Raw genomic sequence first — 87,885 nt, forward strand, 5'->3', positions numbered from 1 at the left:
GAACCTGTGACCCCTACCATGTCAAGGTAGTGCTCTACCGCTGAGCTAACCGCCCAATGAACCTGCCTGTCTGGACTGAAAAACCCGGCTTGCTGGCCGGGTTTGTCTTCCTCACGACAGCCCCTTGCCAGGGACTTCGTGGTGGGCGGTACAGGGTTCGAACCTGTGACCCCTACCATGTCAAGGTAGTGCTCTACCGCTGAGCTAACCGCCCGTTTTTCCTGCATTTCCGCGATTGCGTCGGTGCAGGCCGCGTATATTACGGATGCAGGCGCGCCAGCGCAATACTTTTGTGAAGGCAACCGACATCGGCCTGTTCAGCCAAGGCTGGCCTCCTTCAGCTGGCGGATCTGGTCACGCACGCGCGCAGCGTCCTCGAACTCCAGGTCCTTGGCGTGCTGGTACATCTGCTGTTCCAGCGCCTTCAGGCGCGAAGCGAGCTGCGCCGGGCTGAGCGAGCGGTAGTCGGTTGCCGTCTCGGCCACACCGCCGCGGGCCTTGCCCTTGCCCTTGCGCGCCTCCTTCTCCGCCGCGTCCGAGCGCGCGCCTTCCAGTACATCCACGATCGGCCGTGCCACCGAGCGCGGCACGATGCCGTGCGCTTCGTTGTACTCGACCTGCTTGGCGCGGCGGCGGTCGGTCTCGTCGATCGCCGCCTGCATGGAGCGGGTGATCTTGTCGGCGTACAGGATCGCCTTGCCGCGCACGTTGCGCGCGGCGCGGCCAATGGTCTGGATCAGCGAACCGGTGGATCGCAGGAAGCCTTCCTTGTCCGCGTCCAGGATCGCCACCAGCGACACCTCGGGCATATCCAGGCCTTCGCGCAGCAGATTGATGCCGACCAGAACATCGAACTTGCCCAGCCGCAGGTCACGGATGATTTCCACGCGCTCGACCGTGTCCACGTCCGAATGCAGGTAGCGCACGCGGATGCCATGTTCGGTCAGGTACTCGGTCAGGTTTTCGGCCATGCGCTTGGTCAGCGTGGTGACCAGCACCCGATCGCCGGCCTTGATGCGCTCGTTGGCCTCGCTCATCAGGTCGTCAACCTGGGTACCGACTGGGCGGATCTCCACCACCGGATCGATCAGGCCGGTCGGACGCACCACCAGTTCGGTGATCTCGTCACCGGCCTCGCGGTACTCGTAGGGACCAGGGGTGGCCGAGACATAGATCGCCCGCGGGCAGCGCGCCTCCCATTCCTCGAAGCGCAGCGGCCGATTGTCCAGCGCCGACGGCAGGCGGAAGCCGAACTCGACCAGGGTCTCCTTGCGCGAACGGTCGCCCTTGAACATCGCCCCGATCTGCGGAATGGTCACGTGCGATTCGTCGATGACCAGCAGCGCATCGGGCGGCAGATAGTCGAACAGGGTCGGCGGCGGCTCGCCGGCGTTCTTGCCAGTCAAGTGCCGCGAGTAGTTCTCGATGCCATTGCAGAAGCCCACCTCGGCCATCATCTCGATGTCGAACTGGGTGCGCTGCGCCAGGCGCTGCGCCTCGACCAGCTTGTTCTGGGCGTACAGCTGCTCCAGCCGCTCCTTCAGCTCGACCTTGATGGTTTCCACCGCCGCCAGCACGCGCTCGCGGGTGGTCGCGTAGTGGGTCTTGGGGTAGACGGTGAAGCGCTGCAGGTTGCGCATCGTCTCGCCGGTCAACGGGTCGAACATCGTGATCTTCTCGACCTCGCCATCGAACAGCTCGATGCGCAGGGCTTCGCTGTCCGACTCGGCCGGGAACACGTCGATCACTTCACCGCGCACGCGGAACGTACCGCGCTGCAGTTCGTACTCGTTGCGGGTGTACTGCAGCTGGGTCAGGTGATTGATCAGATCACGCTGGTCGATGCGCTCGCCCCTGGACAGGATCAGGCGCAGCGACAGGTAGTCTTCCGGCGCGCCCAGGCCGTAGATGGCCGACACCGTGGCGACCACGATCGCGTCGGGGCGCGACAGCAGGGTCTTGGTCGCGGCCAGGCGCATCTGCTCGATGTGCTCGTTGATCGAACTGTCCTTCTCGATGAAGGTGTCCGATGACGGCACGTAGGCCTCAGGCTGGTAGTAATCGTAATAGCTGACGAAGTACTCCACCGCGTTGTGCGGGAAGAACGCCTTGAACTCACCGTACAGCTGCGCCGCCAGCGTCTTGTTCGGCGCCATGATCAGCGTCGGCTTCTGCACGTTCTGGATGACGTTGGCGATGGTGTAGGTCTTGCCCGAACCGGTGACGCCCAGCAGGGTCTGCTTGGCGATGCCGGCCTGGAAATTGTCGGTCAGCTTCGCAATGGCGTTGGGCTGGTCGCCGGCCGGCGAATAAGGCGAAACGAGTTGAAAGCTGTCGCTCATGGTGCTGCCAGATCCCGGGAATGCGCAGTATACCGGGCACTCCGGTGACGACCGGTTGAACCCTAACCCGATTCAGGCAGCGGCAAAGCCCGATGGTGCGGCAACAGTGGCAGGCGGAGGCTGGTGGCCCATCCTGCTGCTGGAGCCCGCGATATGCACTCCCCTGCCCCCGGCCACACCCTGGCCGAACTGCTGCTGGCCGTTGCGGTGCTGGCGATCCTGGCCTGCCTGGCGACCCTGCCGCTGGGCGGGCTGCTGGATCAGCTGCGTGCCGATCAGCTGCGCCTGCAGCTGCATGCGGCGCTGAACCAGGCCCGCAGCACGGCGCTGTCACAGCGCCGCCCGGTGGTGGTCTGTCCCAGTAACGACGGTCTTCAATGCGGGCAGGACTGGAGCCGCGGCTGGCTCCTGCGCCCCGAACACCCGCGACCGGGCGAGGACCCTACCGCCCCCCTGGCATCGCGCCAGCTGGAAAGCCATGCCTCGCTGCAGGCCATCAGCACACAGGGGCGTCCGCGCATTGTGTTCCGCGCCAGCGGACGCAGTGCCGGCAGCAATGCGCGGATACGGGTCTGTCTGAGAGGGCAAGCGCAGGCCGAGGTCGTGGTCAGCAACACCGGACGCGTGCGCTCATTGCGAAGTCCGTTGCAGGCCCCGTGCTGAGCCACGGCGATGGCAGACGCAGAAAAGCAGAAGCCGCGATTTCTCGCGGCTTCTGCAGGATCTGGCGCCCGAAGTTGGACTCGAACCAACGACCCCCTGATTAACAGTCAAGTGCTCTAACCGGCTGAGCTATTCGGGCGGGGAGGCGCATTCTAGTAGCTGCTGCACGATGATGCAACACCCTTGCGCGAATTCACCAGCAACCGGCCACCGCACTGGCACTGGGGGTCTTCACATTGGCCTGGTTGACCGTCATCGTGCCGCACTTGTCCTTGGCCTGCGTACCCTGCGGTGCCGCGGTCAGGGTGAACGTGCCCTGCGCCGCCTGGATGCTGATGGTGTAGCGCGCAGTGCCACCCTCGCGCGGCGACTGGATGCTGGTGGTGCCATTGCTGAAACGGAAATTGGCGTAGGTGTTGTTGGTGGTGTGGGAACGCTCGGCCATCTGCGCGTACTCCACCATATCCGCCTTGGCCTGCGCACGCCGCGACTTGCGGACCTGGTCGGTATACGAGGGATAGGCCACCGCCGCCAGGATCGCCACCACGGCCACCGTGACCATCAGTTCGATAAGGGTGAAGCCACGGACCTGGCCGATGGCGCGGATCGCTTTGAGTGACATCGCAGGAATCTCCGTTACTGGATCTGGCGCCAGGACTGGCGGCCACAGGGATACGGCACGTACAGCGGCTGCGCGCCGGATACATTGACCACCATCCAGCAGCCCGCACCGGGCGGCACCGTCGGCACACCCGTGCCGTCGTTGGGATTGGTGGGCGGCTGCAGGCGCGGCACCACCGATACGCCCACATCCTTGATCGGCGCGGTGCCCGGCGAGTTCAGTGCCATCGCCGCGGTACCCGCGGCGGCTGACGTACCGGTGGTCGACCCCACCCGCACGCCGGACAGGGCGCCGGCACCACTGCGCGGGCTCAGGCCGAACAGCCAGTTGGCGCCGGACGTGCTGCAGCCACTGGTCACTTCCACCGGTGCATAGGTGGGAATGAACAGGATGCCCGAGGCCAGCTCCGGATAACCCACCGCACGTTCGCCGGCAGGCAGATCCACATACCAGCCCAGCGACGAGGTGGGCGCCGTGCCCGCCTGCAGGGTACGCGAACCACTGGTGGTGACCACCGCGTTCGGGGTCAGGTTGGCACGCGTGAGCGTCGTGGTCACTGCACCGTTCACCACATCGTTGAAGCCATACAGGCTCTGGATCTGGGTGGAGGAAATCGGCAGCGTGTCATCGTTGAACGAGAAGCTGCCGGTACCGAACATCACCAGCACGCCACCGCGCTCGCCCGAGGCCACCTGCAGGCCACCGGTGATCGGCTGCCGGTACGTCTGGCCGTTCTGCACGAAGGTGCCGGTGGTGAACACGGGCACCGTCACCGAGGTGTCGGTAGAGGTCAGGTCGAATTTCCACACCGCGCCCTTCAGATCCGCGGCGTAGACGGTGTCGGCGTAGCCGTCGCGTACGCGGCTCGGCTTGTTGGTGACCGGATCGATGGTCAGGTTGTTGACCCGGTCCAGCACCACGATGTTGCCCAGGCCATTGCGGCCGGCAATGGTGGAACCGGGCTCGCCCGCTTCGATCATGCGGATGGTCGGGGTGGCGGTACCGATATCGACCACGAACAGCACGGCCTTGCCACTGGCACTGGAATAACCGTTGCCGAAAATCGCCTTCCAGCTGACGCTGCCGTCGGCCGCACGCACCGGAACGATGACCGGCTTGCCCAGCACGTGGCCAATGTTGGCCCGCACCGTGGCGTCACCGGCCAGGTCGTTGATTTCCCACAGGCGGTTGCCTGCCGCGAAGCTGCCGGGCGTGGTCACGTCCAGCGCGAACACACCGCGCCCGCCCGCGCCGGTGGTACCGACCAGGGTGGTGTGCCAGGCTGCACCGTAGTAGGTATCGCCCACGGTCAGCGGCCCATCGACGAAGTACTTGTGCACGAACGGCTGGGCGTTCTTCTTGGTCGGGTCGTAGGGCAGCAGCAGGTTGCCCATGTGCCCGTACGAGGTGGCCGGAATGTAGCCGAACAGCTCACGGCCGCCATTGCCGCCGATCGTGCCGGCCGCATCCATGCCACCGTCGAAGGCATGCAGCATGCCGTCGTTGGCTCCGGCATAGACCACGTAGCGGTTGTTGTTGCGCTTGCTGGCCAGATAGTTGGTGTAGCTGGTGCCCAGCGTGCTGCCCAGTGCACGGTAGCCGTAATCATCCCCAGGCGCGCTGATCACCGGCGTGGAGTTGACGATGTCACCCAACACCGTGGTGCGGTCACGCAGCTTGCCGCCATTGCGAACTTCGCCGGTGGTTTCGCCCAGCAGGTAGTTGGCCGCGCTGTTGGCATCGGCGCCCAGTGCGGTCAGGTTGGCGGCGGTGCAGATCGACTGCGACGGATACAGCGTGCCGGACAGATTGCAGAGCCCGGCCAGGGTGATCGTGGTGCCGCTGAACTTGCGCACGCTGCTGCCATCGTTGAAGAACACATTGCGGGCGGCGGCCGCCGGCATCTGCGCGCTGGCTTCCCAGCGGGTGGTGTAGACCGCTTCGCGGCTGGTCGCATTCACCGACACGCTGCTGGCAGTCAGCTTGCTGTACCAGTCGGTGCCGTTGTTCTGCACGTCGTACATGGGGGTCACGGCAAGCGAGCCGGTGCCGATGCGCGCACCACTGAGTGCGAAGGTGCCGGACGGCGACTGGCCCGAGCCCACGGCCGAAAGCACCCGGCGCATGGCTTCGGTCACGTCCGACGGCGTCTTGGCGTTGATGAACTCGCCACGGCTGTTGATGGCCGCATGCCACAGCTCATCGATCACGCGGCCGTCGTCGTCGGTGAGCGGGTCGCCGTTGGCATTCCAGTTCGGCGGGTTGGCATACGGATCGTTGGTGGCCGCCTGGTTCACCTCGTAGATCAGGCCCTGCGCGCCCAGGGTGACGCCATAGAAGTTCATGTGCAGGTTGGTCTGGCAGTCCAGCCGCTTCCAGTCCGGCGACGACTGGCTGAGCGTGCTGCACTGTTCCGGCACCGGCACCAGGCCGGCGGGGAAGCTGGCACCGCTGCGCAGCGGCGTGGAGCCACCTGCGTAGTACGACGCGGCGATGTCGGCAATGGTGTTCGCATAGCCATCGGCGAATGGCTGGGCCGGGAAGTGGATGCCACCGGCCGCATCGGCGTTGGCGTAACCACTGGCCGAGTTACCCACATTGGTGTAGCCATCGGTGAACAGCATGCCGCCGTTCTTCTGGCAGGCGCGGATGACCGGCGCACCCGCGTCGGTGCGGCGGAACTGCTCGCCCAGGTAGGCCACCGCCTGCCGGTTCGGCGTGCCGCCATTGGGCTTGAGCCGGTAGATCTGCCCGAACAGGTCCGGCCGCTGGGTGGCCACGTCGTACATGGTGACGTTGTTGCGGGCATTGATGGTGAAATAGCCCACGCGCATGTTCTCCACGCCCACCATGGCGTGCGAGGACGAACCGACCATCGACAGGATGCGGTTGCGATGGTACTGGAACCAGTTGGCGAAATTGCGCTGCGCATTGGCCAGATCGGCCGTATTGGCGCCGTAGTTCTCCGGCAGGATCTGGTAGCGGCGCATGTTGCAGCCGGTGCCGCAGGCATTGTTGATCAGCGGACGGTGGGTCTCGCCGGTGAGGTAGCCGGCCGGCGCCGCCTGGTCAGCCGGCAGATAGAAAGTAGCCGGCACGTAGGCAATCTGCACAGTGCAGTCCGCGCGCACCTGCACATCGCCACTCAGGTTGGTCCAGTTGTTGCCCGAACTGGGCAGGCCATTGCTGTTGTTGCTGTTGCAGGTGCGGCCATTGGAACGGTAGCGGGTACCGGACGGGATGGTCATGCCGTTGACGAACTGGAACGCCTCGCCGTTGACCTGGCGCGAGGACAGGTCGTACACGGTGTTGTAACCGGTATTGAAATCGGTGCCGTAGATGGTCGGGTCACGCGGATCCACCCGTGCCGCACTGAACGAGGCGTTCGGCCACAGGATGTTCTGCGCGCTGTCGCGCGCCGGCAGGCTCCACGGCTCGTAGGTCACGGCCGGATTGTAGTAACTGGCGTTGTAGGTGGGCGAACGGGCGAAGCCGAACGCATCGATCGGCGGAATCGCCCGCCCCGGTGAATACGAGGTATTGAAGTTCGCGTGCGGGAACAGGTACAGGTAGCAGTCGGTGGAATTGTTGCCGCACGCTTCGCCCACGTTGTAGAACACACCCGCAGAGCTGAAGAAGCTGCTGCCATTCCACTGCATGCGGCCATCGCCACCGCGGAAGATCCGCTCGAAGGTCATCGAGTTGGAATCGTCCACCGCCATGATGAAGGCCGGCTGGATCGAGGTCGTATTGTTCAGCGGTGCCTGGGCAAGATCGCCCTGCCCCTGCGCAGCGAACAGGCTGTAGGCGAAGTAGCCGCCCACGCCCAGCACGGCGAAGGCAGACGCGGCAATGATCCGGGATTTGCGACGGGACATGCCGGCGGCCTCAGAGCTTGAAGATGGAATCGACCGACGCCGTAGACGAGGAATCCGTCGCGGTGTCGGTGGCAAAAGTGGTGATCTGATAGATCGGCGTGACCGGATCCAGCGGTTTGCCCATCGACAGCGAGCCGCCACCGATCACGCAGGTGTCGATGCGGCGCACGTTCACCGCCTGCACCGTGGTCAGCGCACGCTCACGCCCCCAGGCCACCGGATCGAAGGCGATATCGCAGTTGTCCTGGATATCGCTGGCCACCAGCGGCGCATCGGCAGCGGCGGCGGTACGGTTGGCAATGGCTTCGACCGCGCGCTCGCTGCGGCGGGTCACACCTTCGGCATTCTGGAAGGCCACATTGGTGGCCAGATAGTTGGACGCCATCTTTTCCTGCATGCCCGCCACCTGCATGCCGGCGATGCCGATCAGTGCCAGCAGGATCAGCATGACCAGGGCAACGTACAGCACGGCCCCGCGCTGCTGGCGGGGCATCGGACGGATGCGGGCTCGAGCATTCATGGCATCAGTTCCCGAAGAGGCGGTTACGCAGGGCGATGGTGGATTCGTAGGCGGCGCGGTAGCGCGTGTCCCGGGTCGTGGACGGTGCAAAACCGACGCCGAGCATGCGTGGGTAGCGCAGCGCATCGGTAGCCGCCTCGGCCTGTGCAGGCTGCGGGCTGCGGGCCAGGATGCCGACCTGCACCTGCCCGACCCGCCGCCACTGCGCCGCTGCCGCTGCGTTCGTACCCGTGGACACGCCACTGGCAATGGCCACGGTGGTGATGTTGCCGGTGGGCGGGGTGGTGCTGGTGATGGCCGCGGTGCTGTCCAGGCCGAACAGCAACTGCAGGTTCTCGATGCCTTCCACCAGCTCTTCGGCGGCGGCATAGCCATCGGCGCCATCGGACCGCGCGCGCATCAGTGCGGGCTCGCCGGTGGTGGCCGACGTACCCACGAAATACACGACCGACTCGGCACGGTAGATCATGGTCTGGCCGGTGGGCTGCACGGTGTAGCGATCCAGGTTGGCGCCGCTGGCGGTGACCTGGCCTTCAACGTAAGCCCCCTTGAACACGTTCACATGGCTGCAGTCGGCCACACCGAACAGCTTGGGGGCGGTCACGCCACCTTCCAGCAGGCGCCTGCCAACGGTGCCGTTGAAGCCGACCACGCTGTTGCCGCCGGGCGCCAGCGACGTGACCGGAACGCCTTCGGCGGCCAGGTAGCGAAGCACCAGGATGTCGCTGCCATCGCGCGGCTTGAGCGCACTGATGGACGCCGGCAGGCCCGTCGGCGCCGGCCAGCTGCCACCGAGGGTCAGGCTGGTGCCCGGCCCGGTGCCGGGGGCTTCATAGCCCTGGATACTGACGCTGAAATCCAGCGGATGTCCCGAGCCCGTTGCGGCCCCGGTGTTGATGGTCGGGTCGCCCTCGCCCTTGACGAAATGCGCCTGGTCGTTCACGCAGCCGAAGTGGCCGGCCATGCGGATGTCGCGCTGCAGGAACTCCAGCGCAAAGCGGCCGTTTTCCTGCGCGCGCGCATTGCCTTCGGCCAGCCGCGAGGCGGTACGCGAGGCGATGAACACCTGCACCACGCCCAGCATGAGCACCACACCGATGACCATGGCCACCATCATTTCGATCAGCGACACACCGGCAGCGTGGCGACGGGGGGACAGGTGCGCGCTCACAGCTGCGATACCAGGGTGAACGTGGTGCGGGCGTCGGGATTCTGCGGATCCCAGCGCTGGTCGCCCCAGGCGATGCCCACGGTCACCCGGCCGTTGGCGTTGAGCACCGTGGCGCTGGCGCCTTCGCCCAGCGACTGCACCACCTGGCACTGCCAGCGGGTGATGTTGCTGGCCACGCCCTGATCGGCACCCAGCACGCGGGTACAGCTGCTTGCGCTGACCGAGTTGGCCGCGAAGCTTGCGCCGGTATACCAGCCCGCCTGGTAGCGGTTGCTGCGCATCTGGTCCAGCAGGTCGTAAGCCAGGTTGGTGGCCTGGGTGCGGTAGTTGGCGCTCTGCACGAAGCGCACGTTCATGGTCTGCAGCAGGGCGAAGCCGAGCAGGCCGAAGCCAAGGATCAGGATGGCGATCAGCACTTCCAGCAGGCTGAAGCCGGCCTGGCGCCGCGAGAACGAGGGAAGACGACGGCTCATTGGCAGGCGGCCTTGGTGGAGGTGATCTGGCCTGCCGCGTTGACGGACAGGGTACGGCGCTGGGGATCGCTGCCGCATTTCACCGGCTGCAGGGTGATCTGCTGGTTGGCAGCCGCTCGGCGACGACCGCGGGCATCGAAGGTCACTTCGGCGGCCGGGCCGGTCACGGTGACCGAATCGGCGCTGACCGCGACAAAACGCAGCACGGCTTCGCCGGCGCCCTTGGCGCCATCGCCGTCGACATCGGCCCAGGCCAGCATGCCCGAGCGCCAGGCGCCGTCGCAGCTGCTGCCAGTGGAGCTGCCGCAGACACCGCCGCCGCGCTTGTTGCGCACCGCTTCGCTGCGGGCCAGCGACAACAGGCCGGTCATTTCATTGCCCGCCGCAGCAATGCGGTTGGCACGGATGGTGCTCTGGAAATTCGGAAACGCCATGGCGGCGAGAAGCGCCACCACCGCAATGGTGACCATCAACTCGACCAGCGTGAAGCCGTTGGACCGGCGCAGTTTCATTGGACGCTCCCCAGCGTGTTGGCGACCACGATGGCGCAGCCGCCGGCCGCCGGCAAGCGGCGACAGGACGAACGGTCAGTTCCGGGCGATGGGCGTCAAAGCGTTGACACGCCTGCGCGGCGGACGGGGGTCAGAGCCCCTTCGGGGATCCGCCCCCGGATCGGTGCAGTGGGGTCGGATCCCCGCAGGGGCTCCGACCCCCTGCCCGTCAGGCCAGCACCTGGTAGCAGGGCTGGTACTCGCCGGAAATCTTCATCCGGCGCTGTTCGACGAAGGCGCGCAGCAGCGCATCCAGTGCCTGCATCATGTCCGCGTCGCCATGGATCTGGAACGGCCCGAACTGCTCGATGCGGCGCATGCCGTCTTCCTTCACATTGCCGGCAACGATGCCCGAGAAGGCCCGGCGCAGGTCCGCCGCCAGCGCATGCGGGGCACGCCCGTGGTGCAGGTCCAGCGCAGCCATCGCTTCGTGGGTCGGCACGAACGGCTGCTGGTACTCCCACGGAATCTCGATGGACCAGTTGAAGAAGAACGAATCCTTCTGTGCCAGACGGTACTCGCGCACCTGCTTGATGCCGCCGGCCATCTTCCTGGCCACCGCCACCGGGTCACCGATGATGATTTCATAACGCTCGGCCGCGGCGTCGCCCAGGGTCAGGCGGATGAAGCGGTCGATCTGCTCGAAGTACGGCGCGGCCACGGTCGGCCCGGTCAGGATCAGCGGGAACGGCAGGTCCTTGTTTTCCTCGCGCAGCAGGATGCCGAGCAGGTACAGGATTTCTTCGGCCGTGCCGACGCCACCGGCGAAGACGATGATGCCGTGACCGATGCGGACGAAGGCCTCCAGGCGCTTCTCGATGTCCGGCATGATGACCAGGTGGTTGACGATCGGGTTCGGCGACTCGGCCGCGATGATGCCCGGCTCGGTCAGGCCGATGTAGCGGGTGACGGTCTTGCGCTGCTTGGCATGGGCGATGGTGGCGCCCTTCATCGGCCCCTTCATGGCGCCCGGGCCGCAGCCGGTGCAGATGTCCAGGCCGCGCAGGCCCAGCTCGTAGCCCACCTGCTTGGTATACAGGTACTCGTCGCGGCCGATCGAATGGCCGCCCCAGCACACCACCAGGTTCGGATCACCCGGGTTGAGGATGCGCGCATTGCGCAGCAGGCCGAACACCGCGTTGGTGATGCCTTCGGACGATTCCAGCTCGGCCGCGTAGGCCGGGCCCATCTCGATGGCCATGTAGGCCAGGTCACGCACCACTGCAAACAGCAGTTCGGCCACGCCGCGGATGATCTCGCCATCGACGAAGGCCATCGCCGGGGCGTTCACCAGGTCGATGCGTACGCCGCGGTCCTGCTGCGCCACCTGGATGTCGAAATCGGGATAGAGATCACGCGCCGCGCGCGGATCGTCCGAGGCACTGCCACTGGTCAGCACGGCCAGTGCGCAGCGGCGCAACAGCTCGTGCATGCCGCCACCGGAGGCATCGCGCAGGCGCGCCACTTCAGCGCGCGACAACACATCCAGCCCACCACGCGGGTAGATCCGCGCATCCTGCACCGGCAGCGCACGGGCTGCTTTTTCGTTCGTGGTCATATCCAACTTTTCGCTTCCTTCAAGGTTTCCGACTGTACTGCCGCCCCCTTAAAAAGCAAAACGGCCGGGAAACCCGACCGTTGGATGCGTGCTGACCGCGTTCGCCGTTGCTGGGACCGCCGTAGCGGCGAAGGCGCCGCGCACGTGTCCGGATGCTACGCCGAAGCGTATCGCCCCGCAAGGCTTTTCGCCTGAACAGAAAACGGCCGGGTTTCCCCGGCCGTTTCTGCATGCAGCAACTACGTCAGTTCATCAGAACTTGTAGCGGAAGCCCAGCTGCAGCGACCACTGCGACACGCCGGTGTTGAAGCCGTCGGCATCAGCATTGGCGAACGCCGGATCGGTCACCGTCGGGTTCAGGGTGCCGACGCGCTGGTCGCGGAACTCGTAGATGTACTTGCCGGTGCTGGGATCGATGCCACGGAAGTTGGCAACACCCTGGTCAGCATAGAAGCCGAAGTCGTTGATCCGGCCCCACTTCTTGTTCAGCAGGTTGCCGATGTTCTGGATATCCAGCCAGATTTCCGACTTGTGGCCCTTCATGAAGCCCGGCAGCTGCTGGGTGATGCGCACGTCGAAGGTATTGACCCAACCTGCGCGGCCAGCATTCTGCGGGGTGACACCGCCGGCGTAGCGCTCCAGCTGACCATTCTTGGACAGCCAGTTGAAGAAGGCTTCTTCCATCGCGGCACCGCCGGTGAACAGCACGTCGCCACGACCCTTCGGCACATAGAACAGGTCGTTGTAGGTGCGGCCGTCGCCGTTCATGTCGTTGGAGTACACCCAGCTGTACGGACGGCCGGTGCGACCTTCGTAGAACATGCCGACCTGGGTCTCGTAATCACCGAAGAAGGCGTGCTTCCAGTTCAGCTGAGCGGATACGCGATCGCGGATCTCGTAGCGCGAACGCGCCAGCTCGTTCTCGTTGGCCTGGAAGATGTAGTTGTTGTTCCAGTTCGAGGTTGCGACCGACGAGGTGTTGCTGGCCACTTCCTTGGCATCGGTGTAGGTGTAGCCCAGGCTCCAGGACCAGTCGCTCTCAGGCGAGAACGGCTTGGACAGCGACACGGTCAGCTGCGCGGTGCGGCCCTTGTCGGTGTTGTCCAGCAGCACGGCATCGCTGACCCAGCTGGGGGTGGTCGCCTTGGAGGTAGAGGCGTTTGCCACATTGCCCCAGTAGAAGTTGCGGCCGTCCGGACCACCGGTGTAGGTCGGCTGCACAAGCTCCAGACGCTTGAAGTACAGGCCATCCTTGACCTTGGTGTACAGGAACTCGGCCGATGCGACCAGACCATTCCACGGCAGCTCATGGTCGAAGGCCAGGTTGGCCTTGTAGACCGACGGGGTACGGAAATCGTCGGAGACGAAATTCACGACCTGCTGCGCCGGACGGTTACGACCTGCGAACGGCAGGTCGGTGCCCTGGATGAAGTTCACGCCGTTGTTGGCATAGATGTTGCCCAGCCACACCTGCGGAGCCTCACCACGGAACAGGCCCACGCCGCCGCGCAGCTGCGTCGGACGCTCGCTGTCGAAGGTGTAGTTGAAGCCGAAGCGCGGCTGGATCAGGAAGCCGTTGTCACCAATGGAACGGTTGTCGTAACCAAAGAACTCGCTGGCACGCTGGTTGTAGGCCGTGTCCTTGTTGGTGTCGTACTTGTCAGCGCGCACACCCATGGTCAGGGTCAGGTTGCTGTTGACGTACCAGGTGTCCTGCACGAACAGGCCGAGGGTGCTGTAATCGTAATCGGCTGCCAGGCTCTCAACGCCACCGCTGACCGGATTACGATCGGTGATGACCACCGGGGTGTTGTTGCGGAAGCCATCGATGCCGTTGTAGACCAGGTAGCCATCCACGTTCGGCGCGTACAGGTTGTAGATTTCGTTCTTGCTGTAATCCGCACCGAACTTGACGTCGTGGTCACCCAGGGTCAGGGTGCCGGCGGCGAAGTAGTTCCAAGTCTTGGTGTAGAGCTCGTTGTACTGGGTGTTGGCTTCGGTACCCAGGTACAGGGTCGGGTTGGCGACCGACTCACGGTTGGAATTCAGGCCACCGAAACCGATCAGGATGGCCGGGGTGCCCGGCGCCGACGGGGTACGGATCGCGGAGTAGTCGCGGTAGCTGGCCTTCACTTCGGTGGAGAAGTTGTCGGTCCAGTCACTGAACAGCTGACCGACGTACGATTCGATCTTCTTTTCGTGCTGGTACCAGTACGAGCTGAGCGAGGCACCGGTGGTCGAACCGTAACCGTTGATGCGCAGCTTGTCCTGCTCCAGCTTGCTGTAGCGGAAGCTGGCGCGGTGGTTGTCGCTGATGTTCCAGTCCAGCTTCAGCGCGTACTCTTCCAGATTGGTGTCCGAAGCCGCGTCGTAGGTGCCGGCAGAGACGCCGTAGCGATCCTGGAAGATCTGCTGCGCCTGGGCGATCTGGGCATCGGTGATGGTGCCTCGACCGATGGCGCTGCCTTCGATATCCGCACCCGGAGCCGACTGCTCGAACTTTTCGTAGTTGGCGAAGAAGAACAGCTTGTCCTTGACGAGCGGGCCGCCCAGGGTGAAACCGTAGGTCTTTTCGTCGTCGAAGCCGTTGAACTTGCCGCCGCCCGGGTTGTCACCGAACCAGCTGCCGTCGCGCATGTAGCCGTAGACCGAGCCGTGGAACTCGTTGGTGCCCGACTTGGTGACCGCGTCCACCACCGCACCGGTAGCGCCGGTGATGGTGATGTCGTAGCTGGACAGGTCGACGTTGATGGCTTCGATGGCTTCCATCGACACCGGCTGGCGACGGGTCGGGAAGCTGTTGCCTTCCAGGCCGAAGGTATCGCTGGCGTTGACACCGTCGATGCGCACGGCGTTGTAGCGCGGGTTCTGGCCACCGGCGGAGATCGAACCGGAGGCGCGATCAACGAAGGCGATGCGCGGATCCAGACGCATCATGTCCTGGATGTTGCCACCCACCGACGGCATGGCCTCGATGGTTTCCTGGCTGATGCTGGTGCCCGAGCCCATCTTGGTGGCGCTGAACACTTCCGAGCCACCGCCGACGGCGGTGACCTGCACGGTGTCCAGGTTGGTCGCGCCCGACAGGTCGCCGGCCAGGGTGGCGTTGACGGTGCCGGTCTGGTTCACGCCCAGGTAGACACCCTCTTCCGTCTTGGTGCCTTCACCCGGCTTGGTGATGGTGATGGTGTACGGACCACCCACGCGCAGGCCGCGGGCGTTGTAACGACCGGCGGCATCGGTGGTGGCACGCGAAATGGTGCCCGACTCGGTGTGGGTGATGGTGACTTCAGCACCAGCGACGGGCTGGCCCGCGCGGGAAACGACCTGACCGCCGACACCCGAAGAGGTGCTCTGGGCGAAGGCGGGGGCGGCGGCGAGTGCAGCCACGAGACCAAGGGTAAGCTTGGACATCCGGAGTGGGTGGGTCATTTTTCGGTAGCCTCGATGCGAGTTGGCGATGGCGGAAAAAAAGCGCATCCAAACAGCCTTGCGGGCGGCTGCTCGGAGATTTATCTGGGTTCCCTACCGTGAACGGCAGCTGCCGCAACGGTTAACACTAGATTAACACGCTATCCCATCAATGTGACGGTTGTGCGACAAACGGCACCGGATCGCAACGCTATCGTGACGGAATCTTCATTCCGGACTATCAAGCAATTAACGGGCGTCACTCGCCCGACGGGCGTCAAGCACCTGCCCACGCCACGCCTGGCCTGCGGCGGACAGCAGCGCGACGGCGGCCTCCGCTGCCCCGTCCGGCCCCGTGGCCGTCGCGTCCTCGTCAATCGAATAGGCGCGTGCACGCAGGGCAGTGCGCAGCGGGCCGGGGTACAGCCCTGCCACCCGCACCGGGCCGTTGGCCAGTTCATCGTGCAGGCTGGCGATCAGCCCGCGCAGCCCATGCTGGGCCACGCCATAACCGCCCCAATAGGCCTGCCCCACCCGTTCGGGCGCGTCCACGGCAAATATCAGGGCGGCATCCTCGCGCTGGCGCAGCAGGGGCAGGCAGGCCTGGGCCAACCACGCCGGCGCGGTCAGGGTGACATGCACGGCGCGGGCGAAGCTGGCCGGATCGGCCAGTTCAAACGGGGTCAGGCCCGGGAAATGTGCGGCGCAGACCAGCACGCCATCCAGGCGGCCCAGCTCGCGGCCGATGGCCTGGGCCAGATCGGCGTAGTCGTCGGGACTGGCCCCTTCCAGATCCAGCGGATACAGCAGCGGCTCGGGGCCGACGGCCTGCACCTGGGCGTAGACGCGATCCAGGCGGCGCGGTTTGCGCCCCAGCAGGACGACCGTTGCGCCGGCCCGCGCGGCAGCAACCGCAGCAGCACTGCCCAGCCCCCCGCCGGCGCCGGCCACCAGCACCACGCGGTCCCGCAGGGGACGGCCATCGAGCGCCGTATCGGTCGACGTCGACGGCCAGGCACTCATCCCTGGGTGGCCTCTTCGACGATGCGCTTGAGCTCGCCGGCTTCGAACAGTTCCATGATGATGTCGCAGCCCCCGATCAGCTCGCCGTTGATGAACAACTGCGGGAAGGTGGGCAGGTTGGAGAAGCGCGGCAGGTTGGCGCGGATCTCCGGCTCTTCCAGCACGTTGACGGTGCGCAGGGACACTGCGCCCGCGGCCATCAGGGCCTGCACGGCGCGGCTGGAGAAGCCGCACATCGGATATTGCGGGGTGCCTTTCATGAACAGCACGAGCGGGTAACGATCCACCTCGGCCTGGATTTGCTGCATTACCGCCACACCTCACTCCTTGCTTCGCCGGACAAACCGACCGCGGTGGTCGGCTAGACTGCCCACGGTAGCCGCCATTGTAAGCCGATGGTACCGGCTGCCGCCGCCCCCTGGCCAAGAACCTGTCCATGTCTGTCGAACTGCCTGCCCTGCCCTACCTTCCCGGCTCCCTGCAGCCGCACCTGTCGGCCGCCACCGTGGAGCTGCACCACGGCCGCCATCACCGCGCCTACGTGGACGCCGTCAATGCGGCCATTGCCGACACCGAATGGGAAGAAGCCACGCTGGACGACATCGTGCGCCAGACCCAGGGTGCGTTGTTCGACGCCGCCGCCCAGGCATGGAACCACGGCTTCTACTGGCAGTGCCTGCGCCCGCGCGGCGGCGGCGAACCGCAGGGTCGCCTGGGCGAACTGGTGAAGCGCCAGTTCGGTGATGCACAGCGCCTGCGCGAGGAGTTCAACCGCGCCGCGCTGGGCCTGTTCGGTTCGGGCTGGGCCTGGCTGGTACAGCATCCCGGCGGGCAACTGGGCATCCAGGTGACCCGCAATGCCGGCACGCCACTGACGGGCGACAGTACCCCGCTGCTGTGCTGCGACCTGTGGGAACACGCCTACTACACCGATTACCAGAACGAGCGCGCGCGCTATCTGGACGGGTTCTGGCAGCTGGTGAACTGGGAATTCGCCGAAAGCCAGCTGCGCTGAGGCGATCGGCCGGGCCTGGCCCGGCGCTACCCCGCCCTGGCGCTGCTGCGCCTCACGCGTTCTCGTGCGCAGCCACCGCATCCATCACCCGTGCCGAGTACACCAGCGCCGCGCCGGCATTGAGCGACACCGCCACACCCAGCGCCTCGGCAATCTCTTCGCGGCTGGCGCCCTGCTTCAGCGCCGCATCCACGTGCACGGTGATGCAGCCATCGCAGCGGGTGGTGACCGCCACGGCCAGCGCGATCAGTTCGCGGGTTTTGGCATCCAGGTGATTGGTCTGCGCGCCGGCATTGGCCAGCGTCGCATAGCCTTTCAGGGTATCGGGCGAGAGCTTGCCGATCTCGCCGATGCGGCCCTTCAGTTCCTTGCGGTAAGCGTTCCAGTCGAGCATGGCGGTGACTCCGGGGAAAGGAGCCCCACGCTACCACCGCAGGGGACGCGCCGATGCGTGCACCGGCGCGCCACAATGTTGCAGCGCTGCGCCTGCCTCAGCGGTTGCGCAGCGCGTGTACCGCCGGGGCGACCTGCGCCTGGCGGTCCAGTTCCAGCCCGACCTGCTCCAGCGCATCGGCCAGGGCATCGGCCTGGTCGTCTCGCAGCGTGGCATGGCCCACCTTGCGGCCCTCGCGCGGCTGCTTGCCGTAGTCGTGCCAATGGCCGCCGGCCTGGCCCAGCACCGGCGCCGGATCGGGCATCGCGCCCAGCCAGTTCAGCATGCAGGCATGACCGAGCATGCGGGTGCTGCCCAGCGGCAGGCCCAGCACGGCACGCAGATGGTTCTCGAACTGTGAGGTCTCGCTGCCTTCGATGGTCCAGTGGCCGGAGTTGTGCACGCGCGGCGCCATCTCATTGGCCAGCAGTTCGCCATCGCGGCAGAACAGCTCCAGCGCGAACACGCCCACGTACTGCAGGTGGTCGGCCACGCGGCGCGCGTAACCAATGGCAGCCTCGCGCTCGGCCGCCGACAGCACGGCCGGGGCCACGCTGGCCGACAGCACGCCATCGACATGCCAGTTGCCAGTGACCGGCCAGGCCTGGAAGCTGCCATCGCGGCCACGCACGGCCACCACGCTGACCTCGCGCTGGAACGCCACGAACCCTTCCAGGATCAGCCCGGTGCGCTCGACCTGGGCGCCCAGTGCATCCCATGCGGCGTCGATGTCGGCCGCGCTTCGCAGGCGGAACTGGCCCTTGCCGTCGTAGCCCAGGCGGCGGGTCTTGAGGATGCACGGCAGGCCGAACTCGGCGGCTTTCGCGGCCAGTTCGTCACGGCTGCGGATATCGGCAAAGGCCGGCAGCGGAATGCCCAACTGCTGGAACAGGGTCTTTTCGCTCAACCGGTCCTGGGCCACGGCCAGCGCGGCCGGCGGCGGGTAGACCGGCACGCGGTCGGACAGGAACTGCGCGCTGTCAGCCGGCACGTTCTCGAAGTCGAACGTGACCACGTCCACCTTGGCGGCGAAATCCGCCAGCGCCTGGCGGTCGTCGAAGGCGGCGACGGTGAGCGGCGCCAGCGGCCCGCTGCAGGCATCGGCAGCCGGGTCGAACAGTTCAAAGCGCAGGCCCAGCGGCGCGCCGGCCAGGACCATCATGCGGGCGAGCTGACCGCCGCCGAGGATGCCGACAGTCAGGTTCATTGGCGCGGATCGTCGTGGGCCATCACGTCTTCGGTCTGGCGCGTGCGGAAGGCGTCCAGCGCCTGGCCGATGGCCGGCTGGTCGCTGGCCAGCATGGCTGCGGCAAACAGCGCGGCATTGGAGGCGCCCGCATTGCCGATAGCGAAGGTGGCCACCGGAATGCCGGCCGGCATCTGCACGATCGACAGCAGCGAATCCATGCCGTTCAAGGCTTTGGACTGCACCGGCACGCCCAGCACCGGCACCGCGGTCTTGGCCGCGATCATGCCCGGCAGGTGGGCGGCACCGCCGGCACCGGCGATGATCGCGCGCAGGCCGCGCGGGCCGGCTTCTTCGGCATAGCTGAACAACACGTCCGGCGTCCGGTGGGCCGAGACCACCTTCACTTCGAACGGAACACCCAGGGCTTCAAGCTTCTGGGCCGCGTGCTGCATGGTTTCCCAGTCGGAGCGGGAACCCATGACGATGCCGACGAGCGGCGCGATCGGGTTGGGGGTCATTGGCCGTCACCTACCTTAAAGACGTATTCTAGCCGTCTTCCACGCAAGACGAAGAACCATGGATCGCAAGCTGCTTGACCTGCTGGTGTCGCCCGATACCCGCCAGCCCCTGTCCCTGCTGGATGGCAAGGGCCTGGAAGCCCTCAACAAGGCCATTTCCGCCGGCGCAGTGAACAAGGCCGATGGCAACCCGCTGGCCCAGCCGCTGCGCGAGGCCCTGGTGACCCGTGACCGCAAGCAGGTGTTCCGGGTGGACGACGGCATTCCGGTGCTGCTGGCCGAGGAGGCCATCCCGACCGCACAGATCGCCGATTTCCCGGCCGCATGAGTGCCCTGCCGACGCCGGATGCGGCCCAGGTTGCGGCCGATGTCGCCCGCGCGTTGGCCGAGGACCTGGGCAGCGGTGATGTCACCGCCGCCCTGCTGCCGGACCAGCCGGACAGCGCCTACCTGCTGTGCAAGCAGGATGCGGTGATCTGCGGCCGCCCCTGGTTCGACGCGACCCATCGCGCGCTCGACCCGCAGGTGCGGATCGACTGGCAGGTGGACGAAGGCGCGGCGGTCAAGGCCGGCACGGTGCTGGCCCTGCTGCAGGGCCGCAGCCGCAGCCTGGTCAGTGCCGAGCGCACCTCGCTGAACTTCCTGCAGACCCTGTCCGGCACCGCCACCACCACGGCGCGCTACGTGGCGGCGGTGGCCGGCACCGGCACACGCATCCTGGACACCCGCAAGACCCTGCCCGGCCTGCGCCTGGCGCAGAAGTACGCGGTGCGCTGCGGTGGCGGTGACAACCATCGCTTCGGCCTGTACGACACGGTGATGCTGAAGGAAAACCACATCCGCGCTGCCGGCTCGCTGCCGGCCGCGGTGGCCGCCGCACGCCAGCACTGGCCGCAGTTGCCGCTGGTGGTGGAAGTGGAGGACCTGGAGCAGCTGCAGCAGGCACTGCTGGTGGGCTGCGAGCGCATCCTGCTGGATGATTTCAGTGCTGAACTGCGGCGCGAAGCGGTGCGCATCACCGCCGGCCGCATTCCGCTGGAAGTGTCCGGCAGTGTCGGCCTGGATGGGTTGCGCGCGATTGCCGAGGACGGCGTGGACTGCATTTCCATTGGCGGCCTGACCAAGCATGTGCAGGCCATCGATCTGTCGCTGAAGCTGGGGCCGCCGCCGGGCTGAGACCTTGCATGGGGTCAGATCCCTTTCCACGGGAAAGGGATCTGACCCCGTTCTCACACCCTGCGTTCACGACGGCACTGCGACGCTGCGGCCATCCCCCACAGGAGCCGCGCATGCGCCGGATGCTGTTGCCTGCCTGCCTGCTGTTGGCCGCTGCCCCGCTGTCGGCCGCTGCCGCCGAAGCCTGCGACGTACCCCCCCGCTACGGCCTGAGCCCGCTGGCGATCTCCATCCGCAATGCGGCCTGCAACGAACACCGGCTCTGGTACCGCGCTTTCATCGACCGCGAAGGCCGGGCCGCCAGCCTCACCATTACCGAGGCCGAAAGCGGCTACCTGGCCGACAACGGCCTGGTGGCCTGGCGGCGAGTGGCCGCCTACTGGCGCGACAGTGGTACGTTGAATGCGATGGGCAGCATCGACGGCGCCACCAGCTGCCTGGCGCCCTTGGGGGTGCGCTACACCGACAGCGACTGCCGCGCCTTCCTGGTCGACAACCCGTGGTCGGCCGCCTTCATTTCCTGGGTGATGGTGCGTGCGGGCGTACCCGGATTCACCACCTCGCCGCGCCACATCGACTACATCCGTGCCGCCTACCAGGCCGGACCGGCCGGCAGCCCGTACCGGCTGCTGGACCCGGCCACGGGCAAGCCCGCACCCGGCGACATGCTGTGCTTCCTGCGCGACCGCAGCAGCACGCTCAGTTACAGCGGGCTGGTGCAGGCACTGGGAAACGGCTCGGTGGGTCACTGGAAATCGCATTGCGAAGTCGTGGTGGCTGCCAACCTGGGCGGCGACCAGACCCTGTACCTGGTGGGCGGCAACGTGATGAACACCGTGGCCATGCGCCTGCTGCAGCTGGACCGCAGCGGGCGCATCCAGCTGCCGCCGGCACGTTCGCGCGACAGCACGGGCATCGATGCCAGCTGTACGCCGGGGCGCGAAGACGAGTGCAGCTTCAATCGACAGGACTGGGCCGCGCTGCTGCAGTTGAATGTTGCGGCGCCGAGCGCGCCGGCTTCCCCCACCGGCCCCGCCCCGGCGCCTGACAGTCGCTGACGATCACGCTTGATCCGGGGCCGCTTCGCCGCCATCTTGGCTGCATCGACTCCAGACACTCCACGCCATGCCCACCCTGCTGTTGTTGCTGATCGTTGGCGGTATCGTCTATTTCTTCTGGAACGCGGCGCGTTCGGCCGCCGAGCGCGCGGTAGAGCTGGGCCGCAATGCCTGCCGTGCTGCCGATGTGCAGTGGCTGGACCAGGCCGTGCATGCGACGGGCCTGCGCCTGTCGCGCGGCGAAGATGGCCGGCTCGGTTTCGAGCGCACCTTCAAGTTCGAGTATTCCTACGACGGCATCGATCGCCACGTCGGGCGCATGGTGCTGCGCGGTGACCAGCTCGTTTCGTTCACGGGGCCGGGCGCGGCGCGGATCAGCAGGATCCGCGCGGATGTGGACGAGGCCGAAGATGTGTAGGCGGTAGCGCCGGGCCATGCCCGGCGAGTGCAGCGGCAGCAGCGTGCCGACCACCGGTCGGCACCCTCACTATTTGACCACGCGCAGGGTCGGCCGGCCCTTCGGCGGCGGGCTGGACGGCGGCGTGTCGTCCGGTGGGGTGTCACCCTCGTGCATCGGCTCATCACTGGCCGTGGTCGTTTCGGCACCGGGAATATCATCCGGCAGTGCCATGCCCTGCCCGGTTTCGCGCGCGTACACGGCCAGCACCGCACTGATCGGCACCTGCACCGGGTAGCTGGTGCCGGAGAAGCGCGCCGAGAAGCTCACCATCTCGTTGTCGATCATCAGCCGCACCACCGCACGCTCGGCGATGTTGAGTACCACGCGCCCATCCTTCACGGCCGAAGGCGGCACCTGCACGCCAGGCACGCCGGCGTCGACCAGGATATGCGGGGTCAGCTGGTTGTCGTTGATCCATTCCACCAGAGCCCGCAGCAGGTACGGGCGGTGGCTGGTCATGTGGAAGAAGTCGTCGGTCATGCGTGAAGTGTACGCGCACGACGCCCCTGTCGGGGCGCATCGCGGCACGCCGGTAGGCGTGCAGTCGGAAAGTACCGGTGGTCTAGACCGGCAGGTCGCGCAGCTTCTTTTCCTGATCGGTCAGGCTGCGCACGAACCCCGGGTGGCGGAAGATGCGGTTGCCGTAGTCTTCGATGGCCTTGCCATCCTTGGGCAGCGGCACATCCAGCGACTGCAGGCGCCAGATGATCGGTGCCATCGCACAGTCGGCCAGGCTCATTTCCGGGTTCAGGAAGAACTTGCTGGCCTTGAACAGCGGCAGCGACGCGGTGAGCAGTTCCTTCAGCCGCTTGCGGCCGGCTTCGGCCTGGGTCTTGTTCCCCAGCTGGATGGCCTGCACCTGCGGCACCCAGTCGTGTTCAATGCGCAGCATGGCCAGGCGGATGCGCGCACGCGACAGCGGATCGACCGGCATCAGCGGCGGGTGCGGGTAGCGCTCATCCAGGTATTCGCTGACCACCGAGGCGGCGTACAGCACCAGCTCGCGCTCCACCAGGGTGGGTACTGAATGGTAGGGATTGAGATCGATCAGGTCTTCCGGCGGGTTCTGCGGATCGACCGGCACGAAATCATAGGTCACGCCCTTGGCCGCAAGAACCAGGCGCACCCGGTGGCACAGGACATCGTCGTTCGAGGAAAACAGCGTCAATGTGTTGCGCATGCGTACGCTCGCCGCCATCAAAGGCTCTCCCACGACAGGAGACCGCCTGCCGTACCGGCGCCACCAGCCCCTTGCCGGTGGTCGACTCCTGCCCGAGTGTGCAACCGGGCATCACAAAAGCCAATAGGCCTGAGGCAATGCCGGGGCCGGCTCAATGCACGTCCTTCCAGTATTCCTTCTTCAGCAGATACAGCAGGAAGGTCAGCAGGGCCAGGAACAGGATGACCCACACACCCAGCTGCTGGCGCTTCAGCGCAGCCGGTTCGCCGGCATATTCCAGGAAGTTGGTGATGTCCCGCACAGCCTGGTCGTACTGCCCGGCATCCACGCTGCCCGGGGTGTCGATGCGCAGGCCGGTGACCGGTGGATCCATGCCCGGCGCTTCGGCCTTGCCATGCACCGCGTGCTGCAGCCCCTGCATTTCCCACAGTGGGTTGGGCATGGAGGCATTGGGGAACACGGTGTTGTTCCACCCCAGCGGGCGGGTGCTGTCCAGGTAGAAGGACTTCAGGTAGGTGTAGATCCAGTCGCTGCCCCGCACGCGGGCGATCAGGCTCAGATCGGGCGGCATCTTGCCGAACCATTTCTCGGCCTGCTCCTTGGGCATCGCCACTGGTACGGGATCGCCGATGGCCGAACCGGTGAAGTTGAGGTTGTTCATCACCTCCTCCTCACTCAGGCCCAGATCCTGGCCCATGCGCGAATAGCGCAGGTACTTCAGCGCATGGCAGCCGGAGCAGTAGTTCATGTACAACTGCGCGCCGCGCTGCAGCGACGCGCGGTCACCCAGATCATTGCCGGCCTGCAGCAGCTTGGCGCCGCCCTCGGCGGCGTGGGCCAGGCCGCTGCCCAGCACCAGGGCGGCCACCAGGGCCAACCGGACCATCCAGCGCTCAGTCATGCGTGGTCACCCTTTCCGGTACCGGCTTGGTCTTGTCCAGTCGTGTCCAAAGCGGCATGGTGATGAAGAACGCGAAATACAGGAAGGTCAGCACGCGGCCAATGTAGGTTTCGTGCACATCGGTGCCCGGGCCGGAGCCGATCACCCCCAGCCACACGAAGCACACGGCAAACACCCCCAGCAGCACCTTCGACAACAGGCCGCGGTAGCGATAGGACTTGACCCGCGCGCGGTCCAGCCACGGCACCAGGAACAGGATCGCGATGGCCGAGAACATCACCAGCACGCCGCCCAGCTTGTTGGGCACTACGCGCAACATGGCGTAGTACGGCGTGTAGTACCAGACCGGCTTGATGTGTTCCGGCGTGACCAGCCGGTTGGCCTCGGTGAAGTTGTCGTGTTCCAGGAACAGTCCCCCGAAGGCCGGGGCGAAGAAGATGATGAAGGCGGCGATGACCAGCAGGAACCCGACGCCGACGCCGTCTTTCAGCGTGTAGTACGGGTGGAACGGAATGCCATCGGCCGGCGCGTTCGGCGACCAGCGGTTGCCCTTGGGCCCCTTCTTGATCTCCACGCCGTCAGGATTGTTCGAGCCCACTTCGTGCAGCGCGCCCAGGTGCAGCACCACCAGCAGCAGCAGCACCAGCGGCAGGGCGATCACGTGCAGGGCGAAGAAGCGGTTCAGCGTGGCATCGCTGGGCAGGTAATCGCCCATGATCCATTCGGTCAGGCCGTTACCGATGACCGGGATGGCGCCGAACAGCGAGATGATGACCTTGGCACCCCAGAACGACATCTGGCCCCAGGGCAGCACGTAGCCCATGAAGGCTTCGGCCATCAGCACCAGGTAGATCAGCATGCCCAGGATCCACACCAGCTCGCGCGGCTTCTGGTAACTGCCGTACAGCAGGCCGCGGAACATGTGCAGGTAGACCACGATGAAGAACAGCGAGGCCCCGGTGGAATGCATGTAGCGGATCAGCCAGCCCCATTCCACATCACGCATGATGTATTCGATGGAAGCGAACGCTTCGGCGGCGTTCGTCTTGTAGTGCATGGTCAGGAAGATGCCGGTGACGATCTGGTTGACCAGGATCAGCAGCGCCAGCGAACCGAAGTAGTACCAGAGGTTGAAGTTCTTCGGCGCGTAGTACTCGCTGACATGTTTGCGGTAGACCGGCATCAGGCCGGGCGCGCGCGCATTGACCCAGTCGGCCACGCCGCTGGCGGTACGGCTGAGGATGTTGCTCATCAGGCAGCCCCCTGCGGATCGACACCGATGATGACGGTGTTGTCGTCCTGGTAGTGGTGCGGTGGCACCAGCAGGTTGATCGGTGCCGGCACGTCCTTGAACACGCGGCCGGACATGTCGAAGCGCGACTTGTGGCAGGGGCAGAAGTAGCCGCCCTTCCACTGCGGATCGTAGGGCTCCGGGCGGATTTCGGCGACCATTTCCGGCGAACAGCCCAGATGCGTGCACAGCCCGACCAGCACCGAGATTTCCGGCTTGATCGAGCGCAGCTCGGGGTTCTGCTTCAGCACGTACTCGGGCTGCTGGTCCTTTTCGCCGGATTCGGGATCCTTCAGGCGGCCATCCAGCCCATGCAGTGCCTCCAGGATGGCCTTGGAGCGCTTGACGATCCAGATCGGCTGGCCGCGCCATTCCACGATCAGGCGTTGGCCTTCCTGCAGCGCGCTGATGTCAGCCACTACCGGTGCGCCGGCAAGCTTGGCACGGGCACTGGGGTTCCAGGACTTGATGAAAGGAACAGCGGTGAAGCCGACGCCGACGGCGCCCACCACGGCAGTGGTGGCAGTAAGAAAACGCCGACGTCCGGTGTTGACTGGATCGTATACCCCATCGTTGGCCATCCGGCACTCCGATATTGATTAGGTAGCTTTAAGGCTGCCAGCGGATCCGGTGGGGGCCAGAGCCGCATTGAATCGTGGTCGAGTGTAGCGGAACCGTCGCGCGCCACACAACGCGGTGCAACAAAATTTTGAACGTGTGCCGACGCCTCGCCGCTTCGCTCGCCAGGCATGGCCTGGCGCTACTGGTGGCTTAGTGCGGTGCGGTAGCGATCGGCCAGTTGGCCGACCCGGCGCACGTAGTACTGGGTTTCACTGTACGGGGGCACGCCACCATGGCGGTCGACCGCGCCCTCGCCGGCGTTGTAGCCGGCAGCGGCCAGGGTCAGGTCGCCATTGAAGCGCTTCAGCAGCCACGCCAGATACTGCACGCCGCCGCGGATGTTCTGGCTGGCATCGTAGGAATCGGCGACACCGAAGCGTGCCGCGGTGGGCGGCATCAGCTGCATCAGCCCCTGCGCACCGGCGCGGCTGAGCGCGGTGGGGTTGTAGGCCGATTCGGCATGGATGATCGCGCGCACCACGGCTTCTTCCACGCCGAATTCGCGTGCGGCCGACGCGATCTCAGTCTGGAACGAGGTGGTGTTGAGCCGCACGCTGCCGAAGTCGACGCGCGGATTGACCCCGCAGGCGTAGCAGCGTTCGATGAAACTGTAGCGGATGGTCCGCACCGGCCCAAGATTGGCCACCTGCGCCGGCCGCGCACTGGTGTAGTGGCGAACCCCGTCCTTCATGTACGAATAGACCTGGCCACTGACCGTGCGGCCCGCGCGCGGCGTGGTCGCAGGTGCCGCGGCGGGGGCAACGGCCGGGCTGGCGGCACTGGCGGCCACGGCGACCGGATTGCGCTCTGCGCTGGCCACGGTCACCGGTGCGGCGGCAGCCATGGGTGTGGGCGCTGGCGCGACCGGGCGTGCTGGACGATTGGGCTGGCGGGTATAGCTGATGGTGGTGCAGCGCGCCCCAGCCACGCGCTTGCTGACGTAGCTGGTAACCCCGTCGGCGCCTTCACACTTGTACAGGGTGCCTGCACTGGCCGGCGCAGCGGTCAGCGCAGCGATGATGATCGCCGTTGTCCCCAGTCTCCCCTTCATGGGCGCGAGTGTCCCAGCTTCGACGGGCCTTGCCAAGCGCCGGGCTTCAGTCCGTGACCGGTGGCACAGACAGCACCGCGCTCAACCCGCCGAGCCGCTCTGCCAGCTCCTGCCGCAGGGTCTCGGGCGTGGTCCACAGCGCCAGCGGCAGGCGATCCAGGCTGAGGATCTGCGCCAGCATCATGCCCCGGCTCTCGGCGCCCATGCGCAGCAGGCAGTGCTGCGGCCCGTCGGCCTCCAGTACGCCGCACCAGGGCGGAATGCGACCTTCCAGTTCGGCCTGACTACCGGCCAGGCGCAGGATGGCCTGCAGGGCAAACGGCGCCTGGCTGACCGCCTGGCGCACCATCACGTCCGGCGGGGCCGGGGTGCGCCGATGCAGGCCGGGATCGGCCAGCGCCTGCACCGCCCCCATCCGGTCCACCCGCAGGGTGCGCCAGTCCTGCCGCCCCAGATCCCACGCCAGCAGGTACCAGCGCCGCCCGTAGTTGACCAGATGCTGGGCCTCGACCTGGCGCTGGGTGACCACGTCCTGCCCACTTCGGTATTCAAAGGCCAGTCGCGAGGCCTGCCGGCAGTGCTGGGCCAGCCGGCCAAGCAGACGCGCATCGGTCGCCGGCAGCTCGTTCAGCGTGGCGGTGGCGGCGTGCACTTCCCCAGCCTGCTGGCGCCGCCGGGTGGGGACAAGGGGATCGAGCTTGGACAGCAGGCCACGCGCCGTGTCGTCGATGCCGGACACCGTGGCCGAGGCCGCGCGCAGGGCAATGGCCAGGGTGGTCGCTTCTTCCTCATCCAGCAGCATCGGCAGCACCGGCGCGCCTGACCCCAGGCGGTAGCCGCCGCCGACCCCGGCCGAGGCCTGCACCGGGTAGCCCAGTTCGCGCAGCCGCTCGATGTCGCGGCGGATGCTGCGCCGGTCCACGCCCATGCGCTCGGCCAGCTCGGTGCCCGACCAGTGGCGGCGGGCCTGCAGCAGGGCGATCAGGCGCAGCAGTCGATGGGCGGTATGGCGCATGAAGGATCGAGGACAGAAGTCGTCCGCGATTGTGCCCCAGCATGGCCCCACGGTTCACCCCTCTTACTGCAAGGAGCACCACGATGTCATCGCGCCTGATCACCCTGTACCACGCCGCCCGCTCCCGCTCGAGCGGTGCCGTCGCCCTGCTGGAGGCACTCGGCGCCGATTACCGCCTGCATGTGCTGGACCTGAAGGCCGGCGCCAACCTGGCCCCGGCCTACCTGGCGATCAACCCGATGGGCAAGGTGCCGGCCATCGTCCATGACGGGGCGCTGGTAACCGAGCAGGTGGCGATCTACCTGTATCTGGCCGACCTGTACCCCGAAGCCGGGCTCGCGCCACCCATCGGCGATGCCCTGCGAGGCCCCTACCTGCGCTGGATGGCCTTCTACGGGGCCTGCTTCGAACCAGCGATGATCGACCGGGCAATGCACCGCGACCCGCCGCCGCATGCGTTTTCGCCCTACAACGATGCCGACACCGTGCTGCAGGTGATCGAGGCCCAGTTGGCGCAGGGGCCGTACCTGCTGGGTGACACCATGAGTGCCGCCGACGTGCTGTGGGGCAACGCCCTGCAGTGGACCACCGCGTTCGGCCTGGTGAAGCCGGCACCGGCCACCGCTGCGTTCATCGCCCGGATGGCGGAACTGACCGCGTTCGACCGCTCGCGGCAGATCGACGCGGAGCTGGTGGCGGCCTGACGGGGGGCGGTAGACCCACGCCATGCGTGGATGAATTCCGCCGGGCATGGCCTGGCGCTACCGGCGGGCGGTGCGGGATGCGGGTAGAATTGCCGCCTTTCCCGCCACCCGAATGGATTAAGCGCCATGACCGGGACGCCAGACGTCTTTCCGCCCGCCACGCCGGGCGGTACCCCGCTCGTTGCCCTGCCCACTGGTCCGCGCAAGCCCGACCAGGTGAAAGGCAAGTTGTACATCAAGACCCACGGTTGCCAGATGAACGAGTACGACTCGGCGAAAATGGCCGACGTGCTCGCCGCCAGCGATGGCCTGGAACTGACCGACCGCCCGGAAGACGCCGACGTCATCCTGGTCAACACCTGCTCCATCCGCGAAAAGGCGCAGGAGAAGGTGTTCAGCCAGCTGGGCGTGTGGAAGGGCCTGAAGAACCAGGGCCGCGAGGTCATCATCGGCGTGGGCGGCTGCGTGGCCTCGCAGGAAGGCGAAGCGATCATCAAGCGCGCGCCGTTCGTCGATCTGGTGTTCGGCCCGCAGACCCTGCACCGCCTGCCGGAACTGATCCGCGCCCGCCGCGAACAGAAGCGCCCGCAGGTGGACATCAGCTTCCCGGAAATCGAGAAGTTCGACCGCATGCCGGAGCCGCGCGCCGAGGGTGCCTCGGCCTTCGTGTCGATCATGGAAGGCTGCTCCAAGTACTGCTCGTTCTGCGTGGTGCCCTATACCCGCGGCACCGAGGTCAGCCGCCCGTTCGAGGACGTGGTGGTGGAAGTGGCCCAGCTGGCCGCGCAGGGCGTGCGCGAGATCAACCTGCTCGGCCAGAACGTCAATGCCTACCGTGGCCCCTATGGCGATGGTGAGTTCGCCGACCTCGGCCTGCTGATCCGCACCATTGCCGAGATCGACGGCGTCGGCCGCATCCGCTTCACCACCTCGCACCCGCTGGAGTTCAGCGATTCGCTGGTCGATGCGTTCCGCGACGTACCGCAGCTGGCCAACTTCCTGCACCTGCCGGTGCAGGCCGGCAGCGACCGGGTGCTGTCGGCGATGAAGCGCGGCTACACCGCACTGGAATTCAAGTCGAAGATCCGCAAGCTGCGCGCTGTGCGCCCGGACATCTCGATCAGCTCGGACTTCATCGTCGGCTTCCCCGGCGAAACCGACGCCGATTTCGAGAAGACCATGAAGCTGATCGAGGACATCGGCTTCGATCACAGCTTCTCCTTCATCTATTCGCGTCGCCCGGGCACCCCGGCGGCCGATCTGGAGGACACGATCAGCGATGCCGAAAAGCATGCGCGCCTGTCGCGCCTGCAGGAACGCATCAATGCGCACGCGGCCAGCATTTCCGAAAAGATGGTTGGCACCGTGCAGACCGTGCTGGTGGAAGGCCCGTCGCGCAAGAACCCGAACGAGTTGACCGGCAAGACCGAGAACATGCGGTCGGTGAATTTCCCGGCGCCGGCGCGCCTGATCGGCCAGTTCGTGGATGTGGTGATTACCGAAGCGCTGACCAATTCGCTGCGCGCGCGGGTGGTGGCGGAGTAAGGGAGGTGTGCCGACCAACGGTCGGCACCCACCGGGGCCCCATCGATGGGGTCAGAGCCCCTTCGGGGATCTGACCCCGTTGTTGCCTGGCACATTTTTCACCAGCGCTTCACAAGCGTTGCGGGGTGGGCACCGCACCCACTTGTCCACAGCTTTCTTCGGCGCCGATCCACACCCGGTGTGGAGAACTGTCGCCCCGCCCGTCCGCGCGCTACCCTTGTCTTCCCTGACCCACCGCGGTGGACGGCGAACCCGCCCCACCCTCTGCAATGAAAAGCATCGAGCATCGAGATTTCACCCTGTCGCCGGAAGATACCGAGCGACTGGCCAACCTGTCCGGCCCCTTCGATGGGCACCTGCGCCAGATCGAGCTGAAGCTCGGCGTGGAGATCGCCAACCGTGGCTTCGTGTTCCGCATCAGCGGGCGCGGCGAGGCCACCGCCGAAGCGCAGAAGCTGATTGAGGCGCTGTACGCCGAGACCGCCGAAACCACCTTCGACAACCACGCCATCCATCTGCGCCTGGCCAAGGCCAACCTGGACCAGATCGCCGAGCGCGCGTATGAAGCGCAGGAGGTGGCGATCAAGGTCAAGCGTGGCACCGTGCGCGGCCGCGGCGCCAACCAGGCCCGCTACCTGCACCAGATCACCACCCACGACATCAACTTCGGCATCGGCCCGGCCGGGACCGGCAAGACCTTCCTGGCGGTGGCCAGCGCGGTGGAAGCGCTGAACGAATCGCGCGTGCAGCGCCTGATCCTGGTACGCCCGGCCGTGGAAGCGGGCGAGAAGCTGGGCTTCCTGCCCGGCGACCTGTCACAGAAGGTCGATCCCTACCTGCGCCCGCTGTACGACGCCCTGTATGAAATGCTGGGCGTGGAGAAAGTGGTCAAGCTGCTGGAAAGGAACGTGATCGAGATCGCGCCGCTGGCCTACATGCGCGGGCGCACGCTGAACGATGCGTTCGTGATCCTGGACGAGGCACAGAACACCACCATCGAACAGATGAAGATGTTCCTGACCCGCCTGGGCTTCGGTTCCACCGCGGTGGTGACCGGCGACCTGACCCAGACCGACCTGCCCAAGCACGTGAAATCGGGCCTGCGCGATGCCATCGACGTGCTGCGCGATGTGGACGGGGTCAGCTTCACCTTCTTCGAAGCGCGCGACGTGGTGCGTCACCCGCTGGTGGCCCGCATCGTCAGTGCCTACGACCGCCGCGACCTGCACCAGATCCAACCCGGAGCCACCCCATGACCAAAGGTCCCGTGCGACTGGATGTCGCCATCAGCTATGCGCTGCCCCGCACCGGCCTGCCGGCCGCCGTCAGTTTCCGCAAATGGGTGGCCGCCGCACTGAAAGGCCGCATCCGCGAAGCCGACCTGGCCATCCGCGTGGTCGACGCGAAGGAAGGCCAGTCGCTGAACCGCCATTACCGTGGCAAGGATTACGCCACCAACGTGCTCAGCTTCCCCGCCGAGCTGCCCGAGGGCCTGCCCAAGGGAGTGAAATTCCCGCTGCTGGGTGACCTGGTGATCTGCGCGCCGGTGGTGGCACGCGAAGCCGACGAACAGGGCAAGGCGTTGAACGCACACTACGCGCACCTGACCGTGCACGGCGTGCTGCACCTGCTGGGCTGGGACCACGAGGACGACAAGGAAGCCGAGGCGATGGAGCAGCTGGAGCGCGAAATCCTGGCCGAGCTGGGCATCGACGACCCCTACGCCGGCGAGCGCTGAACGCCCTCCCGTAGCGCCGAGCCCCCTCCTCGGCGGCACTATCCCGCCGAGCATGGGCTCGGCGCTACAACGGAGCCCCCTTCGTGCTGCGTACTTCCCTGCCCCTGCTGCTTGCCTCCCTTGCCGCCACCGCCTCGGCGGCACCGCTGGACCTGCCCGCACTGATCGAATGCCGTCAGGGCGTGGCCGACCATGCCGCACTGGCGCCCCTGCTGGCCGATCCGCTGAAAGCCGTGGCCAACGGCCTGCAGCCGCTGCCGCAGGCCAATCAGTTCATGACCGAGTTCCGCCTGGCCAACCCGATCACCGTGTTCGGCCAACAGACCGACCACATCGCGGTGGCCGGTGCCAGCGTGATGGCCGTGCTGGACCAGGCTGACCCGCACCTGCTGGCCAGCCGCCTGGCGCTGGAAACGGGGTACGACCAGGGCGGCAAATTCATGGCCGGCCGCGAGGTGGTCAGCCGCGATGTGACCGACCCGAAGACCGGCGAGGCGCAGATCGAGTCGGTCATCCTGAGCGTGTCCACGGTGGCCAGCCACCCCGGCCGGACCCTGGCCGGCTGCACCTACAGCTTGGACCTGCCGGCCGAGGACGAGGCCCCGGCCGCGGCCGGCAGCGGTCACTGAAAGGCCCTCACATCCTGCTAGACTGGGGCCAACGCCCGGGTTTCCGGGTGCCCTTTTTCCAGAGATGTCTGAAGACGACAGTAGTAGCTCCCCGCAGGAGCCCAATGAAAAGAAGCGCGGCTGGCTGGAACGCCTGACGGCCGCCTTCTCCGGCGAACCCCATACCCGCGACGAGCTGGTCGCCGTACTGCACACCGCGCAGGACGAAGGGCTGATCGCCGCCGATACCCTGAAAATGATGGAAGGTGCCATTTCGGTGGCCGAGCTGACCGTGGGCGACGTGATGATCTCGCGTTCGCAGATGGTCTCGCTGCCGGTGGAAGCGCCCTTCCTGGAACTGATGAAGCAGGTGGTCGAATCCGGCCATTCGCGCTTCCCGGTGCACGGCGAGAACAAGGACGACATCCTTGGCATCCTGCTGGCCAAGGACCTGCTGCGCGGCGTGGTGGCCGACAACGGCCCGGCCAACGTGCGCGAGCTGCTGCGGCCTGCGGTGCTGATTCCCGAGGCCAAGAAGCTCAACGTGCTGTTGAAGGAATTCCGCCTGTCGCGCAACCACATGGCGATGGTGGTGGACGAATACGGCGGCGTCGCCGGCCTGGTCACCATCGAGGACGTGCTGGAACAGATCGTCGGCGAGATCGACGACGAGCACGACGAGGCCGAAGACCCGTCGGCGCAGATCGCCATCCAGGCCGATGGCCAGTATGTGGTGGACGCACTGACCCCGATCGGCGATTTCAACGAGCGCTTCGGTGCCACCTTCTCCGATGAGGACTACGACACCATCGGCGGCCTGGTGACCGAGGCCGTGGGCCACCTGCCGGAAGTGGGCGACGAGCTGGCGCTGGACCGCTTCATGTTCCGCGTGGCCCGCGCCGACGCGCGCCGGGTGCAGGCCTTCCATGTGACCGTGCTGCCGCCGGACGCGCAGGACGACGCTTGAAGCGCCGCGGCCTGTTGATGCTGGCATGGCTGGCGCTGTGCACGCTGGCCCTGGTCCTGCCGGTGGCAGCGTTCGCGCAGGCCGCAGCGGTTCCCGCAGCGGCTGCCGAGGCAGCGCCACCGCGTATCGGCGTGGTGACCATGCAGCCGGGCACGGTGTTCTTCGAACGCTTCGGCCATGACGCCATCGTGGTGCTGGACCCGGTCAGTGGTGCGGCCACCTCCTACAACTTCGGCTACTTCGATCCGTCGGAACAGGATTTCATCAGCCGCTTCGTGCGCGGCGAGATGATGTACTACCTGGTGGCGCTGCCGCTGCAGCAGGACCTGTCCTACTACGACGAGACCGGACGCGGGGCCAGCGTGCAGTGGCTGGACCTGCGCCCCGACCAGGCGCGGGCATTGGCCGACGGCCTGGCCGAGCGGGCCAAGCCGGAAAACGCGCGTTACCACTACGACTACTACACCGCCAACTGCGCCACCATGGTGCGCGACACCCTGGACAAGGCCCTGGGCGGCGGCCTGCATGCGCAGCTGTCGGGGCGCTCGCGCGGCAATACCTACCGCAGCGAGTCGGTGCGCCTGGCCTCGCCGGCACCGTGGATGTGGCTGGGCTTCGACGTCGGCCTGGGCCCGTTTGCCGACCAGCCGCTGTCGCGCTGGCAGGAAGCGTTCGTGCCCATGCGCCTGGCCGATGCCCTGCGCCAGGTGCGCAACAGCGATGGCCGACCGCTGGTGCAGAGCGAGCAGGAACTGCTGCCGCACCGCATCGCCGCCGAACCGAAGGAGTTCCCGCGACGCTGGTGGCCGTGGCTGCTGTGTGGCCTGCTGGCCGCCGCAGGCATCGTGGCCCTGCGCCAGCGCCCGCGCGTGCTGGCCGGGCTGGCCCTGCCGCTGTGGCTGCTGTGCACGATCGCTGGCGGCCTGCTGGTGTTCCTGTGGGGCTTCAGCATCCACTACGCCGCATGGGCCAACCGCAACCTGCTGCTGCTGTCACCGCTGGCGGTGCTGCTGCTGCCGGGCGCCATCGCGCTGCTGCGCGGGCGCGTGCCGGGTCGCGTGTTCAGCATCGTCCTGTGGCTGCTGGCGTTGCAGTCGGTGGCCGCACTGGTACTGCACTGGCTGAGCCTGCAGGCGCAGTACAACGTGCAGTGGATTGTGCTGCTGCTGCCGGTGCATGTGGCGCTGGCCTGGGTGCTGGCGCGCCGCCCTCACTTGTCCCACACGGCGCAGTGACGCACGATGGCGGGCATGTCATTGCCCGCCCCTGCTTCCACGGCCGCTTCGGCCAATCCCGCCTGTGTCATCAACTGCGTCCACTACGATGACCAGGGCAAACGCCACGACATCAGCCTGGATGCCATCAGCGATGTAATCGCCAGTGGAAACGGCTTTGTCTGGGTCGGCCTGTACGATCCGGCCGACGCCGTACTGCTGAAACTGCAGGAAGAATTCTGCCTGCATGACCTGGCCATCGAGGATGCGCGCAACGCGCACCAGCGGCCCAAGGTCGAGGCCTACGGCAATTCCCTGTTCGTGGTGGTGACCACCGCGCAGATGGTGGACGAGCGCATCCAGTACGGTGAAACCCACGCGTTCCTGGGCCCGCGCTTCCTGGTGACCGTGCGCCACGGCGCTTCGCTGTCCTACGCACCGGTGCGCACCCGCGTGGAACGCGAACCGCAACTGCTGAAGATGGGGCCCTCGTACTGCCTGTACGCGGTGACCGACTTCGTGGTCGACAACTACCTGCCGATCACCAACCGCTTCCGCGACACGCTGGAGCTGCTGGAGAAGGACATCTTCGCCGAGAGCTACAAGCGCAGCACCGTGGTGCGGCTGTATGAGCTGAAGCGCGAACTGAACAAGATGCGCATGGCCGTGGCGCCGCTGCAGGATGTGCTGGCCCAGCTGCGCCGCTACCAGGGCGATCTGATTCCCGACGAAGTGAAGCTGTATGTGCGCGACGTGCATGACCACGCCGTGCGCATCAGCGATGTGATCGACACCCTGCGCGAGATGCTGGGCACCGCGTTGAGCGTGAACCTGTCGCTGGTGACGCTGGCGCAGGGCGAGACCGTGAAGCGGTTGGGTGCGTGGGCGGCGTTGCTGGCCGCGCCGACCTTGATCACCAGCTGGTACGGCATGAACTTCAGTCACATGCCCGAGTTGAACCAGCCGTGGGCGTATCCATTGATGATCGTTGGCGTGGGCGCGGTGTGCGTGGGGTTGTACCGGTTGTTCAAGCGCGCGAAATGGTTGTAAGGCGCATTCTGTAGAGTCGAGCTTGCTCGACTGCTGTTCGCAAAGCAGTCGAGCACGCTCGACTCTACAAGGGCACAACAGCAGTCGAGCATGGCTCGACTCTACAGTGCAGGAGTCAGGCTACGTAGACGGTCTTGATGTTCATGAACTCATGGATGCCGTGGTCGGCCAGTTCGCGGCCGAAGCCGGACTGCTTGCTTCCGCCGAACGGCAGGCGCGCATCGCTCTTGACGATGGCATTGACGAAGGCTGCGCCGCATTCCATGCGCTGGGCGAAGCGCTCGCCGCGCACAACGTCGGCGGTCCACACGCTGCCGCCCAGGCCGAAACGGGTGTCGTTGGCCACGCGCAGGGCCTGCGCCTCGTCGGCCACGCGGATCACCGCGGCCACCGGCCCGAACAGTTCCTCGTCGTAGGCCGGCATGCCCGGGCCCACCTGGTCCAGCACGGTGGCCGGGTAGCCTGCGTGGGTACCGGCAATCGGCTCGCCGCCCAGCAGAACGCGCGCGCCCTTGGCCACGCTGGCCTGCACCTGCGTGTGCAGCTCATCGCGCAGGTCGGCACGCGCCATCGGTGCCAGCGTGGTGCCGCGCGCATCGGGATCGCCGTATTGCCGCTCCCCTGCTGCTTCGACGAAGCGGCGGGTGAATTCGTCGGCCACGGCCTCCACCACGATGAAACGCTTGGCCGCAATGCAGGTCTGGCCACTGTTGTCGAAGCGCGACTTCACTGCCGCCGCCACCGCCTTGTCCAGGTCGGCATCATCGAGCACCACGAACGCATCGCTGCCGCCCAGTTCCATCACCGACTTCTTCAACTGACTGCCGGCGTTGGAAGCGATGGAGCGCCCTGCCCGCTCGCTGCCGGTCAAGGTAACGGCCTTCACCCGCGCATCGCGCAGTACCTCGGCGGCCTGGTCGTTGTCGATGTGCAGCACGTCGAACACACCGTCCGGCAGGCCACCATCGCGGCACACCGCCAGGATCAGGTCGGCGCACTGCGGCACGTTGCTGGCGTGCTTGAGCAGGGCCACGTTGCCGGCCATGAACGCCGGCGCCAGGAAACGGAACACCTGCCAGATCGGGAAATTCCACGGCATGACGGCGAAAACGCAGCCGATCGGCTCGTAACGCACGTAACTGCGCTGGGCCTCGGTGTCGATCAACTGCGGTTTCAGGTAGTCGGCCGCGTGATCGGCGTAGAACTCGCAGGCCGCCGCGCACTTGTCCACTTCGGCCAGCGCCTCGGCCTTGAGCTTGCCCATCTCGTGGGTCATCGCCTGCTGCAGGTCGTCGCGGCGGCTGCGCAGCTGCGCGGCGATCTGGCGCAGGATGGCGCCGCGGTCCTGCAGCGACCGTTCGGCCCAGGCCGGGAAGGCGTCGGCCGCCGCCTGCAGGCGCTGCTCGATGTCGGCAGCGCCGATCAGTTCATGGCGGTAGGTCACCTGGCCGGTGGCCGGATCGATGATCTCGACGGTCATGGGGGGGTCTCCATCAGGGTGACCCCCATTGTGCGCCGCTGGCCGTGAGCCAGGCGTTGCTGCGGCGTCAGCCGTTGTCCTGGCGGGCCAGCTGCAGGTCGCGCTGGCGGCGCTTTTCCGCACGCGCGTTGATGTACCAGCCGATCACCGCAGCAATCGACACCGCCGACACCAGCAGGGTGGCCAGGGCGTTGATCTTCGGGCTGATGCCCATGCGCACCGAGGCAAACACCTTCATCGGCAGCGTGGTTGAACCAGGCGTGGCCACGAAGCTGGCCACCACCACGTCATCCAGCGACAGGGTGAAGGCCAGCAGCCAGCCCGCCACCAATGCCGGGGCGATGATCGGCAGGGTAATGCGGGTGAACACAGTCAGCCGGCTGGCGCCCAGGTCCATCGCCGCTTCTTCCAGCGACAGATCCATTTCCTGCAGGCGCGAGGACACCACCACGGTGACGAAGCACAGGGTGAAGGTGACATGCGCGATCCAGATCGTGGCCAGCCCACGCGCCGGGAAGCCGGGAATGGCGCCCATCGAGGCCAGCAGGGCCATCAGCGAGAAGCCCAGGATGACATCGGGCATGACCAGCGGCGCGGTCACCAGCGCACCGAACACCGGCTTGCCGCGGAAGCGCTTGAAGCGGGTCATCACCATCGCCGCCAGCGTGCCCAGCACCGTGGCGGTACAGGCGGTCCAGAAGGCCACCACCAGGCTGGTCCACATCGCCTCCATCAGCGCGCGGTCGGCGAACAGATCGCCGTAGGCGCGGGTGGAAAACCCGGCCCAGACCATCGCCAGCCGCGAACTGTTGAACGAATAGAACATCAACAGCAGGATGGGCAGGTACAGGAACGCGAAGCCGAGCACCAGCACGCCCAGCCCCAGGCCCTTGGCGGTGCGCGGGCTCATGCCTGCTTCCCTTCCAGCAGGCGCTGCTGGGACCGGTTGAACCACAGGATCGGCACCAGCAGCAGCACGATCATCGCCACCGCCATGGCCGAAGCGCCGGGCCAGTTGCGGTTGTTGAAGAACTCGTTCCACAGCTGGCGGCCCACCATCAGCGTTTCCGAGCCGCCCAGCATTTCCGGAATCACGAATTCACCCACCGCCGGAATCATCACCAGCATGCAGCCGGCGATGATGCCCGCCTTGGACAACGGCAGGGTGATGCGCACGAACGCCTGCCAGGGCTTGGCACCGAGGTCGTAGGCCGCTTCCAGCAGGCGGTGGTCATGCTTGACCAGGTTGGCGTAGAGCGGCAGCACCATGAACGGCAGGTAGCAGTACACGATGCCGATGTAGGCCGCCGTGGGCGTATCGATCAGCTGCAGCTTGGGCAGCCCCAGGCTGGTCATCAGCGACTGCAGGCCGGTGAACTGCAGGAACTGGTCGAGCAGACCGTTGCGGTCCAGGATCGCCTTCCACGCGTACACGCGGATCAGGAACGAGGTCCACGACGGCAGCACCACCAGCATCATCGCCACGTTGCGCGCGGCCGGCGACAGGCGCGCGATGGCATAGGCCATCGGATAACCGATCAGCAGGGTCAGGAAGGTCGAGATCGCCGCGATCTTGATTGAACTGAGGAATGCCTGGGCGTAGATCGAATCGCGGAACAGCGCCAGGTAGTTTTCCAGGTTCAGCTTCAGCGAGAACGCGCCGTCGACGTACTGCAGCAGCCAGGTATACGGCGGCGAGCCGACCCGGCTGTGCGAGAAACTGATCATCAGCACGATCAGGAACGGCACGGCGAAGAACAGCAGCAGCCACAGGTAGGGAATGCCGATGACCGTGGCACGCGTGCCCGGCAGCCAGCGCTTCAGGCCCGCCGCGCTCATGAGGTCAGCACCACGCCGTCGTTGTCGCGCCAGTGCACCCAGACCGGGTCGCCCCAGGTCAGGCCATCGCTGGCCCAGCGCTGCGAGTTGGCGAAGTTGGCCAGCACCTTGGCACCACTGGGCAGACGCACGTGGTAGACCGAGTGACTGCCGAAGTAGGCGATGTCCTCGATCACGCCCTGCGCCTTGTTGGTGTGCCCTTCCGGCTCGTCCTTGCCGATCATCACCTTTTCCGGACGCAGCGCGAACGCCACCGGCTGCCCTTCGTAGCAGGTGATGCCGTGGGCGATGTAGACCGGCGCCGGGAACAGCGGCGAGCGCACGGTCACGTACTCGGGCAGATCTTCGTCGATCACCCCGTCAAACAGGTTGACCGAGCCGATGAAGCCGGCCACGAAGCGGTTGGCCGGCTGTTCGTAGACCTCGTCGGGCTTGCCGACCTGCTGGATCCAGCCGGCATCCATCACCGCGATGCGGGTGGCCATGGTCATGGCCTCTTCCTGGTCGTGGGTGACCATCACGCAGGTCACGCCGGAGGATTCGATGATGCTGACCAGTTCCAGCTGCATCTGCGAGCGCAGCTTCTTGTCCAGCGCGCCCATCGGTTCGTCCAGCAGCAGCAGTTTCGGGCCCTTGGCCAGCGACCGCGCCAGCGCCACGCGCTGCTGCTGGCCACCGGACAGCTGGTGCGGCTTGCGCTTGCCCAGGTGGCCCATCTGCACCAGTTCCAGCATCTCGCCCACGCGCCGGGCGATGGCGGCCTTGTCCAGGCCGTCCTGCTTCAGGCCAAAGGCGATGTTCTGTTCGACCGTCATGTGCGGGAACAGCGCATAGGACTGGAACATCATGTTGACCGGCCGCTGGTACGGCGGCAGCGCGTCCAGGCGCTGGCCATCCAGGGTGATGCTGCCCTTGGTGGGGGTCTCGAAGCCGCCCAGGCAGCGCAGCAGGGTCGATTTGCCACTGCCCGATCCGCCGAGCAGGGCGAAGATCTCGCCCTTGCGCACGTCCAGGTTGACGTCATCGACGGCGACGAAGCCGTCGAATTCCTTGCGCAGATCACGAATGGACAGGTAGCCGGGCGCACCCGCCATATCAACGGCGGCGGCTTCCGGCTGGGCTTCAACGGGCATGGGGGCTCCGGGAGCGGGCGGTGGACAGCGGCGGCCATTCTACCGGCCGGGGGGCGATGGCGGTATGACGGGGTGTGGCGGGCGGCGGGCAGGGTCAACGCGCGGCCACCGGCGGCGCATCCTGCCAGCCCAGCCCCAGGCTCTTCTGCAGCGCGACGTAGCGCACCAGCAGCTGCAGGCGCGCCTGTGCGGCACCGTCCTGGGCCTGCAGGCGTTGGCGCTGCACGTCCAGCAGGTCGATCTGCGAGGTCGCCCCGGCCTGGCGGCGCTGCGTCATCAGCGCCAGCGACCGCTCGGCCGAGGCCTGCGCCCGTTCACTGGCCTGCAGCTGCTCGCGCGCCGCGCCGAAGCGTGCCAAGGCGGTGTTGGCGTCCTGCAGGGCCGCCAGTACGCTGCTTTCGTAGGCCGCCAGGCGCGCCTGGTTGCCAGCCCGGGCCTGCGCCACCCGCGCCTTGTTCACCCCGAAGTCAAACAGCGACCACCGCAGGAACGGGGCCACGATCGTGGCCGCCGAATCCGGGCCGAGGTCGGACGCCGAGGCAGCCCCGGCACCGATAGTTCCCAGCAGGGTGACCTGCGGGAAATAGGCGGACAGGGCCTGGCCGATCTGCGCCGACGAGGCCGCCAGTTCGCGCTCGGCCTTGCGCACGTCGGGCCGGCGCTGGATCAGCGCGCCAGCATCGCCCACCGGCACGCTGGCCGGCAGCTGTGGCAGCGGCTGGTCGACGGCCAGGCGCGCATCCAGCGCGCCGGGCTCGCGGCCGACCATCAGCGCCAGCACATCGCGCGCTTCGTCGGCCTGCGCGCGCAGCGGCGGCAGCGCGGCCTGCTGCTGTTGCAGCTGCGCCTGCGCGCGCTCGACCTGCAGGTCCGAATCGGCGCCGCGCTGGCGACGCTGCCGGGTCAACTGCAGGCTGTCTGCGGCCGCATGCAGGTTGTCTTCGGCCAGGGCGATGCGTTCACGGCTGCTGCGGTAGCCCAGGTAGACTTGGGCCAGCTCGGCGGCCAGCTGCACCTGTGCATCGGCCAGCGCGGCCGCATTGGCCTCGGCCTCGGCAGTGGCCTGCTCGGCTGCACGGCGGCGGCGACCGAACAGGTCCAGTTCCCAGCTGGCATCGAAGCCGGCCACGTACAGCTCGGTGTCCAGATCGAGGTCGGCGAACTGCTGGCGCAGCTGCGCGGCCTCCTGTGGCCGGCCGTTGGCCTCGGCCACGCTGGCGATGTTGTCGCCCAGGCCGCGCACGCTGTTTTCCAGCGAATCAGGCGCCTTGACGTTGGCGTAGCCGGCGGCAGCGCCCACCGATGGCAGCTGCTCGGCACGGCGCTGGCGCTGCAGCGCGCGCGAGGCCAGCAGCTTGGCCTGCGCGGCACGCAGGTCGGGGCTGTTGCGCAGCGCCTCGTCCACCAGCTGGTCCAGCAGCGGATCATTCAGCGCGCGCCACCATTGGCTGGGGGGCGTGGCCGGCTGCACGCCGGCCTGTGCGGCGCGGTGCAGCTGTGCCTGCGCGGTGGCGTTGCCGGCCAGCTCCGGTTTCACGTAATCGGGCCCCAGCATGCAACCGGCCAGCAGCAGCGGCAGCAGGGCCGGGCACAGGCCGCGCAGGCGGAAGGGAACGGGCAAGGAAGTCGAAGTCATCAGTGCATCGCCAGGGGAACGCCCTTGGGCAGGGGCTTGAGCAGGAACACCAGGGGAAAGGTGAGCACCACGATCAGGCCGAAGATCCAGAACAGATCGTTGTAGGCCATCACCATCGCCTGCATCTGTACGGTCTGCGCCAGCACGGCCACGGCCTGGCCGGCATCGCCCAGCTGCTGGCCGTAGGCATGCAGTGCGTCCTGCGCCAGGGTGGAGTTGGCGGTGACGCTGCTGCCGATCGCATCCACATGCAGGGTGGTACGCCGTTCCTGGAACGTGGAAATGATCGCCAGGCCGATCGAGCCGCCCAGGTTGCGCGCGGCGTTGAACAGCCCGGACGCATCGCTGGTGTACTCACGCGGCACCGAAGTGATGGCGGCCTGGTTCAGCGCCATCATTGCCAGCGCCAGCCCGCAGCCCTGCAGCAGCTGGCCGACCACGAAGTGCGGTCCGATGCTGTCCGGGCTCAGGCCCAGGTTGACGAAGCACGCCGCGGCAAAGCACAGCATGCCGCCGAACACCATGATGCGCACGTCCACCGTTTCCAGCATCTTCGGCATCAACGGCATCAGCAGGATGGTTGGCAAGCCCGCCAGCAGCAGCACGTAACCGGCCTGTTCGGTGTTGTAGCCGGCGATGATCGCCAGGAACTGCGGGATCATGTACATCACCCCGAACAGGATCATGCCGACCGCCATCACCATCACGAACACCGCGCCGAAGCTGCGCTGGAACAGGATGTTCAGGCGGATGACCGGTGCCTTGCTGGTGAACTGCGAGACCGCCAGCAGGGCAAAGCCCAGCAGCGAGACGATGCTGAGCACCACGATCATCGTGGATTCGAACCAGCGCTCGCGCTGGCCATCTTCCAGTACCACGGTCAGTGCGGACAGGCCGGCGGTCATGCCGACGATGCCCAGCCAGTCGGCACGCAGCAGCCCGCCCCAGTCCGATTTCTCGTGCGGCAGGCCCAGCAGCAGCAGCGCGACCAGACCGGCGCAGATCGGCACGTTGATGAAGAACGCGTAGTGCCAGCTGACGTTTTCGGTCAGCCAGCCGCCCAGCAGCGGGCCGATCACCGGGCCGAGGATGACGGTCATGCCGAACAACGCGGTGCCCAGCGGCTGCTGTTTCGGCGGCAGGCGCGTGCCGACGATGGTCAGCGCAGTGGGAATCAGTGCGCCGCCGGCAAAGCCCTGCCCTACCCGTCCGGCAATCATCATCGGCAATGAATCGGCCAGCCCGCACATCACCGAAAACGCGGTGAACAGCGTGGCGCAGATCAGCAGGAAGGTGCGCAGCCCCAGTGTGCGCACGAACCAGCCGGTCAGCGGAATCATCACGATTTCCGAGACCAGGAACGCGGTGGAGATCCAGGTGCCTTCAGTACCACTGGCGCCGACCTCGCCCTGGATGGTGGGCAGTGCGGCGTTGACGATGGAAATATCCAGCGTGGCCATGAACGAGCCGATGGTGCCGGCGGCTACCGCCAGCCACGCCGCGGCGTCGGCCTTGCCTTGCGCGGCGGGCGCAGCAGGTGCGGTTGCAGCGTTCATCGTGCGCCGCGGGCCTCGGCTTCGTCGCGGCTGCGCTCGGCGTCGTCCTTCGCGCTGCGGGTGTCCACGGTCACCTCCACCGACATGCCCGGCACCAGCACCTTGCGCGCCTCGGTGCCGGCGTCCACGCGGATGCGCACCGGCACGCGCTGCACGACCTTGGTGAAGTTGCCCGTGGCATTCTGCGGCGGCAGCAGCGCGAACTGCGAACCGGTGCCCGGTGAAATGCTTTCCACCGTGCCCTTCAACGTGGTGCCCGGCAGCGCATCGACCTTGATCTCGGCCGGTTGCCCGGCGCGCATCAGGCCGACCTGGGTTTCCTTGAAGTTGGCGCTGAGATACAGCGCGGCCACCGGCACCACGGTCATGGTGCGGGTACCGGCGGCCACGAACTGGCCCACCTGCACGGTCTTGTTGCCGATGCGGCCGTCGATGCGCGCGCGCAGTTCGGTGTCTTCGAAGGCCACGCGGGCCTGGGCGGCGTCGGCCTGGGCCTGCTTCAGCCCGGCCTCGGCCTGTTCGCGCTGGGCCTGGCTGGCTTCGATCTGGCTCTGTGCGCCGGCAATCTGCGCCTTGGCCGCATCGTGCTGTGCCTGTGCGCGTTCCAGGTCGTGGCGCAGGCTTTCCACGTGTTCATGGGTGTCGGCACCACTGGCGGCCAGTGGGGTGAAGCGGGCCAGTTCGGCGCGGGCGAAGCGCAGCGACGCGCTGGCGGCCACCAGTTGCGTACGCGCCTGCAGCAGGCTGGACTGCTGGCCCTGCACGCCGGCGGTGGCGGCGGCGATATCGGCTTCACGCACGGCGATCACGGCTTCGGCCTGGTCCAGGGTGGCGCGGTAGGTGCGCGGGTCGATGCGCAGCAGCGGTTGCCCGGCCTTTACCCATTGGTTGTCCTGCACCAGGACGTCGGTGACGTAGCCGTTGATGCGCGGGGCGACGGCGACGGCGTCGGCCTGCAGGTAGGCGTTGTTGGTGTCCTGCAGGTAACGGCCGACAAGCAGGTGGTAGACCAGCCAGGCGATCAATGCGATGGCCACGACGATGCCGATGATCGCCAGGGTCCAGCGGACCTTGGGGTTCTTCAGGGGCGAGGGCTTGTCCTCTTTGCTGGAGGCGTCTTCGTCAGTGGGGGCGTCTGTGCGCTGGGGCTGGTCGGTCATCGTCTCGTTGTGGCGGTGGTCAGTGCCATACGGGACGGTAGGGGAAGGAGTGCGGAGGCGAGGTGAAAGCGTTTGTCGCGTGCCGGTGATGAGTTCCCGGTTGGCAGGTTGCAGAGCCGGGGGCTTGGCCAGGACACGCGGTGAACCCATCCATGGGGCTCGTAGGCGCCTTGCTCGCGTGCGCTGTCCTGCGCACGCGGCAAGACCGGGGTTGGGCGTCCTGCCCAACCCGCCGGGCGCATGCGCCCGGCCCATGGCGCCTACGGTCCTGGCCAAGCCCCCGGCTCTGCACCCTGCCCTCACGCATCCCGGCGGCGGACAGGAGGTCAACGGCAGAGCAAAGGCAGAGCAGAAGCAAAAAAAACGGAGGCCGTTGGCCTCCGTTTTCTCTGTACTGCATCAACCGATTTTTACTTGCCGGTCTTCACTTCGGTCCACAGGCGCGTGTAGAGCTTGTCGGTTTCCGGGGTGTTGATCGAGTAGGTGAACATCTTCGCGGCGACGTCGGCTGGCGGGTAGATGGTCGGGTCGGTGCGGATCGCTTCGTCCACCAGCGGGGTGGCGGCGGTCACCGGGTTGGCGTAGTGAATGAAGTTGGTGTTGGCTGCGGCAACCTTCGGTTCCAGCAGGTAGTTGATGAAGGCGTAGGCGGCCTCGGGGTGCTTGGCGTCCTTGGGGATGGCCAGCATGTCGAACCACTGCGGCGCGCCTTCCTTGGGAATCGAATAAGCCACGTGCACGCCGTTGCTGGCTTCTTCGGCGCGGTCGCGGGCCTGGATGATGTCACCCGACCAGCCCACCACCAGGCAGGTGCCGCCGTTGGCCAGCGACCCCACGTACTGCGAGGAATGGAAGTTCTGCACGTACGGGCGGATCGACTTCAGCAGGTCGGCAGCCTTCTGCAGTTCGGCCGGGTCGCCGCTGTGCGGGTCCAGGCCCAGGTAATGCAGGGCGATCGGGATCATGTCGGCCGGCGTGTCCAGGATGGTCACGCCGCAGTCCTTCATCTTGGCGATGTTTTCCGGCTTGAAAATGAGGTCCCAGCTGTTGGCGATGTCGGCGCTGCCGCCGAAGCGCTCCTTCAGCATGTCCACGTTGTAGCCGATGCCGGTGGTGCCGATCATGTACGGCACGCCGTACTTGTTGTCCGGGTCCTGGGTGGCGATGCGCTGCATCACCGACGGGTCCAGGTTGGCCAGGTTCGGGATCTTGCTCTTGTCCAGCGGCAGGAACACGCCGGCCTGGATCTGGCGGCCGAAGAAGTTCAGCGTGGGCACCACCACGTCGTAACCGCTGTTGCCGGCCAGCAGCTTGGTTTCGACCATCTCGTCGCTGTCGAACACATCGTAGGTGACCTTGGTCCCGCTCTGCTTCTCGAAGTTCGGGATGGTGTCTTCGGCGATGTAGTCGCTGTAGTTGTAGACGTTCAGGACCTTGCTGTCCTGCGCGCCACCGTTGCCACCGCCGCCACAGGCGGCGAGCAAGGCGGAGGCCAGGCCGAGCGTGAGGATACGCAGCTTCATCGGGTGCTCCAGAATGCGGGTGGGGGGCCGGCCGGGCCGGCGACGGGTGCCAGCCTACCCCCCGGCGGCTCATTCATCAATTGCGGGTTTTCACACGTTCAACAGCAGGAACTCACGCTCCCAGGAGCTGATCACCCGGAAAAAGGTCTCGTATTCCTTGCGCTTGACCGAGATGTAGGCGCGGCAGAAGCGCTCGCCCAGCAGGGCCTGCAGTTCGGCGCACTGTTCCAGCCCATCCAATGCCTCGCCCAGCGAGCGCGGCAGGTTGTAGCCCAGTTCCTTGGCGCTGCCGGTCACCGGCGCATCCGGGGCCAGCCGCTCGCGGATGCCGAGCAGGCCGCAGGCCAGGGTCGCGGCCATCGCCAGGTAGGGGTTGGCGTCGGACCCGGCGAAGCGGCTTTCCACCCGCATGTTTTCCGGTGTATCCAGCGGCACCCGCAGGCCACAGGTGCGGTTGTCATAGCCCCAGTGCACGTTGCTGGGCGAGACTTCACCGAACACCAGGCGACGGTACGAGTTGACGTTGGGGGCGAAGAAGGCCATCGCCTGCGGCACGTATTTCTGCAGGCCGCCCAGGTAGTGGCCGAACACCGGGCTGAATTCACCTTCGGCATGGGTCTCGCCGGCGAACACGTTGCTGCCGTCGCTCACCCGCACCAGGCTCTGGTGGATGTGCATGGCACTGCCCGGCTCGTTCTCCATCGGCTTGGCCAGGAAGGTGGCGTACACGCCGTGGCGCATCGCCGCCTCGCGCATGGTGCGCTTGAACAGGAATACCTGGTCGGCCAGGTCCATCGCATCGGCATGGGTGAAATTGACTTCCAGCTGCGCCGCACCGGATTCGTGGATCAAGGTGTCCACGTCCAGCTTCATCGCATCGGCGTAGTCGTACATCAGGTCGAGGATGGGATCGAATTCGTTCACTGCATCGATCGAGTACGACTGCCGCGCGGTTTCCGGGCGCCCGGAACGGCCGGCCGGTGGCAGCAGCGGGAAATCCGGGTCGGTGTTCTTCTGCACCAGGAAGAATTCCAGTTCCGGTGCCACCACCGGGCGCAGGCCCAGCTCGGCGTAGGCGGCCAGCACGCGGCGCAGCACGTTGCGCGGGGCCAGCTCGTGTGGCTCGCCGCTCTTGGTGTAGCAGTCATGGATGACCTGCGCGGTGGCATCGGCCGCCCACGGCACCATGCGCACGGTGTCCGGGTCCGGGCGCAGCATCATGTCCGAATCCGAGGGCGAGGTCAGGTCGTAGTAGTCATCGGGAAACTCACCGGTGACCGTGGTGGCGAAGATGCCTTCAGGCAGGCGCGTGCCGTAGTCGTGCGAGAACTTGTCGGCGGGAATGATCTTGCCGCGCGCGTTGCCGGTGATATCCGGCACCAGGCATTCCACTTCGGTGATGCGCCGTTCCTTCAGCCAGCGCAGCAGGCTGCTTTCCTGCGGCTCGGGGGGCGTGGCCGTCTTGCGCGGGCGCGGTCGGGAACTCATCGGGCATCCAGTCGATTCTGTTGGTACTGACGGCAAGCTTGGCCGAAAGCACGGAAAATAGCGTGATAGAACGGCGTCTGCGTGACACGCCACTCCGGGTGCCACTGTACGCCCAGCACGAAGCGGTGGTGGATACTGCGTGCGGCTTCGACCAGGCCGTCGCTGGCGGTGGCCTCGACCTGCAGCGCGGGCGCCAGCCGTGCGATGCCCTGGCCGTGCACGGAATTGACCTGCGCGGTGTCGTCGCCGTGCCACTGCCAGAGCCAGCCGCCGGCGACCAGTTGCACGCTGTGCGCCGGCCCGTACTGCACCTCGACCGCGGCCTGCGGATCTTCGCGATGATCGGCCAGGTTCGGCACGGCATGTACCTGCGGGTGCAGGCTGCCCCCCAGGCTGACATTCAGTTCCTGGAAGCCGCGGCAGATCGCCAGCACCGGCAGGTCCAGCGCCAGGGCGGCCTGCAGCAGCGCGAACGCGTTGGCGTCGCGCGCCGGATCATGCGGATTTCCCGACCAGGTGCGCCCGCCTTCATAGTGCTGCGGCTCGATGTTGCTGACCGCGCCGGTCAGCAGCAGCCCGTCCAGATCCTGCAGCCAGTCTGCGGCAGGCAGTGGCGGTTGCAGGCTGGGCAGCAGCCACGGCGTCACTTCGGCGGCGTCCACCAGCGCGCGGACATATTTCTCGCCGGCCATCGCGAAACGGTGATGGCCCATCACGGTGCTGTCGGTGGGCAGGCCCACCGCGGGCAGGCGGCGCATGCGGGACTCCTTGGCGTGCCTGCACGGTACCTGTGTGCCGGCACGGGCGGCAAGTCGCCACCATCACGCCGCTGGGCGCGCCGCTGGGCGAAACTACCCGCGTGACGACCGCCTGCCCTGCCCCTTCCGAACCGCCGCCACCGCACCTGCGAGGACGCGCGTGAGTGCCGCGTTCCCGCCCAGCTGGTATGCAGCCAGCCTGCCAGAACCGCCGCCGTTGCCGCCCCTGCAGGGCCAGGTACAGGCGGACGTGGCGGTGCTGGGCGCCGGCTACACCGGGCTGACCGCCGCGCTGGAACTGGCCGCGCGCGGCTACCGCGTGGTGGTGCTGGAAGCGCAGCGGATCGGCTGGGGGGCGTCGGGCCGCAACGGCGGCCAGGCCCTGGTGGGCTACGGCTGCGAAGTGGACACGCTGGAGCGCGAGATTGGCCGTGCCGATGCGCGCCTGCTGTTTGACTGGTCACGCGATGCGGTGCAGGCCATGCGCGGGCGCATCGAGCGCCACGCCATCGCGTGCCACTGGGTGGAAGGCCACGCCAGCGTGGCCATCCGCGCGCGCCACGAGCGCGACCTGCAGAGGCACTGCGACCACCTGCAGCGCCACTACGACTACCCCATGCAGTGGTGGGACCGCGCTGCCCTGGCCGCCCAGCTGGACAGCCCGCGCTACCGCGCCGCCATGTTCGACCCGCTCAGCGCACACCTGCACCCGCTGGCCTATGCGCGCGGCCTGGCCGACGCAGCGCGTGCGGCCGGGGCGGTCATCCACGAACAGTCCGCCGTGGTGCGCGTGCAGCGCGGCCAGGCGCCGGCCCTGCATACCGCCGCCGGCAGCGTGCACGCCCGCCATCTGGTGGTGGCCGGCAACGCGTGGCTGCAGCGCCTGCTGCCCGAGCTGGAGCGGCGCATCATGCCGGTCGGCACCTACGTGGGCGCCAGCGCGCCACTGGGCGCCGAGCGCGCGCGGGCGCTGATCGCCAACAACATGGCCGTGGCCGATACCGCCTGGGCGCTGGACTATTTCCGCCTGAGCCATGACCACCGCCTGCTGTTCGGCGGGCGCGCCAGCTATTCGGCGCTACCGCCGCCGGGCCTGCGCGGGGTGATGCAGCGGCGCATGCACCAGGTCTTCCCGCAGTTGGCCGATGTGCCCCTGGAACAGGTCTGGGGCGGCTTCGTCGACATCACCCGCAACCGCGCCCCGCACTGGGGACGGCTGGACCCCAACCTGTACTTCGCGCAGGGCTTTTCCGGCCACGGGGTCGCCGCCGCGGGGCTGGCCGGCGAGGTGATCGCCGCCGCGATCGCCGGCCAGAGCGAGCGCCTGGACGTGTACCAGCGCCTGCACCATGCCCCGTTCCCGGGCGGCCGCCTGCTGCGCACGCCACTGCTGGTGGCGGCCATGTCCTGGTACAAGCTGCGCGACGCGCTGTGGTGACCCCCGGCGTGAAAGTGTGAACCCGGTCGGAGGCTGCACGCGCCGGTTGGCAGGGGCGGCGTGGCATGACGGTTGCAGGCAATTGCAAGCGTCCGCCGCAGCCGATACTGTCGCCGATTGGGGCCAGGCGCGATGCCTGGAGTGCGCTGGCGCGCAGCGGCAAGGGAGACTTGCGATTGAACTGGTGGACGAATGGAATTCGCCTTGATGTACGTATCCGACCGGCTGGGCTGGCTCTGGCGGCGCTGTATGCGCTTGCCTGCTGGGCCACCCGGCAGATTTCGCTGGACCAGTTCTACCTGCCGGCCGGCATCCGTGTGGCCGCGCTGCTGCTGTGCCCGCCGCGGCTGTGGGGCTACCTGATCCTGGGCGAGTACGCCTACTTCGCGCAGATGCGCTACCCGATGATCGACCGCTACGGGCTGCCGTGGGTCGTGTTGGCCTCGGCCTGCCTGATACCGGCCGTGGCCCTGGTGGTGGGTCTGCACCGCCGGCGCCTGGCCACCTCCGGTGAAGCCTGGGTCCTGTCCATTGCCGCGTGGGCGGCGCTGGCCACCGCGGTCCTGAAGCTGGCCCTGGCCCATCTGCTTTGGCCCACCCCGCCTTCCGATCCGGTGCTGGGCAGCGCCATCCGTTACCTGCTGGGCGACTACATCGCCATCATCACGGTGGTCCCGCTGGCCCTGTTGTGGTCGCAGCGCGGCGCCGGCCATGACTGGTCCAGCTGGCGGCAATGGCCGACCGTGGCGTCGCTGGCGGCCCTGCTGCTGCTGGGTGGCGCAGCGATCTGGGCCGGCGCCAGTTCCGATCCGGCCAAGACCAGCCTGCAGCTGCTGATGGCCCTGCCCGCGGTGGCGCTGACCTGCATGCATGGCTGGCGCGGCGCGGCCGTGGCGGTGCCGCTGCTGAACATGCTGATCAGCGTGGGCACGCCCAGCAGCGGCCTGCCCGGCTCGTTCGATGAGCGCACCTTCATGACCCTGCAGATCGTAGCCGTGGCCGGCACCGCCCTGCTGGCACTGGGCTCGCGGATCAGCCAGCACTACCACCAGTACGCGCACCATGACCAGGCGGGTCGACAGGCCGCCGATTTTTCCCGCAATGCGCATATCGCCAATGAAATGGACCTGCGCCAGCGTGCGTTGGCCTTGCGGCGTATTGCCGATGACATCGAAGCCTCGCTGGGCGAGACCGCCGAACTGCTGAAGCTGCATGGCCACCATGAGCCCGCACGGCAGTTGCTGGGCACCGCGGCGAGCCATTCACGCCAGTTCCGCGAGCTGACCAGCATGGTCTACCCGGCCGAGCTGGAACAGCTGGGCCTGTATCTGGCCCTCCAGGCCAGCGGCATCCACCAGGCCTGGGACGCGACAGATCGGCTGGGGCGCCACCAACTGCAGGGCGATCCGTGCCAGTTGAACCTGGGCCTGCAGCTGGCCACCTACCGCACCCTGGCCGAGGCGGTGTCGCTGCTGCTGAATGGCGAACGCGGGCAGATCCAGGTGCGCGCACGCTGCGGCCGCCGCAGACTGCAGCGCGGCATCGTGGTGACGGTGGGCCTGCTGGACCGCCACCGTGTTCTGTCCGAGGAAACCATGGCACTGGCACGACGCCGCCTGAGTGCGCGGGCCATCGCCTATGGGGGTCGCGTGGACTGCCGTGGCAATCGCATCCGCATGCTGCTGCTCGATTCACCGGCGCAGGTCGAACAGGACATCGCACTGCCGGCACGGCTGGCCCCGCACGGCCTGCGCTGAGCACAGCCACGACCGGCCCCGCGCGCAGCAGGGCCGGTCATGCAGCGCTGTTACTGGCCTTCGCCAGGCAGTTCCACCGACCAGATCGCGTCGGCGCCCTTGCCGTACACCACCAGCGAGAACTCGGCGCGGCGATACACCACCTGGCGCGTCGCATTGGCCGGAATCACCAGGCGCTGCGAGGGCAGCGAGGTCCTGGCCGGCGACTTGCCTGCCGGCAGGGTCCAGAACACGTTGTCGAGCGTGCCGACGATCAGCTTCACCTGGCCGGTCAGGTCATTCACCTGGAAATAGGTGATGCCATCGCGCTGGAAGCCATATACCTGCCAGGACGGGTCCTGGCTCAGGTTCAGTGCGGCGGGCAGCGCCTCGCCCAGGCCACTCTTGGCCAGCTGGATGCCGTTGCCGTCGCTGGGGCAGCAAGCGGCGGCGGCGATCATCGGCATGGACAGCAGCGCAGCCGCTGCAATGGCAGTACGCATACGGGAAAAACGCACGGGCAACCCTCTTGTGGAATGAATGTTGATGAGCGGCCAGGCACTGCCGCATTCGCCTGGCGCCGCCACTGTGCTTCGGCGCGGGCACCGGCGGTGCCCGTGAACTCCGAGCGCCCCCGGCCAGCATGGCCGGGTAGCGGCACCGAGCATACCGGTCCCGGGCCACCGCAGCATGTGCCGCCCCCCACGCTGACGGCCACGATGCACTAAAGTTTCGGCTGCAACGGCCGCTACCCCGGCCAAGCCCTCCCACGTGAGCCACCGCACCATGCCCGTCCTGCCGCAGGTCGTTGTCGATGGCGACCTGGCCGACCCCCTGCCGCAGCGGATCCTGCTGGTGGAAAATTCACGCGCGTTCACCGGCATGCTGCGCGAAGCAATCGAACAGCGGCTCGAGCTGCCTGTGGTCGTAGCATCCACGCTGGCCGAAGCGGGCCGGCTGCTGAGTGAAGAACACGGCTGGTTCCTGGTGCTGACCGGACTGGTGCTGGCCGATGGCGATCGCGATGCCGTGGTCGAGTTCTTCCTGAAGCGCGATCTGCCCACCGTGGTGGTCAGTGGCGTGTATGACGAAGACCTGCGCAAGCGCGTGCTGCAGCAGCAGATCATCGATTACGTGCTGAAGAACACCCCGGGCAGCATCGATTACCTGGTCTGGCTGGTACAGCGGCTGGAACGCAACCGGCGCATCGCGGCGCTGGTGGTGGACGATTCACCGTCGGCGCGTGGCTACGCGGCGGCGTTGCTGCGCATGTATGGCCATGAGGTGTACGAAGCGGCCGATGGCAGCGAGGGCCTGGCGGCGATCGAGGCGCACCCCGCCATCCGCCTGGCGGTGGTGGACCAGGAAATGCCGGGCATGCAGGGCGTGGAATTCACCCGTCGCCTGCGCACCCTGCGCTCGCGCGACAAGGTGGCGGTGATCGGCATTTCCGGCAATACCGATGCCTCGCTGATCCCCCGCTTCCTGAAGAACGGTGCCAATGACTTCCTGCGCAAGCCCTTTTCGCGCGAAGAATTCTTCTGTCGCGTCTCGCAGAACGTGGACCAGCTGGAACTGATCGGCACCCTGCAGGATCTGGCCACCCGCGATTTCCTCACCGGCCTGCCCAACCGCCGTTGTTTCCTGGAACAGAGCCAGCGCCAGTTGCCGCAGCTGCACGTGCAGGGCCAGACCGTGGCGGTGGCGATGATCGACATCGACCACTTCAAGCACATCAACGACACCTACGGCCACGAAGCCGGCGACGATGCCCTGCGCGCCGTCGCCCGCGCGGTGGGCGACCACGCACGCAGCCAGGACCTGATCGCGCGCTTTGGCGGCGAGGAGTTCTGTCTGCTGGTGCCGGACATGGGGCAGGACGAGGCGCTGCAGTACTTCGAAGACCTGCGCCAGCGCATCGCCGCGCTGGAGGTGGACATCGGCACGGCTACCCTGCGCATGACGGTCAGCATTGGCCTGTGCTGCCTGCGGCCTCAGCGCGATTCGCTGCACCGGCTGATTTCCGAAGCGGATCGGCAGCTGTACCTGGCCAAGGCCGGCGGCCGCAACCGGGTCAGCAGCACCACCGTGGCCGCGCCGCAGCGCGCGCGTGAGCCTGCTTTATCCTGACAAGCACGCTTTGATCCAGATCAACGCCGCGTGCCGGGCGCGCGCCTACAGTCGCACCCGACATCAGCATGAAGGGGCGCCGGAATGGCACTACTGCTCTGGCAGGACGATCTGAACACGGGCATCGATGTGATCGACCAGCAGCATCGTCGCATCGTGGAAATGCTCAACCACCTGCACGTGGCACAGTCCAGCCTGCAGCGCGTGGCGGTGGCCGAGGTGATCGACGAAGTGGTGGACTACACCATGTCGCACTTCGCGTTCGAAGAGGAGTTGATGGAGGAAGCGGGCTATCCGTTCTGCGCGGCGCACAAGCGCGTGCATGAAATCTTCATCAAGCGCGTGGCCGAGTACCGGCTGCGCTTCCAGGCCGGCGAGGATGTCAGCGACGAGCTGCGCACCATGCTGTCACGCTGGTTGTTCAACCACATCCGTGGCGACGACCAGGCCTATGCCGAGCAGGTGAAGGCGCACTTGAACCAGTTCGCACGCGAGCACCAGAGCGGCGGCTGGCTGGGCCGAACGCTCAAGCGCATCTTCGGCTGACGGCGGTCACCCACCGCGCCGGTGCAGTGCCACCAGCGCGCACAGGGTGGCCACCGCGGTCAGGCACAGGTAGTAGCCGACCGCCACCAGACCGAAGCGTTCGGCCAGCCAGGTGGCCAGGTACGGTGCCGGTGCGGCACCGAGGATGCCGGCCAGGTTGAACGACAGCGAGGCGCCGGTATAGCGCACCTCCACCGGGTAGATTTCGGCCAGGAAGGTGCCACAGGGGCCGTAGGTCAGGCCCATCAGGAACAGGCCCAGGCACAGGAAGACCAGCACCAGCCACGGGCTGTTGGCCTGGAACAGCGGCGCGAAGAGTACGCCGAAGCCGAGGATCAGCACGCTGGCGATGATCATCGTACGCCGCGTGCCCCAACGATCGCCGTAGCGTGCCGACAAGGGAATGCCAACGGCGAAGAACAGCATCGCCACCATCTGCATCAGCAGGAACTGCTCGCGGCTGTAGCCCAGCACCGCGGTGCCATGGCCCAGGCTGAACACCGTCATCAGGTAGAACAGCACGAAGGTGGCGAAGGCGCCCAGCGTGCCCAGCAGCATGGGCAGCGCGTGGTGGCGCAGCACCGTCCACATCGGCAGGCGCACCGGCGCCTTGCGGTCCAGCGCTTTCTGGAAATCCGGTGTTTCGTGGATGTTCAAGCGCACCCACAGGCCGAGGGTGACCAGCAGCGCACTGGCCACGAACGGAATGCGCCAGCCCCACTGCAGGAAATCCTGCTGGCTGAGCCAGCGGCCGAGCAGCAGGAAGATGCCGGCCGACAACAGGAAGCCCAAGGGCGCCCCCAGCTGCGGGAACATGCCATACCAGGCGCGCTTGCCCGGCGGTGCGTTCTCGGTGGCCAGCAGCACCGCCCCGCCCCATTCGCCGCCCAGCCCCAGCCCTTGCCCGAAACGGCACAGGGCCAGCAGCGCCGGCGCCCACAGGCCGATCTGCGCATGGGTCGGCAGCAGGCCGATCGCGACAGTGGACAGACCCATGGTGAGCAGGGCCGCCACCAGCGTGGCCTTGCGACCGATGCGGTCACCGAAGTGGCCGAACACCGCCGAGCCCACCGGGCGCGCGATGAAGGCCACCGCGAAAGTAGCCAGGGATTGCAGCAGGGCCGCCTGGTCGCTGCTTTCCGGGAAGAACAGGTGCGGGAAGACCAGCACCGCTGCGGTGGCGTAGATGTAGAAGTCGAAGAATTCGATGGTGGTGCCGATCAGGCTGGCCAGCAGCACACGACGGGGCGAATTCACGGGGGCAGCGGCAGCGGAGAGCGTGGACATCGGCGAGGCGTGGAAGGTGGATCGACCGATTCTGCCACGCGCGGACGACCTGACGGGACGATGGTTTCAGCCGACACCAAGACAACGGAATTTTTCTGGCCGGGCGTTACGCTGCGCTACCGGTTACTGCATGGATGCGCTGCCGATGGCCCCTGTTGTTTTGTTGCGCTGGTCCGATTCGCCACAGCTGTCGCGCGGCGTGGCCTGCCTGCTGGTGGTGCTGCTGCATGCGCTGCTGGGTGCCTGGCTGTGGCGCAGCGGCCGCATCGACCCGCCACCTGCCGATGAAGCACGCATCAGCCTGCGCTGGCTGCCAGCAGCGCCGGCATTGCCGCCGCCCCTGCCGCTTCGCGCTGAACCTGCTGCGGCATCCATGACGCGGCCAGCCATGCAGCAGCATCCGCCCTCCGCAGCGCCGCGCCCTGTCGACAGGGAGACTGATGGGGCGCCGACAATGGCACCGCTGTCGCTGGGCCTGCCAGCCGGCAGCATCGAGGGAGGTGATGGCATCACCGCGTCAGGTGTAGCCCCCAGGCTGCTGGGTCGCCGCGAAGTGCACGCGGCATTCGCCCCGCGCCGGAACTACTTCCACATGCGCCCGCAGATGTCGCCCGAGCAGATCGTGCAGGGCGTGGCGCAACTGCTGGGGCTGTGGCCGCCGGGCTACATGATCGATCCGTGCGAACTGGGGAGGCAGGACATGGCCTACTTCCAGGGCGCGGTGCAGGACGTGGACCGGCAGGCACTGCGTGACGCCGTGGCCGTGGTCAGCGCACGTTGCCGGTAGCGTCGAGCCTGCTCGACTGCCCTGCCGTCGTAGAGTCGAGCTTGCTCGACTGCCGTTCGCGGAGAGCAGTCGAGCATGGCTCGACTCTACAGAAAGCGAAGAGCAGTCGAGCATGGCTCGACTCTACAACTGGATCCAGGTGGCCTTGATCTCGCTGTACTTGTCGAAGGCATGCAGCGATTTGTCGCGGCCATTGCCCGATTGCTTGTAGCCACCAAACGGGGCGGTCATGTCGCCGCCATCCCAGCCGTTCACCCACACGCTGCCGGCGCGTAGCTGCCGGGCCACGCGATGGGCGCGGCCCAGGTCGCGCGTCCACAGCCCGGCGGCCAATCCGTAACGGCTGTCATTGGCCAGGCGCACGGCCTCGGCTTCGCTGTCGAAACTCAGCACCGCCAGCACCGGACCGAACACCTCCTCCTGGGCCAGCGCCTGTTCCGGGCGCACCTGGTCGAACACGGTGGGCTGCACATAGCACCCGCCCGCCTCGACCTGCGCACGTTGCCCGCCCAGCAGCAGGCGCGCGCCGTCGGCCTCGGCGCGGGCGATGTCGGCCAGCACTCTGTCCACGTGTGCCGCATCCACCAGCGCGCCCATCGGCGCGTCAGATTCGAGCGGGTGCCGCGGTTGCATGTGCCGCGCGTACGCGAGCACCTGGTGCACGAAATCGTCACGGATCGAGCGCTCCACCAACAGGCGCGATCCCGCCGTGCAGACTTCACCCTGATTGAAGAAGATGCCCTGCGCCACACCCTTGGCTGCGGCATCCAGATCCGGTGCATCGGCGAACACCAGGTGCGGGCTCTTGCCCCCGCATTCCAGCCAGACCCGCTTCAGGTTGGAACACCCGGCGTACTGCAGCAGACGGGCGCCGGTCGCGGTGGAACCGGTAAACGCCAGCACGTCCACGTCCATGTGCAGGGCCAGCGGTTCGCCCACGCGTTCGCCATGGCCCGGCAGTACGTTCAGCACACCGTCCGGCAGCCCGGCTTCGGCGGCCAGCGCGGCCAGCCGCAGCGCGCTCAACGGTGAGCGCTCGGACGGCTTCAGCACCACCGAATTGCCCATCGCCAGTGCCGGCGCGATCTTCCAGCAGGCCATCAGCAACGGGAAATTCCACGGCACAATGGCGCCCACAACACCGGCCGGCTCGCGACTGACCAGGCCCAGCTCGTGTGGCCCGGTCGGGGCGATGTCGCCGTACAATTTGTCCACCGCCTCCGCGGTCCAGGCCAGGCAGCGCACCACGCCGGGCAGATCAATGCGCCGCGCATCGCGCACCGGCTTGCCCATGTCCAGGGTTTCCAGCAGGGCCAGCTCGTCGGCATGCTGTTCCAGCAGCGTGGCAAGCGCCTGCAGCACGCGCTTGCGCTGGGAGGGACTGGCCTGCGACCAGTGGCCGGCCTCGAACGCGCGGCGCGCGGACGCCACCGCGCGATCAACATCACGTGCATCGCAGTCGGCCACCTGGCCCAGCACGCGCCCATCGATGGGACTGATGCAGTCGAAGCGGGCACCGCTGGCTGCGTCCACGTAGCGGCCGTCGATGAAGGCCTGCGATGGCAGGGTCAGCTGGCCGGCCAGTGCCTGCCAGTGGCTGCGATCAGGGAAGTCGGCCATGTCGGGTTCCGGGCGAAGATCTGCCCCGGTTATACCGCCACGCCCGCATTGCGGCCGTGAGCGGGCATCACGCCCATCGGCTGCGCTACAGTCTGCGCAACGGACCCGACGGAGGCGGCATGAAGAATCCCGCGATCGACCCGCACGCGCTGGCCACCCAGCGCCCCGAATCGCTCGATGCGTACTGGATGCCGTTCACCGCCAACCGCCAATACAAGGGTGCGCCACGCATGCTGGTGCGCGCGGCCGGCATGCACTACGAAGATGTCGACGGCCGCAGCATCCTCGATGGCACCGCCGGGCTGTGGTGCTGCAATGCCGGCCACGCCCGCCCCGGCATCATCAAGGCCATCGCCGACCAGGCCGCCACGCTGGACTACGCGCCCGGCTTCCAGATGGGGTCACCGCCGGCCTTCGCGCTGGCCCAGCGCCTGGCCGCACTGGCCCCAGCCAGCCTGAACCATGTGTTCCTGACCAGTTCCGGCTCGGAAGCGGTGGATACCGCGATGAAGATCGTGCTGGCCCACCATCGCCTGCGCGGCGATGGCCAGCGCACCCGCTTCATCAGCCGCGAGAAGGGCTACCACGGGGTGGGCTTCGGCGGCATGGCGCTGGGCGGGCTGCCCAACAACCGCAAGCAGTTCGGCCTGCAACTGGGCGGCGTGGACTACCTGCGGCACACCCTGGACCTGGAGCGCAACGCCTTCAGCAAGGGCCTGCCGCGGCAGGGTGCCGAGCTGGCCGATGACCTGGAACGGCTGGTCGCCCTGCACGACCCGTCCACCATTGCCGCGGTGTTCGTCGAACCGGTGGCCGGCTCGGCCGGGGTGATCCTGCCCGCCCCCGGCTACCTGCAGCGGCTGCGCGAGATCTGCGACCAGCACGGCATCCTGCTGGTGTTCGACGAAGTGATCACCGGCTTTGGGCGGGTCGGCATGCCCTTCGCGGCACAGCGCTTCGGGGTCACCCCGGACCTGCTGACCTTCGCCAAGGGTGCCAGCAACGGCGCCGTGCCGCTGGGCGGGGTAATGGTCAGCGACAGCGTGCATGCCAGCTTCATGCAGGGCCCGGCGCAGACCATCGAACTGTTCCATGGCTATACGTATTCGGGCCATCCGCTGGCCTGCGCCGCGGCCCTGGCCACACTGGACATCTACGCCGAAGAACGGCTGTTCGAGCGCGCCATCGAGCTGGGCGAGTACTGGCAGGAGCGCCTGCACGCGCTGCAGGGCCTGCCCAACGTGATCGACATCCGCAACTTCGGGCTGGTGGGAGCGGTGGAACTGGCGCCGCGCCGCGATGCCCCCGGCAGCCGCGGCTACGAGGTGTTCCGGCGCTGCTTCCACGACGGCCGGCTGCTGGTGCGCTGCACCGGCGACATCATCGCGCTGTCGCCGCCGCTGATCGTGGACACGCCGCAGATCGACCAGATCACCACCATCCTGGGCGAGATGATCCGGGCCACCGCCTGAGCCGGGGCCGGACCGGGCGAGCGGGTACAATGGTCGGTTCCGCTCCTGCCTGTTGCCGTGCCCATGGATATCGTCGTCAAAGAAGAATTGAAGGCCTACATCGACCCGCTGACCGCCGACGAGCATGACGCGCTGGAGCGCAGCATCCTGGCCGAAGGCTGTCGCGATGCGCTGGTGCTGTGGGGCGATGTGCTGGTGGACGGCCACAACCGCTTCGGCATCTGCCAGAAGCATGGCCTGCCGTTCAACACCGTGCAGAACACCCGCTTCCAGAGCATGGAAGACGTGCACCTGTGGATGATCGAGCAGCACCTGGGCCGCCGCAGCGTGTCCGACTTCCAGCGCGGCGTGCTGGCCCTGCGCAAGCGCGACATCCTGTCCGCGCGCAAGCAGGTGGAACAGGCGCAGCTGCAGCGCGAAAGCGATGGCACCGCCGAACCGGCCGACGAGGCCGGTGAAGACAGCCCGCCGTGGGAACCGGCACCGAAGGTCAGCCGCGCCGAGCTGGCCCGCGAAGCCAAGCTGAGCACCAGCCAGGTGGGCATGATCGAGCGCATCCACGCCCAGGCTGCGGCCGAAGTAGTGGAAGCGGTGAAGGCCGGGGTGATTTCGATCAGCGCGGCCGCTGCCGTGGCCGACCTGCCGGAAGAGGAGCAGCGCGCCGCTGCCGCCGGTGGCAAGGACGAGCTGAAGCAGGCGGCCAAGCGCGTGCGCGAATCCAAGCGCAAGCCGCGTGCGCCGAAGCCCGAACCGGCCGAGATGGATTTCGACGAGCCGAGCGAGGACGAAGTAGCCAGCCGCGATGCCGAGGTGCTGTCGGCGCTGGAGCAGCTGGGCGAAGACGCGCCAGCCCTGCGCCGCCGCGTGGTCGCCCTGACCCGCGAGAACGACACCCTGCGCGCGCAGCTGGCCGCGCTGCGAAAGCAGCTGGAAGCCCTGTAAGCGTCTGGCGCCGGGCCGTGCCCGGCGCCACCGTTGCGTTGGCGTCATCCGGCGCCGGTTAGACTGCGGCCATGACGTCTGCCCTCGATCCGCGCCGCGCCCAGCTGCGGCGCCTGAAAGCCCTGGCCCTGGGCCTGCTGCTGCTGATGCTGGCCGGTTTCGCGGTCAGCCACTGGCAGGGTGAACGGGGCATCTGGGCCTGGGTATCGGCCTTCTGCGAAGCCGCCGCGGTGGGCGCGCTGGCCGACTGGTTTGCGGTGGTGGCACTGTTCCGGCGGCCGATGGGGCTGCCCATTCCGCATACCGCCATCATCCCGCGCAGCAAGGAGCGCATCGGCGACAGCCTGGCCCTGTTCGTGCGTGACCAGTTCCTGGAACCGGGCGTGCTGCTGGCCCGCCTGCAGGTGTTCGATCCGGCCAGCCGCCTGGGCAGTTGGCTGGCCGAACCCGAACGTGCGCGCATGCTGGCCGACATGGCCCGCGGATGGGCCCTGCAGGCACTGGATTTCTTCGATGAAGGTGCGGTGCGCCGGCAGCTGCATGGCTTCGTGGTGCAGCAGCTGCGGCAGTGGAACGCGGCGGCCACCGCTGGCGAACTGCTGGCCCTGCTGACCGCCGATGGCCGCCACCAGCGCGTGCTGGACGAAGGCCTGCAGCGGTTGGGCCGCTGGCTGGAACAGCCAGAGGTGAAAGAACGCGCCTCGCAGTTGATCGTGCGCTACATCCAGCGCGAATGGCCCACACTGTCCAGCACGGTGAACTGGGTGAAGCCGATCGACGAGATCGGTGACAGCCTGGCCGAGAGGTTGGCGCGGGCGGTGCTGGAGGAACTGCAGCAGGTGCTGGCCGAGCCTGAGCATCCACTGCGCCAGGATTACGAGACCTGGCTGCAGAACTACGTGCAGCGCCTGCGCGATGACCCGGCGCTGGCCGAGCGCATCGAACAGCTGAAGCAGGAAATGATCGACCACCCTGCCCTGCAGGAGTACGTGCAGGGCCTGTGGTCGCGCATCCACGCCACGCTGCGCGCCGATCTGCAGCGCGAGGATTCGGCGCTGGTGGGGCATCTGCAGCGCAGTCTGGCCTCGCTGGGGCAGACCCTGCAGGCCGACCCGGCCCTGCGCGAGGCGTTGAACCAGCATCTGCTGGAAGGCGCGCAGCGCCTGACCGGGCGCCTGCGCGAAGGGGTCACTACCCACATCGCGCAGACGGTGAAGGGGTGGGACGAGCGCCACCTGGTGGAACAGCTGGAACTGAGCGTGGGCCGCGACCTGCAGTTCATCCGTTTCAACGGCACCCTGGTGGGTGGGCTGATCGGGCTGCTGCTGCATGCCGCGACGGTGGTATTCCGGTTCTGAGGGGGGCGACAGGGCGGCGCCCTGTACCCCTGTAGAGTCGAGCCATGCTCGACTGAAGCAACGTCAAAAGCTGGCATTCCGTGGGATGGCGGGGTGGGTCCGGTTGCGGGGGACGCTGCAAGTCCCCCTCCGGGGCCCGGCCCAGCCGCTGGCGGCTGTGCGTTCGGGCGCTTGCGAAGCAGTGCTTCGCAAGCAAAGCGCCCTCACCCATGTAAGCTCGGTCGCCGCATCCATGCGGCTCACGCCCCCGCAACCGGACCCACCCCGCCTTCGACAGTTTCCCGCGATCTGTCGGAACGGCACGGGGTCGGATCCCGTTGCGCAGCAACGGGCTCTGACCCCATTTCTGGCAAAAGGCGCAGGCGTATTGCGCGACGGGGGTCACACTCCGTATGCTCCCGCGCCATGTGGGCCAGGGTGGCCCACGGGGGGATCCATGCAACGGATGTTGGTTCTGCTGCCGCTGCTGCTGGCGGCCGGTGAGGCGTGCGCGCAGCGCGTGTACAAGTGCAACGATGGTGGTCGCACCATCTACCAGAGCACGCCCTGCCCGGCCGGGCAGGATACCGGGGTGACCCGCCCGATCGTGCGTGACCCGAAACTGAGCTGGCAGGAGGCCGAGCGCGTGGACCGCGAGCTACGCGTGGCCCGGCGCGAACTGCAGGCCAATGCCGGCCGTGGTGCCGCACCGGTGACCGGCACGGTAATCGAGGCGGCCAGCAATGCCGAAGCCTGCGACAAGGCCCGCACGCGCCGCGAACTGGCCGAGTGGTTCGGTTCGCGCACGCCCGCACGCCAGCTCAACGACGACGTCACCCGCAGCTGCGCTTCGCGTTGAAGCGGGGTCGCGCTGCTGCGCGGTTGTGCACACTTGATTAACGAAATGCGAATGCCTATCATTTACTGATCGGTTGTACGCTCAGCCACTTGGCGCCCCCACCGCGCTTCCGCCCGTGTACATCCCCGGCTCCTCGTGCGCCGACGGCCCTGGCCGTCAGCGCGTGGCGATGGGAGATGCCTCGGGTCGCGCAATTCCGCGCGGGCGCCCGCACGCATGGATTCCATCGCTGATGTTTTTCTCCTGCATGGAATCGCACTGTATGTCCCGACCCAACATTCCCGTGGTTTCACCGTTGGCGCTGGCGCTGGCCACGCTGTTCTGCGCGCCGCTGGCGCATGCCGAGGTGCCGGCCGATGCCGATGCGCGCACGCTGGACACGGTGAAGGTGACGGCCGATGGCGAAATCCAGAACAGCTACACGGTGAAGAACACGCGCAGTGCGACCAAGCTGAACCTGTCGCTGCGCGAGACGCCGCAGTCGGTCACGGTCATCACCCGCCAGCGCCTGGACGACATGGGCCTGTTCTCGCTGTCCGATGTGATGGGCCAGGTCACCGGGGTCACCGTGTCGGTCACCGACAGTGAGCGCATCAACTACGTCTCGCGCGGTTACACCATCGAGAACTTCCAGATCGATGGCATGCTCAACACCTTCGGTGGCTCGATCAAGACCAACACCGACAACGTGATCTACGAGCGCATCGAAGTGATCCGTGGTGCCACCGGCCTGACCACCGGCGCCGGCGATCCGTCGGGCACCATCAGCATGGTGCGCAAGCGCCCGACCGATACGGTGCAGATGGGCGCCAACCTGATCCTGGGCCGTTGGGGGAACCAGCGCATGGAAGTGGACCTGGGCGGCCCGATCGCCTGGGACGGCCGCATCCGCGCACGCGTGGTCGCCGCCAAGCAGCAGAGCGATTCGTTCCGCGATGTCTACAAGCTCGACAAGGACGTGTTCTACGGCATCGTGCAGGCCGACCTGACCGACAGCACCCTGTTCGAACTGGGCTACGAATACCAGTCGCCGCGCACCACCGGCGTGACCTGGGGCGTGGTGCCGTACTGGGGCGCCGATGGCAATCCGGCCAACCTGCCGCGCTCGACCAACCTGTCGGCGTCGTGGAGCAGCTGGCCGATGGTGGAAAAGACCACCTTCGCCCGCCTGGAACAGCAGCTGGGCAATGGCTGGTCGCTGAAGGGCAACGTGACCCATGCCGTGCGCGATACCGACGGCAGCGTCTGGTACGGCGCGGCCGGCAATCCGCGTCCGGACGGCACCGGCGTGACCGCCTATGTCTCGCACTTCAACGAACACAGCACCATGGACGTGTTCGACGTGAATGTCGGCGGCCCGTTCCAGCTGTTCGGCCGCGAGCATGAGCTGGTGTTCGGCCTGGGCCAGGCGGTGCGCAAGGGTGAATCGGAAGGCATGGACTTCGACTATGACGATGCCTATGCCATGGTGCCGGACTGGCGCCATTGGACCGGCGACGTGCCGGTGCTGCCGGTGACCCGCCTCGGCCGCCTTTCATCGCAGAATGAACTGCGCCAGCGTGCAGCGTATGTCGCCGCGCGCCTGCGCCTGGCCGATCCGCTGCTGGCCGTGGTCGGCGCCCGCTACGGCAGCTGGGAAACGCGCCAGTGGGCCTACGGCTACGATGCCAACGGCAACCGCAACCGCACCACCCGCACCGGCTACAAGCCCGATGACACCCTGACCCCGTACGCCGGTCTGGTCTACGACTTCAACGACATCTTCAGCGGCTATGTCAGCTACACCGACATCTTCAAGCCACAGAATTACCGCGACCGCAATGGCAACTACCTGGAGCCGGTGGTCGGCGACATGTACGAAGCCGGCGTCAAGGCCGAGTTCTTCGGCGGCCTGCTCAATGCTTCGGCCGCGGTGTTTGAAGGCAAGCAGGACAACGTGGCCGAGATCGATGATTCGGTGCCGCTGAACTCGCTGCCCGATGGTGGTCAGGCCTATCGCTCCACCGGCAAGGGCAACAAGGTGAAGGGCTGGGAAATCGAAACCCAGGGCAGCATCGGCGAGCAATGGAACGTATCGGCCGGCTTCGCCCATACCAAGATCCGCAACGCCGCCGGTGTGCTGCAGCGGACCACCACCCCGCAGGACACCTTCCGCCTGAACGCCAGCTGGCGCCCCGGCGGTGCCGACAGCCGCTTCTGGCTGGGCGGTGGTGTGACCTGGCAGAGCAGCATCTGGAACAACAGCGCCCGGCCGGTCGCCACCGGTGGCACGCAGAGCGCACGCATCACCCAGGACGCGTTCTATCTGCTGAACCTGGGCGGTGGCTACCGCTTCAACGAGAACTTCAGCGCGCAGGTGAACATCAACAACCTGCTGGACAAGAAGTATTACAACAACGTCGGTTTCTACAACGGCGTGTACTGGGGCGAACCGCGCAATGTCACCCTGACCCTGCGCTGGAAGCTCTGATGACCTGATGGATGGTGCCGGTTCTGCGACCGGCACCCGGCCAGGGATGGCCCCCCCGGCGCACCTCGGTGCGCCGGCCTTCTTTCAACCAACCTGCAGGATTGCCGTGGATCGCTCGCCCGCTATTGCCAGCTCCCGCCTCAGCACCTTCTTCGCCAGCCCCCGCTGGGGCGTGCTGTCCCGTTCGCTGGCGGCCATCTTCGGTGGCTACGCGCTGGCGTCGGTCACCAGCGTGTTCTGCGTGGTCGCCCTGCCTGGCGCGCGCGGGCAGACCGTGCTGACCGGCATGATGCTGGGCATCCTGATGGCCGCCTGCGCCGCGTTGTGGGCATTTGCCACGCGCAGTGCGCTGCGCGCCTGGGTCGGCATTCTGCTGCCTACCCTGTTGATGGCCGCGATTGCGCGCCTGCTGGGGGCCTGGGCATGAAGAACGGATTCCGCCAATCGATGGCCTGGCTGCACACCTGGACCGGCCTGCTGGTGGGCTGGCTGCTGCTGCTGATCTTCATGGCCGGCACCGCCAGCTACTACCGCGAAGAAATCAGCCGCTGGATGCGCCCGGAACTGCCCAGCGCGCGGGTCAGCACCGACGTGGCCGCGCAGCGCGCCGTCGATTACCTGCAGGCCAACGCCGGCAATGCCGAGATGTGGTACGTGACGCTGCCACAGCCGCGCAACCCGGCCATGAGCACGTTCTGGCGCGTGCCTGCCGACCAGGCCGACCCGGCCAAGGGCCGCCGCGGCGCGTTCGGCGATGCCACCCTGGACCCGAATACCGGCAACGAATTGAAGGCGCGCGAGACGCGCGGCGGTGACTTCTTCTACCGCCTGCATTTCGACCTGCACTACATCCCGGTGTACTGGGCGCGCTACCTGGTGGGGTTCTGCGCCATGTTCATGCTGGTGGCGATCATCACCGGGGTGATCACCCACAAGAAGATCTTCAAGGACTTCTTCACCTTCCGCAAGGACAAGGGCCTGCGCTCGTGGCTGGATTTCCACAACGTGAGCGCGGTGATGGCGCTGCCGTACCACGCCATGATCACCTATACCGGCATCGTCACGCTGATGATCATGTACCTGCCGTGGGGCGTGAAGGTGGCCTACCCGCAGGATGAGAACAAGTTCTTTGCCGAGGCCTTCGGCGGCATGCCCGAGGTGAGCGAGCCGGCCCAGGGCAAAGCGCCCCCGGTCGCCATCGCGCGCCTGCTCGACAGCGCGCGTGCGCAGTGGCACGGCGTGGAAGTGGCCGGATTCACCATCTCCAACCCCGGTGCGGGCAACGCGGTGATCGACATCCGCCAGCGCGATGGCAAGCGCCTGTCGATCGACACCCCGTCGCTGCGCTATGACATGGTCAACGGCACGCTGCTGCAGGAGAGCCCGCCGTCCGGTGGTGCCACCGCCACCCGTGGCGTGTTGTACGGCCTGCACCTGGCACGCTTCGCCGATTGGGGCCTGCGCGCCCTGTTCTTCCTGTCCGGCCTGACCGGCTGCCTGATGCTGGCCAGCGGCGTGGTGCTGTGGGCGGTGAAGGAACGGCCCAAGCATGCCAAGAGTGGCCGCATCGGCTTCGGCCTGCGCCTGGTGGATGCACTGAACATTGGCGCGGTGGCTGGTCTGCCGATCGCCTTTGCAGCGTATTTCTGGGGCAACCGCGTGCTGCCGCTGGGCCTGGCCGAGCGCTCCAGCGCCGAAGCCAACGTGTTCTTCTACGCCTGGGGCGCCGCCCTGCTGGCCGCCTTCATCTGGCCCAAGCGGATGATGTGGGCGTGGCAGCTGTACCTGGGCGCGGCCCTGTTCGCACTGGTGCCGGTGGTCAATGCCCTGACCACCCAGGCGCACCTGGGCGTGACCCTGCTCAATGGCGATTGGGTGCTGGCCGGCTTCGATCTGTCGATGCTTGCCTTCGGCGCGATGCTGGCCCTGTGCGGCTGGCGCATGCAGCGCTGGACGCCGCCGTTGAGCGCGGCCGAGAAAAAGAAGCGCGCGGCTGCGGCTGCGGCGACCAAGGCGCCGGTTGCGCCGGCCGAAGTGGAGGCCGGCGCATGATGCTGCTGGCCCTGACCCTGTCCTTCTCTGCGTTCACCGCGCTGTCGCTGGCGATGGAAAAACACCAGCAGGACCTGCATGGCAAGGCTGCGGCGGCCCCGGCACGGCGCACGCAATGGCGCGTACTGGGCTGGGCGCTGCTGGTGGTGGCGTTCGTGCTGTGCGTGGTCGACCATGGCTGGGCGATGGGTCCGGTGCTGTGGCTGGGTGCGCTCACCCTGGCCGGCGTGCCGTTAGCCTTCGGCCTGTACCCGTACCGCCCGCGGTGGATCGCACCGTTGGCCATCGCCCTGCCGCTGCTGGGCCTGCTGGTCGCGCTGCTGTAGCCGCGCACGGGGTCGGATCCCGTGCGCGCAGCGCAGGGGCTCTGACCCCAGAAACGGCGTCATCCACGCATGGCGTGGATCTACTGGGATCCCGTGCGCGGCACAGTCGAGCAGGGCTCGACTCTACAGAAGCCGGTTCCGATGGGCTTCGCGATCATCCTGGGGTCAGAGCCCCTGCGCTGCGCGCAGGGGATCCGACCCCAGATACCTGGTCAGCCCAGGCGCTTCAGTTCCCACGCACGGTGGATGCGCGCGTTGCGCTCGAAGTCTGGACCGATCGTGCGCGCGGTGATCTCGCGGCACTGGGCGAATTCGGCGATGGCGTTTTCTTCCAGCTTGAAGCGGCGGAAGTTGTTGGAAAAATACAGCACGCCGCCGGGCGCCAGCCGCGCCACGGCCGCGCGCAGCAGCTTCAACTGCTCGCGCTGCACGTCGAAGTCATCGGCACGCGCGGAGTTGGAGAACGTCGGCGGGTCACAGAAGATCACGTCGTACTGGCCGCGATCGCCTTCCAGCCAGGCCATGGCATCGGCCTGCACCAGCAGGTGCTGGTTGCCGCCCTGCCCGTTCAGCGCCAGGTTGTCGTAGCACCACTGCAGGTAGGTAGCCGACAGGTCCACGCTGGTCGTGCTGGCCGCACCGGCCACCGCCGCCTGCACGCTGGCCACGCCGGTGTAGCAGAACAGATTGAGGAAGCGCTTGCCACGCACCTGTTCGGCCATCATGCGGCGCAGCGGGCGGTGGTCCAGGAACAGGCCGGTATCGAGGTAATCGAACAGGTTCACCTGCAGCAGTGCGTTGTTCTCGCGCACCACGATGAACTCATCGCGCTGCTCGAAGCGGCCGTACTTGCTGCCGCCCTTGCCGCGCTCGCGCGACTTCATCGACACCTGCTCCGGCGGCACGCCGAACACTTCGCGCGCAGCGGCCAGCAGTTCGTTGCGGCGACGGCGCACGTCGTTTTCCGGAATCGCCGCCGGTGCCGCGTATTCCTGCACATGCAGGAAGGTGCGGCGCTGGCCACCGTCTTCTTCATACACATCGATGGCCGCTGCATATTCCGGCAGGTCGGCATCATAGGCGCGGAAGCAGGTGATGTCCTCGCGCGCGCGCCAGCTCTTGAACTTCTTCAGGTTCTTGCGCAGGCGGTTGGCCACCATCTGCGCGCCTTCGCTCAGCTCGCGCGGCTGCGCCGGGTCGCGGCCCGGTACGGCAATCGGGTCGCAGACGATCAGCGCGCATTCCAGCGCACCGTTGAACATCTGGTACTTCTTGGACGCACGCAGGCCGGTGGCGAAGGCCAGTTCATCGTTGCCACACAGCAGGCTGGCGCGCCACTGCGGCACCGCCTTCTGCAGGGCGTTGCCCAGCGCGCGGTACAGGGCCGGGTCGGCGGCCAGGCGCTCGTCGTACGGCGGGTTGCAGACCACCGCGCCGATCTCCTGTTCCGGGGCGGCCAGGTCGGCCACGTCGGCACGGGTGAAGCGGATCGCGTGGGCCACGCCGGCCACTTCGGCGTTCTCGCGCGCGGCCTGGATCGCTACCGGGTCGATGTCACTGCCGTGGATGACCGGCTTCAAGGCAGCCAGGCCGGCCGCTTCGCGGTCACGTGCTTCGGCCTGGATCGCCTTCCAGGCGGCCTTGTCGAAGCCCAGCCAACGGCTGGGCGGCAGGCTGCCGTGGCGCATCAGGCCGGGGGCGACGTCGGCGGCCATCAGCGCACCTTCAATCAGCAGCGTGCCGCTGCCGCACATCGGGTCCAGCAGGCCACCACCGGCGGCATGCAGGCGCGGCCACTGCGCGCGCAGCAGCAGCGCGGCGGCCAGGTTCTCCTTCAGCGGCGCCTCGTGGGCGGCACCGCGCCAGCCACGGCGGTGCAGCGGGCCACCGCCCAGATCGATCGACAGCGAGGCCCGGCCCTTGCGCAGCGACAGGTTCACGCGCACGTCGGGCAGATCGGTGTTCACCGAGGGCCGTTCCAGGCCCTCATCGCGCATCCGGTCGACGATGGCGTCCTTGATCCGCTGGGCGGCAAAGCGCGCGTGGGTGATCTTGTCGCCGGACACGTGGGCGTCCACCGCCAGGGTCATCTCCGGCTTGATGTGCTCGTGCCACGGCAGCGCGCGCACGCCGTCATACAGGGCCTGCTCGTCGGGGCAGTCGAACTCGTCGATCGGCCACAGCACGCGGCTGGCCAGGCGCGACCACATCACGATGCGCAGGGCCTGCGCCAGCTCGCCCTCGGCATTGACGCCGGCGATGGTGGCGGTGGCCTTGCCAAGGCCCAGGGCCGACAGTTCGTCGGCAAGCAGGTATTCCAGGCCCTTGGCGCAGGAGACGAAGAATTTCACGGGATCGATTCGCAGGTGACGGGCACGGCGCGAGCGCCAGGCCATTCGGAAGGGAGGGCCGCGGAAACGGCCAGCAGGCCCGCGCCGGGGGCGGCGGGGCTGCCATTGTAGTCAATGCGGGCGGGCGCGCCGTGCGCCCGGGCTTCCCAGCTGCTGCAGCAGCCGCTCGAAGGCCTGCGCGGAGGCCGCCACGTGGTGTTCCAGGCGGTGGCCATCGTCCACCAGCAGCAGCTGCGCCGAGCGCGCCTGCGCCCAGGCGATCACCCCGGCGGCGGGCACCACGTCATCGTGCCAGGCCTGGACCACGCTGATCGGCACGGCGGCGGCGTCCAGTGCCGGCATCGGCCCCATGGTGGTGGGCGGCACCATCAGGAACAGGCCGGCCACCGGCACCTGCAGCGAGGCGATGCCGGAAATGTAGGCCCCCAGGCTGGAGCCGGCCAGTACCACCGGGCCCTGCGCGGCGGCCGCGGCGGCCCGCTCCACCAGCCGCTGCAGGCGGGTGCGCACATCGCCCACGCGGCTGACCTGGCTCATCGCGTCCAGGTCGGTGTAGTCGGGGCGCTCGTGGGTCCAGCCCAGGCGCTGCGCCACTTCGGCCAGCGCGGTGACCTTGGTCGCCTCGGGGCCACTCTCGAAACCATGGGACAGGATGCAGTGGCCGCGGCTCATGCGCGCGCACCTGCACGGGGGTTCGACGACAATCGGGAAGGCAGGTTCATCGCGCAATGCTAGCATCGCCGCATGTCCAACCCGCTCCTGCCCGGCCTGCAGCTGCAGCCGCTGCCCTACCACGACCGCCTGCCCCTGCGTGATGCCGACAGCCTGCGCATGGTGGTCATCCACTGCACCGAACTGCCGGACCTGGCCATGGCCCGCGAGTACGGCGAGCGCGTGCTGTATGACAGCGGCGCAGGCAACAGCGGTCACTTCTACATCGATCGCGACGGCAGCGTGGTGCAGTACGTGGCGCCGGAGCGCATCGCCCACCACGTGCGCGGCATGAACGCTGACACGGTGGGCATTGAACTGGTCAATACCGGGCGTTACCCGGACTGGTTCGACAGCCGCCACCAGGCGATGGACGAGCCGTATACCGAGGCGCAGCTGGACGCGCTGGAGGCTCTGCTGCGGGCGCTGGTGGCACGCTATCCGTCGCTGCGGCAGATTGCCGGGCATGACCAGCTGGACCTGGAACAGGTACCGGCCAGCGATGACCCAACGCTGACGGTGGCGCGCAAGCGCGATCCTGGCCCCTTGTTCCCCTGGGCACGCGTGCTGGCAAAGGTGCCGCTGCAGGGGTTGGGGGAGTAGCTGGCAGGGCTGCGCCCTGCACCTGCCGAGGCAACGGCAACGGCAACGTCAAATGCCTGCTTTCCGTGGGAGGCGAGGTGGGTCCGGTTGCGGGGGACGCTGCAAGTACGTCCATGTAAGCTCGGTCGCCGCATCCATGCGGCTCACGCCCCCGCAATCGGGCCCACCTCGCCTTCGACAGTTTCCCGCGTGCTGTCGGAACGGCACGGGGTCGAATCGATCGGAACGTGCTCTTGTAGCGTCGAGCCATGCTCGACTGCGTTGCTGCGCTGGGGTCAGAGCCGTTTCCCTTCGGGAAACGGATCCAACCCCGTGCCGTTACGCGCCGGTGGCGACCGGGCGGCTGCTGTCGCTCACCCAGCCGCTCCAGGAATCGGCGTAGATGCGGGCGCCGCTCAGGCCGGCGCTTTCCATGGCCAGCAGCAGGTGGCAGGCGGTTATGCCCGAGCCACACATCAGCACGACGCGCTCGGGATCCTGGCTGCCGATCACGCCCTGAAGTTCGGCGCGCAGTTCCTGCGCGTCCCGCAGGTGACCGTCGGCCACGTTCAGGGCGAACGGGCGGTTGACCGCGCCAGGCACGTGGCCGGCCACCGGGTCCAGCGGCTCGACTTCGCCGCGGAAACGCTCGCCGGCGCGCGCGTCTACCAGCCAGCCGGGGGCGTGCTTCAGGCGCGCGGCGATTTCATCGGCGCTGGCCACCTGGGTGGTGTCGAAACGGCCCGGATACGGCGGCTGCGCAGGCACGTCACTGCGGCCGGCGGCCAGCGGCTGGCCGGCGGCCTGCCAGGCGGCCAGTCCGCCGTCGAGCACGGCCACGCGGGTGTGGCCGATCAGGCGCAGCAGCCACCACAGGCGCGCGGCGGCCATGCTGCCGTCGCTGCCGTCGTAGACCACCACCTGGGTAGCGGGGGCGATGCCCCACTGCCCCAGCCTGGCCGCAAACGCATCGCTGTCCGGCAACGGGTGACGACCGTGGCCGCTGCGGCCCAGGTCGGACAGATCCTGATTCAGATCGGCATGCACGGCCCCGGGGATATGCCCGGCGGCGTACTGTGCTGCCCCGGCCTGCGGATCGGCCAGCGATGCACGCGCATCGACCACGCGCACGGCCGTGCTGGCGGTGGCACGGGCATCGACCACCCGGATGGATTCGCCCAGTGCAGCGGCCAGGCGGGGCACATCGACCAGGGTGGTCCACGTCGTGTCGTTCGGCGTCATGTCACTTGCTCCAGGCGGCGGCGCAGGTTGTAGAGAATGGCGGCCGTGGCGCCCCAGATCCGTTGCCCGGGCCAGCCGTATTCCAGCACGTGGCGCACGCGCCCACGATGGTTGATCTCGACCTGGTGCAGGTTGTCCGGCGCCATCAGGTAATCCAGCGGTACTTCGAACACTTCGGCCACTTCGCTGGGCTGTGCCACCGGCACGAAGTCCGGATCGATCACCGCCACCACCGGGGTGACCCGGTAGCCAGTGATGGTGACGAACGGGTCCAGATAGCCCAGCGCCTGCACCTGGCTGGGGGCCAAGGCGATTTCTTCCTGACTTTCGCGCAGCGCCGCCGCCAATGCATCGCGGTCGTCCGGCTCGGTGCGCCCGCCGGGAAAGCCGACCTGGCCACCATGCTGGCGCAGCGTTTCGGTGCGGCGGGTCAGGATGACCTGGGCACCGTTGGCACGCGGCACGATGCCGGCCAGCACGGCCGCCTCCACCGCCGGGCCCGGCGGCAGCAGATCGATCAGTTCGCTGCGGTTCCAGCCATCGCCCTGCGGCGGCTCGGCCAGCGGGTGCAGCGCGCGCAGCAGGCGTTCGTGGTCGGCCAGCGAACCCCGCAATGAGTGCTGCAGCTGTTCGCGCAGCGGCAGCAGCCGATGCAGCACGTGGTCGCGCTCGCTGTCGCTCATCGACGACCACCGCGCGATTTCATCCAGGGTCCGCCCGCAACCGGTACAGCGCCGGGCCAGGTCCAGCTTGCACACGCCGATGCAGGGGCTTGCGACAACACGCGACGTTTCTTCCATAGTTTGCACCCCTGCAACAGTAGCGCGAATGGCCATGTTTGGGGCGGCGTCGGCCACCGTGTGGCGCACAAATAAAAACGCGCCGGTGGAAGCCACCGGCGCGTTCGGTTCACTACTTCGATTTACTTGACGCTGACCAGCTTCACTTCGAACTGCACCGCCACGTTCGGCGGGAAGCCGGTACGCGGGTCGGCGCCGTACGCCTGGTCCGGCGGCAGGGTGATTTCCCACTTCGAGCCTGCCGGCATCTGCAGCAGGGTCTCGCGCATGGCCTTCATTTCGACTTCGCTGACCTTGATCGACGGAATCTGCTGGGCCGGGCGCGCTTCGGTCGGACGCTGGCCGAACGGGTACGGGCCGGCCACTTCCAGCTGCACGGTGCTGGCCTGGGTCGGCTTGGCACCCTTGCCAGCTTCGATCACGCGGTACTGCACACCGCTCGGCAGCGACTGCACGCCCGCCTTGGCCTTGTTGGCCGCAACGAACTGGTCGCTCTTGGTCTTGTTTTCGGCGGCAGCCTTTTCGTACTCGGCCTTGGCGGCCTGGGCACGGCCCTGCTCGCGCTTCTGGAACGCTTCAACGGCCGGCTTGAGCTGCTCGGCGGTGATGGCCGGCTGCTTCTTGGCGTAGGCGTCCTGCAGACCCTTCACCACCGAGTTGATGTCCAGCTGCTCACCGCGACCGGTCAGCTCTGCCAGGTTGTTGCCGTAGTCGTAACCGAAGTAGTAGCTCAGCTTGCCCTTTTCGGACGAGACGTCCTGGGCGAAGGCATTGCCCGTCAGGGCCAGGGCCGCGACGGCGACCGCGATAGAACGCAACTTCATCAAACAGTTCTCCAGGGGTGGTAACTCAGGGACGTTCTGCGCCGCCCTGAGGCGACGGGTTAGGATAGCGGCCATAAGGTAGAACCGCCACTGACCACGCAGGCTATGACCTGTCTGCGTTTCAAGAGTTCAATCTCACTTTTTTTTAACGTTTCAGGAGTTGTCCGTGGTCCCAGCCCCCGCCGATCACCCCGTGACCGTGGCCGATGACGGTGCCATCCGTACGATCACCGTGCACCGCCCGGAAAAGCTGAACGCCCTCAACGCTGCCACGCTGCAGGCGCTGACGCAGGCGTTCAGCGCTGCAGCGGCGGCGCCTGCGGTGCGGGTGGTGGTGCTGACCGGCACTGGCCCCAAGGCCTTCGTGGCCGGGGCTGATATTGCGGAAATGAACACCCTCAGTGCGGTTCAGGGACGTGACTTCTCGCTGTTGGGCCAGCAGCTGATGCGCCAGATCGAGCGCATGCCCAAGCCGGTGATCGCCCGGGTGAACGGATTCGCACTGGGTGGCGGGCTGGAACTGGCCATGGCCTGCCACCTGCGCATCGCCGCCGATACGGCCAAGGTGGGCCAACCGGAGATCAACCTGGGGCTGATTCCCGGTTTCGGTGGCAGCCAGCGCCTGCTGCGCCTGTGCGGCCGCGCGGCCACGCTGGAGCTGTGCCTGCTGGGCGCCCCCGTCGACGCGGCACGGGCGCTGGCGATGGGCATCGTCAACCAGGTCGTACCCGCCGAGGAACTGGACGCGCGCGTGCAGGCCGTGGCGCAGCAGCTTGCGCAATCGGCGCCGCTGGCCCTGCGCGGCCTGCTGGATGCAGTGCACGTGGGCGGCGAATGCAGCCTGGAAGCCGGCCTGGAATACGAGAGCGCGCAGTTCGGCCTGCTGTTCGCCACCGAGGACATGCGCGAAGGCACCAGCGCGTTCCTGCAGCGCCGTCCGCCGGCCTTCCAGAACCGCTGACGCCATGGCATCCCGACCCAACCCCGTGCAGCTGTTTGCCCGGGTCCAGGCAGACGATCTCGATGGCGCGCTGCAGGCAGGCCTGATGGACTACGTGGCCAGCGCAGACGATGCGCGCCTGTTGCCCGACCACCCCGAACTTGCGCAGCGTCTGCTGCACGCCCAGCAGCAGCTTCAGCGCGCTTGGGCCGCACGCGAACGCTATCGCGACCGTGCCGTGCGCCTGGCCCGCCGCGAAGCCGAGCGCGATGCACGGCGCATGCCGGCCCCGGCGCCGGACGTGAAACCCGCCCTGCCCTCCGCCGCGGCCGCGATCCTGGCCCGGGCCAAGGCACGCGCGGCAGGCAAGGAACAGTAATGGCCACTGCGAAGAAGACCCCGCGCGCACCGGCGCGCCGCGGCAGCGTGATGCCGCGCGCCGACGTGGTGGAAATGTTCACCCGTCTGCGCGAACTCAATCCGCACCCGAAGACCGAACTGGAATACAGCACGCCCTTCGAGCTGCTGGTGGCAGTGGCGCTGTCCGCGCAGGCCACCGACGTGGGCGTGAACAAAGCGACCCGCCGCCTGTTTCCGGTGGCCAATACGCCGGCGGCGATCCTGGCGCTGGGCGAGGAAGGCCTGAAGAAGTACATCGCCACGATTGGTCTGTTCAACGCCAAGGCGAAGAACGTGATCGCCACCTGCGCGATCCTGCTGGAGAAGCATGGCGGCGAAGTGCCGCGCGACCGCGACGCGCTGGAAGCACTGCCCGGCGTGGGCCGCAAGACCGCCAACGTAGTGCTGAACACTGCCTTTGGCGAACCGGTGATGGCGGTGGACACGCACATCTTCCGCGTGGCCAACCGCACCGGGCTGGCCCCGGGCAAGAACGTGCGCGAGGTCGAGGACCGGCTGGTGAAGGCCATTCCGGCCGAGTTCCTGCTGGATGCGCACCACTGGCTGATCCTGCATGGGCGGTATGTGTGCAAGGCACGCAAGCCGGATTGCCCGGGCTGCGTGATTGCCGATCTGTGCCGGTTCAAGGAAAAAACCGCCGCGTAGGCGGGCGTGCCAGGGTCGGATCCCTTTCGCAGAAAGGGCTCTGACCCGCCACCGGAAAGCATCCACGCATGGCGTGGATCTACTGCAATCGGGGCGCAACCGCAGCGTCACATGCAAGCGTTTACATCGGCAGGCCCTGCTGCGGCAGGGCGTGCACTCGTGCGTGAATTGTCACATTTACGCAATCTTCACCTTCTAGCCTGCGCGCATCTTCCCACCTGCCTGCAAGGCTCCTTCCCATGAAACTGCATCACCAACTCCTGACGGTGGCCGTGGCTGCTGCGCTGTATGTGCCGGCTGCCCACGCTGAAGTCGCCATCGATGTGATCGGCGGTTCGGAAATCACCTTCGAAGGCCTGGTCCAGGCCGACGGCAACTGGTTCGACAATGATGTCGTGGACCTCAACGGCGGTGACGCCGGCAACGGCAAGGACAGCGAATTCGAACTGCGCCGCGCCGAGCTGGTGCTGAAGGGCAAGGGCCCGGGCAACGTGGAATGGGTGGTCGGCTACGACGCCAAGGCCGACAAGTTCCTGGACACCAACGTGAAGTACAAGCTGGCCGGCAACAGCAGCCACTTCCTGCAGCTGGGCCAGTTCAAGCAGCCCAACAGCCTGGAAGAACTGTCCAGCACCAAGAACAACGACTTCATTTCCAAGGCGGCGGTGACCAACACCTACGCCGTCGCCCGCCGCCTGGGTGGTGCCTACAGCTACGGCCAGGACAACTGGTCGGTCACCGCCAGCGCCTTCGGCCGCGAACTGACCCGCAACCTGGCCCACGGCAGCGGCTACGGCGCACGTGGTACCTGGGCGCCGATCAACGACAAGGGCCAGGTGCTGCACTTCGGCCTGAGCTATGTGGACTACGACGCCGACGCCGACACCCTGCGCGTGCGTGCCCGCCCCAACGCCGACCTGGCCACCGCGCGCCTGGTCGACAGCGGCAACATGACCGACACCGACCGCGTCAGCACCGTGGGCGCCGAAGCGATGTACTTCCAGGGCCCGTTCAAGGCCCAGGCCGAGTACTACAGCAGCAAGGCCAAGCGCTATGACCACGACAACTACACCAGCGACGGCTACTACGTCAGCGGCGTGTGGAACGTGACCGGTGAAACCTGGAGCTACAAGGGTGGCACCCCGGGCACCGGCCTGCCGGACAACCCGGCCAGCGGCCAGTGGCAGCTGGGCGTGCGCTATGACCACATGGATCTGAACGACGGCAACGTGAGTGCCAACCCGGTGGCCGGCCGTCCGCCGATCGTCGATGGCGTGCTGGGCGGCAAGATGGACATCTGGACCGTTGGCGCCAACTGGTACTGGCGTTCGAACTTCAAGCTGATGCTGAACTACGTGATGGTGGACAGCAAGAAGTACAGCTCCAGCGCGCGAGGCTTCGTCAACGACGATCCGAACATCCTGGAAGCCCGCGCCCAGTTCTTCTGGTAAGCGGCGAGCGCTGCAGCGCTCCGCGCTGCGCGTACCCAAGGCACGGCTTCGGCCGTGCCTTTTTCGTTGTCGCCACGGCCACACACGCTGTCACGGATGCGTCATGTGACAGACGCCGGGGTGTCACGCAACCGTTATGGAATGTGCACCGAAACGTCGGGCAGCCGCCCTTCGACCACCCCAGGAGTCTCTCCCGTGATCCACGCCTTCAAGTCGCGCGCCGCTGTCGCCATCCTGGCTGCATCGTCCGTGTTTGCCGCCAACGCCGCCGATGTGACCGGCGCGGGCGCATCGTTCATCTACCCGGTCATGTCCAAGTGGTCGGCCGACTACACCGGCGCCACCGGCAAGAAGGTGAACTACCAGTCGATCGGTTCGGGCGGCGGCATTGCCCAGATCAAGGCAGCCACGGTGGACTTCGGTTCCTCCGATGCCCCGCTGAAGCCGGAAGAGCTGGCGGCCGCCGGCCTGGCCCAGTTCCCCTCGGTGATCGGCGGCGTGGTGCCGGTCATCAACGTGGCCGGCGTTGCCCCGGGTGCGCTGAAGCTGGACGGCCCGACCCTGGCGAACATCTTCCTGGGCAAGATCAAGACCTGGAACGATCCGGCCATCGCGGCCCTGAACAGCGGCCTGACCCTGCCCAACGCCAAGATCACCATCGTTCACCGTTCGGACGGCTCGGGCACCACCTTCAACTTCGTCAACTACCTGTCCAAGGTCAGCCCGGAGTGGAAGAGCAAGGTCGGTGAAGGCACCTCGGTGCAGTGGCCGGCCGGCATCGGCGGCAAGGGCAACGAAGGCGTGGCCGCCTACGTGAAGCAGATCAAGGGCGGCATCGGCTACGTCGAGCTGTCCTACGCCCTGCAGAACAAGATGTCCTACGCGGCCATGAAGAACGCTGCCGGCAAGATCGTGCAGCCGTCCGACGCCTCGTTCTCGGCCGCTGCCGCCAGCGCCGACTGGGCCAGCGCCAAGGACTTCTACCTGGTCATGACCAACGCCCCGGGCGCCGAAGCGTGGCCGATCACCGCCACCAACTTCATTCTGGTGCGCAAGCAGCCCAAGAACGTGGCCGGCGCCAAGGCCACCCAGGAGTTCTTCCGCTGGGTCTACAAGAACGGCGATGCACAGGCCAAGCAGCTGGACTACGTGCCGCTGCCGGACACGCTGGTCAAGCAGATCGAAACCTACTGGACCCAGAACCTGAAGTACTGAGTGGCGTAGCAAGGCGTTCCCCCGCAGGAACGGGGGCCGGCGGGTCCTCTCTCCCCCGCCGGCCCCAACGGGCGCTGGACCTTCGGGTCTGGCGCCTTTCTGTTTGGTAGAGTCGAGCTTGCTCGACTGAAGGCTCACGGCAGTCGAGCAAGCTCGACTCTACGAAAGCGGAAAGCAGTCGAGCATGGCTCGACTCTACTAAGGCCAAGCCGCGCAATCCGCGGTCCACCAGGCCTTCCACGGCGGTTGCGCAGCCCGTGAAACCCCTGTCAGAACGTGATGTCCGACACCTCTGTCATGGGCGTCATACGTCTGTAACAAAAACATCATTTCATAGCCGCATCCGCCGACAGTGTCGGCTCTACCCCGCTATGGAGTGACCATGAAACTGCACTCGGCCGGCCTCGCCGCCCTTTCCCTGGCCATCGCCCTGGGCCTGTCGGCCTGCGGTGGCGACAAGCAGGCCGCGCAGCAGCCGGCCGCCGACGCAGCCGCCGCCCCGGCCGCTGCCGGCGACAAGGTGACTGCTGAAGTGTCCGGCGCCGGCGCCTCGTTCATCTTCCCGCTGGTGTCCAAGTGGTCGGCTGACTACAACACCGCCACCGGCGCCAAGATCAACTACCAGTCCATCGGTTCGGGCGGCGGCATCGCCCAGATCAAGGCCGGCACCGTCGACTTCGGTTCGTCGGACAAGCCGCTGGCCAGCGACGAACTGGCCCAGGCCGGCCTGGCCCAGTTCCCCTCGGCCATCGGCGGCGTGGTGCCGGTGGTGAACATCGAAGGCCTGGAAGCGGGCAAGCTGCGCCTGACCGGCGCCCTGCTGGCCGACATCTTCCTGGGCAAGGTGAAGACCTGGAACGACCCGGCCATCGTCGCCGCCAACCCGGGCGTGACCCTGCCGGACGGCAAGATCACTCTGGTGCACCGTTCGGATGGTTCGGGCACCACCTTCAACTTCTCCAACTACCTGTCCAAGGTCAGCCCGGAATGGAAGACCAAGGTCGGCGAAGGCACCTCGGTGCAGTGGCCGGACGGCGTGGGTGGCAAGGGCAACGAAGGCGTGGCCTCGTACGTGAAGCAGATCAAGGGTTCGATCGGCTACGTCGAACTGGCCTATGCGCTGCAGAACGCCATGCCCTACACCGCCCTGCAGAACGCGGCCGGCACCTGGGTGCAGCCGAACGCTGAAACCTTCGCCGCGGCTGCCGCCAGCGCCGACTGGGCCAGCGCCAAGGACTTCAACCTGGTCATCACCAATGCACCGGGTGAGCAGGCCTGGCCGATCACCGCCACCAACTTCATGCTGATGCAGAAGCAGCCCAAGGATGCCAAGCGCAACCAGGACGCCCTGGCGTTCTTCAAGTGGGCCTTCGAAAACGGCCAGGCCCAGGCCAACGAGCTGCACTACGTGCCGCTGCCGGCCGAGCTGGTCAAGCAGATCGAGGCCTACTGGGGCACCGAGCTGAAGTGATGGACCCGACGGTGCCCGCCGCGTGCGGGCACCGTCCCTACCACGCCGTGCCGCCCCGCCCTTTCCTGGCCCTGCCGTCCCCATGAATGCCATCGCCCAGCCTGTAGCCGCCCCGTCCACGCGTGACACGCGTGATGCCCGCAACGACAAACTGTTCCGATGGGTGCTGGTCGGCACCGTCATCTTCGTCCTGATCGCCCTGGCCTGCGCCGCACTGTCGATGCTGTGGGGTGGTCGCCACGCCCTGCAGATGCAGGGCCTGAGCTTCTTCTTCTCCTCCGACTGGAACCCGGTCGAAAACAAGTTCGGTGCGCTGGCCCCGATCTACGGCACCCTGGTCACCGCGCTCATCGCGATGGTCATCGCCGTACCGGTCAGCTTCGGCATCGCCTTCTTCCTCACCGAGGTCGCCCCGCGCTGGCTGCGCGGCCCGGTCGGCACCGCCATCGAACTGCTGGCGGGCATTCCCTCGATCATCTACGGCATGTGGGGCCTGTTCGTACTGGTGCCGGTGATGACCGAGTACGTGACCCCGTTCCTCAATGAAACCCTGGGCGAGTGGCCGATCATCGGCCCGGTGTTCCAGGGCCCGCCGCTGGGCATCGGCATGCTCACCGCCGGTTTCGTGCTGGCCATCATGGTCATTCCGTTCATTTCCTCGGTGATGCGCGAAGTGTTCCTGACCGTGCCCACCCGCCTGAAGGAATCGGCCTATGCGCTGGGTTCCACCAAGTGGGAAGTGAGCTGGGACATCGTGCTGCCCTACACCCGCTCGGCGGTGATCGGCGGCATCTTCCTGGGCCTGGGCCGTGCGCTGGGCGAAACCATGGCCGTGGCCTTCGTGATCGGCAACAGCGTGCGCCTGTCGCCGTCGCTGCTGGAACCGGGCACCACCATCGCCGCGCTGATCGCCAATGACTTCGGCGAAGCCACCGAAACCTACCGCTCGGCGCTGCTGCTGCTCGGCTTCGTCCTGTTCATCGTCACCTTCGTGGTGCTGGCCATCGCCCGCCTGATGCTGATGCGCCTGTCCCGCAAGGAGGGCAACTGATGTCCACTGCCGCTGATTCGCTGTACATGCGCCGCCGCATCGGCAATGTCGTTGCCATCGCGCTGTCCTGCGCCACCGCACTGTTCGGCCTGTTCTTCCTGGGCTGGATCCTGTTCACCCTGGCCGCCAAGGGCCTGGCCGGCATCAACTGGGACCTGTTCACCAAGATGACCCCGCCGCCCATGCAGGAAGGCGGCCTGGCCAACGCCTTCTTCGGCAGCGCGGTGATGTGTGCGCTGGCGATCGGCATCGGTACCCCGCTGGGCGTGCTGGCCGGCACCTGGCTGGCCGAGTACGGCAACGCCCGCAAGGCCGGCACCGTGGTCCGCTTCGTCAACGACATCCTGCTGTCGGCACCGTCCATCGTGCTGGGCCTGTTCGTCTACACGCTGTACGTGATGCAGACCGGCGGCAGCTTCTCCGCCTTCGCCGGTGCGCTGTCGCTGGCCTTCATCGTGCTGCCGGTGGTGGTGCGCACCACCGACGAAATGCTGCGGCTGGTGCCTTCGCAGATGCGTGAAGCGGCCCTGTCGCTGGGCATCCCGCAGTGGAAGGTGATCGTGCAGGTGCTGTACCGCAGTGCCTCGGCCGGCATCATCACCGGCATCCTGCTGGCCCTGGCCCGCATTTCCGGCGAAACCGCACCGCTGCTGTTCACCGCCTTCGGCAACCAGTACTGGAACAGCAACGTGTTCCAGCCGATGGCCTCGGTGCCGGTGGTGATGAACCAGTTCGCCGGCAGCCCGTATGAATCCTGGCAGGTGCTGGCCTGGGCCGGCGCCCTGGTGCTGACCGTCTTCGTGCTGCTGGTCAGCCTTGCCGCCCGCGGCATCCTGCTGCGCAACCGTATCTCCCATGACTGACCTTTCCGTGGATACCGCCATGAACGACCTTTCCAACGCCGTGCCGATGCAGCGCATCGCCGTGCCGTCCTCGCACGAGAGCCTGCACACGCCGGCTCCGGTCAAGCTTGCCGCGCGCGGACTGGACTTCTACTACGACAAGTTCCATGCCCTGAAGGGCATCAACCTGGAAATCCCGGAAAAGCGCGTGACCGCGCTGATCGGTCCTTCCGGCTGCGGCAAGTCGACCCTGCTGCGCATCTTCAACCGCATCTACGCGCTGTACCCGAAGCTGGAAGCGCGCGGTGAAGTGCTGCTGGACGGCGAGAACATCCTCTCGCCGAAGTACCCGATGAACCGCCTGCGCAGCAAGGTCGGCATGGTGTTCCAGAAGCCGGTGCCGTTCCCGATGACCATCTTCGAGAACGTGGCCTACGGCATCCGCCACCACGAGAAGCTGAGCAAGGCCGACATGGCCGACCGCGTGGAACAGGCCCTGCGCCAGGGCGCGCTGTGGGACGAGGTGAAGGACAAGCTCAACCAGAGCGCGCTTGGCCTGTCCGGCGGCCAGCAGCAGCGCCTGTGCATTGCCCGTGCCGTGGCCCTGCGCCCGTCGGTGCTGCTGCTGGACGAGCCGACCTCGGCACTGGACCCGATCTCCACCAGCCGCATTGAACAGCTGGTGGAAGAGCTGAAGCACGAATACACCATCGTCATCGTCACCCACAACATGCAGCAGGCCGCGCGCGTGTCCGACTACACCGCCTTCATGTACCTGGGCGACCTGATCGAACACGACCGCACCGAAGTGATCTTCTCGCAGCCCTCGCAGCGGCAGACCGAGGACTACATCACCGGTCGTTTTGGCTGAAGCAGCAGTCGAGCTACAGACAACGTCAGTCGAGCATGGCTCGACTCTACAGACAACGTCGGTCGAGCATGGCTCGACTCTACGGACAACGTCAGTCGAGCGTGGCTCGACTCTACAGAGCGGAACAACCATGAATCTTCCCAACGACCATATCGTCAAGAGCTACGACGAAGAACAGCAGCGTCTGGTGGCCGAAATCGTGCGCATGGGCGAGATGGCCGTCGCCCAGCTCGAAGCATCGATGGACGTGATCGAGAAGCGCGATGAGAACGCTGCCCATCGCATCATCGCCAACGATGAAGCCATCGATGCGCTGGAACAGCAGATCAGCCACGATGTGATGCGCCTGGCCCTGCGTGGCCCGATGGCCCGCGACCTGCGCGAGATCCTGGCCGGCCTGCGCATTCCGGCCGACATCGAGCGCATTGGCGACTACGCCGCGAACGTGGCCAAGCGTTCCATCGCGCTGGGCAAGGTGCCGCCGCTGCCGCAGATCCAGGGCCTGCGTGCGCTGGGGCGGCTGGCCGCGCAGCAGGTGCGCCGTGCCATCGCCGCCTACCGCGATAACGACGCCGAGGCCGCCATCGCCCTGCGCCAGGACGATGCCCGCCTGGACGCGCAGTACACCGCACTGTTCCGCGAACTGCTGACCTACATGATGGAAGACCCGCGCAACATCACCCCGTGCACGCACCTGCTGTTCATGGCCAAAAACCTGGAGCGCGTGGGCGACCATGCCACCAACATCGCCGAGAACGTGTGGTTCCTGGTGCACGGTGAGCAGCCGCTGCCGCCGCGCGAGAAGCGCGACGAGACGTCGAGCACCGATGCCATCTGATTCCGCACTGCAACACTGAAGTGGGATCCAAGGGGCCGCTGTCGGTAGGACAGCGGCCTTTTTGTTGGGGTTTCCCAGGCGGCCATCCACGCATGGCGTGGATGAGGGGTCAGAGCCCTTTCCTGCGGAAAGGGATCCGACCCCGACCTTGCTGCGCCACTGTTCACCAAAATTTTAGCTTTCGGCGAAGATTCCTTGAGTAGGATCGCTGCACTCTTGTTTCACCCCGGGCGCCCGCCCACCACCCAAGGAGTACGACCCATGAGCAGTTCCAACAAGACCCTGTCCCTGCTGACCGCCACTGCACTGGCCGCGGGCCTGGGCGTGGCTGCCAGTGCTTCGGCCCTGAGCATGACCGACCTTGCCCAGGGCTACATGGTGGCCGGCCAGGCCGCCAGATCGGGCGATGCCAAGGCCACCGACGCCAAGGCCGCCGATGCTGCCAAGCACGCCGAAGGCAAGTGCGGCGCGGACGGCAAGAGCGCCGAAGGCAAGTGTGGTGGCGACAAGGGCAAGGCCGCTGCCGGTACAGCGGCCGACAGCAAGCCCAGGACCGGGGCCGGCAAGAAGGCGGCCGAAGGCAAGTGCGGCGAAGGCAAGTGCGGTGGCAAGCACTGACGCTGCGGCCAGCATCGTCCACCCGCGGTTGCCGCTGCCCGCGGCCGCCGTGGGGTTGGGCCTGCGGCGCGCGCTGCTGCAGGACCTGCGCGATGCCCCGGCCGGCGATTTTGATTTCCTGGAGTGCGCGCCGGAGAACTGGATCAACGTCGGCGGCCCTGCCGGCGAAGCATTGGATGAACTGGCCCGGCGCCATCCACTGAGCTGCCATGGCCTGTCGTTGTCGCTGGGTGGCAGTGCGGTGCTGGATACCCAGCTGCTGCAGCAGGTCGGTCATTTCCTCGAGCGCCACCGCGTGCCGCTGTACAGCGAGCACCTGAGCTACTGCAGCGACGAGGGCCACTTGTACGACCTGCTGCCCATTCCCTTCACCGATGAAGCGGTGCGCCACACCGCCGCACGCATTGCCCGCGTGCAGGACCTGCTTGGCCGCCGCATTGCGGTGGAGAACGTGTCCTACTATCTGGCCCCGCAGCCGGAAATGGATGAACTGGCCTTCACCAACGCGGTGCTGGCCGAGGCCGACTGCGACCTGCTGCTGGACGTCAACAACGTGTACGTCAATGCCTGCAACCATGGCTACGATGCCGATGCGTTCATCGCCGGCCTGCCGGCCCAGCGCATTGTCTGCCTGCACGTGGCCGGGCACCTGGACGAGGCACCGGACCTGAAGATCGATACCCACGGCAGTCCGGTCATCGACCCGGTGTGGGCGCTGCTGGAACGCAGCTACGCCCGCTTCGGCCCACGCCCGACCCTGCTGGAGCGCGACTTCAACTTCCCGCCCTATGCCGAACTGCAGGGCGAACTGCACACCGTCCGCCGCCTGCAGACCCGCCACGCGGGAGCTGTACATGGCTGACGCGCCCGAACGCCTGCGCGCGCAGCAGCACGCGTTCACCGCACATCTGCGCGACCCGCACCGCGTTCCCGCGCCCGCTGATCTCGATCCGCGGCGGGTCGCGGTATACCAGCGGCTGCTGTTCAACAACCTGCTGGGCCTGTTGAGCAACGGTTTCCCGGTCTGCGTGCGCCTGCTGGGCGAACCGGCATGGGCCGAGCTGGTCCGCCACTACTTTGCCCACCACCGCGCGCGCTCCCCGCTGTTCACTGCGGTGGCGGCCGAGTTCGTGCAGTGGCTGCAGGCGCAGCCGGTCCTGCCCCACCCTTCACTGGCCGAACTGGCGCACTACGAATGGGTGGAAACCGAGCTTTACCAGCGCGCGGCCGAGCCGCTGCCAGCGGCCCCCGGCATCGACCCGCTGCAGGAACCGTTGCGCTGCTCACCGCTGGCCTGGCCGCTGCTGTACGCATGGCCGGTCCACCGCCTCGGCGCCGATGATGCGCCGGTCGCCCCGCGCGCCGAACCGACCGGCCTGCTGGTCCGCCGCGATGCCGATGGCGGGGTGCGCTTCGCCCAGCTCAGCCCGTTGGCCGCGCATCTTCTGATCCTGATCGACGAGGCGCCGGGCACCACCGGCGCGCAGCAGCTGCGAGCGCTCTCTACCCTGCACCACCTCGACGCCGATGCGTTGATCGAACCCGGCACCCAGCTGCTGCAGCAGTTCCTGCAGGCCGGTGTAATCGGCCCGCTGCCCGCCGTGGCCTGATTCCCCCAACGAGGAGTTCCCCCGTGATGAACACCCTGCCCCTGGCCGCCGTGCGCGGCCAGCTGGATCGCTGCGGCCCGTGGTTGGCGCCGCTGGGCCTGCGCCTGCTGCTGGCCTGGGAGTATTTCGAGTCCGGCCGCGAGAAGCTGCTGGGCGAGAACTGGTTTGCCGAGCTGCAGGGCGCGTTCCCGTTCCCGTTCGACCTGCTGCCCGCCAGCGTGAACTGGCAGCTGGCGACCTGGTTCGAGCTGCTGGGCGCGGCCTGCCTGCTGTTCGGGCTCGGCACCCGCTTCGCCGCGGCGAGCCTGCTGGTGCTGACCGCGGTGGCCACCTATGCGGTGCACTGGCCGATGCAGTGGCATTCGCTGGCTGATCTGGCGATGGGCTATGCGATCAGCGACCAGGGGTTCGGCAACTTCAAGCTGCCGGTGCTGTTCATGGCGATGCTGCTGCCGCTGCTTTTCAACGGTGCCGGGCGTCTCAGCCTGGACGCGTGGCTGGCGCGCTGGCGCGCCGCAGATCAGTAGGTGCCAACCTGGGTTGGCACCTGGCGGAACCCGGATCGTCCACCTCGCACACGTTACACGCCGATACGCGACGAAATCGCGCAAAAGGCCGATTTGATCGCCTATTCATCAAAAAAATCCGATCCTGGATCCGTGGCCTCGATGACCACGTCCTTCCCCCGGAGTTGCCCCATGAAGCGCCTGATTGCCGCCACCCTTTCGCTGACCCTGCTGGCCACCGCCATCTCGCCCGCCATGGCCGCACCCTATGGCGCCGGTGGTCGCGACGACCACCATGGCCACAGGGATCACCACGACGATCGCCGCGATCCGCCGCGTCGCGGCCACAAGCTCGCCCACGACCATCGCGGTGAGTACGTGCGCGATTACCGCCACCATGGCCTGCGCGCCCCGGCGCGCGGCCAGGAATGGCGCAAGGTCGACGGCCGCTATGTGCTGATTGCCGTGGCCACCGGCGTCATCGCCGACGTCGTGCTGGCCCGCCGCTGATCCATCTGCAGCGCCCCGGCCATGCGATGCGTGGCCGGGCGCTCAGGGTCGCTCTGCTAGAATCCGCCCATGAATGACCCCACCCCCGCAGCTGACGCCGCCCCCGTTCCCGTAGCACCCCCGGCGCAGCGCGCGATGTCGCAACGCTTCCGCGGCTTCCTGCCGGTGGTGGTCGATGTGGAAACCGGCGGCTTCGACAGCCAACGAAATGCGTTGCTGGAAATCGCCGCCGTGCCGATCGAGATGGACGAGAACGGCCTGCTCTACCCAGGCCAGACCGCCAGCGCCCACGTGGTGCCCGCCGAGGGCCTGGAAATCGACCCGAAGTCGCTGGAAGTGACCGGCATCATCCTGGACCACCCGTTCCGGCTGGCCAAGGAAGAAAAGGCGGCGCTGGACCACATCTTCACCCCGGTGCGCGCGGCCATGAAGAAGTACGGCTGCCAGCGCGCCATCCTGGTCGGCCACAACGCGCACTTCGATCTTGGCTTCGTCAATGCAGCGGTGGCCCGCACCGGCCACAAGCGCAATCCGTTCCATCCCTTCAGCGTGTTCGACACCGTCACCCTGGCCGGCATTGCCTACGGGCAGACCGTGCTGGCACGCGCGGCCAATGCTGCCGGGCTGGGCTGGGATGCCAACGAGGCGCACAGCGCGGTGTATGACACCGAGCAGACGGCACGGTTGTTCTGCACCATCGCCAACGCCTGGCCGCGGTAAGCCGCCAACGGCGGCGCCCCTCGCCGCGGGCAAGGCATCCCGCTTGAGGCCGGGCTGGATGGATTCGCGGGGGGCGCCGTGAACCCATCCCTGAAGTGACCCCCTGAAGTTGGACAGGTGGGGGATCAGGCGGCCAGTGCGGCCTG

83 protein-coding genes and 3 tRNA genes (1 of these 86 running past the window's edge) are annotated in these 87,885 nt (G+C 67.1%); 44 read left to right on the forward strand and 42 right to left on the reverse strand.

Annotated elements, in window-relative coordinates; genetic code table 11:
* From RTY46_RS05885 to uvrB, 3 genes are all read right to left on the reverse strand, one after another.
* Positions 1–55 (reverse strand) — tRNA-Val (locus tag RTY46_RS05885) (it extends 120 nt beyond the left edge of the window).
* An 84-nt stretch (positions 56–139) separates the two neighbouring features.
* Positions 140–214, reverse strand: a tRNA-Val gene (locus RTY46_RS05890).
* Positions 215–317: 103 nt separating this feature from the next.
* Positions 318–2,342 (reverse strand): excinuclease ABC subunit UvrB, encoded by a 2,025-nt coding sequence (gene uvrB / locus RTY46_RS05895; protein WP_312707160.1) that lies wholly within the window; start codon positions 2,340–2,342, stop codon positions 318–320.
* Positions 2,343–2,495: 153 nt separating this feature from the next.
* On the opposite strand from uvrB, the gene RTY46_RS05900 reads away from it, so the two are divergent.
* Positions 2,496–3,005, forward strand: a complete 510-nt coding sequence (locus tag RTY46_RS05900) for a GspH/FimT family pseudopilin (RefSeq protein ID WP_312707161.1) — start codon at positions 2,496–2,498, stop codon at positions 3,003–3,005.
* Between the two features lie 62 nt (positions 3,006–3,067).
* Here RTY46_RS05900 and RTY46_RS05905 read toward each other — a convergent pair.
* From RTY46_RS05905 to grxD, 11 genes are all read right to left on the reverse strand, one after another.
* A tRNA-Asn gene (locus tag RTY46_RS05905) sits at positions 3,068–3,144 on the reverse strand.
* A 54-nt stretch (positions 3,145–3,198) separates the two neighbouring features.
* Positions 3,199–3,627: a type IV pilin protein gene (locus tag RTY46_RS05910; protein WP_312707162.1), complete on the reverse strand. Its 429-nt coding sequence runs from the start codon at positions 3,625–3,627 to the stop codon at positions 3,199–3,201.
* Positions 3,628–3,641: 14 nt separating this feature from the next.
* A complete protein-coding gene (locus RTY46_RS05915) occupies positions 3,642–7,505 on the reverse strand; it encodes a PilC/PilY family type IV pilus protein (protein WP_312707163.1) in 3,864 nt (1,287 codons plus the stop codon).
* A 10-nt stretch (positions 7,506–7,515) separates the two neighbouring features.
* Positions 7,516–8,025, reverse strand: coding sequence for a PilX N-terminal domain-containing pilus assembly protein (locus tag RTY46_RS05920; protein ID WP_312707165.1), 510 nt, complete (start codon positions 8,023–8,025; stop codon positions 7,516–7,518).
* A gap of 4 nt (positions 8,026–8,029) precedes the next feature.
* Complete coding sequence (locus RTY46_RS05925) at positions 8,030–9,196, reverse strand: PilW family protein (RefSeq protein ID WP_312707166.1); 1,167 nt, start codon at positions 9,194–9,196, stop codon at positions 8,030–8,032.
* Positions 9,193–9,669 carry a type IV pilus modification protein PilV gene (gene pilV / locus RTY46_RS05930; protein ID WP_312707167.1) on the reverse strand — a complete coding sequence of 159 codons (477 nt, stop codon included), beginning with the start codon at positions 9,667–9,669 and terminating at the stop codon, positions 9,193–9,195. Before pilV ends, RTY46_RS05925 begins: the two co-directional genes overlap by 4 nt.
* Positions 9,666–10,181, reverse strand: a complete 516-nt coding sequence (locus RTY46_RS05935) for a GspH/FimT family pseudopilin (RefSeq protein WP_312707168.1) — start codon at positions 10,179–10,181, stop codon at positions 9,666–9,668. Before RTY46_RS05935 ends, pilV begins: the two co-directional genes overlap by 4 nt.
* A 208-nt stretch (positions 10,182–10,389) precedes the next feature.
* The gene (gene ppnN / locus RTY46_RS05940) at positions 10,390–11,778 is read right to left on the reverse strand and encodes a nucleotide 5'-monophosphate nucleosidase PpnN (protein WP_312707240.1); all 1,389 of its coding nucleotides are present in this window, start codon (positions 11,776–11,778) and stop codon (positions 10,390–10,392) included.
* Between the two features lie 252 nt (positions 11,779–12,030).
* Complete coding sequence (locus RTY46_RS05945; RefSeq protein ID WP_312707169.1) at positions 12,031–15,210, reverse strand: TonB-dependent receptor; 3,180 nt, start codon at positions 15,208–15,210, stop codon at positions 12,031–12,033.
* A gap of 228 nt (positions 15,211–15,438) precedes the next feature.
* Entirely contained in the window at positions 15,439–16,212 is a 774-nt protein-coding gene (locus tag RTY46_RS05950) for an SDR family NAD(P)-dependent oxidoreductase (RefSeq protein ID WP_312707170.1), read from the reverse strand.
* On the reverse strand, positions 16,209–16,529 hold the full coding sequence (gene grxD / locus RTY46_RS05955) for a Grx4 family monothiol glutaredoxin (protein ID WP_108749163.1): 321 nt from the start codon (positions 16,527–16,529) through the stop codon (positions 16,209–16,211). The genes RTY46_RS05950 and grxD overlap by 4 nt, the downstream gene beginning before the upstream one ends.
* 119 nt (positions 16,530–16,648) lie before the next feature.
* On the opposite strand from grxD, the gene RTY46_RS05960 reads away from it, so the two are divergent.
* A complete protein-coding gene (locus RTY46_RS05960) occupies positions 16,649–17,227 on the forward strand; it encodes a superoxide dismutase (protein ID WP_312707171.1) in 579 nt (192 codons plus the stop codon).
* A 52-nt stretch (positions 17,228–17,279) separates the two neighbouring features.
* Here RTY46_RS05960 and RTY46_RS05965 read toward each other — a convergent pair whose 3' ends face one another.
* The 3 genes from RTY46_RS05965 to purE all read right to left on the reverse strand — a co-directional run bounded on the left by RTY46_RS05965 (position 17,280) and on the right by purE (position 19,367).
* Positions 17,280–17,621, reverse strand: coding sequence for a carboxymuconolactone decarboxylase family protein (locus RTY46_RS05965; RefSeq protein WP_108752682.1), 342 nt, complete (start codon positions 17,619–17,621; stop codon positions 17,280–17,282).
* A gap of 97 nt (positions 17,622–17,718) precedes the next feature.
* A complete protein-coding gene (locus RTY46_RS05970; RefSeq protein ID WP_312707172.1) occupies positions 17,719–18,867 on the reverse strand; it encodes a 5-(carboxyamino)imidazole ribonucleotide synthase in 1,149 nt (382 codons plus the stop codon).
* The gene (purE, locus tag RTY46_RS05975) at positions 18,864–19,367 is read right to left on the reverse strand and encodes a 5-(carboxyamino)imidazole ribonucleotide mutase (protein ID WP_312707173.1); all 504 of its coding nucleotides are present in this window, start codon (positions 19,365–19,367) and stop codon (positions 18,864–18,866) included. The genes RTY46_RS05970 and purE overlap by 4 nt, the downstream gene beginning before the upstream one ends.
* A 58-nt stretch (positions 19,368–19,425) precedes the next feature.
* Between purE and RTY46_RS05980 the strand changes: the two genes are divergently transcribed.
* The 4 genes from RTY46_RS05980 to RTY46_RS05995 all read left to right on the forward strand — a co-directional run bounded on the left by RTY46_RS05980 (position 19,426) and on the right by RTY46_RS05995 (position 22,019).
* Entirely contained in the window at positions 19,426–19,695 is a 270-nt protein-coding gene (locus RTY46_RS05980; protein ID WP_005408847.1) for a Trm112 family protein, read from the forward strand.
* Positions 19,692–20,543 (forward strand): carboxylating nicotinate-nucleotide diphosphorylase, encoded by an 852-nt coding sequence (nadC, locus tag RTY46_RS05985; RefSeq protein WP_312707174.1) that lies wholly within the window; start codon positions 19,692–19,694, stop codon positions 20,541–20,543. The genes RTY46_RS05980 and nadC overlap by 4 nt, the downstream gene beginning before the upstream one ends.
* 113 nt (positions 20,544–20,656) lie before the next feature.
* Positions 20,657–21,601: a DUF2272 domain-containing protein gene (locus RTY46_RS05990; protein ID WP_312707175.1), complete on the forward strand. Its 945-nt coding sequence runs from the start codon at positions 20,657–20,659 to the stop codon at positions 21,599–21,601.
* A gap of 67 nt (positions 21,602–21,668) precedes the next feature.
* A complete protein-coding gene (locus tag RTY46_RS05995) occupies positions 21,669–22,019 on the forward strand; it encodes a DUF3301 domain-containing protein (protein ID WP_108761676.1) in 351 nt (116 codons plus the stop codon).
* Between the two features lie 69 nt (positions 22,020–22,088).
* On the opposite strand, the gene RTY46_RS06000 is transcribed toward RTY46_RS05995, so the two are convergent.
* From RTY46_RS06000 to RTY46_RS06030, 7 genes are all read right to left on the reverse strand, one after another.
* Positions 22,089–22,541 (reverse strand): ClpXP protease specificity-enhancing factor, encoded by a 453-nt coding sequence (locus RTY46_RS06000; RefSeq protein ID WP_312707176.1) that lies wholly within the window; start codon positions 22,539–22,541, stop codon positions 22,089–22,091.
* Between the two features lie 82 nt (positions 22,542–22,623).
* Positions 22,624–23,259, reverse strand: a complete 636-nt coding sequence (locus tag RTY46_RS06005) for a glutathione S-transferase N-terminal domain-containing protein (RefSeq protein ID WP_075674863.1) — start codon at positions 23,257–23,259, stop codon at positions 22,624–22,626.
* Between the two features lie 133 nt (positions 23,260–23,392).
* Positions 23,393–24,142 (reverse strand): cytochrome c1, encoded by a 750-nt coding sequence (locus RTY46_RS06010; protein ID WP_312707177.1) that lies wholly within the window; start codon positions 24,140–24,142, stop codon positions 23,393–23,395.
* Positions 24,135–25,394, reverse strand: a complete 1,260-nt coding sequence (locus RTY46_RS06015; RefSeq protein ID WP_312707178.1) for a cytochrome bc complex cytochrome b subunit — start codon at positions 25,392–25,394, stop codon at positions 24,135–24,137. The genes RTY46_RS06010 and RTY46_RS06015 overlap by 8 nt, the downstream gene beginning before the upstream one ends.
* Positions 25,394–26,014 (reverse strand): ubiquinol-cytochrome c reductase iron-sulfur subunit, encoded by a 621-nt coding sequence (gene petA / locus RTY46_RS06020; RefSeq protein WP_312707179.1) that lies wholly within the window; start codon positions 26,012–26,014, stop codon positions 25,394–25,396. The genes RTY46_RS06015 and petA overlap by 1 nt, the downstream gene beginning before the upstream one ends.
* Positions 26,015–26,193: 179 nt before the next feature.
* On the reverse strand, positions 26,194–27,105 hold the full coding sequence (locus RTY46_RS06025; RefSeq protein WP_312707180.1) for a lytic transglycosylase domain-containing protein: 912 nt from the start codon (positions 27,103–27,105) through the stop codon (positions 26,194–26,196).
* Positions 27,106–27,151: 46 nt separating this feature from the next.
* Positions 27,152–28,120, reverse strand: a complete 969-nt coding sequence (locus RTY46_RS06030) for a WYL domain-containing protein (protein ID WP_312707181.1) — start codon at positions 28,118–28,120, stop codon at positions 27,152–27,154.
* 83 nt (positions 28,121–28,203) lie between these two features.
* Between RTY46_RS06030 and RTY46_RS06035 the strand changes: the two genes are divergently transcribed.
* From RTY46_RS06035 to RTY46_RS06070, 8 genes are all read left to right on the forward strand, one after another.
* On the forward strand, positions 28,204–28,824 hold the full coding sequence (locus RTY46_RS06035; RefSeq protein WP_108755838.1) for a glutathione S-transferase family protein: 621 nt from the start codon (positions 28,204–28,206) through the stop codon (positions 28,822–28,824).
* A 126-nt stretch (positions 28,825–28,950) separates the two neighbouring features.
* Complete coding sequence (gene miaB, locus RTY46_RS06040; protein ID WP_312707182.1) at positions 28,951–30,369, forward strand: tRNA (N6-isopentenyl adenosine(37)-C2)-methylthiotransferase MiaB; 1,419 nt, start codon at positions 28,951–28,953, stop codon at positions 30,367–30,369.
* 269 nt (positions 30,370–30,638) lie between these two features.
* Positions 30,639–31,625 carry a PhoH family protein gene (locus RTY46_RS06045; RefSeq protein WP_312707183.1) on the forward strand — a complete coding sequence of 329 codons (987 nt, stop codon included), beginning with the start codon at positions 30,639–30,641 and terminating at the stop codon, positions 31,623–31,625.
* Complete coding sequence (ybeY, locus tag RTY46_RS06050) at positions 31,622–32,107, forward strand: rRNA maturation RNase YbeY (RefSeq protein ID WP_108749149.1); 486 nt, start codon at positions 31,622–31,624, stop codon at positions 32,105–32,107. Before RTY46_RS06045 ends, ybeY begins: the two co-directional genes overlap by 4 nt.
* 83 nt (positions 32,108–32,190) lie before the next feature.
* Entirely contained in the window at positions 32,191–32,736 is a 546-nt protein-coding gene (locus tag RTY46_RS06055) for a hypothetical protein (protein ID WP_312707184.1), read from the forward strand.
* A gap of 64 nt (positions 32,737–32,800) precedes the next feature.
* Complete coding sequence (locus tag RTY46_RS06060) at positions 32,801–33,682, forward strand: transporter associated domain-containing protein (RefSeq protein ID WP_108749147.1); 882 nt, start codon at positions 32,801–32,803, stop codon at positions 33,680–33,682.
* On the forward strand, positions 33,679–34,917 hold the full coding sequence (locus RTY46_RS06065) for a DUF4105 domain-containing protein (protein ID WP_312707185.1): 1,239 nt from the start codon (positions 33,679–33,681) through the stop codon (positions 34,915–34,917). Before RTY46_RS06060 ends, RTY46_RS06065 begins: the two co-directional genes overlap by 4 nt.
* Before the next feature lie 6 nt (positions 34,918–34,923).
* Positions 34,924–35,946: a magnesium and cobalt transport protein CorA gene (locus tag RTY46_RS06070; protein WP_312707187.1), complete on the forward strand. Its 1,023-nt coding sequence runs from the start codon at positions 34,924–34,926 to the stop codon at positions 35,944–35,946.
* A gap of 115 nt (positions 35,947–36,061) precedes the next feature.
* Here RTY46_RS06070 and RTY46_RS06075 read toward each other — a convergent pair whose 3' ends face one another.
* The 10 genes from RTY46_RS06075 to RTY46_RS06120 form a co-directional block, all read right to left on the reverse strand.
* Complete coding sequence (locus RTY46_RS06075) at positions 36,062–37,426, reverse strand: NAD-dependent succinate-semialdehyde dehydrogenase (RefSeq protein ID WP_312707188.1); 1,365 nt, start codon at positions 37,424–37,426, stop codon at positions 36,062–36,064.
* Between the two features lie 67 nt (positions 37,427–37,493).
* On the reverse strand, positions 37,494–38,336 hold the full coding sequence (locus RTY46_RS06080) for an ABC transporter permease subunit (protein ID WP_312707189.1): 843 nt from the start codon (positions 38,334–38,336) through the stop codon (positions 37,494–37,496).
* Positions 38,333–39,265 carry an ABC transporter permease subunit gene (locus RTY46_RS06085; protein WP_312707190.1) on the reverse strand — a complete coding sequence of 311 codons (933 nt, stop codon included), beginning with the start codon at positions 39,263–39,265 and terminating at the stop codon, positions 38,333–38,335. Before RTY46_RS06085 ends, RTY46_RS06080 begins: the two co-directional genes overlap by 4 nt.
* Positions 39,262–40,398: a polyamine ABC transporter ATP-binding protein gene (gene potA / locus RTY46_RS06090; protein WP_312707191.1), complete on the reverse strand. Its 1,137-nt coding sequence runs from the start codon at positions 40,396–40,398 to the stop codon at positions 39,262–39,264. The genes RTY46_RS06085 and potA overlap by 4 nt, the downstream gene beginning before the upstream one ends.
* Positions 40,399–40,492: 94 nt before the next feature.
* Positions 40,493–42,034, reverse strand: coding sequence for an efflux transporter outer membrane subunit (locus RTY46_RS06095; protein ID WP_312707192.1), 1,542 nt, complete (start codon positions 42,032–42,034; stop codon positions 40,493–40,495).
* Complete coding sequence (locus RTY46_RS06100) at positions 42,034–43,590, reverse strand: DHA2 family efflux MFS transporter permease subunit (protein ID WP_312707193.1); 1,557 nt, start codon at positions 43,588–43,590, stop codon at positions 42,034–42,036. The genes RTY46_RS06095 and RTY46_RS06100 overlap by 1 nt, the downstream gene beginning before the upstream one ends.
* A complete protein-coding gene (locus RTY46_RS06105) occupies positions 43,587–44,750 on the reverse strand; it encodes an HlyD family secretion protein (RefSeq protein WP_312707194.1) in 1,164 nt (387 codons plus the stop codon). Before RTY46_RS06105 ends, RTY46_RS06100 begins: the two co-directional genes overlap by 4 nt.
* Before the next feature lie 410 nt (positions 44,751–45,160).
* Positions 45,161–46,273 (reverse strand): polyamine ABC transporter substrate-binding protein, encoded by a 1,113-nt coding sequence (locus tag RTY46_RS06110; RefSeq protein WP_312707195.1) that lies wholly within the window; start codon positions 46,271–46,273, stop codon positions 45,161–45,163.
* A 90-nt stretch (positions 46,274–46,363) separates the two neighbouring features.
* Entirely contained in the window at positions 46,364–47,761 is a 1,398-nt protein-coding gene (locus RTY46_RS06115; RefSeq protein ID WP_312707197.1) for a glutamine synthetase family protein, read from the reverse strand.
* The gene (locus RTY46_RS06120) at positions 47,758–48,519 is read right to left on the reverse strand and encodes a gamma-glutamyl-gamma-aminobutyrate hydrolase family protein (protein ID WP_312707199.1); all 762 of its coding nucleotides are present in this window, start codon (positions 48,517–48,519) and stop codon (positions 47,758–47,760) included. The genes RTY46_RS06115 and RTY46_RS06120 overlap by 4 nt, the downstream gene beginning before the upstream one ends.
* A 199-nt stretch (positions 48,520–48,718) precedes the next feature.
* Between RTY46_RS06120 and RTY46_RS06125 the strand changes: the two genes are divergently transcribed.
* Both RTY46_RS06125 and RTY46_RS06130 read left to right on the forward strand, forming a co-directional pair.
* Positions 48,719–49,957 carry an FAD-binding oxidoreductase gene (locus RTY46_RS06125; RefSeq protein WP_312707241.1) on the forward strand — a complete coding sequence of 413 codons (1,239 nt, stop codon included), beginning with the start codon at positions 48,719–48,721 and terminating at the stop codon, positions 49,955–49,957.
* A 176-nt stretch (positions 49,958–50,133) separates the two neighbouring features.
* Positions 50,134–51,714 (forward strand): MASE1 domain-containing protein, encoded by a 1,581-nt coding sequence (locus RTY46_RS06130; protein WP_312707200.1) that lies wholly within the window; start codon positions 50,134–50,136, stop codon positions 51,712–51,714.
* A gap of 50 nt (positions 51,715–51,764) precedes the next feature.
* Here the strand turns inward: RTY46_RS06130 and RTY46_RS06135 are convergent, their stop codons facing one another.
* Positions 51,765–52,211 (reverse strand): hypothetical protein, encoded by a 447-nt coding sequence (locus RTY46_RS06135; RefSeq protein WP_312707202.1) that lies wholly within the window; start codon positions 52,209–52,211, stop codon positions 51,765–51,767.
* A gap of 268 nt (positions 52,212–52,479) precedes the next feature.
* On the opposite strand from RTY46_RS06135, the gene RTY46_RS06140 reads away from it, so the two are divergent.
* Positions 52,480–53,823, forward strand: coding sequence for a diguanylate cyclase (locus tag RTY46_RS06140; RefSeq protein ID WP_312707204.1), 1,344 nt, complete (start codon positions 52,480–52,482; stop codon positions 53,821–53,823).
* Between the two features lie 84 nt (positions 53,824–53,907).
* A complete protein-coding gene (locus tag RTY46_RS06145; protein ID WP_108755823.1) occupies positions 53,908–54,369 on the forward strand; it encodes a bacteriohemerythrin in 462 nt (153 codons plus the stop codon).
* Positions 54,370–54,375: 6 nt separating this feature from the next.
* Here the strand turns inward: RTY46_RS06145 and RTY46_RS06150 are convergent, their stop codons facing one another.
* Positions 54,376–55,656 carry an MFS transporter gene (locus RTY46_RS06150; RefSeq protein ID WP_312707205.1) on the reverse strand — a complete coding sequence of 427 codons (1,281 nt, stop codon included), beginning with the start codon at positions 55,654–55,656 and terminating at the stop codon, positions 54,376–54,378.
* A gap of 145 nt (positions 55,657–55,801) precedes the next feature.
* Between RTY46_RS06150 and RTY46_RS06155 the strand changes: the two genes are divergently transcribed.
* Positions 55,802–56,443, forward strand: a complete 642-nt coding sequence (locus tag RTY46_RS06155; protein ID WP_312707206.1) for a hypothetical protein — start codon at positions 55,802–55,804, stop codon at positions 56,441–56,443.
* 123 nt (positions 56,444–56,566) lie between these two features.
* Here the strand turns inward: RTY46_RS06155 and RTY46_RS06160 are convergent, their stop codons facing one another.
* Entirely contained in the window at positions 56,567–58,063 is a 1,497-nt protein-coding gene (locus RTY46_RS06160; protein ID WP_312707207.1) for an aldehyde dehydrogenase, read from the reverse strand.
* A gap of 119 nt (positions 58,064–58,182) precedes the next feature.
* On the opposite strand from RTY46_RS06160, the gene RTY46_RS06165 reads away from it, so the two are divergent.
* The 8 genes from RTY46_RS06165 (at position 58,183) to RTY46_RS06200 (ending at position 67,521) form a co-directional block, all read left to right on the forward strand.
* Positions 58,183–59,535 (forward strand): aspartate aminotransferase family protein, encoded by a 1,353-nt coding sequence (locus tag RTY46_RS06165; protein WP_312707208.1) that lies wholly within the window; start codon positions 58,183–58,185, stop codon positions 59,533–59,535.
* 63 nt (positions 59,536–59,598) lie between these two features.
* A complete protein-coding gene (locus tag RTY46_RS06170; protein WP_312707209.1) occupies positions 59,599–60,477 on the forward strand; it encodes a plasmid replication/partition related protein in 879 nt (292 codons plus the stop codon).
* 71 nt (positions 60,478–60,548) lie between these two features.
* Positions 60,549–61,835, forward strand: coding sequence for a DUF445 family protein (locus tag RTY46_RS06175; protein WP_312707210.1), 1,287 nt, complete (start codon positions 60,549–60,551; stop codon positions 61,833–61,835).
* 445 nt (positions 61,836–62,280) lie between these two features.
* Entirely contained in the window at positions 62,281–62,673 is a 393-nt protein-coding gene (locus RTY46_RS06180; RefSeq protein ID WP_159091884.1) for a DUF4124 domain-containing protein, read from the forward strand.
* A 262-nt stretch (positions 62,674–62,935) separates the two neighbouring features.
* A complete protein-coding gene (locus RTY46_RS06185) occupies positions 62,936–65,143 on the forward strand; it encodes a TonB-dependent siderophore receptor (RefSeq protein WP_312707211.1) in 2,208 nt (735 codons plus the stop codon).
* 106 nt (positions 65,144–65,249) lie between these two features.
* The gene (locus tag RTY46_RS06190) at positions 65,250–65,570 is read left to right on the forward strand and encodes a DUF3649 domain-containing protein (protein ID WP_108752646.1); all 321 of its coding nucleotides are present in this window, start codon (positions 65,250–65,252) and stop codon (positions 65,568–65,570) included.
* Positions 65,567–67,195, forward strand: a complete 1,629-nt coding sequence (locus tag RTY46_RS06195; RefSeq protein ID WP_312707212.1) for a PepSY-associated TM helix domain-containing protein — start codon at positions 65,567–65,569, stop codon at positions 67,193–67,195. Before RTY46_RS06190 ends, RTY46_RS06195 begins: the two co-directional genes overlap by 4 nt.
* A complete protein-coding gene (locus tag RTY46_RS06200; RefSeq protein ID WP_312707214.1) occupies positions 67,192–67,521 on the forward strand; it encodes a DUF3325 domain-containing protein in 330 nt (109 codons plus the stop codon). The genes RTY46_RS06195 and RTY46_RS06200 overlap by 4 nt, the downstream gene beginning before the upstream one ends.
* Before the next feature lie 212 nt (positions 67,522–67,733).
* Here RTY46_RS06200 and rlmKL read toward each other — a convergent pair whose 3' ends face one another.
* Positions 67,734–69,872 (reverse strand): bifunctional 23S rRNA (guanine(2069)-N(7))-methyltransferase RlmK/23S rRNA (guanine(2445)-N(2))-methyltransferase RlmL, encoded by a 2,139-nt coding sequence (rlmKL, locus tag RTY46_RS06205; protein ID WP_312707215.1) that lies wholly within the window; start codon positions 69,870–69,872, stop codon positions 67,734–67,736.
* Positions 69,873–69,983: 111 nt separating this feature from the next.
* A complete protein-coding gene (locus RTY46_RS06210) occupies positions 69,984–70,544 on the reverse strand; it encodes a hypothetical protein (protein WP_312707216.1) in 561 nt (186 codons plus the stop codon).
* A gap of 72 nt (positions 70,545–70,616) precedes the next feature.
* Between RTY46_RS06210 and RTY46_RS06215 the strand changes: the two genes are divergently transcribed.
* The gene (locus tag RTY46_RS06215; protein ID WP_312707217.1) at positions 70,617–71,186 is read left to right on the forward strand and encodes an N-acetylmuramoyl-L-alanine amidase; all 570 of its coding nucleotides are present in this window, start codon (positions 70,617–70,619) and stop codon (positions 71,184–71,186) included.
* Positions 71,187–71,504: 318 nt separating this feature from the next.
* Here RTY46_RS06215 and RTY46_RS06220 read toward each other — a convergent pair whose 3' ends face one another.
* The 3 genes from RTY46_RS06220 to RTY46_RS06230 all read right to left on the reverse strand — a co-directional run bounded on the left by RTY46_RS06220 (position 71,505) and on the right by RTY46_RS06230 (position 74,031).
* On the reverse strand, positions 71,505–72,407 hold the full coding sequence (locus RTY46_RS06220; protein ID WP_312707218.1) for a sulfurtransferase: 903 nt from the start codon (positions 72,405–72,407) through the stop codon (positions 71,505–71,507).
* Entirely contained in the window at positions 72,404–73,207 is an 804-nt protein-coding gene (locus tag RTY46_RS06225; protein ID WP_312707219.1) for a CoA pyrophosphatase, read from the reverse strand. Before RTY46_RS06225 ends, RTY46_RS06220 begins: the two co-directional genes overlap by 4 nt.
* Positions 73,208–73,329: 122 nt before the next feature.
* Entirely contained in the window at positions 73,330–74,031 is a 702-nt protein-coding gene (locus RTY46_RS06230) for an FKBP-type peptidyl-prolyl cis-trans isomerase N-terminal domain-containing protein (protein ID WP_312707220.1), read from the reverse strand.
* Positions 74,032–74,197: 166 nt separating this feature from the next.
* Here RTY46_RS06230 and RTY46_RS06235 point away from each other — a divergent pair, with 166 nt between their 5' ends.
* The 16 genes from RTY46_RS06235 (at position 74,198) to rnt (ending at position 87,739) form a co-directional block, all read left to right on the forward strand.
* Entirely contained in the window at positions 74,198–74,992 is a 795-nt protein-coding gene (locus RTY46_RS06235) for an enoyl-CoA hydratase-related protein (protein WP_312707222.1), read from the forward strand.
* A 4-nt stretch (positions 74,993–74,996) separates the two neighbouring features.
* Positions 74,997–75,350, forward strand: a complete 354-nt coding sequence (locus RTY46_RS06240; RefSeq protein ID WP_108761642.1) for a hypothetical protein — start codon at positions 74,997–74,999, stop codon at positions 75,348–75,350.
* Positions 75,350–76,036, forward strand: coding sequence for an endonuclease III (gene nth / locus RTY46_RS06245; RefSeq protein ID WP_312707224.1), 687 nt, complete (start codon positions 75,350–75,352; stop codon positions 76,034–76,036). Before RTY46_RS06240 ends, nth begins: the two co-directional genes overlap by 1 nt.
* A gap of 239 nt (positions 76,037–76,275) precedes the next feature.
* On the forward strand, positions 76,276–77,487 hold the full coding sequence (locus tag RTY46_RS06250; protein WP_108749109.1) for an OprO/OprP family phosphate-selective porin: 1,212 nt from the start codon (positions 76,276–76,278) through the stop codon (positions 77,485–77,487).
* Positions 77,488–77,682: 195 nt separating this feature from the next.
* Positions 77,683–78,702 carry a phosphate ABC transporter substrate-binding protein PstS gene (gene pstS / locus RTY46_RS06255; protein ID WP_312707226.1) on the forward strand — a complete coding sequence of 340 codons (1,020 nt, stop codon included), beginning with the start codon at positions 77,683–77,685 and terminating at the stop codon, positions 78,700–78,702.
* Between the two features lie 382 nt (positions 78,703–79,084).
* Positions 79,085–80,173 (forward strand): phosphate ABC transporter substrate-binding protein PstS, encoded by a 1,089-nt coding sequence (gene pstS, locus RTY46_RS06260; RefSeq protein ID WP_312707228.1) that lies wholly within the window; start codon positions 79,085–79,087, stop codon positions 80,171–80,173.
* An 82-nt stretch (positions 80,174–80,255) separates the two neighbouring features.
* Positions 80,256–81,224 (forward strand): phosphate ABC transporter permease subunit PstC, encoded by a 969-nt coding sequence (pstC, locus tag RTY46_RS06265; protein WP_108749106.1) that lies wholly within the window; start codon positions 80,256–80,258, stop codon positions 81,222–81,224.
* Positions 81,224–82,087, forward strand: coding sequence for a phosphate ABC transporter permease PstA (pstA, locus tag RTY46_RS06270; protein ID WP_312707230.1), 864 nt, complete (start codon positions 81,224–81,226; stop codon positions 82,085–82,087). The genes pstC and pstA overlap by 1 nt, the downstream gene beginning before the upstream one ends.
* A gap of 19 nt (positions 82,088–82,106) precedes the next feature.
* Positions 82,107–82,937, forward strand: a complete 831-nt coding sequence (gene pstB / locus RTY46_RS06275; RefSeq protein ID WP_108757682.1) for a phosphate ABC transporter ATP-binding protein PstB — start codon at positions 82,107–82,109, stop codon at positions 82,935–82,937.
* 130 nt (positions 82,938–83,067) lie between these two features.
* The gene (gene phoU, locus RTY46_RS06280; RefSeq protein WP_199933621.1) at positions 83,068–83,775 is read left to right on the forward strand and encodes a phosphate signaling complex protein PhoU; all 708 of its coding nucleotides are present in this window, start codon (positions 83,068–83,070) and stop codon (positions 83,773–83,775) included.
* A 261-nt stretch (positions 83,776–84,036) separates the two neighbouring features.
* Positions 84,037–84,393, forward strand: a complete 357-nt coding sequence (locus RTY46_RS06285; RefSeq protein ID WP_312707231.1) for a hypothetical protein — start codon at positions 84,037–84,039, stop codon at positions 84,391–84,393.
* Positions 84,380–85,255, forward strand: a complete 876-nt coding sequence (locus tag RTY46_RS06290; RefSeq protein ID WP_312707232.1) for a DUF692 domain-containing protein — start codon at positions 84,380–84,382, stop codon at positions 85,253–85,255. The genes RTY46_RS06285 and RTY46_RS06290 overlap by 14 nt, the downstream gene beginning before the upstream one ends.
* Positions 85,248–86,003: a putative DNA-binding domain-containing protein gene (locus RTY46_RS06295; protein ID WP_312707233.1), complete on the forward strand. Its 756-nt coding sequence runs from the start codon at positions 85,248–85,250 to the stop codon at positions 86,001–86,003. The genes RTY46_RS06290 and RTY46_RS06295 overlap by 8 nt, the downstream gene beginning before the upstream one ends.
* Positions 86,004–86,029: 26 nt before the next feature.
* Positions 86,030–86,530, forward strand: coding sequence for a DoxX family protein (locus RTY46_RS06300; RefSeq protein ID WP_312707234.1), 501 nt, complete (start codon positions 86,030–86,032; stop codon positions 86,528–86,530).
* Between the two features lie 171 nt (positions 86,531–86,701).
* The gene (locus tag RTY46_RS06305) at positions 86,702–87,019 is read left to right on the forward strand and encodes an RcnB family protein (RefSeq protein ID WP_312707236.1); all 318 of its coding nucleotides are present in this window, start codon (positions 86,702–86,704) and stop codon (positions 87,017–87,019) included.
* Positions 87,020–87,154: 135 nt separating this feature from the next.
* Positions 87,155–87,739 carry a ribonuclease T gene (gene rnt / locus RTY46_RS06310; RefSeq protein ID WP_012510544.1) on the forward strand — a complete coding sequence of 195 codons (585 nt, stop codon included), beginning with the start codon at positions 87,155–87,157 and terminating at the stop codon, positions 87,737–87,739.
* Positions 87,740–87,885 lie beyond the last annotated feature (146 nt).

The sequence above is a fragment of the Stenotrophomonas sp. genome (assembly GCF_032056425.1).
Taxonomy (GTDB): Bacteria; Pseudomonadota; Gammaproteobacteria; order Xanthomonadales; family Xanthomonadaceae; genus Stenotrophomonas.

Bases quoted from the DNA above. Each gene is read 5' to 3' on its own strand.
- RTY46_RS05945 (WP_312707169.1), bottom strand. From the start codon at position 15,210: ATGACCCACCCACTCCGGATGTCCAAGCTTACCCTTGGTCTCGTGGCT.
- miaB (WP_312707182.1), top strand. From the start codon at position 28,951: ATGACCGGGACGCCAGACGTCTTTCCGCCCGCCACGCCGGGCGGTACC.
- RTY46_RS06030 (WP_312707181.1), bottom strand. From the start codon at position 28,120: ATGCGCCATACCGCCCATCGACTGCTGCGCCTGATCGCCCTGCTGCAG.
- RTY46_RS06120 (WP_312707199.1), bottom strand. From the start codon at position 48,519: ATGCGCCGCCTGCCCGCGGTGGGCCTGCCCACCGACAGCACCGTGATG.
- uvrB (WP_312707160.1), bottom strand. From the start codon at position 2,342: ATGAGCGACAGCTTTCAACTCGTTTCGCCTTATTCGCCGGCCGGCGAC.
- RTY46_RS06010 (WP_312707177.1), bottom strand. From the start codon at position 24,142: ATGACTGAGCGCTGGATGGTCCGGTTGGCCCTGGTGGCCGCCCTGGTG.
- RTY46_RS06070 (WP_312707187.1), top strand. From the start codon at position 34,924: ATGGCGGGCATGTCATTGCCCGCCCCTGCTTCCACGGCCGCTTCGGCC.
- RTY46_RS06075 (WP_312707188.1), bottom strand. From the start codon at position 37,426: ATGACCGTCGAGATCATCGATCCGGCCACCGGCCAGGTGACCTACCGC.
- RTY46_RS06145 (WP_108755823.1), top strand. From the start codon at position 53,908: ATGGCACTACTGCTCTGGCAGGACGATCTGAACACGGGCATCGATGTG.
- RTY46_RS06100 (WP_312707193.1), bottom strand. From the start codon at position 43,590: ATGAACGCTGCAACCGCACCTGCTGCGCCCGCCGCGCAAGGCAAGGCC.
- RTY46_RS06000 (WP_312707176.1), bottom strand. From the start codon at position 22,541: ATGACCGACGACTTCTTCCACATGACCAGCCACCGCCCGTACCTGCTG.
- RTY46_RS06210 (WP_312707216.1), bottom strand. From the start codon at position 70,544: ATGAGCCGCGGCCACTGCATCCTGTCCCATGGTTTCGAGAGTGGCCCC.
- RTY46_RS06150 (WP_312707205.1), bottom strand. From the start codon at position 55,656: ATGTCCACGCTCTCCGCTGCCGCTGCCCCCGTGAATTCGCCCCGTCGT.
- purE (WP_312707173.1), bottom strand. From the start codon at position 19,367: ATGACCCCCAACCCGATCGCGCCGCTCGTCGGCATCGTCATGGGTTCC.
- pilV (WP_312707167.1), bottom strand. From the start codon at position 9,669: ATGAGCCGTCGTCTTCCCTCGTTCTCGCGGCGCCAGGCCGGCTTCAGC.
- RTY46_RS06015 (WP_312707178.1), bottom strand. From the start codon at position 25,394: ATGAGCAACATCCTCAGCCGTACCGCCAGCGGCGTGGCCGACTGGGTC.
- RTY46_RS05920 (WP_312707165.1), bottom strand. From the start codon at position 8,025: ATGAATGCTCGAGCCCGCATCCGTCCGATGCCCCGCCAGCAGCGCGGG.
- RTY46_RS06045 (WP_312707183.1), top strand. From the start codon at position 30,639: ATGAAAAGCATCGAGCATCGAGATTTCACCCTGTCGCCGGAAGATACC.
- RTY46_RS06185 (WP_312707211.1), top strand. From the start codon at position 62,936: ATGTCCCGACCCAACATTCCCGTGGTTTCACCGTTGGCGCTGGCGCTG.
- RTY46_RS06085 (WP_312707190.1), bottom strand. From the start codon at position 39,265: ATGAGCGCGGCGGGCCTGAAGCGCTGGCTGCCGGGCACGCGTGCCACG.
- RTY46_RS06230 (WP_312707220.1), bottom strand. From the start codon at position 74,031: ATGAAGTTGCGTTCTATCGCGGTCGCCGTCGCGGCCCTGGCCCTGACG.
- RTY46_RS06195 (WP_312707212.1), top strand. From the start codon at position 65,567: ATGAAGAACGGATTCCGCCAATCGATGGCCTGGCTGCACACCTGGACC.
- RTY46_RS05900 (WP_312707161.1), top strand. From the start codon at position 2,496: ATGCACTCCCCTGCCCCCGGCCACACCCTGGCCGAACTGCTGCTGGCC.
- RTY46_RS06215 (WP_312707217.1), top strand. From the start codon at position 70,617: ATGTCCAACCCGCTCCTGCCCGGCCTGCAGCTGCAGCCGCTGCCCTAC.
- RTY46_RS06225 (WP_312707219.1), bottom strand. From the start codon at position 73,207: ATGGAAGAAACGTCGCGTGTTGTCGCAAGCCCCTGCATCGGCGTGTGC.
- RTY46_RS05915 (WP_312707163.1), bottom strand. From the start codon at position 7,505: ATGTCCCGTCGCAAATCCCGGATCATTGCCGCGTCTGCCTTCGCCGTG.
- rnt (WP_012510544.1), top strand. From the start codon at position 87,155: ATGTCGCAACGCTTCCGCGGCTTCCTGCCGGTGGTGGTCGATGTGGAA.
- RTY46_RS06110 (WP_312707195.1), bottom strand. From the start codon at position 46,273: ATGAAGCTGCGTATCCTCACGCTCGGCCTGGCCTCCGCCTTGCTCGCC.
- RTY46_RS06220 (WP_312707218.1), bottom strand. From the start codon at position 72,407: ATGACGCCGAACGACACGACGTGGACCACCCTGGTCGATGTGCCCCGC.
- RTY46_RS05990 (WP_312707175.1), top strand. From the start codon at position 20,657: ATGCGCCGGATGCTGTTGCCTGCCTGCCTGCTGTTGGCCGCTGCCCCG.
- RTY46_RS05910 (WP_312707162.1), bottom strand. From the start codon at position 3,627: ATGTCACTCAAAGCGATCCGCGCCATCGGCCAGGTCCGTGGCTTCACC.
- RTY46_RS06305 (WP_312707236.1), top strand. From the start codon at position 86,702: ATGAAGCGCCTGATTGCCGCCACCCTTTCGCTGACCCTGCTGGCCACC.
- RTY46_RS06115 (WP_312707197.1), bottom strand. From the start codon at position 47,761: ATGAGTTCCCGACCGCGCCCGCGCAAGACGGCCACGCCCCCCGAGCCG.
- petA (WP_312707179.1), bottom strand. From the start codon at position 26,014: ATGGCCAACGATGGGGTATACGATCCAGTCAACACCGGACGTCGGCGT.
- RTY46_RS05970 (WP_312707172.1), bottom strand. From the start codon at position 18,867: ATGAACCTGACTGTCGGCATCCTCGGCGGCGGTCAGCTCGCCCGCATG.
- RTY46_RS06095 (WP_312707192.1), bottom strand. From the start codon at position 42,034: ATGACTTCGACTTCCTTGCCCGTTCCCTTCCGCCTGCGCGGCCTGTGC.
- pstA (WP_312707230.1), top strand. From the start codon at position 81,224: ATGTCCACTGCCGCTGATTCGCTGTACATGCGCCGCCGCATCGGCAAT.
- RTY46_RS06250 (WP_108749109.1), top strand. From the start codon at position 76,276: ATGAAACTGCATCACCAACTCCTGACGGTGGCCGTGGCTGCTGCGCTG.
- RTY46_RS06035 (WP_108755838.1), top strand. From the start codon at position 28,204: ATGTCATCGCGCCTGATCACCCTGTACCACGCCGCCCGCTCCCGCTCG.
- RTY46_RS06160 (WP_312707207.1), bottom strand. From the start codon at position 58,063: ATGGCCGACTTCCCTGATCGCAGCCACTGGCAGGCACTGGCCGGCCAG.
- RTY46_RS05960 (WP_312707171.1), top strand. From the start codon at position 16,649: ATGTCTGTCGAACTGCCTGCCCTGCCCTACCTTCCCGGCTCCCTGCAG.
- pstB (WP_108757682.1), top strand. From the start codon at position 82,107: ATGAACGACCTTTCCAACGCCGTGCCGATGCAGCGCATCGCCGTGCCG.
- RTY46_RS06285 (WP_312707231.1), top strand. From the start codon at position 84,037: ATGAGCAGTTCCAACAAGACCCTGTCCCTGCTGACCGCCACTGCACTG.
- RTY46_RS06170 (WP_312707209.1), top strand. From the start codon at position 59,599: ATGGATATCGTCGTCAAAGAAGAATTGAAGGCCTACATCGACCCGCTG.
- RTY46_RS06060 (WP_108749147.1), top strand. From the start codon at position 32,801: ATGTCTGAAGACGACAGTAGTAGCTCCCCGCAGGAGCCCAATGAAAAG.
- RTY46_RS06200 (WP_312707214.1), top strand. From the start codon at position 67,192: ATGATGCTGCTGGCCCTGACCCTGTCCTTCTCTGCGTTCACCGCGCTG.
- RTY46_RS06295 (WP_312707233.1), top strand. From the start codon at position 85,248: ATGGCTGACGCGCCCGAACGCCTGCGCGCGCAGCAGCACGCGTTCACC.
- RTY46_RS05935 (WP_312707168.1), bottom strand. From the start codon at position 10,181: ATGAAACTGCGCCGGTCCAACGGCTTCACGCTGGTCGAGTTGATGGTC.
- phoU (WP_199933621.1), top strand. From the start codon at position 83,068: ATGAATCTTCCCAACGACCATATCGTCAAGAGCTACGACGAAGAACAG.
- pstC (WP_108749106.1), top strand. From the start codon at position 80,256: ATGAATGCCATCGCCCAGCCTGTAGCCGCCCCGTCCACGCGTGACACG.
- pstS (WP_312707228.1), top strand. From the start codon at position 79,085: ATGAAACTGCACTCGGCCGGCCTCGCCGCCCTTTCCCTGGCCATCGCC.
- potA (WP_312707191.1), bottom strand. From the start codon at position 40,398: ATGCCCGTTGAAGCCCAGCCGGAAGCCGCCGCCGTTGATATGGCGGGT.
- ppnN (WP_312707240.1), bottom strand. From the start codon at position 11,778: ATGACCACGAACGAAAAAGCAGCCCGTGCGCTGCCGGTGCAGGATGCG.
- RTY46_RS06180 (WP_159091884.1), top strand. From the start codon at position 62,281: ATGTTGGTTCTGCTGCCGCTGCTGCTGGCGGCCGGTGAGGCGTGCGCG.
- nth (WP_312707224.1), top strand. From the start codon at position 75,350: ATGGCCACTGCGAAGAAGACCCCGCGCGCACCGGCGCGCCGCGGCAGC.
- RTY46_RS06165 (WP_312707208.1), top strand. From the start codon at position 58,183: ATGAAGAATCCCGCGATCGACCCGCACGCGCTGGCCACCCAGCGCCCC.
- RTY46_RS05950 (WP_312707170.1), bottom strand. From the start codon at position 16,212: ATGAGTGCCTGGCCGTCGACGTCGACCGATACGGCGCTCGATGGCCGT.
- RTY46_RS06080 (WP_312707189.1), bottom strand. From the start codon at position 38,336: ATGAGCCCGCGCACCGCCAAGGGCCTGGGGCTGGGCGTGCTGGTGCTC.
- RTY46_RS06175 (WP_312707210.1), top strand. From the start codon at position 60,549: ATGACGTCTGCCCTCGATCCGCGCCGCGCCCAGCTGCGGCGCCTGAAA.
- RTY46_RS06300 (WP_312707234.1), top strand. From the start codon at position 86,030: ATGAACACCCTGCCCCTGGCCGCCGTGCGCGGCCAGCTGGATCGCTGC.
- RTY46_RS06155 (WP_312707206.1), top strand. From the start codon at position 55,802: ATGGCCCCTGTTGTTTTGTTGCGCTGGTCCGATTCGCCACAGCTGTCG.
- RTY46_RS05995 (WP_108761676.1), top strand. From the start codon at position 21,669: ATGCCCACCCTGCTGTTGTTGCTGATCGTTGGCGGTATCGTCTATTTC.
- RTY46_RS05965 (WP_108752682.1), bottom strand. From the start codon at position 17,621: ATGCTCGACTGGAACGCTTACCGCAAGGAACTGAAGGGCCGCATCGGC.
- RTY46_RS06025 (WP_312707180.1), bottom strand. From the start codon at position 27,105: ATGAAGGGGAGACTGGGGACAACGGCGATCATCATCGCTGCGCTGACC.
- nadC (WP_312707174.1), top strand. From the start codon at position 19,692: ATGAGTGCCCTGCCGACGCCGGATGCGGCCCAGGTTGCGGCCGATGTC.
- RTY46_RS05980 (WP_005408847.1), top strand. From the start codon at position 19,426: ATGGATCGCAAGCTGCTTGACCTGCTGGTGTCGCCCGATACCCGCCAG.
- RTY46_RS06005 (WP_075674863.1), bottom strand. From the start codon at position 23,259: ATGGCGGCGAGCGTACGCATGCGCAACACATTGACGCTGTTTTCCTCG.
- ybeY (WP_108749149.1), top strand. From the start codon at position 31,622: ATGACCAAAGGTCCCGTGCGACTGGATGTCGCCATCAGCTATGCGCTG.
- RTY46_RS06240 (WP_108761642.1), top strand. From the start codon at position 74,997: ATGGCATCCCGACCCAACCCCGTGCAGCTGTTTGCCCGGGTCCAGGCA.
- RTY46_RS06140 (WP_312707204.1), top strand. From the start codon at position 52,480: ATGCCCGTCCTGCCGCAGGTCGTTGTCGATGGCGACCTGGCCGACCCC.
- RTY46_RS06105 (WP_312707194.1), bottom strand. From the start codon at position 44,750: ATGACCGACCAGCCCCAGCGCACAGACGCCCCCACTGACGAAGACGCC.